The organism is Bacillus sp. DB-2 (assembly GCF_003315125.1).
In the GTDB taxonomy this organism is placed as follows: Bacteria; Bacillota; Bacilli; order Bacillales; family Bacillaceae_G; genus Bacillus_A; species Bacillus_A mycoides.
The window spans coordinates 43,391-158,733 of sequence record NZ_QNRN01000002.1 but is presented as its reverse complement, the minus strand read 5'-3'; the positions used below and the strand labels follow the sequence as shown (position 1 = coordinate 158,733).

Annotated in this window: 102 protein-coding genes, 11 pseudogenes and 1 riboswitch (2 of these 114 running past the window's edge); of the genes and pseudogenes, 86 read left to right on the top strand and 27 right to left on the bottom strand. The window is 34.6% G+C overall.

Going from position 1 to position 115,343, the window contains the following annotated elements; all coding sequences use genetic code 11:
• The 3 genes from DET63_RS03795 to DET63_RS03785 form a co-directional block, all read right to left on the bottom strand.
• Nucleotides 1–425 carry the 5' end (the start) of a serine hydrolase domain-containing protein gene (locus DET63_RS03795; protein ID WP_113935903.1) on the bottom strand. 835 nt of this gene lie to the left of the window's left edge, so 425 of the gene's 1,260 nt are visible here — the first part of the coding sequence; its start codon is at nucleotides 423–425; the stop codon falls past the left edge of the window.
• A 99-nt stretch (nucleotides 426–524) separates the two neighbouring features.
• Complete coding sequence (locus DET63_RS03790; RefSeq protein ID WP_113935902.1) at nucleotides 525–1,724, bottom strand: MFS transporter; 1,200 nt, start codon at nucleotides 1,722–1,724, stop codon at nucleotides 525–527.
• A 15-nt stretch (nucleotides 1,725–1,739) separates the two neighbouring features.
• Entirely contained in the window at nucleotides 1,740–2,159 is a 420-nt protein-coding gene (locus DET63_RS03785; protein WP_002013810.1) for a MarR family winged helix-turn-helix transcriptional regulator, read from the bottom strand.
• Nucleotides 2,160–2,332: 173 nt separating this feature from the next.
• Between DET63_RS03785 and phaZ the strand changes: the two genes are divergently transcribed.
• The 9 genes and pseudogenes from phaZ to DET63_RS03740 all read left to right on the top strand — a co-directional run bounded on the left by phaZ (nucleotide 2,333) and on the right by DET63_RS03740 (nucleotide 10,928).
• Nucleotides 2,333–3,250 carry an intracellular short-chain-length polyhydroxyalkanoate depolymerase gene (phaZ, locus tag DET63_RS03780; protein WP_113935901.1) on the top strand — a complete coding sequence of 306 codons (918 nt, stop codon included), beginning with the start codon at nucleotides 2,333–2,335 and terminating at the stop codon, nucleotides 3,248–3,250.
• 140 nt (nucleotides 3,251–3,390) lie between these two features.
• The gene (locus DET63_RS03775) at nucleotides 3,391–4,587 is read left to right on the top strand and encodes an MFS transporter (RefSeq protein WP_113935900.1); all 1,197 of its coding nucleotides are present in this window, start codon (nucleotides 3,391–3,393) and stop codon (nucleotides 4,585–4,587) included.
• Nucleotides 4,571–4,771 (top strand): NETI motif-containing protein, encoded by a 201-nt coding sequence (locus DET63_RS03770; RefSeq protein WP_000166302.1) that lies wholly within the window; start codon nucleotides 4,571–4,573, stop codon nucleotides 4,769–4,771. The genes DET63_RS03775 and DET63_RS03770 overlap by 17 nt, the downstream gene beginning before the upstream one ends.
• Before the next feature lie 448 nt (nucleotides 4,772–5,219).
• The gene (locus tag DET63_RS03765) at nucleotides 5,220–6,209 is read left to right on the top strand and encodes a hypothetical protein (protein ID WP_113935899.1); all 990 of its coding nucleotides are present in this window, start codon (nucleotides 5,220–5,222) and stop codon (nucleotides 6,207–6,209) included.
• A gap of 698 nt (nucleotides 6,210–6,907) precedes the next feature.
• On the top strand, nucleotides 6,908–8,143 hold the full coding sequence (locus DET63_RS03760; protein WP_113935898.1) for a CapA family protein: 1,236 nt from the start codon (nucleotides 6,908–6,910) through the stop codon (nucleotides 8,141–8,143).
• 48 nt (nucleotides 8,144–8,191) lie between these two features.
• Nucleotides 8,192–8,923, top strand: a complete 732-nt coding sequence (locus DET63_RS03755) for a M15 family metallopeptidase (protein ID WP_113935897.1) — start codon at nucleotides 8,192–8,194, stop codon at nucleotides 8,921–8,923.
• 442 nt (nucleotides 8,924–9,365) lie between these two features.
• Nucleotides 9,366–9,527 (top strand): annotated as a pseudogene (locus DET63_RS30510) (alpha/beta fold hydrolase); the annotation flags it as partial.
• A gap of 249 nt (nucleotides 9,528–9,776) precedes the next feature.
• Entirely contained in the window at nucleotides 9,777–10,088 is a 312-nt protein-coding gene (locus tag DET63_RS03745) for a DUF3895 domain-containing protein (RefSeq protein WP_002190151.1), read from the top strand.
• Nucleotides 10,089–10,469: 381 nt separating this feature from the next.
• Nucleotides 10,470–10,928: a hypothetical protein gene (locus tag DET63_RS03740; RefSeq protein WP_113935895.1), complete on the top strand. Its 459-nt coding sequence runs from the start codon at nucleotides 10,470–10,472 to the stop codon at nucleotides 10,926–10,928.
• Between the two features lie 171 nt (nucleotides 10,929–11,099).
• Here DET63_RS03740 and DET63_RS03735 read toward each other — a convergent pair whose 3' ends face one another.
• Nucleotides 11,100–12,347, bottom strand: a complete 1,248-nt coding sequence (locus DET63_RS03735) for an MFS transporter (protein WP_113935894.1) — start codon at nucleotides 12,345–12,347, stop codon at nucleotides 11,100–11,102.
• A gap of 221 nt (nucleotides 12,348–12,568) precedes the next feature.
• Between DET63_RS03735 and DET63_RS03730 the strand changes: the two genes are divergently transcribed.
• The 4 genes from DET63_RS03730 to DET63_RS03710 all read left to right on the top strand — a co-directional run bounded on the left by DET63_RS03730 (nucleotide 12,569) and on the right by DET63_RS03710 (nucleotide 20,392).
• Nucleotides 12,569–13,150 carry a TetR/AcrR family transcriptional regulator gene (locus DET63_RS03730; protein WP_002137227.1) on the top strand — a complete coding sequence of 194 codons (582 nt, stop codon included), beginning with the start codon at nucleotides 12,569–12,571 and terminating at the stop codon, nucleotides 13,148–13,150.
• 442 nt (nucleotides 13,151–13,592) lie between these two features.
• Nucleotides 13,593–14,360, top strand: a complete 768-nt coding sequence (locus tag DET63_RS03720; RefSeq protein WP_113935893.1) for a DnaD domain-containing protein — start codon at nucleotides 13,593–13,595, stop codon at nucleotides 14,358–14,360.
• 111 nt (nucleotides 14,361–14,471) lie between these two features.
• Nucleotides 14,472–17,900: a DUF4132 domain-containing protein gene (locus DET63_RS03715; RefSeq protein WP_113935892.1), complete on the top strand. Its 3,429-nt coding sequence runs from the start codon at nucleotides 14,472–14,474 to the stop codon at nucleotides 17,898–17,900.
• Nucleotides 17,901–18,001: 101 nt separating this feature from the next.
• Nucleotides 18,002–20,392 carry a penicillin acylase family protein gene (locus DET63_RS03710; RefSeq protein WP_113935891.1) on the top strand — a complete coding sequence of 797 codons (2,391 nt, stop codon included), beginning with the start codon at nucleotides 18,002–18,004 and terminating at the stop codon, nucleotides 20,390–20,392.
• A gap of 259 nt (nucleotides 20,393–20,651) precedes the next feature.
• Here the strand turns inward: DET63_RS03710 and DET63_RS03705 are convergent, their stop codons facing one another.
• The 3 genes from DET63_RS03705 to DET63_RS03695 form a co-directional block, all read right to left on the bottom strand.
• Nucleotides 20,652–22,439: a helix-turn-helix transcriptional regulator gene (locus DET63_RS03705; protein ID WP_113935890.1), complete on the bottom strand. Its 1,788-nt coding sequence runs from the start codon at nucleotides 22,437–22,439 to the stop codon at nucleotides 20,652–20,654.
• Nucleotides 22,440–22,553: 114 nt separating this feature from the next.
• Nucleotides 22,554–23,132 (bottom strand): sensor domain-containing protein, encoded by a 579-nt coding sequence (locus DET63_RS03700; protein ID WP_098780070.1) that lies wholly within the window; start codon nucleotides 23,130–23,132, stop codon nucleotides 22,554–22,556.
• Nucleotides 23,133–23,333: 201 nt separating this feature from the next.
• Nucleotides 23,334–24,671, bottom strand: a complete 1,338-nt coding sequence (locus DET63_RS03695) for an erythromycin esterase family protein (protein ID WP_113935889.1) — start codon at nucleotides 24,669–24,671, stop codon at nucleotides 23,334–23,336.
• A 360-nt stretch (nucleotides 24,672–25,031) separates the two neighbouring features.
• Here DET63_RS03695 and DET63_RS03690 point away from each other — a divergent pair, with 360 nt between their 5' ends.
• The 7 genes from DET63_RS03690 (at nucleotide 25,032) to DET63_RS03660 (ending at nucleotide 31,901) form a co-directional block, all read left to right on the top strand.
• A complete protein-coding gene (locus DET63_RS03690) occupies nucleotides 25,032–25,919 on the top strand; it encodes a type II CAAX endopeptidase family protein (protein ID WP_113935888.1) in 888 nt (295 codons plus the stop codon).
• Nucleotides 25,920–26,322: 403 nt separating this feature from the next.
• On the top strand, nucleotides 26,323–27,390 hold the full coding sequence (locus DET63_RS03685; RefSeq protein WP_113935887.1) for a glycoside hydrolase family 113: 1,068 nt from the start codon (nucleotides 26,323–26,325) through the stop codon (nucleotides 27,388–27,390).
• Nucleotides 27,391–27,478: 88 nt separating this feature from the next.
• Nucleotides 27,479–27,670, top strand: coding sequence for a DUF378 domain-containing protein (locus DET63_RS03680; RefSeq protein WP_002084566.1), 192 nt, complete (start codon nucleotides 27,479–27,481; stop codon nucleotides 27,668–27,670).
• Between the two features lie 209 nt (nucleotides 27,671–27,879).
• Nucleotides 27,880–28,962: a 3-phosphoserine/phosphohydroxythreonine transaminase gene (gene serC, locus DET63_RS03675; RefSeq protein WP_002137211.1), complete on the top strand. Its 1,083-nt coding sequence runs from the start codon at nucleotides 27,880–27,882 to the stop codon at nucleotides 28,960–28,962.
• 12 nt (nucleotides 28,963–28,974) lie between these two features.
• Nucleotides 28,975–30,147 (top strand): 3-phosphoglycerate dehydrogenase family protein, encoded by a 1,173-nt coding sequence (locus DET63_RS03670; RefSeq protein ID WP_002066179.1) that lies wholly within the window; start codon nucleotides 28,975–28,977, stop codon nucleotides 30,145–30,147.
• Between the two features lie 13 nt (nucleotides 30,148–30,160).
• A complete protein-coding gene (locus DET63_RS03665) occupies nucleotides 30,161–31,408 on the top strand; it encodes a DUF1015 domain-containing protein (protein WP_113935886.1) in 1,248 nt (415 codons plus the stop codon).
• A gap of 139 nt (nucleotides 31,409–31,547) precedes the next feature.
• Entirely contained in the window at nucleotides 31,548–31,901 is a 354-nt protein-coding gene (locus tag DET63_RS03660; RefSeq protein WP_235661780.1) for a hotdog family protein, read from the top strand.
• A gap of 233 nt (nucleotides 31,902–32,134) precedes the next feature.
• On the opposite strand, the gene DET63_RS03655 is transcribed toward DET63_RS03660, so the two are convergent.
• Together DET63_RS03655 and DET63_RS03650 are read right to left on the bottom strand one after the other, a co-directional pair.
• Nucleotides 32,135–32,530: a DUF3224 domain-containing protein gene (locus tag DET63_RS03655; protein ID WP_113935885.1), complete on the bottom strand. Its 396-nt coding sequence runs from the start codon at nucleotides 32,528–32,530 to the stop codon at nucleotides 32,135–32,137.
• 225 nt (nucleotides 32,531–32,755) lie between these two features.
• On the bottom strand, nucleotides 32,756–33,787 hold the full coding sequence (locus DET63_RS03650) for a S66 family peptidase (RefSeq protein WP_113935884.1): 1,032 nt from the start codon (nucleotides 33,785–33,787) through the stop codon (nucleotides 32,756–32,758).
• A gap of 311 nt (nucleotides 33,788–34,098) precedes the next feature.
• Between DET63_RS03650 and DET63_RS03645 the strand changes: the two genes are divergently transcribed.
• From DET63_RS03645 to DET63_RS03615, 7 genes and pseudogenes are all read left to right on the top strand, one after another.
• Nucleotides 34,099–34,740 (top strand): ATP F0F1 synthase subunit alpha, encoded by a 642-nt coding sequence (locus DET63_RS03645; RefSeq protein ID WP_113935883.1) that lies wholly within the window; start codon nucleotides 34,099–34,101, stop codon nucleotides 34,738–34,740.
• A gap of 215 nt (nucleotides 34,741–34,955) precedes the next feature.
• Nucleotides 34,956–35,225 carry a 2TM domain-containing protein gene (locus DET63_RS03640; protein ID WP_113935882.1) on the top strand — a complete coding sequence of 90 codons (270 nt, stop codon included), beginning with the start codon at nucleotides 34,956–34,958 and terminating at the stop codon, nucleotides 35,223–35,225.
• A gap of 350 nt (nucleotides 35,226–35,575) precedes the next feature.
• Complete coding sequence (locus DET63_RS03635) at nucleotides 35,576–36,415, top strand: YitT family protein (RefSeq protein ID WP_000747487.1); 840 nt, start codon at nucleotides 35,576–35,578, stop codon at nucleotides 36,413–36,415.
• A 227-nt stretch (nucleotides 36,416–36,642) separates the two neighbouring features.
• On the top strand, nucleotides 36,643–37,320 hold the full coding sequence (locus DET63_RS03630; protein WP_000781971.1) for a response regulator transcription factor: 678 nt from the start codon (nucleotides 36,643–36,645) through the stop codon (nucleotides 37,318–37,320).
• A gap of 1 nt (nucleotide 37,321) precedes the next feature.
• A complete protein-coding gene (locus DET63_RS03625; RefSeq protein WP_113935881.1) occupies nucleotides 37,322–38,698 on the top strand; it encodes a sensor histidine kinase in 1,377 nt (458 codons plus the stop codon).
• A gap of 531 nt (nucleotides 38,699–39,229) precedes the next feature.
• Nucleotides 39,230–39,730, top strand: coding sequence for a GNAT family N-acetyltransferase (locus DET63_RS03620; RefSeq protein ID WP_113935880.1), 501 nt, complete (start codon nucleotides 39,230–39,232; stop codon nucleotides 39,728–39,730).
• Between the two features lie 149 nt (nucleotides 39,731–39,879).
• Nucleotides 39,880–40,008: pseudogene (locus DET63_RS03615) on the top strand (DinB family protein); the annotation flags it as partial.
• Nucleotides 40,009–40,235: 227 nt separating this feature from the next.
• Here DET63_RS03615 and DET63_RS03610 read toward each other — a convergent pair.
• Nucleotides 40,236–41,494: pseudogene (locus tag DET63_RS03610) on the bottom strand (MFS transporter).
• Nucleotides 41,495–41,563: 69 nt separating this feature from the next.
• Nucleotides 41,564–42,187, bottom strand: a complete 624-nt coding sequence (locus DET63_RS03605) for an ArsR/SmtB family transcription factor (RefSeq protein WP_113936095.1) — start codon at nucleotides 42,185–42,187, stop codon at nucleotides 41,564–41,566.
• A 185-nt stretch (nucleotides 42,188–42,372) separates the two neighbouring features.
• Here DET63_RS03605 and DET63_RS03600 point away from each other — a divergent pair, with 185 nt between their 5' ends.
• Together DET63_RS03600 and DET63_RS03595 are read left to right on the top strand one after the other, a co-directional pair.
• Nucleotides 42,373–43,437, top strand: coding sequence for an ABC transporter permease (locus DET63_RS03600; protein ID WP_113935879.1), 1,065 nt, complete (start codon nucleotides 42,373–42,375; stop codon nucleotides 43,435–43,437).
• Nucleotides 43,437–44,108 carry an ABC transporter ATP-binding protein gene (locus DET63_RS03595; protein WP_113935878.1) on the top strand — a complete coding sequence of 224 codons (672 nt, stop codon included), beginning with the start codon at nucleotides 43,437–43,439 and terminating at the stop codon, nucleotides 44,106–44,108. The genes DET63_RS03600 and DET63_RS03595 overlap by 1 nt, the downstream gene beginning before the upstream one ends.
• 72 nt (nucleotides 44,109–44,180) lie before the next feature.
• Here the strand turns inward: DET63_RS03595 and DET63_RS03590 are convergent, their stop codons facing one another.
• Complete coding sequence (locus DET63_RS03590) at nucleotides 44,181–45,341, bottom strand: LPXTG cell wall anchor domain-containing protein (RefSeq protein ID WP_113935877.1); 1,161 nt, start codon at nucleotides 45,339–45,341, stop codon at nucleotides 44,181–44,183.
• Between the two features lie 120 nt (nucleotides 45,342–45,461).
• Nucleotides 45,462–46,055 carry an AAA family ATPase gene (locus tag DET63_RS03585; RefSeq protein ID WP_181777888.1) on the bottom strand — a complete coding sequence of 198 codons (594 nt, stop codon included), beginning with the start codon at nucleotides 46,053–46,055 and terminating at the stop codon, nucleotides 45,462–45,464.
• Nucleotides 46,056–46,485: 430 nt separating this feature from the next.
• Here DET63_RS03585 and DET63_RS03580 point away from each other — a divergent pair, with 430 nt between their 5' ends.
• From DET63_RS03580 to DET63_RS03515, 14 genes and pseudogenes are all read left to right on the top strand, one after another.
• On the top strand, nucleotides 46,486–46,959 hold the full coding sequence (locus DET63_RS03580) for a DUF4188 domain-containing protein (protein ID WP_002013729.1): 474 nt from the start codon (nucleotides 46,486–46,488) through the stop codon (nucleotides 46,957–46,959).
• 188 nt (nucleotides 46,960–47,147) lie between these two features.
• Nucleotides 47,148–48,068 carry a class I SAM-dependent methyltransferase gene (locus tag DET63_RS03575; protein WP_113935875.1) on the top strand — a complete coding sequence of 307 codons (921 nt, stop codon included), beginning with the start codon at nucleotides 47,148–47,150 and terminating at the stop codon, nucleotides 48,066–48,068.
• Nucleotides 48,069–48,229: 161 nt separating this feature from the next.
• Nucleotides 48,230–49,024 (top strand): MerR family transcriptional regulator, encoded by a 795-nt coding sequence (locus DET63_RS03570; RefSeq protein ID WP_113935874.1) that lies wholly within the window; start codon nucleotides 48,230–48,232, stop codon nucleotides 49,022–49,024.
• Nucleotides 49,025–49,133: 109 nt separating this feature from the next.
• Nucleotides 49,134–49,958 (top strand): CPBP family intramembrane glutamic endopeptidase, encoded by an 825-nt coding sequence (locus DET63_RS03565; protein ID WP_113935873.1) that lies wholly within the window; start codon nucleotides 49,134–49,136, stop codon nucleotides 49,956–49,958.
• Between the two features lie 28 nt (nucleotides 49,959–49,986).
• Nucleotides 49,987–50,310, top strand: a complete 324-nt coding sequence (locus DET63_RS03560; protein ID WP_113936094.1) for a hypothetical protein — start codon at nucleotides 49,987–49,989, stop codon at nucleotides 50,308–50,310.
• A gap of 58 nt (nucleotides 50,311–50,368) precedes the next feature.
• Nucleotides 50,369–51,481, top strand: coding sequence for an aminopeptidase (locus DET63_RS03555; protein WP_113935872.1), 1,113 nt, complete (start codon nucleotides 50,369–50,371; stop codon nucleotides 51,479–51,481).
• 280 nt (nucleotides 51,482–51,761) lie between these two features.
• Nucleotides 51,762–53,009, top strand: a complete 1,248-nt coding sequence (locus DET63_RS03550) for a DUF4073 domain-containing protein (protein ID WP_113935871.1) — start codon at nucleotides 51,762–51,764, stop codon at nucleotides 53,007–53,009.
• Nucleotides 53,010–53,030: 21 nt separating this feature from the next.
• Nucleotides 53,031–53,294: a hypothetical protein gene (locus DET63_RS03545; protein ID WP_113709891.1), complete on the top strand. Its 264-nt coding sequence runs from the start codon at nucleotides 53,031–53,033 to the stop codon at nucleotides 53,292–53,294.
• Nucleotides 53,281–54,276 carry a D-cysteate sulfo-lyase gene (cuyA, locus tag DET63_RS03540; RefSeq protein WP_002066210.1) on the top strand — a complete coding sequence of 332 codons (996 nt, stop codon included), beginning with the start codon at nucleotides 53,281–53,283 and terminating at the stop codon, nucleotides 54,274–54,276. Before DET63_RS03545 ends, cuyA begins: the two co-directional genes overlap by 14 nt.
• A 136-nt stretch (nucleotides 54,277–54,412) precedes the next feature.
• A complete protein-coding gene (locus DET63_RS03535) occupies nucleotides 54,413–55,042 on the top strand; it encodes a class I SAM-dependent methyltransferase (RefSeq protein ID WP_113935870.1) in 630 nt (209 codons plus the stop codon).
• 318 nt (nucleotides 55,043–55,360) lie between these two features.
• A pseudogene (locus tag DET63_RS03530) lies at nucleotides 55,361–55,702 on the top strand (YhfM domain-containing protein); the annotation flags it as partial.
• A gap of 215 nt (nucleotides 55,703–55,917) precedes the next feature.
• A complete protein-coding gene (locus DET63_RS03525; protein ID WP_113935869.1) occupies nucleotides 55,918–57,363 on the top strand; it encodes a L,D-transpeptidase family protein in 1,446 nt (481 codons plus the stop codon).
• Between the two features lie 349 nt (nucleotides 57,364–57,712).
• Nucleotides 57,713–57,928: a hypothetical protein gene (locus DET63_RS03520; RefSeq protein ID WP_113935868.1), complete on the top strand. Its 216-nt coding sequence runs from the start codon at nucleotides 57,713–57,715 to the stop codon at nucleotides 57,926–57,928.
• A 146-nt stretch (nucleotides 57,929–58,074) separates the two neighbouring features.
• Nucleotides 58,075–58,242: pseudogene (locus DET63_RS03515) on the top strand (DUF1259 domain-containing protein); the annotation flags it as partial.
• Between the two features lie 236 nt (nucleotides 58,243–58,478).
• Here the strand turns inward: DET63_RS03515 and DET63_RS03510 are convergent.
• Nucleotides 58,479–59,852: a sensor histidine kinase gene (locus tag DET63_RS03510; RefSeq protein ID WP_113935867.1), complete on the bottom strand. Its 1,374-nt coding sequence runs from the start codon at nucleotides 59,850–59,852 to the stop codon at nucleotides 58,479–58,481.
• Nucleotides 59,849–60,523, bottom strand: coding sequence for a response regulator transcription factor (locus DET63_RS03505; protein WP_002128055.1), 675 nt, complete (start codon nucleotides 60,521–60,523; stop codon nucleotides 59,849–59,851). Before DET63_RS03505 ends, DET63_RS03510 begins: the two co-directional genes overlap by 4 nt.
• A gap of 176 nt (nucleotides 60,524–60,699) precedes the next feature.
• Between DET63_RS03505 and DET63_RS03500 the strand changes: the two genes are divergently transcribed.
• The gene (locus DET63_RS03500; RefSeq protein WP_113935866.1) at nucleotides 60,700–61,170 is read left to right on the top strand and encodes a hypothetical protein; all 471 of its coding nucleotides are present in this window, start codon (nucleotides 60,700–60,702) and stop codon (nucleotides 61,168–61,170) included.
• A gap of 20 nt (nucleotides 61,171–61,190) precedes the next feature.
• On the top strand, nucleotides 61,191–61,514 hold the full coding sequence (locus tag DET63_RS03495; protein ID WP_002161193.1) for a PepSY domain-containing protein: 324 nt from the start codon (nucleotides 61,191–61,193) through the stop codon (nucleotides 61,512–61,514).
• Nucleotides 61,515–61,611: 97 nt separating this feature from the next.
• Here the strand turns inward: DET63_RS03495 and DET63_RS03490 are convergent, their stop codons facing one another.
• A complete protein-coding gene (locus DET63_RS03490) occupies nucleotides 61,612–61,989 on the bottom strand; it encodes a hypothetical protein (protein ID WP_113935865.1) in 378 nt (125 codons plus the stop codon).
• A 112-nt stretch (nucleotides 61,990–62,101) separates the two neighbouring features.
• Complete coding sequence (locus tag DET63_RS03485) at nucleotides 62,102–62,455, bottom strand: hypothetical protein (protein WP_002137171.1); 354 nt, start codon at nucleotides 62,453–62,455, stop codon at nucleotides 62,102–62,104.
• Nucleotides 62,456–62,871: 416 nt separating this feature from the next.
• Between DET63_RS03485 and DET63_RS30115 the strand changes: the two genes are divergently transcribed.
• Nucleotides 62,872–63,033 (top strand): hypothetical protein, encoded by a 162-nt coding sequence (locus tag DET63_RS30115; RefSeq protein ID WP_000441003.1) that lies wholly within the window; start codon nucleotides 62,872–62,874, stop codon nucleotides 63,031–63,033.
• Nucleotides 63,034–63,352: 319 nt separating this feature from the next.
• Entirely contained in the window at nucleotides 63,353–63,751 is a 399-nt protein-coding gene (locus DET63_RS03480) for a DUF1259 domain-containing protein (protein WP_113935864.1), read from the top strand.
• Between the two features lie 547 nt (nucleotides 63,752–64,298).
• Here the strand turns inward: DET63_RS03480 and DET63_RS03470 are convergent.
• Nucleotides 64,299–64,895 carry a hypothetical protein gene (locus DET63_RS03470; RefSeq protein WP_113935862.1) on the bottom strand — a complete coding sequence of 199 codons (597 nt, stop codon included), beginning with the start codon at nucleotides 64,893–64,895 and terminating at the stop codon, nucleotides 64,299–64,301.
• A gap of 526 nt (nucleotides 64,896–65,421) precedes the next feature.
• On the opposite strand from DET63_RS03470, the gene DET63_RS03465 reads away from it, so the two are divergent.
• The 6 genes from DET63_RS03465 to DET63_RS03440 all read left to right on the top strand — a co-directional run bounded on the left by DET63_RS03465 (nucleotide 65,422) and on the right by DET63_RS03440 (nucleotide 73,380).
• Nucleotides 65,422–66,900, top strand: coding sequence for a DHA2 family efflux MFS transporter permease subunit (locus tag DET63_RS03465; RefSeq protein WP_113935861.1), 1,479 nt, complete (start codon nucleotides 65,422–65,424; stop codon nucleotides 66,898–66,900).
• A 509-nt stretch (nucleotides 66,901–67,409) separates the two neighbouring features.
• The gene (cypD, locus tag DET63_RS03460) at nucleotides 67,410–70,607 is read left to right on the top strand and encodes a bifunctional P-450/NADPH--P450 reductase (RefSeq protein WP_113935860.1); all 3,198 of its coding nucleotides are present in this window, start codon (nucleotides 67,410–67,412) and stop codon (nucleotides 70,605–70,607) included.
• Nucleotides 70,608–71,076: 469 nt separating this feature from the next.
• Complete coding sequence (locus DET63_RS03455) at nucleotides 71,077–71,496, top strand: MarR family winged helix-turn-helix transcriptional regulator (protein WP_113935859.1); 420 nt, start codon at nucleotides 71,077–71,079, stop codon at nucleotides 71,494–71,496.
• Nucleotides 71,497–71,816: 320 nt separating this feature from the next.
• The gene (locus DET63_RS03450; RefSeq protein ID WP_113936093.1) at nucleotides 71,817–72,167 is read left to right on the top strand and encodes a DoxX family protein; all 351 of its coding nucleotides are present in this window, start codon (nucleotides 71,817–71,819) and stop codon (nucleotides 72,165–72,167) included.
• Nucleotides 72,168–72,452: 285 nt separating this feature from the next.
• The gene (locus tag DET63_RS03445) at nucleotides 72,453–72,758 is read left to right on the top strand and encodes a monooxygenase (protein WP_113935858.1); all 306 of its coding nucleotides are present in this window, start codon (nucleotides 72,453–72,455) and stop codon (nucleotides 72,756–72,758) included.
• Between the two features lie 289 nt (nucleotides 72,759–73,047).
• The gene (locus DET63_RS03440) at nucleotides 73,048–73,380 is read left to right on the top strand and encodes a DUF1904 family protein (protein ID WP_002142404.1); all 333 of its coding nucleotides are present in this window, start codon (nucleotides 73,048–73,050) and stop codon (nucleotides 73,378–73,380) included.
• A 52-nt stretch (nucleotides 73,381–73,432) separates the two neighbouring features.
• Here DET63_RS03440 and DET63_RS03435 read toward each other — a convergent pair.
• Nucleotides 73,433–73,618 (bottom strand): annotated as a pseudogene (locus tag DET63_RS03435) (hypothetical protein); the annotation flags it as partial.
• 218 nt (nucleotides 73,619–73,836) lie between these two features.
• Between DET63_RS03435 and tnpB the strand changes: the two are divergent.
• Entirely contained in the window at nucleotides 73,837–74,955 is a 1,119-nt protein-coding gene (gene tnpB, locus DET63_RS03430; protein WP_016101077.1) for an IS200/IS605 family element RNA-guided endonuclease TnpB, read from the top strand.
• Nucleotides 74,956–74,973: 18 nt separating this feature from the next.
• Here the strand turns inward: tnpB and DET63_RS31005 are convergent.
• Together DET63_RS31005 and DET63_RS03420 are read right to left on the bottom strand one after the other, a co-directional pair.
• Nucleotides 74,974–75,177, bottom strand: a pseudogene (locus DET63_RS31005) (hypothetical protein); the annotation flags it as partial.
• A gap of 133 nt (nucleotides 75,178–75,310) precedes the next feature.
• The gene (locus DET63_RS03420; protein ID WP_001145281.1) at nucleotides 75,311–75,703 is read right to left on the bottom strand and encodes a VOC family protein; all 393 of its coding nucleotides are present in this window, start codon (nucleotides 75,701–75,703) and stop codon (nucleotides 75,311–75,313) included.
• A gap of 115 nt (nucleotides 75,704–75,818) precedes the next feature.
• Between DET63_RS03420 and DET63_RS03415 the strand changes: the two genes are divergently transcribed.
• Together DET63_RS03415 and DET63_RS03410 are read left to right on the top strand one after the other, a co-directional pair.
• Complete coding sequence (locus tag DET63_RS03415) at nucleotides 75,819–78,128, top strand: AAA domain-containing protein (protein ID WP_113935857.1); 2,310 nt, start codon at nucleotides 75,819–75,821, stop codon at nucleotides 78,126–78,128.
• Nucleotides 78,129–78,203: 75 nt separating this feature from the next.
• Nucleotides 78,204–78,305, top strand: a riboswitch (SAM riboswitch).
• 87 nt (nucleotides 78,306–78,392) lie between these two features.
• Nucleotides 78,393–79,598, top strand: a complete 1,206-nt coding sequence (locus DET63_RS03410) for a M20 family metallopeptidase (protein ID WP_113935856.1) — start codon at nucleotides 78,393–78,395, stop codon at nucleotides 79,596–79,598.
• 129 nt (nucleotides 79,599–79,727) lie between these two features.
• Here the strand turns inward: DET63_RS03410 and DET63_RS03405 are convergent.
• Nucleotides 79,728–79,877: pseudogene (locus DET63_RS03405) on the bottom strand (IS5/IS1182 family transposase); the annotation flags it as partial.
• A 212-nt stretch (nucleotides 79,878–80,089) separates the two neighbouring features.
• Here DET63_RS03405 and DET63_RS03400 point away from each other — a divergent pair.
• From DET63_RS03400 to DET63_RS03315, 18 genes are all read left to right on the top strand, one after another.
• A complete protein-coding gene (locus DET63_RS03400; protein ID WP_113935855.1) occupies nucleotides 80,090–81,463 on the top strand; it encodes a sigma-54 interaction domain-containing protein in 1,374 nt (457 codons plus the stop codon).
• A 280-nt stretch (nucleotides 81,464–81,743) separates the two neighbouring features.
• The gene (gene speB / locus DET63_RS03395; protein ID WP_113935854.1) at nucleotides 81,744–82,700 is read left to right on the top strand and encodes an agmatinase; all 957 of its coding nucleotides are present in this window, start codon (nucleotides 81,744–81,746) and stop codon (nucleotides 82,698–82,700) included.
• A 23-nt stretch (nucleotides 82,701–82,723) separates the two neighbouring features.
• Entirely contained in the window at nucleotides 82,724–84,154 is a 1,431-nt protein-coding gene (locus DET63_RS03390; protein ID WP_113935853.1) for a sodium:solute symporter family protein, read from the top strand.
• 65 nt (nucleotides 84,155–84,219) lie between these two features.
• Complete coding sequence (locus tag DET63_RS03385; RefSeq protein WP_113935852.1) at nucleotides 84,220–85,539, top strand: aspartate aminotransferase family protein; 1,320 nt, start codon at nucleotides 84,220–84,222, stop codon at nucleotides 85,537–85,539.
• A gap of 146 nt (nucleotides 85,540–85,685) precedes the next feature.
• Entirely contained in the window at nucleotides 85,686–86,669 is a 984-nt protein-coding gene (locus tag DET63_RS03380) for a phosphotransferase (RefSeq protein WP_113935851.1), read from the top strand.
• Nucleotides 86,670–86,721: 52 nt separating this feature from the next.
• Nucleotides 86,722–87,321, top strand: a complete 600-nt coding sequence (locus tag DET63_RS03375) for a DJ-1/PfpI family protein (protein ID WP_113935850.1) — start codon at nucleotides 86,722–86,724, stop codon at nucleotides 87,319–87,321.
• Nucleotides 87,322–87,686: 365 nt separating this feature from the next.
• Nucleotides 87,687–88,436 carry a metal ABC transporter ATP-binding protein gene (locus tag DET63_RS03370; RefSeq protein WP_002084653.1) on the top strand — a complete coding sequence of 250 codons (750 nt, stop codon included), beginning with the start codon at nucleotides 87,687–87,689 and terminating at the stop codon, nucleotides 88,434–88,436.
• On the top strand, nucleotides 88,433–89,299 hold the full coding sequence (locus tag DET63_RS03365; protein ID WP_000706185.1) for a metal ABC transporter permease: 867 nt from the start codon (nucleotides 88,433–88,435) through the stop codon (nucleotides 89,297–89,299). Before DET63_RS03370 ends, DET63_RS03365 begins: the two co-directional genes overlap by 4 nt.
• A 17-nt stretch (nucleotides 89,300–89,316) precedes the next feature.
• Nucleotides 89,317–90,252: a manganese ABC transporter substrate-binding protein/adhesin MntA gene (mntA, locus tag DET63_RS03360; protein ID WP_113935849.1), complete on the top strand. Its 936-nt coding sequence runs from the start codon at nucleotides 89,317–89,319 to the stop codon at nucleotides 90,250–90,252.
• A 177-nt stretch (nucleotides 90,253–90,429) separates the two neighbouring features.
• A complete protein-coding gene (locus tag DET63_RS03355; protein ID WP_113935848.1) occupies nucleotides 90,430–91,239 on the top strand; it encodes an alpha/beta fold hydrolase in 810 nt (269 codons plus the stop codon).
• Between the two features lie 238 nt (nucleotides 91,240–91,477).
• Nucleotides 91,478–91,753 carry a hypothetical protein gene (locus DET63_RS03350; protein WP_001176332.1) on the top strand — a complete coding sequence of 92 codons (276 nt, stop codon included), beginning with the start codon at nucleotides 91,478–91,480 and terminating at the stop codon, nucleotides 91,751–91,753.
• Between the two features lie 846 nt (nucleotides 91,754–92,599).
• Entirely contained in the window at nucleotides 92,600–93,511 is a 912-nt protein-coding gene (gene menA, locus DET63_RS03345; protein WP_012261223.1) for a 1,4-dihydroxy-2-naphthoate polyprenyltransferase, read from the top strand.
• 286 nt (nucleotides 93,512–93,797) lie between these two features.
• The gene (locus DET63_RS03340; RefSeq protein ID WP_113935847.1) at nucleotides 93,798–94,124 is read left to right on the top strand and encodes a hypothetical protein; all 327 of its coding nucleotides are present in this window, start codon (nucleotides 93,798–93,800) and stop codon (nucleotides 94,122–94,124) included.
• 312 nt (nucleotides 94,125–94,436) lie between these two features.
• The gene (locus tag DET63_RS03335) at nucleotides 94,437–95,123 is read left to right on the top strand and encodes a response regulator transcription factor (RefSeq protein WP_016129841.1); all 687 of its coding nucleotides are present in this window, start codon (nucleotides 94,437–94,439) and stop codon (nucleotides 95,121–95,123) included.
• On the top strand, nucleotides 95,120–96,904 hold the full coding sequence (locus DET63_RS03330; protein ID WP_113935846.1) for a sensor histidine kinase: 1,785 nt from the start codon (nucleotides 95,120–95,122) through the stop codon (nucleotides 96,902–96,904). The genes DET63_RS03335 and DET63_RS03330 overlap by 4 nt, the downstream gene beginning before the upstream one ends.
• 126 nt (nucleotides 96,905–97,030) lie before the next feature.
• Nucleotides 97,031–97,714: an N-acetylmuramoyl-L-alanine amidase family protein gene (locus DET63_RS03325; RefSeq protein WP_113935845.1), complete on the top strand. Its 684-nt coding sequence runs from the start codon at nucleotides 97,031–97,033 to the stop codon at nucleotides 97,712–97,714.
• Nucleotides 97,715–97,989: 275 nt separating this feature from the next.
• Nucleotides 97,990–98,832, top strand: coding sequence for a polysaccharide deacetylase family protein (locus DET63_RS03320; protein WP_113935844.1), 843 nt, complete (start codon nucleotides 97,990–97,992; stop codon nucleotides 98,830–98,832).
• A gap of 427 nt (nucleotides 98,833–99,259) precedes the next feature.
• Complete coding sequence (locus DET63_RS03315; RefSeq protein WP_113935843.1) at nucleotides 99,260–99,970, top strand: alpha/beta hydrolase; 711 nt, start codon at nucleotides 99,260–99,262, stop codon at nucleotides 99,968–99,970.
• Nucleotides 99,971–100,085: 115 nt separating this feature from the next.
• Here the strand turns inward: DET63_RS03315 and DET63_RS03310 are convergent, their stop codons facing one another.
• Nucleotides 100,086–100,451, bottom strand: a complete 366-nt coding sequence (locus DET63_RS03310) for a YxeA family protein (protein WP_113935842.1) — start codon at nucleotides 100,449–100,451, stop codon at nucleotides 100,086–100,088.
• 578 nt (nucleotides 100,452–101,029) lie between these two features.
• Here DET63_RS03310 and DET63_RS03305 point away from each other — a divergent pair.
• Complete coding sequence (locus DET63_RS03305) at nucleotides 101,030–102,568, top strand: alpha/beta hydrolase (RefSeq protein WP_113935841.1); 1,539 nt, start codon at nucleotides 101,030–101,032, stop codon at nucleotides 102,566–102,568.
• A gap of 591 nt (nucleotides 102,569–103,159) precedes the next feature.
• Nucleotides 103,160–103,261, top strand: a pseudogene (locus DET63_RS30505) (Y-family DNA polymerase); the annotation flags it as partial.
• A gap of 251 nt (nucleotides 103,262–103,512) precedes the next feature.
• Here DET63_RS30505 and DET63_RS03295 read toward each other — a convergent pair.
• The gene (locus DET63_RS03295) at nucleotides 103,513–104,400 is read right to left on the bottom strand and encodes a LysR family transcriptional regulator (protein ID WP_113935840.1); all 888 of its coding nucleotides are present in this window, start codon (nucleotides 104,398–104,400) and stop codon (nucleotides 103,513–103,515) included.
• A 115-nt stretch (nucleotides 104,401–104,515) separates the two neighbouring features.
• Here DET63_RS03295 and DET63_RS03290 point away from each other — a divergent pair, with 115 nt between their 5' ends.
• From DET63_RS03290 to DET63_RS03270, 5 genes are all read left to right on the top strand, one after another.
• Complete coding sequence (locus DET63_RS03290; protein WP_113935839.1) at nucleotides 104,516–105,388, top strand: DMT family transporter; 873 nt, start codon at nucleotides 104,516–104,518, stop codon at nucleotides 105,386–105,388.
• A gap of 2 nt (nucleotides 105,389–105,390) precedes the next feature.
• Entirely contained in the window at nucleotides 105,391–106,101 is a 711-nt protein-coding gene (locus DET63_RS03285) for an NAD(P)H-dependent oxidoreductase (protein ID WP_113935838.1), read from the top strand.
• Nucleotides 106,102–106,448: 347 nt separating this feature from the next.
• Nucleotides 106,449–107,378 (top strand): bifunctional helix-turn-helix transcriptional regulator/GNAT family N-acetyltransferase, encoded by a 930-nt coding sequence (locus DET63_RS03280; protein WP_113935837.1) that lies wholly within the window; start codon nucleotides 106,449–106,451, stop codon nucleotides 107,376–107,378.
• Nucleotides 107,368–108,081: an AzlC family ABC transporter permease gene (locus tag DET63_RS03275; RefSeq protein ID WP_113935836.1), complete on the top strand. Its 714-nt coding sequence runs from the start codon at nucleotides 107,368–107,370 to the stop codon at nucleotides 108,079–108,081. Before DET63_RS03280 ends, DET63_RS03275 begins: the two co-directional genes overlap by 11 nt.
• 5 nt (nucleotides 108,082–108,086) lie before the next feature.
• A complete protein-coding gene (locus DET63_RS03270) occupies nucleotides 108,087–108,404 on the top strand; it encodes an AzlD domain-containing protein (protein WP_113935835.1) in 318 nt (105 codons plus the stop codon).
• A 133-nt stretch (nucleotides 108,405–108,537) separates the two neighbouring features.
• Here DET63_RS03270 and DET63_RS03265 read toward each other — a convergent pair.
• Nucleotides 108,538–109,008 (bottom strand): annotated as a pseudogene (locus DET63_RS03265) (GntR family transcriptional regulator); the annotation flags it as partial.
• Nucleotides 109,009–109,193: 185 nt separating this feature from the next.
• Here DET63_RS03265 and azlC point away from each other — a divergent pair.
• From azlC to DET63_RS03245, 4 genes and pseudogenes are all read left to right on the top strand, one after another.
• On the top strand, nucleotides 109,194–109,916 hold the full coding sequence (azlC, locus tag DET63_RS03260) for an azaleucine resistance protein AzlC (RefSeq protein ID WP_235661775.1): 723 nt from the start codon (nucleotides 109,194–109,196) through the stop codon (nucleotides 109,914–109,916).
• Nucleotides 109,917–110,080: 164 nt separating this feature from the next.
• Complete coding sequence (gene brnQ / locus DET63_RS03255; RefSeq protein WP_181777887.1) at nucleotides 110,081–111,436, top strand: branched-chain amino acid transport system II carrier protein; 1,356 nt, start codon at nucleotides 110,081–110,083, stop codon at nucleotides 111,434–111,436.
• A 166-nt stretch (nucleotides 111,437–111,602) separates the two neighbouring features.
• Entirely contained in the window at nucleotides 111,603–111,935 is a 333-nt protein-coding gene (locus DET63_RS03250; protein ID WP_113935832.1) for a branched-chain amino acid transporter permease, read from the top strand.
• 279 nt (nucleotides 111,936–112,214) lie between these two features.
• Nucleotides 112,215–112,357 (top strand): annotated as a pseudogene (locus DET63_RS03245) (Y-family DNA polymerase); the annotation flags it as partial.
• 160 nt (nucleotides 112,358–112,517) lie between these two features.
• On the opposite strand, the gene DET63_RS03235 reads toward DET63_RS03245, so the two are convergent.
• Entirely contained in the window at nucleotides 112,518–113,315 is a 798-nt protein-coding gene (locus tag DET63_RS03235) for a sulfotransferase family 2 domain-containing protein (RefSeq protein WP_113935831.1), read from the bottom strand.
• A gap of 41 nt (nucleotides 113,316–113,356) precedes the next feature.
• Entirely contained in the window at nucleotides 113,357–114,130 is a 774-nt protein-coding gene (locus DET63_RS03230) for a sulfite exporter TauE/SafE family protein (RefSeq protein WP_113935830.1), read from the bottom strand.
• A 709-nt stretch (nucleotides 114,131–114,839) separates the two neighbouring features.
• On the opposite strand from DET63_RS03230, the gene DET63_RS03225 reads away from it, so the two are divergent.
• Nucleotides 114,840–115,343: the beginning of an exosporium glycoprotein BclB-related protein gene (locus tag DET63_RS03225; RefSeq protein ID WP_113936092.1), read on the top strand. Its footprint extends 1,002 nt past the window's final position; 504 of the gene's 1,506 nt are visible here — the first part of the coding sequence; it begins with the start codon at nucleotides 114,840–114,842; its stop codon lies beyond the right edge, outside the window.

Below are 115,343 nucleotides of genomic sequence, written 5' to 3'. Positions count from 1 at the left end.
AACACCTTTGCTAACGATGCCATTCCATGAGGTTCACTCTCGTTATATCCATTGAAATATCGTTCATAAACAAGTTGACCATTCTGTACAACGACAAAAGCATCTGTTTTGTTTTCGTCTAAAAGTTTTTTTAGAGGAGTCGTATTTCCAAATCTGCGCTCCACAGCAAAATCGTCTAAGTTTTGTAACGCGGTAGGGAAGGGAGCAACTTGGTCAGGGATGTTTTTTACTTCATTTATTAAAGTGAATTCTTTCATATGTGTATACGACCAGCGTAAGTAAGGATCGTCTAACCAGTTTTCTTTTGTGACATTTGCTTTAGTGGGGGTCGTTTTATTATTTTTAAAAAAAGTAAACCCAAGCCCTGTAACTACGAATAGTAATACTAGTAACAGTAATAGCAGGGGAGATTTCTTTACATTCATGCATGTACCTCCTTTAGTTTCTATTATAAGTATACGCTCGTCTTAAAATAAATACAAAATAAGGAAAGTAAACGGGTAAGTTTACTTTCCTTATGAACGTTAAGCAGATATTTGTCCGTCTGTACTTTGTTTCTTGAATTTTTGTTTTCGTCCGTGTAATCCATAATATAGAAGTAAAGTGAACGCAACGATAATAGCTGCGATAAAATACATATTATGATAACTTGATTTGGCAGCGACTATACCTAAAATGAAAGAACCAAAGCCAATGCCGCTATCAAAGAACGAGAAGTAAGTAGCTGTCGCAGAACCACGTCGATGGTTTGGAGCGGCAGAAATCGCAATCGTTTGGAAACTTGGAATTAATGTTCCGTATCCTAAACCGATTAACATACCTGCGCCAAGGAACCAAAATGAAGTTTGCGCTTGGCTTAAAATGAACATCCCAATTGTGAAAATAATGATAGCTGGATAAATAAGTACATTTTCACCGAAACGATCAAATATTTTTCCTGTAAATGGACGAGAGATTACAACAACAAGTGCGTATAGAATAAAGAAGTAACTTGCAACTTCGCTTAAACCGAGTTCTTTCGCATAAATAGGAATAAAGGATAAAATGCCACTATAAGAAAAGGCTAAAACAAATCCTGTCAGAGCGATCGGAATAGAAGATGGTTCAATTAAGTCTTTCCATTTCATTTTTTCACGTGTTTGTTTACTTACTGGTTTTTCATGCGGAATATTGACTAGTAATCCTAATAAAAATGCGAGTAATGAAAATACTGAACACACGATAAATAGTACAGTAAATGAAAAATGAGAAATAATTGTTAAACCTAAAAAAGGACCAATTACCATCGGTAGACTCATAAATACGCCGTAATAAGCAAGTGCTTCACCGCGTCTATGAGCTGGTGCTACATCAGTTACAATTGTTCCAGTTGCTGTTGTTGCCATTCCGAATCCAATGCCATGTAAGAAGCGAAGGGCAAGTAATAAAAATAAACTTTGCGTACCGAAATACATAACAGTAGCGGCTAAAAATAGTGAAAGTGAAATAAATAATATTTTCTTTCTTCCTAAATCATCGAGCCATTTTCCTGTGAATGGTCTACATAAAACAGATGAAATAAGAAAAACAGTTGCAACTAAACCAATTTCCTCAGGTTTTCCTTTTAGGCTGTCTATAACATAGACAGGCAGAGTAGTCATAAGCATGTAAAATGTTAAAAAGAGAAACAGACTACTAAAACAAGTTCCGAGGAAATCCTTCGTCCAAAGTTTTTCACTTTGCATCGTCATCCCTCCAAATTAATGATCTAAATTTTTGATAATTTGTTGTAACAATTGAAAAGCTTCATGTAAGTCTTCTTCTTTAATACCTTCTAGCGTCTTTTCTTCAAAAGAATCAACTTCTTCTTGCCATACTGGAATCATTTCTATTGCTGTTTCCGATAAGGAAATGAGCTTCTCACGGCGATCTTTTCCTTCCGTACGAATAATCCAGCCCATCGTTTCCATACGTGTTAACGTGCGAGTCATCGTTGGTGATTCAACATTTAAATATTGACATAATTCTGTTTGAGTACAAGATCCAGTTTGATTAATGCGGAAAATAACAGCCCATTGCGCACTAAATAATCCTGTTGGAGATACACGTTCATTAAATTTCTTCGTAAACTTACGAGAAGTTTGACTGACAATGTGAAAAAAATGTTGTTTTTCGTCCATGTATTTTGATCCTTTCAAATTAGTTACCTAGCTAACTATATACCTTTTTATTTTACTTGTCTAGTAATAGACATGTTGTTTTATGTGGAAATTTCGTATAGATTTTGTATTGAGAACGTACATTCTACATGGTATTCTTTAATTAAGTAAAGAATTTTCTTTCTATTAAAAGAATGGGGGAACTTGTGATGATTAAGCCTGCAACAATGGAGTTTGTTTCACTATCGAACGGAGAAACGATCGCGTATCAGGAAGTTGGAAGGCAAAATACAGAAATTCTTGTACTCATTCACGGGAACATGACATCGTCACAACACTGGGATTTAGTTATTGAAAAGTTGCAAGATCAATACCATATTTACGCTCTTGATTTAAGAGGATTTGGCCAATCAACATATAATCAATCGATAGATTCATTACAAGATTTTGCAAGAGATGTAAAACTATTTATCGATCAATTAAAACTAGAAAAATTTTCATTAATGGGATGGTCAATGGGCGGTGGTGTTGCGATGCAATTTACAGCGAATCATCCAACATTTGTCGAAAAGTTGATTTTAGTAGAATCAGTGGGAATGAAGGGATATCCAATTTTTAAAAAAGATATTAACGGGCAACCGATCGTATCAAGTTTAGTAAAGACGAAAGAAGAAATCGCGCAAGATCCCGTACAAATTGCTCCAGTGCTAGATGCGATAAAAAATATGAATAAATTATATTACCGTACAGTATGGAATCTATTAATATATACACATAATCAACCTGAACCGGATCGTTATGAAAAGTATTTAGATGATATGTTAACGCAACGTAATTTCGTAGATGTGAATTATGCGCTCATTACATTTAATATTTCGGATGAACATAACGGGGTTGTAGAGGGAAATAAGCAAATTCATCGTATTAAAGCTCCGACACTCGTCATACAAGGTGACAGAGATTATGTGGTACCACAAGTAGTTGGCGAGGAATTAGCGAAACATTTGCCAAATGCGGAGTTGACGATATTAGAAGATTGCGGGCATTCACCGTTTATAGATTGTTTAGATGTATTTATAAAATATGTTGAGGATTGGTTAGAAGATAAGTAGGTTGAGGAAGAAGTTAGATGAAATGTATCTAGCTTCTTTTTTGTGGGAAAACCAAAATTATTTCAGCCACTAGTTCTTTCTTATTCCACAGTAAACAATATATAATGAGTGTGGTGAATTACAAAAGGGAGAGATTAGGGATGTCAATGCGTTTTACTTTTTGGATTATGGTTGGGATTGTGGCAATCTCAGGTTTATCACAAGGGATGCTCTTACCTGCCATCGCAATGATTTTTGAACAAGAAGGGGTTAGTTCAAGTATTAACGGTATTCATGCGACGGCATTATACATCGGGATATTATTTATTTCACCGTTTCTTGAAAAACCGATGCAAAAGTTTGGAATGAAACCAATTATCGTAATTGGTGGGTTTCTCGTTATTATTTCATTATTCTTTTTTACACAAACATTTTCATTTTGGGTATGGTTTATTCTTAGGTTCCTAGTTGGTGTTGGAGATCATATGCTCCATGTCGGAACGCAAACGTGGATTACGACAACGTCAGATCCTAGTAAAATAGGTAGACAAGTATCGATATACGGTGTATTCTTCGGAATTGGTTTCGCAGTTGGCCCGTATTTAGCAAGCACTGTTCAGTACGGTCTTGCAACACCATTTATCGTATCTACTATACTTTGCTTAATAGGATGGCTTTTACTGCTACCAACGAAAAATGCATTTCCAGCACAAGATGAGGCAAAAACTGAAAGTAAATCATCCTTTTCTCGTTATAAACAAGTCGTTGGATTAGCTTGGATTGCGCTAATTGGTCCGCTCGCATATGGCGTACTTGAAGCGATGTTAAATAGTAACTTACCAGTATACGCACTTCGCAAAGGATGGTCTGTATCGGAAGTTTCCTTCTTATTACCAGCATTCGCAGTTGGGGGCATTATTACACAAATTCCACTCGGTATATTAAGTGATAAATACGGAAGAGATCGTATTTTAACGTGGACGTTCAGCATAAGTACGGGCATTTTCCTACTCGCAGCAGTATTTGATCAATATTACTGGATTGTCTTTGCATGTATGCTTATAGCAGGTATGGTCATTGGCTCATGCTTCTCACTAGGGCTTGGATTTATGACAGATTTATTACCGAGACACTTACTACCAGCAGGTAATATATTATCCGGAATCGCCTTTAGTATAGGAAGTATTATGGGACCTGTATTAGGAGGCGTATTTATAGAAAAAATACAGTATACAAGCTTTTTTATTGCGGTTATGATTATAATGGGAATTCTCGCAATGGTATATATGGTCTACATGAAGAATCAATTCGCATCAAGAAAAATAGAAAGTAGGTTAGGGCATGACAAAACAACCTAATAAGAAAAAATTTGAAGTACTAGAAAACGAAACGATTACAGACTGCTTAGCGCGTATGGAACAAGAAGGATATGCACCGTCTCGTCGCATGGAAGAGCCAATCTTTCATGAAGTAAAGAAAGACGGAAAAACAGAAGTTGAACCGTGTGGTAGAAAAATTGTTTTTGAGGGTAAATTGAAGTAATACAAATAATAAATTCTCTTTATCGTATAGAGCCATCCAATTCAGTCTTTGTGAGTTGGATGGCTTGTTTTTTTATTGACCAATGAAGGAATAGGAAGATGAGGAATTGAATAGAATGAATGGATATTTTCTAGGAAGAACGAAAAGAAACTAGTTGGCCGGACATGGATTGGAGAGCGAATATAATAAATTAAAACTAAAAATTCGCAGGAGAAAATAGGTGAATTAGCCGAGTGCTCGTTAATCTGTATTCCATCAATTTTGTCGTCTAGAAGAAAAGTGTAATATCAAAAAGCATACTATAAATACGTATCATTTTTTGTGTTCGGTGCGGAATGGCAAGTAAATACAACCGCAACTTTAAATCTTTCTGGAAGAGCAGAATTATACTAGCTTTGTATTTTAGTTAGTTCGAAATTGATCGCTTAAGCGAGGTGGAGTTCAAAATATGGAAGTAAATCAAAATCAGCGAATCCTCTATGCGGTTTTTGAGGATGAAATTCAATTGCCGGTGCTGGATATCACTCATCCCCTTTTTAATGAAAGTATTGATGAACAGGCGTATCATTTGAATTGCCTCAAATCAGCCCGGAGCATTGAATCGTTAAAAAAGATGCCTAGCTTTATTCAAAATATCTTTGTGAAAATGTCGAATGTTGATGATTCCTATCTTAGCGGTATGCGTACTTTACTGTACAAACTAGGCCCTGGTTTAAGTAAGGGGATAAAATTAGGATTTCGGGACAAGTGGGCGGTGAAGCAAACTTCTTTTATGGGACTTCGGATTAGGCTGAGGGATCTTTGCAGACACCAGTCGGAAATTTTGTTGCCTCAGCTTAAGCAATTCCCTGAACGGGGTCTTTGTTTTTTTAATATAGCTGGTGGTGCTGCTACGGACAGTATCAATACTTTAATTTTAATACAGGAATCAGACCCGGAATTACTTAAGGGACGAAAGATTGAGATTAATATTTTAGATATTGATACTTACGGCCCTAATTTCGCAAAAAGGTGTATGGGTGTCTTGAAGCAGCAGGGGGAACGATTCCATGGTCTTGATATAACTCTTAATACAACTCATTATAACTGGAGCCAACCGGATTCATTATTAAAAATGAGCTTGGAACATTCAGGTTGGATTCAGCTCTGTTCATCGGAAGGGGGGCTTTTCGAGTATGGTTCGGATTCAGATATCATTGAGAATTTAAATCGTTTCTTTGAAAATTCCCCAGCGGATGCCCGTGTCACGGGTTCATTAATTTTCGACCGAGCGCATGTAAATCCGGGATACCTTGGATTTACGGAGTTTATTGGTGTGCAAATTAGGTATCTTGGATTGGAAGGGTTACAGAAGATTTTAAATCAAACTTCGTGGGTATTAGAAGAATCGCATGAAATTGAAAAAATCTATATTCTATTTTCGCTGAAGAAAGCGTGAAATTATATTGAAATGATTGGATGAGGGGCTGGTACCAATGTCGGTACTACCTCTATTTTTTTTGCGGAAATTCATAGAAAACAAACGGGGAATTATGTATTTATTGTTTTTGCTAAAAATTATGTGCAATTCAGAGTACGATACATATAAAATGCCATTTCCTTTTGCATTTCTCCTAATTGGCTTCTTTATATAGGGCGTAGAAAAGATTGCTACTTTTTTTGTATATTGGTAAAATAAGTTCTTGGGTCTTACTTGTTTTTATCGGTATAATATTTGTCGCTTAACGTAAAGAAATTAGTTACAAAGCTTCCATAATATTTAAAGGGGGTTACAGCAACGATCCCCTCTTTTTGGAGCCACTCACGAACGTAAAGCAAGAGAAGAGGCTATATGAACTATTCTCCTATCTTGTTTAGATTAAATCAGTTACTGCAATTGGAACAGGTATATGAAACTCAATATCTGGAGGATTGATTAGAATCTAGTCGACATTCTGATGGATCATGTTTTTCTAGCAATCTATCAATTCTGATGGAATTGATAGATTGCTAGAGAATGGAAAATGATTATCCGTATATTCCAAAGCAAATGTAACAAAGTGTCCTTCCATAATTAAGGGTAAAACCAAAATACGTTGTTTTAAAGAATGATTTGTTAGAACTGGTTATAAGTAATAAAACAGAAAAGAGGATCACATGTTAGATACTTTACAGAGAAGTAAAAAGTTTTTTTTATTATGTCTTATTTTTTTAGTGCTTTTAACCGCTTGTGGTAATACAGATGTTAAGACATCTAAAGCTTCATTACCACCGGCTCAATCCAATATAGATACATCATTAAAAGCACCAAATTGGGTAGATAAAAGTCCTATCCAACAGTCTCCTAATTTTACGGAAGATAAAAAAGTAAAATCGGTTGTGAATTTAATAGCAACGGGTGATAATTTATACCATGACGCAGTAATTAAAGATGGCAAACAAAAAGACGGTTCATATGATTATAACTATATTTATGAAAATATCAAAAAAGCTGTTAAATCAAGTGATCTTGCTATAGTGAACCAGGAGACCCCGATTGCAGGAAATAATTTGAAAGTACAGGGATATCCTACTTTCAATACACCTGAAGAAGTGGGTCAATCTTTAGTGGATACTGGATTCAATATAGTGACTCAAGCGACAAATCACGCTATGGATATGGGTATTAAAGGTGTTGCGAATACAAGAGAATACTGGAAGAAATATCCGGATGTTATCCCGGTAGGCATTAATGAGAGTCAAAACGAGCGCAATGAAATAAAAACGATTACAAAAAATGGGATTAGTTTTGCATTACTTAATTATACATATGGTACGAATGGAATTAAAATTCCAGCTGATAAGTCTTGGGCATTAAATTTAATTGATAAAAAAGCGATACAAAATGATGTGGAAAAGGCAAAGAGTAGTTCTGATATGGTGATTGTTATGGTGCATTGGGGAGTTGAATATACCACTACACCTTCAAAACAACAAAAAGAAGTTGCTCAATATTTAACAGATTTAGGTGTAGATGTAGTAATTGGAAATCATCCACATGTAATTCAACCAATTGAGTGGAAACAAAATAAAGATGGACATCAAACGCTAATCTATTATTCTCTTGGAAATCTTATTTCTGCTCAAGAAAAATTAGAAACATTGGTTGGAGGATTATCCTATATACAATTTGTTAAGTATGAAGATAAAACTTTTGGTATACGACAAGCGGCACTCGTACCGACAGTAACCGACTATGCTGATGGTAAGAAACAATTTAAAATTCAATTTTTAAAAGATTATTCGGATGAAAATTCTAAAAATCATGGGATTAAAAAATTTGTAGGTCCCGTTTCTTTGAAGGATTTCAAGGATATTCCTAGAGATGTGTTGGGAAATTGGTATAAAGACTAATAAACAAAAAGGGAATGAGATACAATTAAAAAATTTATAATTTTAGCATTGGTATTGACATTGGGATGGAGCCTTGCTGCTTGTAGTGGAAAGCAAACATCTCAGGAAACTACTAATAATAACGATAAAAATAAAAATGAGATAAATGTGAATAAAAAAGATGTTTTACCTATCTCTGATCTTAATGATTGGAGAATTATCCTTGTAAATAGAGAGCATATGTTACCAAAGGAACTAGGAATTGAATTAACAAGTATTACCCAAAATGCTAAGCCAAATATGAAAATCGATAGCAGAATTGCAACTTCCTATCAGGATATGGTAACAGCTGCAAAAAAAGAGGGGATCAATCTTTATTTAAGATCAAGTTATCGAGCTATAAAATTACAACAAACGTATTATGATGCTTCAGTTAAAAGCTATAAATCTCAAGGTTTGTCGGATAAAGAGGCTAGTGCTAAGGCATTGGAATATCTTCAGTATCCTGGCGCAAGTGAACATCATACTGGATTAGCATTAGACATTATTTCAGTTGAATGGCAGAATACTGTAGAAGATTTAAATGCAAAATTTGAAACTACCGATGCATTCAAATGGTTAGATAAGAATGCTGCAGAGTATGGGTTTATTCTCCGCTATCCAAAAGATAAAGAGAATATTACTGGCATTAAGTATGAGCCATGGCACTATCGTTACGTAGGAAAAGAAGTTGCTGTTTATCTAAAAGAAAAAGGGTTAACTTTAGAAGAGTATTGCGAAAAAATTAAGTCTAGCAAATAAAAATACACTTGGATTCTATTAAAAAGCCATATCTGGTGGAAGTATTAACCTTCCTCCTAGTATTGCGAAAACGGTGTATGATAATTTGAGCACGTATGAACCAGTTATCGTGTGAAAAGATATATGTATCAAGAAATTAAATTTATAAAAGAAGCAGTGAAAAAGGATCTGATATTCATATCAGATTCTTTTTCATTCGTAACATAGAATACTTGCTTACTGTATCTGCTTAACTAGGCTTTAGAGACTGCCTACTTTCCAGATGCTACAATATTAACCTCGCCATCTTTTTTGTTTTGGATGTTAGCTTTTCTTAGCTTGATAGACATGTGGAGGTAGCCCAAACACTGCGATTGGTAGTGTTTTTTATTTGTTAGCATCTTACAAATTTTGTTAAGATGAAATAGTTGGTGTAGGGAAAATATTTTAGGAGCTGAATAGGGTGAAGAGATATTTTGTTAATAATCGACATAAGAAAGTACACATCACAGAATGGGGTAATAAGAAAAATCCGGTTATCTTTTGTTTACATGGATTAGGTGGCTCTAGTCTTACTTTTATAGAAGTGGCTGACAAACTAAAAGATGAGTATAGATTTGTTACATGTTTTGTGCAACTAACAAATCAGATGATGTTCACTATTGCTTTCATTTCTGCAATAACGAATTCTACAATAGATGATAGAACGTATATTTGGTATAATTGAAACATACTACTTAAAATGATGCACATGAGTTATAAAATTTATGTAAAGAGGTAAGGACTACATAACAATAACTAAATTTAAAAGTTCTAGTACATATAAGATTCAGTTCATGTTAAGCAAATTCATTATCAGAAAGGAAAAGATGTAATGAATCAAATTTCATTTGAAGATTTATTTGAAGAGGAAAAAGAAACGGTGGAGGTAGCTGAGATACCAGTACCTTTATCGCCATTGCAACAAGATATATTGGGATTATTTAATTCTGAAGAAATAAGTGCACTTGAGCTATGTGAACAATTAGTACGAGCTGGTAAAATACCCGATGAAAGATTCACTACGAATAAGCCGAAAGCATATGGACAAGTATGCTTACTATTAGAAGGTTTTGTTAAAGAAGGAAAGCTGGTTTTTGTCAAAAGTGATGAGAAAAGAGATAGGGTATATAAAGTGAAACTTTAATCAGTGGGGGGCATCCCCCACTGATTATTAGCCTACACCAATCGGGCGTTTACGGGCAGTTATTCTCCCGCCTAACTTCTTTGCTCCAGCCGAATTTTGAGGTGGGAGTCTTACTGCCCACAAATAGCGGGATAAAATGAAAGAAGAAGTTTCTAACACATAAGTTGTACAGGGTATAGTAAAGAAATAAGGATGAAGCATCATTAAGCATGTAAAGAAAAGTTAAAGTTATGTAGGGACTAGGTTTAAACGGCCTAGTCCCTTATATAAGTGGGAAATGTAAAAAAAATTTTTTGTTTGGCTTTTTCTTCGCGTTGCCATGTTATCCTTTAATAAAGCGATAAATGAAACTAAAACTTAATCACGTGAGGTTAGTTATAAATGATAAAGAAGTTTACTAGAGTAGTATTAACGGCGGTTATGCCAATATGTCTTATTACGGGTTGTGGAACTGCTGAAAAAACTGAAGCACAAGAGCCGAAAGCGGTACAAGCGGAGAAAAAGGATTATACGGATTACTCATACGGTAGCAAAGGTATATTAGTAAGCGGAAAAGCGAAAGAACGTCTACAATACGAGGTTGGATATATGGATGATAACAAGTTAATTGGAATCGATGAAACTATTGAGGACTGTATTATTTTAGATAATAAAGATGAAGCAAGCCACATTTGGAAACAAATAGAGCGCGGATCTATTATTGAAGTGCAATATGGTAAGGACCGCAAAGACATCGTAGGCGTACAATTAGTAGGAGATCGTGAGCCATACGAAATTAGTGACAAGCTAGATCGAAATACGATAAACGAGATTGTTGGACAAGTTAAAGGTAATTTGTAATAGAGGTATTTCACTAGTATATGATCTATTATCATGACATGGCGAATCGCATACATAAAAGTTTGGAATCAACGGCATTTTTAATATGAAAATGCCGTTGATTTATTTTAAAAAGTAAATGGTATTCTATAATCTTGTAGAAAAATACGTATTAAAAAATATATAAATGAATTATTCTTCTTTTAGTTGTGATGATCGCCGTAAGGTCATTGTCCAGAATAAAAGAGCACAAGTACTAACGGATGCACCTAATATACAAACTCCGTTCCATCCGTAGCTTGCATAAATGTTTGTGGAAAGAATGGCGCCTGTAGCACTGCCGATAGAATAAAAAATCATGTAACTGGCAGTGAGGCGACTTCTCGCTTCTGGACGCACTGTGAAAAGCATGCTTTGATTGGTGACATGTACAGCTTGCACAGCTAAATCTAAAAGGATAACACCGATAACTAGTAGGAATAGAGAATGGTTCATTAATTTAATTAGGAGCCATGAAAGTAATAATAAGGATAAGGCTATGCCAGTAGTTCTCTCTCCGAATCCGCGATCAGCAAGTTGTCCCGCTTTAGTAGCAGCTAATGCACCAGCAACTCCAGCAAGACCAAATGCTCCGATAGCTGTATGTGATAGATTATATGGTGCAGCACTTAGAGGTAAAACTAATGAAGTCCATAAAATACTGAATGAAGTGAAAATGAGCAATGCTAATATTCCGCGAATACGTAAGATCCTTTCTTCTACAAATAATAAGAGAACAGAACGTAATAATTTACGATAGGTCATAGCTGTTTTTTTATGTTCAAGACTAGGTAAATTACGATATAACAAACCAATTACGAAGAGCATAAGTACAGCAGAGGTAAGATAAACGGAACGCCATCCCGCTAGATCTGTTAATGTTCCGGCAAATGTACGTGCAAGTAGAATTCCTATTACGACACCACTCGTGACGAAACCTACTATTCGCCCACGGTCTTTTGGGTTAGCTAAAATGGATGCGTATGCGACGAGTGTCTGCGTAACAGTCGCAAGAATTCCGACTAAGGCCATACCTATAAAAAGTACGGTACTGGAAGGAGCGACTCCGACCACAATTAAAGCGAAAACGGATAAAAGCATTTGAACAATGATAAGTCTTTTTTGGTTTAACAAATCACCAAGTGGAACTAATAAAAGTAATCCGAGTGCATAACAAACTTGAGTAATCGTAATAACGACACCAATAGTTGAATGGTTGATCTTAAACGCATTTGATAAAGAATCAAGTAGAGGATGAGCGAAGTATATATTCGCCACAGCCATCCCGCAAGCTATTGAAAATAATAGAGTTATATAGCGGGGCATGATTGTATTGATAGGTGATTGGAACTGATCATTATTCTGTGTAAGAGCAGTTGTCATTTTTTCTTTAGCATCCATAATATCATCTCCTTTTGTTTTTAAAATAATGTACCGAACGATATGTTATTTCGTAAGTTAAATATAATCAGGGATAAGTTGCTATGTCAAGTGAATTGTAAATTAAATTCAGTTTCTTTTGACATATCATTTATAATTTAATACGATATATAATATACTGATTAGTACATAAAAACGTGATTTATAATTTAGAAAACAGGTGAAAAAAGAGGAGGGATTAAATGGCCCGACTACGTGAATTTGATAAAGAAAAAGCTTTGGATGCTGCTATGCAACTTTTTTGGGAGAAAGGATACGCTGCTACTTCATTAAGTGATCTAACTGCTAAAATGGAAATACAAAGACCGAGTTTATATGCGGCATTTGGTGATAAAGAAGGGCTATTTGAAGCTGCATTACGGAGATACACGAATTTACACGCAGCTAGCATTCGAACAAAACTTCAAAAAGAACAATCTGTAAAAGAGGCCATTCGTATATTTTTTGAAAATATGGTGGAAGAGGAATATAAAAAAGAATCAAATAAAGGCTGTTTTTGTATTAACACAATGGTTGAGATTGCCCCTCATAATGAAAAATTTGAAGTGCTGACTAGAGAACATCAAATGTATCTTTCAGTTATATTTCAAGAATTAATCGCCAAAGGCATTCAGTCTGGAGAACTGCAAAGTGATGTGAATGCTAAAGCATTGGCACAAACGCTAGTCACTTCATTAATTGGATTAACAGTGTTAATGAAATCTCGCCCAGAACGTTCAGTTGTAGATAATTCGGTATGTATCATATTATCGTTACTAAAATAAATGTAACAGAATCGTATTTCAATCAACTATGTCGATTATAGACACTTTTATTTATAAACTTTTAACTTTAAGCACTGAATTGTCTACGAAGGCAACAAGTGCTTTTTATTTTCGTGTAAATATGAGCAGGTGAATCATAATGGTTGTCTGCAATATATGAAGATTGTTGAGACATTTGTAATTAGGCATCGGATAAGAGAGGAATGAAAACACTATATAAGCCCCTTCGAAGCCCATTATAAGCACCTACCAAGTAATAAATCACTAAGAAAAAACAAAACAAAAACAACTACAAGAACAAAACAAGCGCGAAAAAATAAAACCGGCGTAGTAGTAGTTAAAAAAATTTGGAATTCAAATGCAAAAATAAACCCCTCATTCCTATATGTATATTGAAGGATTGAAATTTTCCTTTTTATGAATAAAAGGAGGTGGGAAACATATGGCGGTGTACCGTAATGTGCAGGTGAACTTTTGGCAAGATGAATTCATATTAGATTTAACGCCAGAAGAGCGTTATTTTTACATATATTTGTTAACTGGTACGAAAACGAAGCAATGTGGTATTTACATATTACCGAAGCGTTTGGCAGAGCTTGAAACTGGTTACAGTATGGAGACTGTTGAGAAGTTATTGAACCGGTTTGTGAAATACGGGAAGATTTTATATGATGCGGAAACGAAAGAGTTATTCATTATAAATTGGTTACACTATAATCCTATTTTTAATACGAACATAGAGAAATGTGTATTACGTGAGCTGAAAATGGTGAAAAGTAAAGAGTTCCTACATAAGTTTTTACGTAAATGTCTTGAAGAAGAATGCAAGATTCCGTTATTACTTCAGTATTTTGGTATGCCAGAGGAAGAGGTTAGTAGTAATTCACAACAAGCAATTATTCAAGAGAAGGAAGAGAAGGAAGAGGTAGAAAGAGTAGAGGATGCCACTTCGCATAGTGAAGTTTATAAATTTTACGAACAAAACATTAGTAGTCTATCTCCATATATCGCGAAGGAATTAAAGGAATGGATGCAAAGAGTTTCAGGAGATAAAGTACTAGAGGCACTTAAAATTGCGTTTGAACATAATAAGGGGACACTTGCTTATGTAAAGGGTATCTTGAGGAATTGGTGTAGCGAATATAGTGGAGAAAAGTGTGTAATGGGAAGTTTAGAGAGAAGGAGAAGTGTTTTGAGTAGTGTTTTTTAATTTACATAAATTTAATGCAGAATATACGTTCGTATGCGGTGGGTTGTATGCTATACTACAATTAAATAAGGGGATTTTTATAATAGATAAAAAGATGCGGGGGAACAAAGTTTGACTACTAATACATCTCAGTTGTTTCAATATATTCATATGACAGAAGAACAGGAACAATTATCATCACGTTATTTAGAAACGAGAGAAGAAGAGATTTTAAATAATATTCAACTAACGACAATTAGAGATCAAAAAAGAGGCGATTTTGCCGAGCAATTTATAAATGATTTTAGAAAAGTATATAAACAAGATCCGGATTTCTTTCGGTTATTTTACCATATACTCGAGGGACAATTATTAAATGTTCTTGTAGTACGTTTTGCACATGTAAGTTTTCCTGAAATGAAGGTTTATTTAGAAAAAAGTGCACTTCCTTTAGACAAACTTGTAGCAATTGCATGTAAATATTTATCCAGTATTTCAAGTTATGTGAATGAAGCAGATGTTTTTCTTAGAGAATTAACAAAAGAGAACCCGAACTATATAGATGAACAATTACACGCTTTACCAACTCAGCAACAATTAACATTACTTCTTGTAATATTCGATGTAGATTATGAAAAGTTTCGTACATATAGTTCTTTATTGAATGAGAGATTAGAAGAGCATGCAGAATTTATATTGAGACTACCAGGAGAAAAGGAAAAGGTTGAAGCGGTTAAACAATATATGAAAGGTAAAGATGATAGTGAAGTATTTATAGGTGGGAATTTATCAGAACATATTTGGCGATTATTATTTAGTGTTCATAAGTATTCAAATGTTGCGAGGCGATATGTTGAGATATTAGCGAAGAAAAATGTGTGGAGTTTTATAAACTATGCAACACGTTATATGTGTCACACTCTCGGCCAGCCTCAAAACTACAAAAGAACAGGTAGTGTAAATAAGAAAACATATGAAGAGATTCAAATGTTTTGTAAACAGTTTTGGGTTTCTGAGGAAAGATTCTTTGCACACCGGCTGAGGCAACATGATTTGAATAGTGAAGATTTCTGTAAGACGTATGAATATGAATTACTATGCTTCATGGTGGAAGAAAATCCTGGATTTGTTCAACGTACTTTGCATTATTTAAGTAAAATTAATTATCTCATCATCGCACGAATGTTAGCTGAAAAAGGACATGAGCTAAATAGAGGGAAAATGCGAGAAGAATTTTTTGTGGCTGCTTTGCAAATTAAATTGTCTACAGTGCGGGATACATATCGTGATTATTTAATAGGGAAAGTGTCACTTGAGGATATGAAGCAAATACTTAAAAATCCGAAATATAGAAGTATGTATTGGGGTATGCCGGTGTTAGAGGTTGTACTTCTTTGGGATGTAGATGATGTAGCGAAGAGGGAAGCTGTACTTACACTACAATTCGGAGATGATTATAGTGTGAATTTATATGAACTTCTTTACGAATGTTCTGTCAGAGGGATAGAACCGAAACAAGTATTAGAAGATCTTCTTTCGTATGGGTTAAGTAAGGAAAAGCTTATCGCTTATGCAGTTGAACAAGCTGCATGCTACAGTGAAGAGAGAAATAAGGCGAAGGAAGCGCTCGTTCATGTCATTGTAAAAGAGCAAGCATACATAATTGAACGATTTGATGAGTATTCTGCTGTGGCAAAAGCATATATTTTAGAAGAGTTAGCAAGGGATAACATGGTTAAAATGCGTCCAATTTTAATCAAAAGCTTAGGCGCTTCATCTAAAAAAATGCGTGAGTCTGTAGTTAAACTTCTTTCAAAAGATGTAGAAGCGGCAGAAGATGTAGCAGTTGAACTTAATAATAAAAAGAAAATTGTCCGTGAACATGTGATGGAAATACTTATAGATTATAAGATTGAAAAATATATGCAACTTGTACAGGAAGCTTTACAAGAAAAGAAGAATGCCCCTTTTATTGAGAAGTTTGCTCCATTACTTGAAATAGGAAAAGTAGGAGGAGATTCAAGAAATATCGAAGAACTTTGTAGTCGTATAGTAACGGAACAAAAAAGAAATGCACTTGTACAGTGGATTGGGTTTGAACCAACGATCCGTCTTCGCGATTCAAAGGAAATAGCAGACGCAACAGTTCCGTTAGCTTATATACAGCAGTATATTTCAGATTCTGTTATTGAGAAGAAAGAGGCAGCTGAAGTAATTGGTAGTACTTTAAATGAACAAGACTTGAAAGAGTATGTACAAGTAATATATCAAATATGGATTTCTCAAGATGCAGATGTGAAGAAACGGGGAATCCTTTCATTATATGGAATGTTTAGTGATGACAAAATGGTAGGCATACTTAAAAAGCAAATTGATGAATGGGTGCTTCATATGAGAGGAAAGATTGCAGCGGATGCTGTTCGCGCTCTGGGGTTGTCCTCATCTAAGCTTGCACTTGAGTCTATTCATGCGATGGCATTTAAATATAAGCATAAGTTAGTGCGTAATGCGGCAAAAGAAGCACTAAGTCTTGCTGCGAAAACACGTGGTATAACGGAAGAAGAGCTGGAAGATCAATTGGTACCAAACCTTGGTTTCAATATACGTGGTGAAAAGAAGATTGATTTTGGAAATAGATGTTTTACTGCTATTTTAACTTCAGAGTCAAAAATTGAATTAGCGACAGAAGAAGGAAAACGTATGAAGTCACTTCCAAAGCCGAATGCAAAAGATGATGTAGAAAAAGCTGAAGAAGCTAAGAAAGAGTTAACCTCTTTAAAGAAGGATCTTCGAAGTACTCTTTCCATGCAGAAACAACGTTTGGAAGCCGCGCTATCACTAAAGCGCTATTGGTCATACGATACGTGGAAGCCGGTATTTATGGAAAATCCAATTATGAAGCAATTTGCCATTTCACTTATTTGGGGTGAATATACGGAAGGAAAGTTGCTAAAAACGTTCCGATGTGCGGAGGATGATATGTTTTATTCAATGATAGGAGAGAATCATGAATTTTCATCTGGAACTGTTATCGGTTTAATTCATCCGTTAGAATTATCCGGGGCGGAAAAGGAGTTGTGGAAAGAGCAACTGACCAATTCGGGAATTGTCCAGCCATTCCTACAAATTGAACGTCCAGTGTTTGTAGTAGAGGAAAATGATGAGGTTGCTGCTGAGAGATTTGGCGGTATTTTACTAAATGGTCGCTCATTATTCGGTAAGATGACGAAACTTGGATGGACTCGCGGATCTGTTCAAGATGGCGGTGTTTATTATACGTTTTATAAAGAAGATACTCGCACTGGATTAGGGGCAGAGCTTTCATTTAGCGGAGCGCCGATTGGATATGAAGGTGAAGAAGATGTATGTGTATTTGAGATTCAATTTTATAAAGCCGGTACAGTGAACCGTGGTTCATATGAATATGACGAAATTGATGATGAGAGACGCATTGTACCAAAACAAGTAGATAAGCGCTTCTTTAGTGAAGTATTATATGATGTGCAATTAACGACCGAGTCAAATCTTGGTCATAATGAAAGCTGGCGTAGCGGACGATAAGAAAAACCCCCTTCATTGATAGGAAAATGAAGGGGGTTTTTCAATTTTTCTAAAAGGTTCTTTCACAATAGAAGCGAATAGATTGAGAGAGGAGGGATTGTATGGAAGTCGTCATAAAAAAGAAACGAAATAGGGGAAAAAGAATTTTTATTTGGTCTAGTAGTATTGTTCTTTTTTTGTTTATTTGCGCTATGATTTTTTTGAACATATATACGTTGAGTTCTATGCCAAAGATAGATGGAACGATAAAACTTGAGGATTTACAACATGCTGTTGCGGTGAAACGAGATAGTAAAGGTGTACCACATATTAAAGCGGAAAATGCGCATGATTTATATTTCTCGCAAGGGTATGTACAAGCGCAAGATCGTTTGTTTCAAATGGATTTAAGTAGAAGACAAGCTTCTGGTATGTTAAGTGAAGTTGTAGGGGAAGCAGCTGTTGATCGAGATAAATTGTTTCGAACGCTCGGTTTACGGCGAGCGGCAGAAGCATCTGTTAGTCAATATGACGGGGAAGCGAAATATGCCCTGCAGTCATTCGCGGATGGGGTGAATACTTTTATACGTGAAGCGAAGGCCGAAAAGAAATTGCCAGTGGAGTTTACTCTATTAGGTTATGAACCTGCTGAATGGTCAATCGTGGATTCTTTAACGATTGGAAAGTATATGGCGTTTGATTTAGGAGGACATTGGCACGGACAAGCATTTCGATATTGGGCGTTGAAAAATCTTCCGGAAGAGCAAGCAAATGAACTATTTCCTACATATCCGAAAGATGCACCTAGATTGCTAGCTGAACTGAAAAATACAAATGTGGACGTAGCACAAAGTTTTGCAAAAACGATCATTCCGCCTGAGTTTAACGGTAGTAATAACTGGGTCATAAGCGGTGAGAAGAGTGCGTCTGGTAAGCCAATTTTAGCAGATGATCCTCATTTATCTCTTGCGACGCCTTCTATTTGGTATCAATCGCAACTTGAAATGAAAGATTTAAATGTGAGTGGCGTTATTTTCGCAGGAGTACCAGGTGTTATATTAGGTCACAATGACAAAATAGCATGGGGCGTTACGAATACTGGTCCTGATGTGCAAGATTTATATATTGAGAAGCGAAATCCTAATAATGAAAATGAATTTTTGTATAACGATAGGTGGGAAAAAGCTACGGTTGTTGATGAATCTATTAAAGTAAAAGGCGGGAAAACAATTCCGTATAACGTGACGGTTACGAGGCATGGTCCAGTAATTTCAGAGTTTGCAGATAAAGGGAAAGAGAAAACGAAAACAGTATTCGCTTTGAAATGGACTGCTTTAGAGCCATCAGCTGAATTAAAGGCTGTATTAAATATGAATAAAGCGAAAGACTGGAATGAGTTTGAAACTGCTCTTCAAGATTTTCATACACCAACTCAAAACTTTGTGTTTGCATCAAATGACGGAACCATTGCTTACAAAGCGAATGGAAATATACCAGTACGTAAAAAAGGTGATGGTAGTTTGCCAGTGCCAGGATGGACAGATGAATATGAATGGGAAGGGTATATTCCGTTTGATCAGCTACCGAAAGTAATAAATCCAAAACAAGGGTTTATTTCAACTGCAAATAATAAAATTGTTGATGACGATTATCCATACCATATTAGTAATACGTGGGCGCAGCCGTATAGGCAAATGCGTATTCAAGAGTTTTTACAAGAGAAGGAAAAGTATACGGTGAAAGATTTAGAAGATTTACAGATGGATCAAAAAAATTTATATGGGAAAGAGTTTAGTCCTATATTGTTAAAAGAGTTAAATAAAGCATCTTTAAATGAAGTAGAGAAAGAAGGCGTAAAACAATTAACAAAGTGGAATTTTTACGATAGTAAAGATGAAGCGGCACCATTAATATTCCATTTGTTAATGAAAGAGATTTCGAATACGCTATTTTCAAAAGAAATACCGAAAGATGTGATGGAGTTATTTGAAGGGAAGTCACAAGTAGTTGATGAATTGATTCGTAAACAAGTAGCAGGAGAAAATAGCGCTTGGTTTACGAAGTACGGAGGCTTCACAGAAGTTGTACATACATCGTACGTAAATGTAATGAAGAACTTGCAGAAGGAGTATGGACCGAATGTTGGAGAATGGAAGTGGGGCGATTACCATCAACTTGCTTTTACACATCCGATTTCGAGATCATCTAGTATGTTAGCATTACTTGCATTTAATCGTGAGAAACCAGTTCCAATTGGCGGAAGCCAAGTTACCGTTCAAGCAGCAAGTTACGGAGATAACGGTATTGTCAATCACGGAGCTTCTTGGCGATTCGTTATTGATACGAAAGATATGTCAAACGGTTATCATATCGTAGGGCCAGGACAATCAGGAAACTTTAGAAGCGATTGGTATCATGATCAAATAGATGATTGGGTAAACGGAACGTATCATACGACTACACTGAATATGGAGGGAATAGAAGGGAAAGTGTTAACTTTACAGCCGAAGTGATAATATTTCCACTGATGAAAACTGTTAAATTAGAACATAACCCAGTTCTTAAATCATTTTAAAAGCCTACTATCAGTTAAATTGATAGTAGGCTTTTGTATTTTAGAGAATAAGATTCAATGATTTTATTATGACAAAACAGTAAGTGTTTTAACATTTACTTATACGATAACGGGGCTTATTTACTCTGTTACAAAAGAAACCACACAAAGCGTTCTTTTTCTTTGTTGCTCATTTTTATACACCGCATAACATTTTATTATTCAATAATTCCAATTTCTAGAGCCTTTTGAACAGCTTCTTCTTTGTTACGAACTCCTAACTTTGTATAAGCTGTGGAAGCATAGTTTCTGACCGTACCATTCGATAAATATAACCTTGATGCTATGGTAGTGTATCGAAGTCCTTTTGCTACTAACTGCAATATTTCTATCTCTCTAGCTGTTAGCTCATAAGCATTTGCTTTTGATTGTGGTGTCTCGATTTGCTCATCAAACTTCTCAAATATTTTGTGAGACATTCCCTGATCAATCAGTGTCCCACCTTTGTGAATAAGTCGGATCGTATTAGCTAGCTCCAACGTTTCAATAGATTTAAGTAGAAAACCATCCGCACCGTTGCGAAGTGATTCCAACGCCTGTTCGGTATCTTGAAAAGTTGTAAAAATCAATACACGGATATGTGGCCATTGTTGCTTAATCTTTTTGGTTGCTTCGACACCATCCATGTGCTGCATATCTAAATCCATAAGTATAACATGGGGTTGAAGGCGCCCGCACAAATCGATGGCTTGATTGCCATCCTCAGCCAAACCGACTACATTTAAATCTTCATATCTATCGAGTAGTGTCCTCAAACTTTCCCGAACAAATGGCTGATCGTCTACAATTAACAAACGAATAAGTCCATCTTTTATTTCAGTTTGTCGCGGTATGGTACATGTAACAAGCATTCCTTCCTCTGGCTTTGTATATACAGACAATTGACCTTGCAAATTCATTGCCCGTTCTTTCATCGCATTCATACCGAAGCCTTCTTGCCATTCTATATTTCCTTTTCCATTATCTTGAACTTCTAACCTCGTATATTGTTGTTCAAACTGCAATGAAACTATAATTTCAGTCCCCTGGCCATGACGTACTGCATTCGTAAGGGACTCTTGTAAGCAACGAATGAATGCGATCTTCGCTTGCCGAGATAGTTGATATTCCTCTCCGAATGTCCTAAAACTTACATTCACCTGAGCGTGCTCCTGAAATTCGGCTCCAAGATTTTGTAGAGATTGAATCAAGGAAGGGGATTGACACGGAGAATCCATTTGATGTAGGTAACCTCTCACGTCCTCAATACTTTTACGTCCCATTTCAAGCAGAGAATCTAGCCTCTGTATACCCATCTCAGTAGCAAGTTCGGTACGCAACGTTTCCATCCCCATAATAATAGAAGTATAAGCGTGACCAACTGTATCATGAAGCTCGCTCGACAGCCTGTTCCGTTCTTCTGCCAGTGTAATGCGTTCAATCTGAGACATATATTGCTCAAGTACTGCATTTTGTTTACGAATCGCTTCGTTTTGCTTATGATTGACGATTAATAAATGGAAAGCGAAGCCCATTACATAAGCAAGTCCATAGTAGGTAACCAAAATCCAATAGCTATTACTTGGTGCAACCGCATGGAAAATTCCAGTTGTTATAAAAACTGTTGTTGGAGCTGTCCAATAGTAGGACAAATGCTTACTATTCGCAGCAATCAGAAAAACCGATATAAGAAATGTCTTGTTAGCTTCCGGAAATAAAGAGGTTAAATATATACACAGTCCACCATATAGCAGTATTTCTGTGAACAAGTAATATTTGTAATTGAACAGTAAGGCTACCCATGGAATAGAGAAGGCAACAACCTCCCAAAAAATAATAATCCAAAGTGGCAATGTTAAACCATCCTGAAAATCTAATGTGATTAGGACGATAGAGACACTAACAAGTATACGGACTCCTAACATAATCCAATCGTACCAAAACCAATACTTAACCATATCTAACAAGTCATTTACCCCCTAAGTAGCCTACCTTTTTACTTCATATATTATAATTTAATCCTTCATGCCTATTATACTTTTAAATTTAAAACTGCGATACTACTCACAGATTGCAAACTTCTATCGATTTAGTTGCCGAATCATGCTACGTGTATAGCCCCCAAGTTTCTTTGTCAAACCATCTACTATTCTAATACTTATGGCGGTAAATACTATACCCATAAACATTACAAAGAGGGACTTGGCAAAAGTATCTATCTGTATGAATATAATATTCATTTCGATGTATTGATACAGTAGTGGTGCCAACAGCAACATAAGTGGCATTACATAAAAAATGATTGCACTAATGAGACTGAAAATGCCAATCACTAATTTCTGCATTAACCAAAAGACAGCAGACCAAGTACGACGATCTGTAAGCACTAATTTCACCTGAGTCCAGTTCGATGTATCTATTGTTATACTTCTATCATAAGAGTCTGTTGAAATATCTGTATAAATTTTCGTCTGTATACGCTCGAATTGGATAAAAGGTGTAGTAGTCTGTAGTACACGTATAACTAGTGGAATCCCAATTACCGTAAATGAAAGGGTGAAGCTGAATAGCAGAGCTATTAGGTAAAAACAAAAATAAAACAAGCCTGTAACGAAAGTTAGCAATAAAAAATAACCATTCTGGATGAATCTTGATTTCATAAAGTTCATCGCTCCTATCTATGTAATAACCGGATTATACTGCTTTTTTTGTCATTCTCACTAGTGTAAAAGTGTCATATGACAGTTTTAAATGATGTTAAAAAGAGGAGAGTAACCTACTTCTGGTTAAAAAAGTTGCTTTTATTAATCTCCACAAAACAATCCCTTCTTGCAGATGCAAGAAGGGATTGTTTTGTACTTTTATTTAATATGAGATGGACTTGTTTTTCGAATGTGAAAAATAATATCAAATTGCTCAAGCAATGATTTATCAAAGTATGCCGATTCGTTTGGGAAGATTTGTCCCCCTATACTTAGTAATGGTCTTTTTGCTTTAACCCATTTCTCTGCTTGTCCTTTAAGGTGACGGTTATCCAATAAAAACATGTTATATGGTACTTTTCCAAGGGTATAATTAAAACTATTTACATTTTGTGGAATATCACGTGTTGTAATCTTACCTCCAGTGGAAGGGTCATATTCGCTGTATAAGGTGAAATTCCCCTCCGTAGTTGTACTACCAATTGTGACATAATTATTGTCTAAACGTTCCTTCAAAAACTGCCCCGCAACATAAGGGTATAATTTCTCATCGATAATTCCTTTAGCTATATGAATATTGTGTCCCCATACCATCGTTTTACCACCCAATGTCTCTTGTGCCCACATTGCATGATCTGCCAAGTATTGCTCATGTAGCTTTAACATACTTGGATAGTCGCTAGGAATTAGCATTGTGGTAAATTTTTCTATTGCACTTGCCGTTGCTTTCGCCCAGATGTACTCGGGTAAAACTATTTCTGTGTTGGCTTGATTATTCTCATCTTTTAGTAATCGAGCTACTTTCTCAGCGTTTGCTTTGAACTTTTCTTTTATTTCAGGAGCAAGGTTCATATATTCCTGTGTACTTCCATTAAAAGCCGACAATTCTTTATAATTTTCTTCTACTTCTGCCAGCAAATCTGGTCGATGCAGCCTTACATAATCAATTACTTTATTAAAGCAACCTTGGTCCAATTCCTTTAAGTCGAGCCCGATAAATTGGATCTTTTTTTTATTGGATGGATCAGCATTATAATCTTTCATCCACTCAATCATGGCTATGATTTCATCAGTAGGATATAACAAGTTTAAAAATTCCCTAGGGTTTCCTTTTCCTGTTTGGATATATTCATTTAGCTTTAAGCCGTTTCCCCAATCTTCTTCCATTGTGAAATTTGTAAAACCCATCTCAGTAACCAAATATTTCACAAGTCGAAACTTCATAGTGAAAATTTCAGAGCTTCCATGAGTATTCTCTCCTAATCCTACATATTGTGCACTCCCAATCATCTTCTTAAGTGGTTTTAAATCCTCAAATGATTTTGACGGCTCTATCGTTTTTAATTGGTAAGCCTGTGATTGTATTGATTTAACTATATTTTTTTGGATTGATTGGCCTGAATTTTCGACTGCTACTGTTTGAGCCTTTCCTACTTCTACACATCCTGTGACTAATAAAGCTGTACTAACCATTGCAATTATTCTTTTCTTATTCATTTTTTTCCACCTCAATTGAATTATTTTTAAAAGCAAGATTGATTCATGTACTTGCACGAATCAATTGCCTTAATTCAATTGTTATCTATCCCATATCATATTTTCTAGTTACATATTGTCATAAGGTTAATTGACACAGGTCATATGCTAATCATTACACTTTTGTACTATCGGTTATGACAACTTATAAATAATAATTGCATGGATGAGTCGCAAGTAAAACTAGATTATGAATTTGGGAGGGATTTTAAAGATGAATGAATCTGTATACAAAAATATTTTTATTCTAAGTTGTGTCTGTAGAAATGACAAGAAGTAAATTCGATAAACAAGTGAATGAAAAGGGAAGGGCGGATTACAATGAGATTACACGCAAAATCGTTCCACAATAAAGATAAAATCCAACGTGCTAAAATAGGACTTCAACTCTTTCTGAGTATCTTAATCATTACTTCTATTATCCTAAATGTAGTAGTAATAATTACGAAAAGTATGCCGCTTATTGTGGTATATATGTTTACCCCAGCATTATCTTCTATTTTGACTCGCATAATACTGAAAGAAGGGTTTAAAGATGTATCTTTTAGTCTCGGTAACTTAAAGATATGGAAGGGGATTGGTTTTGCTCTGCTAATCCCTATGATTATTTGCGGAATTACTTATTCTATCGCCTGGTTGAGCGGAATTGCGGGGTTTCAGCATCCCGAAGGTGGTATGTTAGAACCAATCTACAATATGCTTGGACTTCAGTATGTAACGGCACCATTCAGTTTCATTTATCTAGTAGTATTGAGCGGCATTTTCGGAAGTTTGCTTGGCTTAATCCCAGCTTTGGGAGAAGAAATGGGGTGGCGAGGTTATATGCTCACAAGGCTAGTCGATGCAGAGTTTTCACGGCCCATCCTTATTAGTGGATTGATTTGGGCAACGTGGCATGTTCCAATTGTTATTGCTGGCCTATATGTAGCGGGACCATCTGTCGTTCTTTCAGTACTTGGTATCTATCTTTGTATTGTGCCATTCGGTTATATTACAGCTTATTTACGACTTATCACAGGTAGCATTTGGCCTTCGGTTATCATCCATGCTACTTGGAATGCCATTATTCAAGGACCTTTCACACGTGCAAGTACAGGATATCAAACTGAGATTTGGATTGGAGAATCTGGCTTGATAACCGCTATTATTATCTTAATTACTGCAATAATTACGTCTCGAATAGTGAATTTTACCAAATATCATAATTAGGCGGATGTTATATACAAATATAATGGAGGTGTAATCATGAATATTCAAAGATATGAAAGTAATACGAATAAAGTAAATGTAAAAGTAATACAAACAAAAAGCGAATATAGATAAAAATTTTTTGATACATTTATGAGTATAAAAATTTATTTATACGAAAAGATAGATGTGGTTAGATTATAAGAAAAAATTCAATAACTTCAATCGTGAAAAGATAAAAAAGGAGCGGAAATACGCTCCTTTTTTATTTACCTTACTATTTTTAGGAGGTTAGTATGAATAAGGTATGGATAAAGGTTGAATAGCATTTTTATTGATGAAATTTCATTAAATATTCTTGTGGAATATATGTGAAACATTGTATAGAATAAGCAAGTATGTCAAAAATTATAGGAGGAAACTTATGAAGAAAAGTAAGAGTTTAGTAAGTATTTTAGGAGTGTGTATCATGTTGTTTTCTTTTTGTTTCCAGGGAAATATACAGGCGGATGTAAATACTGTTCAATCTGGAAAAATAAAATCAGGAAACGTAACGGTATGGGAAGTAGGCAATGTAGCGAAAGTGTTAGCAGATGTAGAGCGCTTGAATTTAAATACGGTGAATGTACCTATTCAAGTAGATATTTCGGATGTAAATTCGGCTAATATGGTAATTAATCAGGCGCAAAAGAAACAAGCTATTATTTTAATTCAAGAATTATTAAAGCATAATATACAAGTTATATTGGAGCCGTTTCCGTTTATTCAGCAAGGAAATATTGGAGAAACAGAGTGGAACCCTAGTAATATTAACGATTTCTTCTGGAATTGGAAAACTGTTGTTTTACAAGATATTTTTAATTCCATTACAAGTAAGTACAATATTTATGGGCTGAAAATCGCTTCTAATTTCGTGAATATGGAATATGCAGAAGGATATTGGAATGATACGATTAATTTTGTTCGCCAGCAGTATAAAGGAAATGTTTTGTATCAAATGAACTGGTGGTTAACTGCAAGTTGGGATCCTTCTTTTGAGGCGAAATTTAAAGAGAAAATAAATCGCCCGTATTTAAAAAAGGTGGACATTGTAAGTATTGATAGTTGGTTTGAAGTTTCAGGAAAAAGAAATCCATCATACGAAGAAGTAAAACAAAGCTTATTTGCGACGACAGTATACAATCGGGGCCAAAATGTTGTTCAGCAACTTGAGACATTACATAAAACAACTGGAAAGCCAGTTTATTTTGGTGGATTTAATGTGCCAGCACGTGAACTTGGACTACAAAGCCCGTGGAACCCAGATGTTACGAATGTGTTTTCAAAAGATGTACAACTTAACGGGTGGTGTGCTTACCGAGATGTATTAGAAGCGAAGCCATATTTTAAAGGTTTTTCAATTTGGTTTATCGGATCTAATGATAGTAATCATTCATATCAAATACATAGTAAAGAAGCAGAGACAGTTATTAATGGCTGGTATCGAAAATAAATTTTATAAAATAGGTAAGTTTTAGAATCCATTACATATATTTTAGTGAAAGGCCTTTCACCATCTTATCACCTAGGGGGCAATCATAATGAAATTTTTGTCATACCTTACAGTAATACTGGTGATTCTTGGCGGTTTGAATTGGTTGTTTGTAGCGTTAGATTATAATGTAGTTGAGAAATGGTTTGGTTCTATGCCGGCGCTTGTGGATACTATTTATTGGCTCTTTGGTCTTTCAGCTATTTATCAAATTTTCGATCGGTTCTTTACGAGTAAGTAGCTATTATACTTAATTACTAGAGTGTTAAGTACGATTATGTACTTAACACTTTTTTGTATGTTTATAAAAAGCAGGGTGCACATGCAAGCGATTCCATTGCGTCTTGCACCGTAATAACGGAAAACAAATTGACCGTGTATTGTATATAGGTTATAATTCAGAAAGTTTAAAAAATAATAAAAATGAGAAATAGGGAGGTTATCTGGGTGATGGAGAGAGTGTATAATTTTTCAGCAGGACCATCTATACTCCCTTTGCCAGTTTTAGAGAAAGTGCAAAAGGAGCTTGTAAATTATAACGGGACAGGCATGTCTGTTATGGAAATGAGCCATAGATCTTCTTATTTCCAAAGTATTATTGATGAAGCAAGTAGCTTACTTCGTGAATTAATGAACATTCCTGATGAGTATGAAGTATTATTTTTACAGGGCGGTGCGTCATTACAATTTTCTATGATACCGTTAAATTTAATGAGTACGTATAAAAAAGCTGGGTACGTACTGACAGGTTCATGGTCTAAAAAGGCGCTGCAAGAAGCCGGAAAAGTAGGAGAAGTACAAGTGATTGCTTCTTCTGAAAAAGAGAAGTTTACTACGATTCCTAAAATGGATGATTTACCAAATGATGAAGAACTAGATTATGTACATATTACAACGAACAATACAATTGAGGGGACAAAATATGTGGATATTCCACATTTAGAAAGAGTGCCGCTCGTTGCGGATATGTCCTCAAATATTTTATCAGAACAATATGATGTTACGAAGTTTGGTCTCATATATGCGGGTGCGCAAAAGAATTTAGGGCCAGCGGGTTTAACGATTGTAATTATAAAAAGAGATTTAATTGGCAGTGTAAATAGTGCTTGTCCTACGATGTTAAACTATGAAACTTACAGTGAAAATAACTCCCTATATAATACACCGCCAACCTTTAGTATTTATGTAGCAAAACTTGTACTAGAGTGGTTGAAAGAACAAGGCGGGGTATCTGCGATTGAAGAACAAAATAGAATGAAATCTTCACTTCTTTACAATTTTTTAGATGAATCTAAATTGTTTACTTCACCAGTTGATCCCACGTATCGGTCACTTATGAATATTCCGTTTACAACACCGTCAGAAGAGCTTAACAATCAGTTTTTACAAAAATCGAAAGAGCGCGGTTTCGTGACGCTAAAGGGACATCGTTCAGTCGGCGGTATGCGCGCTAGTGTTTACAATGCGATGCCAACCCAAGGTGTACAAGAATTAGTAGACTATATGAAGGAATTTGAGCTTGAAAATAGATAGGGAGATGGGGATATGTTTCGTGTTCAGACGTTAAATCAAATTGCCGAAAAGGGTTTGCAAATTTTTGATGGGAATCGCTATGAAATTGGAGACAAAGTAGGTCATCCAGATGGTATTTTACTTCGCAGCTATTCTTTACATGAAGAAGAGTTTTCAGAAGATTTAAAGGCGATTGCAAGAGCTGGTGCCGGTGTAAATAATATTCCTGTTGAGCGTTGTACGGAAAAAGGGATTGTAGTATTTAATACGCCAGGGGCTAATGCGAATGCAGTGAAGGAACTTATTATCGCAAGCCTTATTATGTCTTCCCGTAATATTATAAATGGAGTGAGCTGGACGAAAGAGTTGGATGGAGAAGAAGTACCACAGCTTGTTGAAGCAGGGAAAAAGCAATTCGTTGGATCAGAAATTGCAGGGAAACGTTTAGGTGTTATCGGTCTTGGCGCAATTGGTGCTTTAGTTGCAAATGATGCGTTATCTTTAGGGATGGACGTTGTTGGCTACGACCCGTATATATCAGTTGAAACAGCATGGCGTCTTTCTACGCAAGTACAAAGAGCGTTTAGCCTAGATGAAATTTTTGCAACGTGTGATTATATTACACTTCATATTCCTCTTACGAACCAAACGAAGGGGATTATTGGTGAACACGCTATAGAGACGATGAAAAAAGGAATGCGTCTATTCAATTTCTCAAGAGGAGAACTTGTAGATGAAAATGCTCTTCAAAAGGCGTTAGAAGAAGATATTATTACACATTACGTAACAGATTTTCCGAATGAAAATGTGATAAAGATGAAAAATGTAACAGCAACTCCTCACCTTGGTGCATCTACGTCTGAATCTGAAGAAAATTGTGCAGTAATGGCTGCACGTCAATTACGTGAGTATTTAGAGACAGGTAATATTCGTAATTCAGTAAACTATCCAAACGTAGAGCTTCCGTACATTGGAAAAAAACGAATTACAATTATGCATCAAAACGTTCCGAACATGGTAGGACAAATTACAGGATGTTTAGCAGAACATCATATTAATATTGCGGATATGATTAATCGTAGTAAACATTCTTGGGCGTACACAATGATTGATATTGATAACGGAATTGATGATATAATGAAAGAGAATATTGTGGAAAATATAAGTAAAATCACAGGTGTTGTAGCCGTTCGAATGATTGTGTAAAGGAGAGAGAAACTTGGCAAAAATCCGACCGTTTCGTGCTATTCGTCCAGTAGAAGGAAAAGCAGCACAAGTAGCAGCTTTACCGTATGACGTATTAAATAGTGAAGAGGCAAGAGAGGTTGTAAAAGGGAATCCATATTCTTTCTTACACGTTGATAAAGCAGAAATTGATTTAGACCCGGCACTTTCACCGTACGATGATCGCGTATATGAACAAGCGGGTGAAAATTTAAAGCAATTTATACAAGAAGAAGTGTTCGTTCAAGATGAGGAGCCAGCGCTTTACATTTATGAACTGACGATGCAAGGAAGAACGCAGTCAGGCCTTGTCGTTTGTACATCGATTGACGAGTATGAAGATGATACAATTAAAAAACATGAAAGAACGCGTCATGAAAAAGAACTTGATCGTATTCGCCACGTAGATGTGTGTGACGCAAATACGGGGCCAATCTTTTTAACGTATCGTACAAAAGAAGAAGTGAAACGTTTCATTGCAAACTGGAAAGAAGAACATGCGCCAATCTTTACATTTACAGCAGAAGATGGCGTTAGGCATGTTGCGTGGAAGATTGCAGATGAAGAAGTAATTGCCACTTTAGTAAATGCATTTGAAGATATTCATAACTTGTACATTGCAGATGGACATCACCGCTCTGCATCAGCTGCAAAAGTAGGGCTAATGCGAAGAGAGCAATATCCGAATTACACAGGAGAAGAGGAATTCAATTTCTTCCTATCTGTTTTATTCCCTCATGATGAATTATCAATTTGGGACTATAACCGTGTTGTGAAAGATTTAAATGGCTTATCAGTAGAGCAATTTTTAAAGCAAGTTGCGCAATATTTTTATGTGGAAGAAGCAGGGGTTTCACCGTATAAACCAAATGAGCCAAAAACATTTGGAATGTATGTAAACGAGAAGTGGTATAAGCTCACTGTGAAAGAGGAAACATTTGATGCGAATGATCTCGTTAAAGGTTTAGATGTATCTATTCTGCAAGATCATTTATTAAGCCAAGTACTTGAAATACATGATCCACGATCTGATTCACGCATTGATTTTGTCGGAGGAATCCGCGGATTAGAAGAATTAGAACGCCTTGTAAATAGCGGTGAATATAAAGCAGCGTTTTCATTATATCCGACATCAATGGAAGCTTTATTATCAATCGCAGACGCAGGGGAAGTTATGCCGCCAAAATCAACGTGGTTTGAACCGAAACTGCGCAGTGGGTTGTTTGTTCATTCGCTAAAGTAAATATAGACTTCTACAGTTTGGAAAAACCGAAATGATTTTTAATTTCGGTTTTTCTTTTGTAACAAATGGAATGTCAGTTTAATTAATTGTGGACTGTTTTTGAGGAGGGGTATGGATGAAATTGTAAGTAGGCGAAAAAATCACCTTTGAACGAACGTTTACAAAAGAAGATGTTGTTTTATTTACAGAAGTATCTAAAGATGAAGGTGTTCATCATGTTACACCAGATGAGCAGGGGAGATTTGTTGTACAAGGGCTGTTAACATCAACGCTGCCTACAAAAATTGGCGGTGACTATAACGTACTAGCTCGCAAGATGGATTTTGAATTTTTACGTCCTGTTTTTAGCGGTGATACAATTCGTTGTGACGTAACTATTGAACAATTTGAACCCGATGAAAAACATCGCACAAAAATTATTGCGATGTTTATATGTAGAAATCAAGTTGAAAAAGAAGTTATGAAGGGGAGTTTTTCGGGGATTATTCTTTAGTTAGTAGGAAAAGTAATGAATAGGTGGGGGGGGCACATGCCTCTCGGGCTTAGATTTTTAATTCCACCATAACGAAAGTTTTATGCATTGCTGAATACTGATAATAAGACGTTATGTAATATACTCTGTTCTTTTCTTAACTAATAGAAGAATAGTTGAATAAGCTTGTCAATAAAAAGGACATTCCCAGTATTACAAGAAATGTCCTTTCCACTAAATTATAGGATATTTTGCTAAAATTCAAACTCTAAAATTAGTTTACTGGTTTGACCTGTAAACTGATAATTATAGGACCCTCTCAGATTTTCTAAGTCACCAGTAGCTTTAATAATTGTTCCTGGGGAATCTAGATTTCCTTTATCAAATATTCCTTGCTCTATAGCTGTAAATGTCCCTTGTTGCCCCTTATAAATTCCTTCAAAGTGTAAAAATCCAGAAATTTTAGCAGTAGCCAAGTGACCATCATTTATATTTGAGTCTAAATAATATAATAAGTATTCAACAAAAGCTTTTCCTTTTAATTCACCATCAATATCATATTCAACGTGGGCAATATTAATAGGGAAATCTTTTCTAGTATCATCGATTAGTTTTTCATCCCATTTACTTACTGTAAATGTTACTTCCATACACGTAATCCCCCTTTATCATTAGATAAGTAATCTCCATATCATTTAAAAAGTACCAATTCACAGTCATATCTCATAAGAGTGTTTTTATTTATTTGAGTCCTGCCATATCGCTATCAAGCTAACAAAAAATACTCCCAAAAATGAAAAAATACGCTATTCTTCCTGTAGGATCAGGGAAACATAATAATAAAACTTATGGCTATACTTATTTCAAGTTTCACTTTATTCCACGCCACTCTCTAAAATAGAGAAAGCCCCATTTTTACAATCAATTTCTGCCAACGCGCCGTAAGGTAAAATAAACTTCGGCTCGGTATGGCCAAAATTTAAATTATAAAGAATCGGCAAATCTTCTAAGTTATGTTCTTTCATAACTTTCAGTATTTCGTGTTTATATTCTTCATAATACTTTTCGTCTTTTGGTTTACCAAAAATGATGCCTTTTGCTTTTTGCAGAATGCCTTGCGCTGCGTAATTTCGTAACCAATACTTTATATAACTTGGTTCTGGATGATCTTCAGAGGTTTCAAAGAAAAGGATACTATTCGCCCAATGTTTTTTCTCAGGCCAAAGTTCCGTTCCTTTTGCAAATTCCAGTACTTCTATACAACCACCAATTAAACGCCCTTGTACAGTGATAGAGCCTTGAAGTAGCTCATATCCGTTGTTTTGTTGCATTGTACGCCTTTTATCTTTATTTATCTCTATCCATTCTAAACGCTCACTCGTCCATTCATGAGTTGGTTGAATCTCGCCAATATTCTCATTTGAAAAGAGAGTTCGATTTACCATTTCAATTGTATATGGATCCATCTCTACATTTTCGGAAAAATCGGTTAAAATTGCTGGACCGTAAAAAGAGGAAACTCCTGCTTTATGACAAAACAAATGTGAAACGGTATCGTCAGAGTAGCCCATAAAGATTTTCGGATTTTCGCGTATAACATTAAAATCTATATAAGGAAGTAAACGGATGCTATCTTCACCGCCAATATTCGCAATAATTGCTTTCACGCGCGTATCTTTAAATGCTGTCATTAAATCTTCCGCACGAGCCTCTGGGTTGTTATAAATGAATTCGCTACCTTTTAAACTATTTGGCATGGGGACAACCTTAAGACCGAAGACGTCTTCTAATCTTTTTACTCCTTGCTCATATCGCCATCTTAGCTTAGAATCACCAGCACCTCCCCATGAAGAACTTACTGTTGCCACAATATCTCCTGGCTGTAATCTTTTTGGTTTCATTAACATATTAATTCCGCTCCTACATAATGTAATTAACTACGACTATACAAACCGTAGAGTTGAAGAACATAGTACATGACATTTAATTTCGCCACCATTAACAAATACACCTGCTGTTATTTATGAATCTAACACTATTGCTGAATATAGGAATAAGATACAATAAATCTTTTTATCAAACTTTATATTTAAAAATCACAGTATGCATCATTGCATGAGAAAGATGGTTGCTATTTTCTATAACCTGTAACTATAATAGTTACAGGTTGGTCGTATCCAATCAAAAAATATAATCATCATGAATGGAGAGGTTACATATGGGCATGAAAAAATTAATTTTAGCAGGTGCTTTAGGGATCGCAGCATTATCAGGAACGAATTTACCAGGATTAGAACTATCAAAAGCGAGTGCCGCTTCTATTGAATCAAATTTCTCGACGTTAGAAGGGCGAGTAGTAGAAGTGGATAACGGTGTAATTGTTGTAAAATCTAAGCAATATGAGGAACCTGTTAGTGTGTATATAGATTCCCTTTCACATGTGAAAGTAGGGGATGAGGTTAAAGCTACTGGATCTATGATGCGTAATTTTACTGAATATATGATTGCAAATACAGTTGAAAATACGTCAAATAAATTAGGTATGCACATGAAAGAAGATGGTTCTCCTGATTATGTAATTGGGGAAGTATCAAAAGTAGGAACGATGGAAGATGAAGGAGATAGTTCTACTAAATATGTTGTAGTGCAGTATCCATCAGTAAATGGGAAGAAAGCTATTATTGAAGTGTACTTAACTAAAGGACAAGTATTTAATATGGGTGAGAAAGTGAAAATTGATATGAAGTATGTAGGCTGGGGCGGAATTTCTATTAACTACAACACAACGGATCATATCGAAAAAATTCATGAAGTAAAGAGCAACGTTGAAAATAATGAGGATGTATGGATCTGGTCTTAATAAGGCGAGTATAAGTCGTTATTTGCAATTTACTCCAAACAATAAATGTAAAAACTAAATGTATCATGCAGTACCCATTAAATTATCATATGTATGAAAATTTGATGGGTATTTTTTATTTTGTGTTTTTTTGAGAATAAGGGATTTTCGATTAGAATATGATGTTTAAATCGGAGCGAGTTTAAAAAATACAATAATGAAAGAGGTGTTTAAGGATGGAGCGAGATGAGGTTTATTTACGAGCTAAAAAAAGGATAGAGAATTTAAAAGCTTTTTACATTCATTTAACGGTCTATATACTAGTTAACTTAATGCTTTTTTTTATAAATATAAGCTCTGATTCAAGCAAATTATGGTTTTTATATCCACTTGGAGGTTGGGGAATCGGTATCGTTATACACGGTTTGACAACTTTTCCATTTGGGATATTCGGAAAAAAGTGGGAAGAACGAAAGATTAAAGAATATATGGAGAAAGATAAGTAAATTTATTTCTGTAATGTATGAATATAAAAATTCATATAAATCTCTGTGCTCACACGCTTGATGCGAAGTCTATTCTATAGCTTCGCCTATTTGTTTTTTATTCGAAGTTTGTGCGAGTAAGTGTTCATATTCATTTTTTAGCGTGAATTGCATGTGAAATCAAAACTTTATTTGTAGCACATAATAAATACAGTTGTTTTACTTTTTTAATTACTTGTGGATGTAGGATGAAGTTGATTTATTACCCTATATTAAAATAAAAATAAACCACTGTTCGATTTGAATATTCCACGATATAATGGTGAGAGTTTATGACAGAATAAATATTTACATAAGAAGTGAGGTACTTTATGAAAAAAAGAACGACAGACATTATTTTTATTATTATTGGTGCATTTCTTTTTGCGTTAGGTGTCAATCTGTTTGTTATCCCGAATGAGTTTGGTGAGGGAGGGGTAACAGGTATCACGATTATTACGTACTATTTATTTGAATGGTCACCGGGCTTAGTTAACTTAATTTTAAATGCGATTTTGTTAATAGCCGGTTATAAATTTTTAAATAAGATTACAACGATTTATACGATTATCGCTGTAGTTACGAACTCGCTATTTCTTCATTTGACAGAAGGCTGGACGATTGCTTCGGATGAAATGCTCGTAAATGCCATTTTCGGAGGAATATTTATCGGGTGCGGGATTGGTCTTATTATTCGTGTTGGCGGAACAACTGCAGGTACTACGATTTTAGCAAGGATGACGCATAAGTATTTAGGGTGGAGCATTAGCTATGGTTTACTGTTCTTCGATTTAATTGTTGCGTTTTCATCTTATTTCATCATTGGTGCAGAAAAACTGATGATAACAATTATTATGCTATATGTAGCAACGAAAGTGATGGAGTTTGTAATTGAAGGTTTAAATCCGAAGAAAGCCATTACGATTATTTCTGATAACCCGAATGAAATTGCCGGGAAGGTAACTACCTTAATGGGCAGAGGGGTTACTGTGTACTCAGGTCATGGCTATTACACGAAAACGCCGAAGGAAATTCTTTATATTGTTATTAATAAGCAAGAAGTAGTGAAGCTAAAACGGATTGTTCAAACTACGGATCCGGCTGCGTTCATCGCTATACACGATGTTCGTGATGTATTTGGAGAAGGATTTGTTGATATTTCTAAGGCTTAGAAATTATTTTTTATTAAAATAATCTTAATACTAAAACGAAAGAATCTATTTTGAATAATTTTTTTCAAAATAGATTCTTTTTATTTATCTTAAAATGTTGGCTTGTAGCGTATTATGTATCAACTCTTATTCAAAAAAACTAATAGCAGTTTGTTTTTCTTTTTCTTGCAAAAAGTACAATTGTTTCTTAATGTAAGAATGTAGAAGGATGAACAAGAGAGGGTTTAATGAAGATGATACATATTTTATTAGCTGATGATGATAAACATATTAGAGAGTTATTGCATTACCATTTACAAAAAGAGGGCTTTAAAGTTTTTGAAGCGGAAGACGGAAAGGTAGCGCAAGGCGTTTTAGAGAAAGAAAATATTCATCTTGCGATAGTAGACATTATGATGCCGTTTGTTGATGGCTATACGTTATGCGAAGAAATCCGGAAGTATCATGATATACCTGTTATTTTATTAACTGCAAAAGATCAGCTAGTCGATAAAGAAAAAGGATTCATTTCTGGTACGGACGATTATATTGTAAAACCATTTGAACCAGCTGAAGTAATTTTCCGTATGAAAGCTTTATTGCGCCGTTATCAAATGCTTAGTGCTGATATTATTACATTACACGGAACGACTATTGATCGAAAAGGGTTTGAAGTGAAGTGTAACGGTCAGACGATTTTGCTTCCATTAAAGGAATTTGAATTATTATCACAACTTGCTAGTTATCCTGGAAGAACCTTTTCAAGAGAAGAATTAATTGAATTAGTATGGGGAATGGATTTTGAAGGAGATGAACGAACAGTTGACGTTCATGTGAAGAGGCTACGAGATCGTTTTTCAAAACGAACAGATGATTTTCAAATTACGACAGTACGCGGACTCGGTTATAAGTTGGAGTTGAAATAAAATGAAATCACTATATTCTAGATTTGTTTTTATGACAGTCGGTATTATGCTTCTTAGTAGCATTATCGGTTTTTTATTAACGAACGTATATTATCAAGTGAAGTTAAAACCGTACAATAGTGAAAAGATTTTAATGTATGCTAAAGAAGTAAAATCATTATATGAAAAGCAAAGTGAAGAGAATAAAGAGGCATACTTACAGTCTATTGCGAAGTTAGGGTATGAAATTTATATTGTAGATGACGAAAATCATGGAAAGCGTATTGGGAATGCGTTTCGTAAGATAACAATTAGTGATGATACCGTTCATAAAGTATTGCAAGGTGAGACGTTTAATGGCGTTTCCACATATCCAACTCGCCTCTTTATTACAGGATTTTTCGATAATGAATTAATTAATAGTGTCGGTGTACCGCTAAAACACGATGATAAACAGTACGCTTTATTCATTCGCCCTGACATTCAGCAACAATTCGGCGAAATGAGAATTTTTCTAGCGGTATTACTCGGTTTCATCGTTGTATTAAGTATCATTTTTATAGCGATTGCAGCAGGTTATATCGTTCGGCCAATTCGAACATTTACGAAAGCGACTCAAAAGATTGCAAGTGGTGAATATGATATCGAATTAGATGAAAATCGAAAAGATGAAATTGGTACACTAGCGACTAATTTTCAAAAGATGACAAAGAGCATTAAAGAATTAGATCAAATGAGGCAAGAGTTCGTTTCTAACGTTTCTCATGAATTCCAATCTCCACTTTCTTCGATACAAGGTTTTTCGAAAACATTACAATCGGAGAATATGAGTGAAGAGGAAAGAAAACATTATTTGAAAATTATTGAGGGCGAAAGTAAGCGGATGTCTAGTTTATGTAAACAGTTACTTACGCTCGCTTCATTAGATAAGGAAGAGAAAGTTCTACAAATTAAAGAGTTTCACTTACAAAAGCAAATTAAAGACGTCATTTTTATGCTCGAATGGAAATGGCGTGAAAAAGATATAGCTGTCGAATTTGATGTGCCGGACATCATCATAAACGGTGATGAAAACTTACTTCATCAAGTATGGAGTAATATTTTTACGAATAGCATTAAGTTTTCAAACGACGGCGGAACGATTGAATTTGTTGTAGAAGAATTAGAATCCGGTATTGTCATTTCTATATCAGATAACGGAATCGGTATGGAACAAGAAGAAATGGATCGTATATTTGATCGTTTTTACAAAGTAGATACAGCAAGAGCGAGAAACGTAGAAGGTAGCGGTTTAGGGTTATCAATTGTGCAGAAAATTGTTGAACTGCATCAAGGAAACGTTTCAGTTTATAGCACGAAAGGGGAAGGGACTACTGTTCGGGTTGAGCTTCCTAAATAAATGAAAAAGAAGACATGTGAATGTACATCATGATTATCATTGTAGTAACGTGTATTCAATGTCACACATAATATCAAAAAAGTACATCACTTATATATTTAAAGACACATAAATATCAATAGTAAAGATAGTAAGGGGTGAATGCCCCTACTATCTTTTTTTATCTAAACAGATAAATTTAAAATACATAGTCATAATAGATAATCTATGATATTAGGTATATTATTTTATGGTGGAGGACGTAGCCTTGGTGCGAGGACCTTGACTTTAAGTATTTAAAGGAGTTAGTAGCTAAATTACAATATCCCTTAAGCAAAAAAATAAAGGATAAATAGCATGAGGTTGTATTCATTAGAGAAGCACAAACAGATAATGGGACAATGTACTATCTTATGGATGAAAACTTGGACTTTATACCATTGGCCAATAAATAAACTTTTTAATTCAACTAACTGGCATAGTTGAAGAAGGAATTTCTCTAAACTTTGAAGAATTTATATTCAAAAATATGTTAAGGAGCTTGTCAATTATATGGAATCCATTAGCAAAAGCGAAGTGAAGCTACGAGATATCATAGAGGAAGATCTTCCTATCTTTTTCGAACAACAACTAGATTCAACGGCGAACTATATGGCTGCCTTTACAGCTAAAGACCCCACTGATAAGGACTCATTTTTTGACCATTGGAAAAAAAATATTGCTGACGAGACTATTACAATTAAGACTATATTATTCAATGGCATTGTCACTGGACACGTCTCGAACTTTGAACAGTTCGGCGAACCCGAAGTAAGCTACTGGATTGGGAAGGAATATTGGGGTCATGGTATTGCAACTTTAGCGTTGTCAGAGTTTCTGGAGTATATTAAGATACGCCCACTCTATGCTCGTTCCGCTAAAGATAACCTCGCCTCCATCAGGGGATTGGAAAAATGCGGGTTTAAAATCATCTCTGAAGATAAGGGTTTTTCCAACGCAAGAGGCAAGGATGTTGAAGAATTTATTTTGAAGCTTGAACCTTATGATATGTAATTTAATACCTCAATTCGTATTTGATGAAGATGAATATAGGACAGAGATTAATAAAATCTTATTGAACTAACGCATGAGTTAGTTGAACAAACATTAAAAAAGCCTGTATCAACGATTACTTGGTAATCAACGATACAGGCTTTACCTTTTCCGAAAAAGAGCTTGAACAAAATTCATTTGAGGGTAAATTACTGGACACCATGCTTCATGATGCTTATCGTACAGGCCGAATTATTCAATTAAGGAAGATACAGAGGGCATGGCCATCAAATCGTTAACTGAACGTTTTAGTTATTCCATTAAAGGGCGCTATTGTTGAATAAAACTTAGATTTTTAAACAACTTTATTGTTATATTTTTTAGTGAAGTGAAGTATCTTACATACAAAATTAAACAAGCATAATCCCGTCCTATATTTAGAACGGGGTTATGCTTGTTTGAGATAATAAAATTAAATAATTTTATTATAACTACACATTACGGATTAGATAATATTTTCTTTCTGCTATAAAGCCGCACCTTTCCCGCGCTCTTCCTTAAACCGAAGCCCAAAAGTATCCGCTGTAATTTCATCAGTTTTCGGCAATGAACGTAATTTCGGATGAAGTAGCCATACGAGAGAAATGAATAAAATTCCGATGCTAGCGAGCGCGAAAATGAGTTGGCTACTAAATACATTTGCGGTGTATCCGCCAATTAAAGAGCCGAACGGCATAGCGATTGTCCCATGCTTCGTGTGACTGAATTGATGCGTCCAAGATATTGATTTGGAATTAAAGTTTGACTAATTGTCGCAAATAATATGTTGGTCGCACCAATTGGTATCCAAGCTAAGCCGAATAAAAAAATTGATAACCATTGAAACGGTACAAACGTAGAGAGAAACCAAAAGAAAGCGCTAGTCGCAAAGCTAATAATGGAGACATGGCTAATATTATGTTTACCAATCCATGAACTGAATAGTGCTCCAATTAAACTACCGGCGGATATAGCGGCTAAAAAGAAACCGTATAATTTAACCCCTCCTAAAGAATCGGCGAAAGAAGGGAGTATTGCCATCGTCATACCGATTGAAAAATTAGCGACAACTGAACCGATTAAGAAGATGCCCATTAATGAACGAAAGACGATTGAAAAGCCTTCTTTTAAATCAGAGAAATATTGCTTTGTTGAAAGTGATGTGCCTGTTTCGGTTTGTGTCGGCATTTTTAATGAAAGAAACAAAATCGCAGTAATTGCGAATGTGAAAGAGTCGATTATATATAAAGTGATTGCGCCAAGTAATGCTACTAATATTCCGGAAAGAGTTGTACAAACTAAATCAATGCCTTGATAAGCAAAGGAAAAGAGTGAATTCCCTTTTAATAATTGTGTTTTATGCAGTAGAAGTGGTAAAGCTTTCGATTGTGCGGGATAGGCGAATTGTTCGATAAAGGCTACGATGGGCATAATGATGAGTAGTAGTTGAACTGTTAATAGATCGAAGTAGTGTGTAATAGGAATGATTAATATAAGAATGCATTGCAAAACTTGTGTGATTACGAGGGTGTTTTTGATTGACCATCTATCAACGAATGGACCGGTAAGAAATTGTAATGCAGAAGGTAATAATGTAAGGAAACCAGCCAATCCAGAATAAAAAGGATCACCACTCAGCTCATATACGAGCCACATCGCTGCTACATAATACAAACTATCTCCTATGTTTGTAAAAATTCTCCCTAAAAATAGTAAGAGGAAATTCCGGTTTTTTAATACGTCCACTTTATCTACTCCTTTATAAAAAAATTATTCGGTAAAATAAATTTGACCGTTTATGTAAAAAAAATCGCATTACGATTTTTCTTCTTTTTTTACAAATTGCTGCATTGTTCTCTCAGCGATTTGAAGTGCAGTAGTAGAAATATAATAAGGTTTACTATTCGGATCTTTATCTGCACCTTTTGTGATTTCGTTTAATTCAGCCATTAATTCATAAAACTTTTTTACCCACACTTGAAATTGTTCTGGCGTTGCATCAAATTCCCAGCAGGATGAAACGTAATTCCACTTAGCTGGATCTTCACTTGCATTTTGTAATGTAAAAGCTTCTTCTGGTGCAGAGAGAATTTGGCTTTTCGTTCTTTCTATCATTTGTAAAAAGATTTGGCGACCGGATTCGCTTAATATTTCTAAATGAGGTAATAGATCTGCGGCAGGGGTGAAGCCTTTAGCGACAGATTGATAAAACTTTTGAACAATCCCATTCTTTTCTTCTGTATAAACGATCTCTATAAGCCCATTCTTTTCTAATCCTTTTAAATGATAATGAATTTTCGCCCTTGAAATGCCGAATTTCTCAGATAGTAATTGTCCAGTATAAGGACGTTCGCATAGACGTATCATCATTTCGGCACGTAGTGGATCGCTTAATGCTTTTAGTTGGCTATAAGTAGTTAGTGTTAATACGGGCTTCAACATGATCAACTCCTTGAATTAAATTACTCGGTCAATATTATTTGACTGAATTGTATCAAGGATTCTATTTATTTTCAATACTTTCAGAAAATTTATTTTTTTGCTCTGTAATCTTCTGTTCATATTCCGTTCATATTTCTTTTTTATGATTAGTGCATAGAAAGAAAGAGGAAGGAGCGAGCATAATGTTTTTAGCTCTGCGTGAATTGAAACAATCAAAATTAAGATACGGATTAATCGGACTCATTATGGTGTTATTATCATTTTTAGTCCTTGTTATTTCAGGATTAGCAAATGGACTCTCCTATGATAATGCTTCATCGATTCAAAATATGGAGGCAAATAAGTTCGTTTTAGCAGATGATGCGGAAAATAAATTACTACGTTCACAAATTAAGAAAGAAGATGTAGATAACGTAGTCAATCAAGTAGGCGAGAAAGAGGCCGTTCCGTTTCGTGTGAAAGTTTCAACGTATGAAAAGAAAGATAGCTCGAAAAAAGTGGATGTCGCTATTTTCTCAAGTGAACGCGATACATTTTTAGAACCGAACATTGTAAAAGGTGAGAAATTAGGTACAGCAAACAACGAGATGGTTGCCGATGAATCAATTAAAGAAAAAGGTATCGATATTGGGGATACAATTATTGATCCTGTTTCAAAGAAAGAATTTAAAATCGTTGGATTTACGAAAGATCAAATGTTTAGCCATACACCAGTCGTTTATGTAAATGAAGACGTATGGGGCGCTATTTCACAACCAAACCAAAAAGATTATAGTGCAATTGCGCTTAATACAGATAAAGAAATTAAAAATGCACATGTTATCGACAAAAAAGAAGTATTACAAAGTATTCCAGGATTTAAAGAAGAGCAAGGAACATTAACGATGATTATCGCGTTCTTACTTGTTATCGCTGCGTTACTAATCGGTGTATTCTTCTACGTCATTACACTGCAAAAAACACAACAATTAGGTGTATTAAAAGCAATCGGTACAAAGAATTCTTATTTAGCGAATAGTTTAGTCGTGCAGGCGTTATTCTTATCAGTCGTTGCGATGATAATCAGTATTGTTCTTGTACAAGGATTAGAACAAATTTTACCAGCGGGTATGCCGTTCTTATTAACAACACCGATGATTGCACAATATGCAGCAATCTTTATTGTAATTAGTATTTTAGGAACACTTATTTCGTTATATCAAGTGTTAAAAGTTGATGCATTAGAAGCAATTGGAGGCGGGATGTAATGACTTCATTATTAAAATTAGACAGAGTAAGTAAAGTGTACGGAGAAGGGAATACGGAAGTAACAGCCCTTCATCCGATGTCGCTTGATGTGAAAGCTGGAGAGTTTATCGGAATCGTTGGTCCTTCTGGATCAGGGAAAAGTACGTTATTATCAATCGCGGGTGCTTTACTATCACCGTCAAAAGGGGATATTTACATTCGTGAGCAAAATATTACGAAGTTATCAGAAAAGGAAATGACAGACATTCGTTTGAAAAAAATCGGCTTCATTTTCCAGTTCGCAAATCTTGTTCCATATTTAAATGTAAAAGAACAATTGCTTTACATTGCAAAGTTAAAAAAAGAAAACAAACAAGAATCAGAAAAACGTGCGGATCACTTGCTAGCAGCATTTGGATTATCTGAAAGAAAAACTCATTATCCAAATCAACTATCCGGCGGGGAAAAACAAAGAGTAGCAATCACTCGTGCGTTCATGAACAACCCAGATTTAATATTAGCTGATGAACCAACTGCAAGCTTAGACTCAAAACGCGCACGTGAAGTCGTTGAAATGATGAAACGTGAAGTAAAAGAAAGTCAAAAAGCAGCTATTATGATTACACACGATGAGAGAATGCTCGATGTATGTGATCGTATATTGACGCTTAGAGATGGGCAGTTAATATAAAGAAAAAAGGCCAACCGTACATATATGTGCAGTTGGCCTTTGTATGATTATTTTAAAATAGATATAATGGCTTTATTTTGAGAATAACGTTTTAATTTTATTGCGTGTTACTAATAAAATTCCACCTAGAATAGATAGCATTCCTAAAGCCATATTACTTGATTGCTCACTACCAGCGTTAGGAAGTTCTTTAGCATTGTTTTTCGCTGGAACAGTAGTAGTTGTAGTGTCATTATTCACTGTCGATTGTTTAGGTTGTGATACTTCACTAATTTTGTTATCTACATTTTGCTTTGTTGTATGTAACTCAGCTAATTTGTCATCAATTTTTTTCTCAGTATGTTTAAAATCGTTTATTTTAATATCTAAGTCTTGTTTTTTCTTTGTTAAATCATCTGAAACAGTTTGTTTCGCTTGTTTCATTTCGTTTATTTTATTTAGTAAATCTTGTCTAGCTTCTTGTAATTCAGCAAGTTTGTTTTTTACATCTTGTTTAGCTAGTTCTAAGTTAGCGGAAAGACTATCTAAATTGCCTTTAATTTTCTTAAGCTCCTCTAACGTGTTCCCAGTATTCGGCTTATTTTCTTTTAGCTCAGCAAGTTTGTCCTCAGCAGTTTGTTTCGCTTTCTTTAACTCAGCTAATTTTTCATCTACCTGTTTTTTTACTTCCTTAAGTTCATTAACCTTCTGATCGATGTTCTCTTTATGTTGCTTAATTTCATTCACTTTTTCATCGACAGTTTGTTTATGTTCTTTAATCTCATTAACCTTTTCATCAACAGTTTGCTTATGCTCTTTAATTTCAGCAACTTTTTCATCTACTTGCTTTTTATGCTCTTTAATTTCAGCGATTTTATCTTCGGCGATTTGTTTGTCTTGCTGAAGTTTTGCATCTAACTCTTGTTTATGTTGTTTAATCTCGCCAATTTTTTCATCTGCAACTTGTTTACGTTCATGTAGTTCATTAACCTTTGTATCAACATTTTCCTTAACTTGGTTAAGTTCATTTAATGTTTGATCCACATTTTCTTTGTGCTGCTGTAATTTCGCATCTAACTCTTGTCTATGTTGCTTAATTTCAGCTAAGCGATCTCCCGTACTTTGCTGGGGAGTAGCATCAGTTACTTCCGCATGAGCAGAGTTTGCGCCAGCAATCATTGCTAAAGCTAGTGTAGACGCAGCGATTGTTTGTTTTGTTTTCATATTTTTGTACCTCTTTTCTTTCATATGCATGAGCTGTTTTGTGTAAAATTGAGCATATAGAAGTAGATTATTTTATTATTATATACCATGTTCGGCGCCTAGAGGAAGTATTTGCATAATAATCTATGATTATGTGATTCTTATAGTCTTTTATTTTGGGATAGGGGACAAATCTTCAGCAAGATGAACAATTTCTTCTATAGTAGATTTCACATCTTTACTATCGCGAATAACAAACAAATAATCAGCCTCATTTTCTACAGGATCTACTACATCTTCATGTTGAGATTCAGCCTGTTGCCGAACGAGTACTTCTTTGAAACTGGAATAGTTACCTCTAAATATATTTATACTTCGCTTACTACGAGCTACTCTTTCATAAAGAATATCATCTGGAATGTCAAAACGAACGAGTATGCGTACATATTCCTCTTCCTTAAACAGCTCATTCAGCAAATACATCCGGCCGTTTCGGCTTCTATTTGAGTTGCAAATGATAAGGTGTAAATTTGTATGTTCTTTTGCATAATCAACAATGAATTTCGAAAGAGCGTGCTTAAATGTATTAGGGCCTTCAGTTGGCTGTAATTTTTCATAATGCGTGTTAATAAATTCTGCTTGGTTATCTTGATCCATAACGAAAGAGTGGGGTAACTTTTTTTCTAGTTCTTTAGCAAATGTTGTTTTTCCACTGTGGGTTTTTCCTACTGTAATAATGACTAATCGTTTCATATTGGCCTCCATATGTATTGTTATAATCTGGAATGTTCGGTGTGAATCGACAATTTTCCTGCCGGAGAAAATACAAAGTGGCTGAGTAGTAATGGGCTGAAAATTTCACCGAAAAACTTATTTATCCAATAATCCCCTAATGTGAAAAGTGTGATGTGATGTTGTCCTAACTCAAATGAACTAAAAAATATTCTGTTTAGAAAGGGGGCGACAATGCTATCGTTATTGAAATATATTATGGAAATGTGCCTGGTGAAAAGGAGGTCTAGAACAAATATTAAAAATAGCTGTTAATAATAAAAAGGTAGGAAACATATACCCTTTATTGTTAAGTACAGCCTTTCATAATCTATGTTGAATCAATTGGAAAATTCATGGAAAAGTGTTATGGTTTATTTGGGAGCTGCACATTATTTATGTTCAGTAAAAAAGGGGGATTAAAGTGGGGGCTAAAATTTTTAACGGCAGGCATATAGCCAATAGCAAGGATCAAGAATTTGTTGTTTTTATTATTGGTATGCGTATTAATAACCTATTAAAATTTTGGAAGTGGATACCAGTTTTTAATGCTATGGGACCTATGATTAAAGAATTATATCAAAATCCACAATGGGGTTTCTTACATACAGAATTCTTATTTAGTTGGAGAAAAGTAATCTTAATTCAATACTGGAAGGGATTCGACGAATTAGTAAACTATGCTCACGGAAAAAACCATTCATATGCTTGGAAATCATACAATAATAAGATTAAAGATAATGGGAGTGTCGGTGTTTTTCACGAGACATATCAAATAGAAAAGGGTGCTTCTGAAGCAATCTATGTTAATATGCCAAAAACAGGTTTATCTAGAGCTACCGAACATATACCAGTATCTCAGGATACTAATACTGCTCAAAAAAGAATGGATAAATAATTCAGGAAATTTCGTATGTAGTTTCGATTTTCCTGCCAGAGAGTATACAAAGTGTCGGAGTGTTAGTAGGCTGGGAACTTGACAAAAAAACTTATTTATGCTATAATTTACCAATATAAAAATAAAGTGTATAATAGGGTTCTCCTGGCCAGGGGGACCCTATTTTTGTTGTGAAAATGAAGGAGTGTATGTGCGTGAAAAAAGGTGAAGCAAGTGTAACGTCGTTAGTATCAGCTTTCGGAAGGGCGTATCATAGTGAATTTGATAGTTCTAAAATCTTTGATGATTATGTAGCTAAAGATTTCATTCCACAAAAAGAACGTAACGATATTGAAACGAATATGGTTCAAGGAATACATTTTTTCAATACAGACATTGCAGAGAAGTTTCAAGATAATCCACAAGAAATATTAAAATGGATTACACAAGTTCAATTATCACCAACACCTTTGGCACGTGCAGCATATTGTGAAAGAGTGCTATTACATGAAATTACATTAGGCGCGAAGCAATACGTCATACTCGGTGCAGGCTTAGACACGTTTAGTTTTAGACACCGAGAATTAGAAAAAAAAATAGAAATATTTGAAGTGGATCATCCTTCTACGCAAGAGTTTAAGAAGAAAAGAGTGAAGGAAGCAGAACTTGAAATGCCAAATAATCTTCATTTTGTTTCCATGGATTTCACGAAAGGTGTTTCCTATGAACAGTTACGTAATGAAGGATTTGAAAATAAAAAGACGTTCTTTAGCCTTTTAGGTGTTACGTATTATTTAACGAAAGAGGAACTTTCCAGTTTAATAGAATATTTATTCGAGATAGTTCCAGCAGGAAGTTCTATCGTTTTCGATTATCCTGATGAAAACTTATTTACGGAAAAAGGATTATCCAATCGAGTTGAAAATATGATAAAGATGGCTGAGATAGGCGGAGAACCGATGAAATCATGTTTTTCTTACGGAGAAATGGAAGCACTGTTAGAGAAATCGGACTTACTCATTTATGAGCACTTATCACCAGAGGATATTCATAAAATGTATTTTGAGGGACGAAACGATTATTTAGAAGCTTTTGAGACGGTGCATTATGTACATGCGGTGAAGAAGTAGAGAATTAGTAGGCATGGGGAGAAATCTCTGTGTCTTTTTTTGTGGGAAAAAGGAAATGGGGTGTAGTGATGGGAAGTATTAATTGGAAGGAGAATTCGATAGTTTAAAGAATACGCAGTATGAATGTAAAAGATTAAGTAGCAATGCTAAAGGAGAACATAATGTACACAATTGGACAAGTTGCTAAATTTTTAGAAGTATCTAGAGATACTTTGAAATTTTATGAGGAAAAAGATTTGGTCAAGCCAAAGCAAAATATTGAGAATGGGTATAGAAAATATAATCATTTTGATATATATGATATAACAACGGTCAATTTCTATAGGGAAATGGATATCGAAATAAAAAAGATTCAAGAATTAAGAAAAAGTAAGAGTATAGAGGGAATAAAATCATTGTTGGAAGAGAAAGAAAAAGAAGTTTTAAAGGAGATAGAGTATAAAAAGCTTCTTTTAAAAAAACTTCAAATTGTAAAAGAAGATTGCGAAAAAACAAAGCAATTCTTAGGGAAATACGTAGTAAAAGAAATGAAGCCTTTAGAAGTAAACGGAGAAATAGAGCATTATACTGCGTATGAGGAATATGAATCTTTGAAAAAGAACACTGACAGCTTAAAAAAAGCAGTTACTCTAACATCTTTACGTAGAGTTATAAGTTTTAATGAAGAAGGTATTATAGAAGATAAATTTATTATTGTAAGAAAAGTAGAGGACTTTGATAAAGAATTAGAAGGTGAAATTCTATCTCATCCAAAATGTATTTATACAGTTATTGAAGATGGAAGATGGTCAACTGGTGGGAAAAGTATTGATTGTAATGTGGAGTCCAGTTTAAGAAAAGCAGCAATAGAACAAGGACATGAACTTTTGGGGCTAGTGTATATAAATATATTACTTACCACGTATGAAGATGAACTTGAGCGTATATTTTTAGAGATTTATGCACCTGTAAAATAATGCAGACATGTATTGACCTGTGAGTAGCCCTCAGGTTTAAGCTGGAAGTATCCGTAAATATAAATACTATTATGTTTACGAAATACTTAGTTTGAAATGGGGATTGTGCATGAACAGGGAAAAGAAACTAAAAAAACCAGTAGCGAGTTTTATTGTACTAACCAATATCATTTTTCTGCCATTTTTTTTGCTTGTAGGAGCTATAAGTATGTTGGGATTCCCTGCATGGGTTTTTGATGTAATGTTTTGTATATCGTCTTGGTCCTCAACTTTTGCTTTTGCTGTGCTATTTAAAAAAATCTATCCAGGGCAGAGTTTTATACAATTTGTAAAAGACAAGTTCAAGAATAAACTTAAAGTTTCTGTAATTCTTATTGTGAGTATGATTCAAACTTTCATATTTTTAATGATTTTGTTTATCGTGTCTAAAAATAGTGAAGTAGACTCTATTTTTACTGTCTCTTCATGGGGAATGCTAACCTATTTCTTTGTTAAAAACTTTCTTGCGGGGCCATTGGGAGAAGAAATAGGATGGAGAGGTTTTGCACAAATTGAACTCCAAAAGAGGCATTCACCATTAAAAGCTTCGCTAATTATAGGATTTTGGTGGGGGATGTGGCATCTACCTATATGGTTTACTACAGGATTTGTAGGAATTGATTTATTTAAATATATTTTATTTTTTATGATTTCTATCATATCCATTAAAATTGTCATGACAGCATTTTATAACTTAAATCAAAATTTAATCATTCCAATCATTATCCACCAATTCTTTAATTTTTTTATCGGCATAATAAACGGGAATTTAATCGATTTAATTATGTATAACGCAATTTTTTATTTAGTAGTTGCAGTTGTTTTAATTGTTGTGAACCCAAAGAGAGTTCTGTATGGAGCGGAAGATATAGATAGCAGGAATGGAAAGTATTAAGTACATTGCTATTGGAAGGCGGGGAATGATGAAAAATTATATAGGGGTAGTAGCTGCTAAAAGTATCTTTATCCTTTCAATTGTTTTTCTATATTTCAATCCGTATAGTAAGCAATTCCTTGATAAAGACTTATATATTACTGTGTTTTTCATGTTCTTACTTCCTTCTTTTCTAGCAGTAATTGCGGCAGTGGCAAGGCATAAGACTTTCATGATTGTTTGTAGCATTTGGTTGTTACCAGGAACTCTGTATTTGAGCGTAGCTGCAATACCCTCGTTATGGAATTTATATATTATATTTTTAATAATTTATTTTCTATCTATCGTTTGGATGAAAAAGAGAAATGCTTGAAGAGTAGTTCTCTTTTTTATTAAGCTTTTGAAACGGGAATGAAAGGATGAGGAGTTTAGTGAAGCAAGGATTATCTAAACTAGCAGATGTGTTAGTCAATCATTCTACGAAAGTGCAGCCTGGTGATCAAGTGTTGATCCAAAGTGTTACAGAAATAGATCCGGCAGTAGTTCGTGAAATTATTAAGACAGTGGAAAAAGCAGGTGGATATGCGCATGTATCAATGCGCGATGTGTCTGTTACAAGGCAATTAATTCTATCAGGATCTGAAGAACAATTTAAGTTATTTGCAGATTGGGAATGTTATCGCTTAAGTAAGATGCAAGTATATATTAATCTCCGTAGTCCTAGAAATGCATATGAATTAGCAGATGTACCAGCAGAAAAAATGAAATTATATCAAAAGATATTTGGAAAAGCTCATAGTGAAGCAGTGTATAAAACAAGATGGGTGACAACAAGAATCCCGAATGCGGCGTCTGCGCAAGAAGCGAATATGAGCACTGAGGCCTATGAAAAATTTTATTATGATGTATGTACGTTAGATTACAATAAAATGTCGAAAGCAATGAATCCGTTAAAAGAATTAATGGAAAAGACAAAGCAAGTTAGGATTATTGGAGAAGGTACGGATTTGAAGTTTTCAATTGAAGGAATTGGCGTTTTAAAAGGAGATGGAACGGATAATATACCTGATGGTGAAGTGTATACAGCACCTGTCAAAGATTCAGTAAATGGAGTAATAACATTTAACACAGTATCCGTTCAACAAGGTTATGCGTTTCAAAATATAAAATTACATATGAAACAGGGGAAAATAATAGATGCATATGCAAATGATACAGAGCGAATAAATCGAATTCTGGATACGGATGAGGGAGCAAGATATATTGGAGAATTTGCACTAGCTTTTAATCCTTATATATTACACCCGATGAATAATACGTTATTTGATGAAAAAATAAATGGTAGTTATCATATAGCGATTGGAGATTCGTTACAAGGTGCAGATAATGGGAATAAATCAGCGATACATTGGGATTTAGTAAACATTCAAAGACCGGAGTATGGCGGGGGTGAAATTTGGTTTGATGACGTACTGATAAGAAAAGATGGACTTTTTATTTTACCGGAGTTGTTAGGATTAAATGAAGAGAATTTGAAAAGGTAAAGTATTTTATTGAGATTATGTAAAATAGATTAAAACACAACGTATCAAACTACGAGATTAATCGTGTGATTTTACACTCATTTAATATTAATAGGTAAATAGAACAATTGGTGCCAATTGTTAAATGCGTAGTGTAAAAAAGACAAAATCTCTTAAAAAATACTTAAATTTTTACTCCATCTATCTTTACAATCCCTCCCTATAATGTGAATTGGGCAAGCATCTAAGAGAAAGCAGAACATGTCAGTTTATACATTTTATTATTAGGGGGAGAAATTGTATGAAAAAGGTAGTTGCTTCGTTAGCCGTTATGGCAGTGTTATTACCAACGTTTTCGATGAATGCTGAGGGAAAAGAACAAGCACAAGCACGAAAAACAGCGACGATGTTTAATGTAATTAGTGACATTCAAGGGGATTTATCGGATTTTGATCACGTATTAAAAGATATGAACAAAGTGACGCCACTATCTAGAGCACTTATTATGAATGGGGATATAACGCCAGAAGGACAGCAATCACAATATGATGATGTGAAGCGTGTGTTAAACAAAAATAAGCATCCGGAAAATGTATGGTCGGCTATTGGGAACCATGAGTTTTACGCTGGGAAATGGACAGCTGATGGAAAGTTATCTCAAAGTACATGGCCAAACGGTGTAGCAGAAGATACGCTATTTAATCGATATTTGAAATTTAGCGGACAAGAAAAGGTGTACCATAAAAAAGAATTAGATGGTTATCCACTATTATTTTTAGGGACAGAAAAATATATGAGGTACCATGATTCAAAAATGTCAGATCAAGTGTACTTAAGTGAGGAACAATTAGGTTGGCTGAAACAAAATTTAGAAGACTACAGTCAAAAAGATAAAAATAAGCCGATTTTTATTTTTTCTCACCACGTTTTACCTGATTCTGTATCTGGTTCAAGACAATCACCGTATTTAAATGACTATTTAAACGTGGATAAATTGTACGATATATTAAAAGATTACCCGCAAGTTGTCTTTTTCACGAGCCATACGCACTGGGATTTAAATTTACCAGACTGGGCTGGTAAAAAGAAAATTGCAGGCGGAGATGAAAAAGGATTTACAGTTGTAAATACGGGCGGCATTGAAACAGGATGGAGGTCAGCTGGTCCAAATGGCGGCGAGATTCATGCTCCGGATGGATCTTCTTTTAAACAAGGGTTGCAAGTGAAAGCATATGGTAACGATGTTGTCGTAACGGCTTACGATTATAAACGTGATAAAGGTATAAAGAACTTATTAATTAGTGATGCAAAAATTGCAAAAATTGCACAAATGGCACCAGATGTAACGGCTGATGATAGTAAAAACGTAATCGTTGGTGCAACAGAGTATATGGAGTACAATGTAGAAGGAACGAATGAGTGGTACACGTACAATAAAGCGAATCCTCCAAAATTTGATGGGAACAAAATTGTATACGTACGCCATAAAGGCGAAATGAATTTAGAGCCAGGATTAACGCAGCTTCTTCGTTTATCGGTAAATAAGTGATTGGTAAGGGCCTACTTCTTAATGAGTGGGCTCTTTTTATTTTGTCGTTTTTTATCGGCAAGTCGATATATTTTAAGTATCGGTCGATATAATTTGAGAATCGCTGATATAAATTTCATGTACCGTATTGAAGTTAAAATCGTTAATGCAATTTCATGCACCGAAACGAAATTCCCTACATTTTTAATCCAGAAAGGTGACTTCATCATTTTTCCATGTAATAATAGTATGGTTACATTTACTGTGAAAGAGTATAAAAGGAGCGTTATTGATGAATTTAGCTAAATTTCCGAGAAAAAAATATACAGAATCATATACACCAATTGAAAAATTAAACAATTTTTCTGAAGCACTTGGTGGACCAACTATTTATTTTAAACGAGATGATTTACTTGGTTTAACAGCTGGCGGTAATAAGACGAGAAAGTTAGAGTTTCTAGTTGCGGATGCACAGGAAAAGGGTGCAGATACGTTAATTACAGCTGGTGGTATTCAGTCAAACCATTGCCGTCTAACACTTGCAGCTGCGGTAAAAGAAAAAATGAAATGTATTCTTGTGTTAGAGGAAGGACTTGAGCCAGAAGAAAAGCCAGACTTTAACGGAAACTATTTCTTATATCATTTATTAGGTGCTGAAAACGTAATTGTTGTGCCAAACGGAACAGACCTTATGGAAGAGATGCATAAAGTAGCGAAGGAAGTAAGTGAAAAAGGAAATACACCATATGTAATACCAGTTGGTGGATCGAACCCTACTGGCGCAATGGGATATATTGCTTGTGCGCAAGAAATTATGGCTCAGTCATTTGAGCAAGGAATTGATTTCAGTTCAGTTGTTTGTGTAAGTGGTAGCGCTGGTATGCATGCTGGTTTAATTACTGGCTTTTCCGGAACGCAAAGCAAAATTCCTGTAATCGGAATAAATGTAAGTAGAGGAAAAGCGGAGCAAGAAGAGAAAGTAGCAAAACTTGTAGATGAAACTTCAGCTCACGTTGGTATCCCAAACTCTATTTCACGCGAAGCAGTTACATGCTTTGATGAATATGTAGGGCCAGGATACGCTTTACCAACACCAGAAATGGTTGAAGCAGTACAGTTACTTGCGAAAACTGAAGGTATTTTACTTGACCCAGTTTATACAGGTAAAGCAGTAGCGGGACTAATCGATTTAATTAGAAAAGGTAAATTTAATAAAGAGGACAACATTTTATTCGTACATTCAGGTGGTTCACCAGCTTTATATGCGAATACATCTCTGTTTGCGTAAGTGTGAAAAAGCATTGGATATCCAATGCTTTTTGTTTTAAATTAATGTTGAAATTTGATACAATTTCGTGAATATGCGATGATTTTTCAACGTTCAATTGTAAATAACGATATATATATATAAAGGAGATTGATGTATGACAGAATTTTGGGAAGCAAGTTTTATAGAAAATCAAATGATGTGGGGATTTGAACCTTCAGATTCCGCAATTTTGACGAAGGACATTTTCCTTGAAAAGAAAGTGAAGGATATATTGATTCCTGGTATTGGGTACGGTAGAAATGCGAAGGTTTTTATTGATAACGGAATACATGTAACAGGTATTGAAATTTCAAAAACGGCGATTGAATTGGCGAGGGCAAATGAACTTAATGCTAATTTCTTCCATGGTTCAGTTACGGATATGCCTTTTGATAACAAACTGTATGATGGCATATTTTCCTATGCACTTATTCATTTGTTGAATAAGGATGAGAGAGAGAAGTTTATTAAAGATTGTTATAGTCAGTTAAAACCAAACGGATATATGATTTTTACTACTATTTCTAAAGATGCCCCAATGTTTGGGAAGGGGAAACAACTGGGTAAAGACTACTTTGAAATAATGGAAGGGGTAAAAATGTATTTTTATGATGTTGACTCGGTACAACAAGACTTTGGAAAATATGGACTGATGGAAACTACGGAAATTTTGGAGCCACATAAAAATATGGCAAGCAAACCTCCATTTAAATTTATAATGATCAAATGTCAAAAAACACTATAATTACCATTGTGTAAAAATAGTGAAAGGTTACTTAATAAGCTGGTTGAGTAAGCTATTCACTCATTGTTCTTTAAAGGCGAAGTAAGGGGAGTCAAATGGCATCCCTTACTTCGCTTAATTTAGTTTAAAACATGTTTTAAACTTCCAATGAATAATTTGTTATATAATGGAATTATTGAAGCGTGAGAGGGGTGATTATATGAGTACAACATTAAGAGGGGTCATATACACAATACTCATTATTTCTATAATATTAATAATTTTTTTAGGTTACGGATTATATTTGTATTTTAAGTGAAATGATATCTGAACCAAAGGAAAGATCAAAGAATCGAAGTGCAAAAACGTGTTGGTGATGATAATTATGAGGATTTGAAAGTAGTTACAGACAATAATCAAGTGTTGCAAGTAAAGAAAATATTAAATGATATTCATTTTGAAAATAAAAAAGTGGAAATGTCTCGTTCAGCTGATTATCACTTTGTTTTTCAATTTAAAAATCCGAAAATAGAGGCGAAAGCTGTGTTGTATCAAATTTGGATAAGTCCTAATAAAGATAAAGTAGAAGTTATGGCGGGGGATAATCGCTATGCTCAATTAGAAGGGAAAAATGCAGCCACTTTGTTTGAGATTGTTACGGGAGAAAAGTTAGTTGAATAAAAGTATATGGCACTTAACTTTTTCAGATTTATTGTAATGATTCACTACTTGTAAGGGATTATTCAGTGTGTCTTTCTATTAAAAAGTCTAAATTTGATCAATTAAATACGATAAAATCTTTTTAAAAATAATGAAATTTTAGGAAAAATAAGGTACACTAGTCAATGGTTTTAGTTTAAAATCGATTGACGTTAATGTATACGGGGGAAAGATTGATGAACAATAATCCAATAAATGAATCAGTTGAAGAAGTTGAGAGAAAACGAGTAAGATCAAGCAAACGTTTTACAAATTGGAAGCTTATTGCAGCGGGTGTTGGTGTAATTGTACTTCTCATTGGAGGAATGAGTTATTATCAGGCAACTCACTTCAATTCAAATGTTACGATTAATGACACAAAAGTCGGTGGTCTGAACGCTGATCAGGCAATACAGAAATTAAAAACATCTGGACTAGAAAACAAAGTCTATGTTAATCAACAACAAATTTTAGATGAAAAAGATACAAAAACGGAACTTACGGAAAAAGATTTGCCTCAAGTTAAGAAACTATTAAAAAGCCAGTGGACATTTTTCCCTTCCTCAAAGGAAAAAAAATATTCAGTGCTACCGGAAAAGGCGGATCAGTATCGTAGTGAAACGATGAAAAAACTTGTAGAAGAAAAGCTCATCTCTATGAATGAAAAACTACAAGCGCCTCAAGATGCTATGGCGAAGCTGGAACAAGGAAAAGTTGTTATTTCGAAGAGCGTTGATGGAAAACAGTATGACGTTACTAGTCTACTGAAAGATTACGACAAGCAGAAGTATAAAAGTGAAATTCATCTGAAGTCTACATACATACAGCCTATTAAAGAAGACGATCCGATTGTTAAAAAAGAGGAGAAAGCACTACAGAATCTTCTTGGGCAGTCAGTTGAATATAAAGTGCAGAATGAAGTGTATCCTTTAAAAGCGAAAGATTTAATTCAAAATGCCTCTATGTCAAAGGATATGAAAGTTACAATCGATGCGAGCGACATTAAGAATAAGATTGCTGAAATTAATAATGCTAAATCAACATTAAATAAAAATTTCAGCTTTAAAACCCATTCCGGTTCGGTCATATCAGTAAAAGGACAAGGCTACGGCTGGGCACTAGATGTTGAAAAAGAAACAAAACAAGTTCAACAAGCTTTTGAAAAGGGTGAAAAATCGCTATCTGCTTCTAATATCCATGGAAATGGTTGGGAGAAGGAAGGTATCGGTTATGAAACAACATCGAATAATGGCATCGGAGACACGTATGCGGAAGTTTCAATTGCAGATCAACAAATTTGGATTTATAAAGATGGGAAATTAGTCGTCACAACAAATGTAGTAACTGGTAAACATAGCACGAGTGAAGATACATCACCAGGTGTGTGGTACGTTCTATATAAACGAACACCATACACGCTGAAAGGCAGCGCAGTAGGTAAAGCTGATTATGCAGTTAAAGTAGATTACTGGGTTCCATTCACAAATAGTGGCCAAGGATTCCATGATGCAGGCTGGCGAAAAGACTGGGCAAATAATGCTTATTTAACAGGGGGATCAGGCGGGTGTGTAAACCTTCTTCCTAATGTTGCAAAAACTGTATATGATAGTTTGAACACTAATGATCCAGTTATTGTGTACTAGAAAATAGCTACGTATCAAGAAATAAATAAAGCAGGAAATCTTATCTGATGGTACATGAAAAAACACCTCTTGAATTCGCATATTTAGTGTGCAAATTCAATGGAGGTGTTTTTGTTTGAAAACAAGAGTTCATTGCCTATAAGAAACGAAGTAGAAAGAGATTGAGATGATAAATAGATATTCAAATAGTCAATAAAATTGACACTGAATATCATTTTCATTTATTATGAAGTCGTCACATGTAATTGGACATGATTTTTGTGAAAAAGTTTACTTTTTTATTAATATAATAGATTTCTATTAAGGTGTCCCATTTAAGAATTAAAACGTAGGAAAGGGTAAAATAAAAATGAACTGGAAAAAAGGCGGATTATGGATTATTATTTTTTTCATTGTAAAAGGTACGATTTCTACACTTTTAATAGTTACAGGTGCTAAATATTTTGATTTATCATTTATGCAACTTTTCATACTAATACTGATCTTATTACTGGTTTCTCTCATAAGTCGAAAATTGCTGCATAGACATAAACAAAACAAAAAGCAAAAAGAGCTAAATATATAATGAAGCCCCAGAGACCTTTGGATTTCTGGGGTTTTACTATATATTTAGCCTCTTACTATTTGTGGAAAGTAAAACTCCCAGCTCAAAATTTAGGTGGGTACAGAAGTTTGTTGGGAGCTGATTAAAGTCATGATCTATGTTGATTAAAGGAAGTCACTGAATTTGTTGCTACAATTATTAAACAAGGAATAATTGTTTCGTCTATACACAATGAGTGGTTATGTGATGATCCAAATTTAATTTACGTTAATATCGAAGACGTTGATGATCCACTAATTTTCGCAAGGAAAGTCAGAAGAGTATTATGCAATTAACCAATTTTTTTAGTTAAATGAGTGATTGTGTTGATTAGAATATTTCAGATTGTTGAATGGTATACTTGGAAAATAGATTTAAGTAGATGGTTTTATAAAATCTCATATATAGCTAAAAAGAGTAACTCCATTTTGATCGCTTTTTTTCAAAATGGAGTTTTTGTATTTACTTTTAAATAAGGACTGAAGAGAGCTTTTTAATCAATCTGTATTCTAAAGCTAAAACCGAGCATACATTATGCTCGGTTTTCAATTGGTAGTTTAAATGTAAAAGTACTGCCTTCTCCTAATTCACTTTCAACCGTAATTTCTCCTCCGTGTAGTTCGACAATCCATTTTACCATCGACAATCCTAAACCTGTGTTTCCGATGTTTGAAGATGTTCGTGCTGCGTCAACTTGATAGAAGCGGTCCCATATTTTCGTAATATGTTGCTCGCTGATGCCTATGCCATTATCGGAGACTTTACCTATTATGTTGGTTTCATCACGGAATAGTTGCATATGCACAGTGCCGTCCGCTTTGCTATAAGCAATCGCATTCGTTAGTAAATTCATTAATAAACGCATCATCAATGTTTGATCTGCTTTCATAAACAGGTCTTCCTCTATATTAGTTGTGATATCAATCGATGCTTCTTGAACCATTAATGAAAGCTCTTCTACAACGATTTCCGTTAATTCACTCATATTGATACATTCAAATTGAAAAGTACTATGCTTTCCTTGGTCAACCCTTGCTAATAATAAGAGTTGTGAGATTAACGCGGACATTTTACGTGATTGCTTTAAAATTACTTCTAACGATTCTTCCATTTCTTTCGGATTATTCCTCTGCGATAAAGCGTATTCGCATTGCGAAATAATAACAGATGTTGGTGTTCTTAATTCATGAGATGCGTCAGATGTAAATTGTTTTTCACTTTCGAATGATGTCTCCAATCGCTCAAACATTTTGTCAAAGGTTTGTGCTAAATGATACATTTCGTCTTTCGATGAACCTTGTAAATTAATTCTCTTTGAAAGGTCTTTACCATCACCAATTTCACTGGCTGAATCACTCATTTGTTGCACAGGTCGAAAAGCTCTTTGCGTAATAAAATATCCTCCCGCTGCCGCAATGAGAATAAGTAATGGAAATGAGATGAGTGTTACCACAATAAGCGTATTCATGGTCGATGATAATTGATTCATGGTCATTATTCCACGAACCCAGACTTGCTCATCGCCGCCTACATTATGGAGGAAATCATATACTATCCATTCTTTATTACCGTCTTTAATGGTTTGTATTTCATCGGATTTAAGCGATACCTTTTTATTAAATCCTGTTGGACTATGTCCTGCCAGCAGCTCACCTTGCTTACTATAAATGATGATATTTACTCCATCTTCTAAGGCTTCAAATTCATCGTCAATCTTTAACTGTCCATGCTTATATTCGATATCTTCAATGCTTTCTTTTACTGTGCTCTTCAATTGATTTTTCATATTAAAGAGCACAACTTTATCTGAAGAAGTTAAAATAAAAGCTAACACGAGTGCCATAATAATTACAACTAGCCCCGTATACCATAGGGTCACTCTCATTTTTATTGATAGTCTTTTCATGATTCAACTCGCAATACGTAACCAGTGCCTCGTACTGTATGAATTAACTTCGTTTCAAACTGGCTATCAATTTTTTTACGAAGGTATCGGACGTAAACATCAATAATATTCGAGCCACCTTCATAGTCGTAATTCCACACATGTTGCTCAATTTTATCTCGTGTCAACACAACTTCTTTATTACGAATCATATATTCTAAAATAGCAAATTCTTTACTGGAAAGATTGATAACTTGATCTCCTCTTGTTACTTTATGCATATTGCAATCCACCACTAGGTCAGCGATTTCAAACACATTAGATGTATTTCCTGTTTTTCTTCGCATCAACACTCGAATTCTTGCTAACAGCTCATCAAAAGCAAAGGGCTTTACTAAATAATCGTCCGCACCTAAGTCGAGTCCTGTTACGCGATCATCAATTGTATCTTTAGCTGTAAGGAGCAAGACAGGAGTTGTATTATTGTCCGCACGTAATCTTTGTAATACTTGTAAACCATCTATTCCGGGAATCATAATGTCAAGCACAATCAAATCGTAGGTAGCCATGCTTATATAATCCAAAGCATCTTCTCCATTCCCACATCCATCGACACTATAATATTCTGCATTTAATCGTTTTACTAATATATTTTGTAAGTCTTTTTCATCTTCGACAATAAGAACTCGCATTAACATTCTCCTTTTCTTCTTATTTATATGTATCACTATAATTCCGAAACATTAAAGAAAGATTAGAAACTATTTAATTATATCATTTTATTTTTTTGTACATTAATCTTCCTTTAATGTTTGTTCAGTAATATAAAGGCAAGGATAAGGTGCACATGTAAAGGGAGGAAAACAGAATGAGAAAGTGGATGTTGATTGGAGCAATGTCTTGTTTGTTCTTAACAGCTTGTTCTACTCAAGCTGATAACAATACAGAAGTACGACAACTGAAAGTGGAAAATGATACATTGCAAAAAGAAAGTGCTCAACTACAACAAGAACCACACAAAACAGGGCCTGCTACAAATGATACGAAGCAAATACAAGATTTCAAAAACGAAGTCACATCTATCGTTGAAAAGACAAATAACACGAAACCAGTTGGAGCACAAGAAGAAAACTTAAATACGTACTTAGCAGCAAAAAAAGAAATTGACCAATTAGATGACAAGATAGATCTATCTGATGATCAGCTAGAAGCAGATTTTCACGCTGGAACGATAACTGTTGAACAATATCAAATACAAGAAAGAGAACAAGATATACTTGAAGATCAATTAGAGCAAGCAGAAAATGTACTTGAAGCAAGATTTGGAATAAATGATTAATTATTAAGGAGTGGATAGAAATGTTAAAACATAAAAAGAAAATAATTATAAGTGTAATTGCTATTTTAGTAAGTGGTATTGCTATTGTTGGTGGATATTATGGTATGGGCTACAATTATGCGAAAAAGAATGAAAACTATACAGAGAAACAAGTTCGTGAAATTTCTTTAGCTCATACAAATGGAGAAATTATTAATGTGAAAAAAGAATTCGAATTAGAAGATGACAACTTAGCTCAATCTAAATTTGAATATGAAGTGGAAATCAAGACACCTGAGAATCTATTAAATATTTTAAAGGTTAGTGCTAGAACAGGTACAATAGAAATCAATAATGAAGATTAAAAAATTATCGACAAATAAAATATCGCGTATTTGAAAAAATCCAATAAGCTGCCCATATGGACAGCTTATTTACATAATTCTCGTTAACAGAAGTTAATTATATTTTTCTACGTACTAAATAAAAAGCTAAGGATCCCATAATAACAGGTGCAACGAAATCAAAGAAATGGGAAAAATTAAAAGGAAAAAGAAAAAGAAATGGTATAAGTGTATAGATAACTGCTAGTCCTATAAATACAGGAATTCCAAATTGAAATTCTCTACATCGGTTGATTTTCCTGTATAACACTTCCCCAATTAGACAAGCTACAAGAGCCGGTATACTACCATAAGTGACGATCGTTTTAATAAATCCTAATACAACGTTCGGGTGAATAAAGCTAGGATGAGAAATATATGAAATCAAGAACCATCCAAAAATAAAAGCAAACAGACTTGTAGCATAACTAATTAAAAATTTTATCAACTTAATCATCCTCACAAATTCCTAATATAATCTTCATTGTATGACATAAGGTCCTATTATTGGTAGTAAGAAAACAGCGGATCCTACTCTAAAAAGGCATCCACTCATTCATTATGTGCTTCTATACTTGTTTTGTTTTCTTTGCTCTTGTAAACTTCCAAAAAGCTGCAAGTAGTATGAGAAGCGGTATTCCCTGAATGAAGAGAAATCCTCCAAAAAAATAAAGTGCACGACTAACTAGAGGAGGAGCTGTTGCCGACTCACCCGCAAAATAAGCTCCATAATTAGCCACCCCACCTGCATAATCAGCTATCCCACCTATAAGAAAAGCCACTGGACTTGTGAGTAGATTTATCCCTAAACAGACCGTTATCAATGATAGATTTTTAGCCTTGATTTTTGATGAACCAGACAAGAAAAATAAGAATATTGCAGTGCAAAATATAAGAAACAGTGGTACATAATAAATTTCCATAATACCCCTCCATGACTTTAATTGTACCATCAGCAAGGACAACTTTGTGTAAATTTGGATGAATGGGGTCTTCATGTGAGGTTAACATAACGCCTCATTAACAGTAGTCAATGAGGCATATAATTTTCGTTTTTGGGGACTTGTTTTTTTAGCTTGATAGCGATGGGGTGAGTCATAAATTGTGGCAAATATCCATACTTCTATTAACTCGTTAGTTAAAGAAGAATTTCTTCCACAACTCTTAAGTTATTATAATATGAAAAAATTAAATTCTCCTTCGCAATTCATTCAAATTGGCCGATCATCGCATCTTTTGAATGCCCTGAAAGTGCATAAGTAAAATAATTAATATATCCTATGCAAGAAAGTTAGGCTAGTTAATCGCATATGTTTTATTGAAGGGATGTGATTGAATTATGGAACGGCCGAATTGGGGAATTGGAGGATTAGTATTCGTTGGCTGCATGTTTCTTGGCGGAGGAGTGGGATCTATATTAGGTGATACTCATGCTGGATGGCTAATAGGGATGGGTGCTGGATTTATTGGGATGGCTTTAACGAGACTGATCAGAAAGTAATATAACGGGATTCTTCTGCGGGTAAATAAGGAAATATGTATGTAAGTAATTCATGGTATAAGAGCTCTATAAATTATAGTTAGAAGTTTCTCTTTTCTAAATTTCTCCATACATAGATATGATTCTCGGGTCGGAGGATGGCACCTTAGGGTGTCTTTTTTATGCTCTCTAAAAATGTCTTAACATATAATAGCCGAGTCAATTCACATAATCAAGCTAAAAGATTTTGGCAGATTGCCATCATCTTTTTTGTAATAGAATAGATTCATTACCGTTTCAGACGTATGTATTCATTCATAACCTAACAATAAAAGGGGGGATGATTAAAGGTATGGCGTTTAATGATGAATTAATTTGTCAACAGTTTGCAAGAATTATCGGTGGTCAAGAAGGGTTCGCCGGTGGGAAATGTGTGGCAACAATAAATCGAGATGAAATACAAGCGACAATCTTAGGGAAACGTTTTAGAGTAACAACTTCCTTCTCATTCGAATCAAGAGATAATAAAACTGGACGGGCATTATGTCTAGGCCGGGTAGCGCTATTGCAAAAAGAAGTCAATGCATTTGTTGCTACAATTATTAAACAAGGAATAATCGTTTCGTCTATACACAATGAGTGGTTATGTGATGATCCAAATTTGATTTACGTTAATATTGAAGACGTTGAGGATCCACTAAATTTCGCAAGAAAAGTTAGAAGAGCGTTATGCAATTAACTAATTTCTTTCGTTAAATGTGTGATTTTGTTAATTAGAATATTTCGGATTATTGAATGGTTTTATAAAGTGAAAGAAGACGTTCCATATTTGGAATGTCTTTTCTTGTTGTTTTTTCTAATGTGGGTTGTTACATTATTTTAATTGATTATATGCTACTTATTTTACAACAAAAAGAACTGGGTGAGGTATTCTTAGAGGTGTGTCCTTCGTCATTTATTTTAGCTGGTATTGTACTTTTTATTATGTTTTGCCCAGATTCATTAGATATTTCAAAAAAGATTTGACTACTTTTCAAATAAATAAAAATTAAAAAACCGGTTCTTTCGTAAAGGAACCGGTTTTTTGTAGCGTTTTGCTTAGCGTACGAAATTTGCGTTTTGTTGATGTCACCACACCTCTATCAAGTTATCACATACAAGGTAATAGATGTTTTTTATAATTTGAAAGGAGAGGAAACGAACTTGGAGGGAGTACTGGAACCTATACAATAAATACATTGAGGGGGCATGTTTGAGCTATGGACCTATCCTCCCGTTCTAATTAACTAAAAGAAGAATTTTCCCATACCGATTAGACTACTAAGCATTCCGATTCCATTCATGGTGCCTTTTCCTGCTGTCAGTAAGTTTCCAAGCATTCCTGGCTGCCCGTTATTCCCCCATCCCATGGGATTTATCTGTCCTCCCCATCCTGGAGAATTTCCAAAAACACCCCAGTTATTATTGGTATTAAAATTAAAAGCTTTGGCTGGCGGTGATAGTAAAGCGGCAATATGACCCTGTGCGAACATCCCTGTATGATTGAATGGTTGGGGCCAGGAGATGGGAGGTTTTTGAAAATTAAAACCTGCATGGCCTTGTAATGGAGCCCAATTAGCAGGATGTCCTTGGGGCATCATCCCTGCATAATGGATTGGCTGACCCCAAGAGAAGGGAGGGGGCCCGGGATTGAAACCCGTATAATTGGCTGGTGAATCCCAACCAAATGGATAGACTCGACAACTCCAATTCTCAGGAATCTTCAAATCATTCATTCCCTCAGCTTTAGCTATTTGGGGCTGTAAATATAATGATGACATTGCAATTTGGTTATTATATTGCTCCCCGTTTCCATTTGAATTCAAATACCAATATTGGTGCATAAGCTTATTCCCCTCACTTTAAAAATGTAATGTTAGACTTAGCCTATGTAATATTCCTTTTTATGGATGGTTACATAACTAGATTTACAAGCCCGTATTTAAAAGAATGGGTGTGTGGTCTTGTTGATTTATCCCGCTATTTGTGGGCAGTAAGACACCGCCCCCTCAAAATTCAGCGAAAGCAAAGAAGTTTGAGGGGGGACTGCCTGTAAAAGTCCCACTGAGTAAAGTTTCACTTTATTTTAGAAGGGTATTTTCAGTTGCTCCTTTTGTTTATTTCAGCCTAATTTAATTTCGGTTAACAAACGTGTTTAAATATTCATTCAAAATCTTATTTAAATGTTTATAAAGGTTTAATCAATAAAAAAGACATTTAAAATGTTATGTTGAGTAATTAGAATTGCTAAAAAGAGAATATCCCTTCGAAGAGTTTGGCAAAATACTGCAAGGACAATGTATTCTTGTGCAGATATGCAAACGACTTAAACGAATCAATGGAATTTATAATGAAGGGGCAAATAAATATATGAGTAAAACATTACATAAAAGAAAACCACCATATTTAATGCTTGTAATCCTTTTTATTGGGGCATTTGTTTCATTTCTAAACAACTCGCTTTTAAATGTAGCCTTGCCATCAATAATGAAGGATTTAGACATTAAAGATTATTCAACGATCCAGTGGCTTTCTACAGGGTATATGCTTGTAAGTGGTATATTAATTCCGGCATCAGCATTTTTAATAACCCGCTTCTCCAATAGGAGCTTATTTATTACATCTATGGTGATTTTTATTCTTGGTACGGCCTTAGCGGCTTTAGCACCGAACTTTAGTTTATTACTTACTGGCCGGATGGTTCAAGCAGCAGGTTCTTCAGTCATGGGGCCTTTGTTAATGAATATTATGCTAGTAAGCTTTCCAAGAGAAAAAAGGGGAACAGCAATGGGTATTTTTGGATTAGTTATGATTACAGCTCCAGCAATTGGACCGACACTATCAGGTTATATTGTAGAGTATTATGACTGGCGTTTGCTTTTTGAAATGATTTTACCGTTAGCAATCATTAGCTTATTGTTAGGGATTTGGAAATCGGAGAATATCATGAGACAAAACAAAAATGCAAAACTTGATTATCTCTCATTATTATTATCTTCTGTCGGCTTTGGCGGTTTGTTATATGGATTCAGTTCCGCAAGCTCCGAAGGTTGGACGAATAAAGTTGTTTTAACAACCTTAATCATAGGTGCTATTGCCCTAATTACTTTCATTATCCGTCAATTAAAAATGAATGAACCGTTATTGGATTTACGTGTTTACAAGTATCCAATGTTTGCACTTGCGTCTGTAATTGCAATTGTCAACGCAGTGGCCATGTTTTCGGGTATGATTTTAACACCAGCTTATGTACAAAACGTCCGCGGTATTTCGCCGCTGAGCTCTGGGCTGATGATGCTTCCAGGTGCGGTAATAATGGGGGTTATGTCACCAATTACAGGTAAACTATTTGATAAATATGGCCCTCGGATTCTTGGCATAGTAGGACTTTCCATTACAGCTGTTTCAACTTATATGTTGGCAAACCTGCAAATTGACTCTAGTCACACACATATTATTCTTATTTACACACTGCGGATGTTTGGGATGGCGATGGTGATGATGCCACTTATGACAAATGGCCTTAATCAATTACCAACTCGCTTAAATCCGCACGGTACGGCTGTTAATAATACAGCTCAACAAGTGTCCGGTTCGATTGGTACTGCTATTCTTGTTACGATTATGAATTCTGTAACAAAAACAAAAGCTGAGAGCCTAATGGTTGATGTAGATCCAACAACCTTCACAGAAGCTACGAAGGCAATGCTAACTCAGAAGGCTTTATTATCTGGAATTCAATATTCATTCTATGTAGCGCTTGGCATGAATGTTGTTGCACTACTATTAGTTTTTTTCGTTAAACGTGTAGATACAAGCGCGGAAGCTGTCGAGAGGTTAAATCGGTAGAGCAAAATAAAACTCTAGATAATGATTCCTACAAGTTTTTTTGCTGTTTAGTTAGACTATGAAGAAATGCAATTTTCTGCTGCTAAGGCGCGGTATTTAAATTTGGAAAAGAACCAGTGAAATAATTATATATAGTAAAAAGGATCTGATATTCATATCAGATCCTTTTTCATTAGTAACACAACAGTATACTTGCTTATCGTATTTGTTTGAATTGACATTAGAAACTACTGATTTTCCCAATACTACAATCTTTAGCTCTCAATTTCTGATAAACATTATAATAATACGCTTCATTTTAATTTAGTATTTTCTCTGCAAGTTATAAATCTAATATCAACAAACAACTTAGATTACCAACCTTATAAGCAATATCATAATCGTGAATAGTTAGGGAAAAGATAAAATAAGGTAATCAATTACATATCTTTATCCCAGGCGATTCATTGCTATCTTCTTTTTATTGAATGGGATATTTTATTTCATGCTTTTTTGAAAGGGTGTTTTTAATGGATAAAAAAGTATCTGCCATTCCTCAACCGAAAACATATGGATTGCTGGGGAATCTCCCATTAATCGATAAAGATAAACCGACCCTATCCTTTATCAAGATAGCGGAAGAGTATGGTCCCATTTTTCGAATTCAAACTTTAAGTGATACCATCATTGTCGTTTCTGGACATGAACTGGTAGCAGAAGTCTGTGATGAAACACGGTTCGATAAAAGTATAGAGGGTGCTTTAGCAAAGGTTCGTGCCTTTGCTGGAGACGGGTTATTTACAAGCGAGACTCACGAGCCAAACTGGAAAAAAGCTCATAATATTTTGATGCCTACATTCAGCCAACGGGCAATGAAAGATTATCATGCTATGATGGTCGATATTGCCGTACAACTCGTTCAAAAATGGGCACGGCTTAATCCGAATGAAAACGTAGATGTTCCGGAGGATATGACTCGCCTTACATTGGATACAATTGGTCTATGTGGTTTTAATTATCGATTTAATAGCTTTTATCGTGAGACCTCTCATCCTTTTATTACTAGCATGAGCCGCGCTCTAGATGAGGCGATGCACCAATTACAGCGGCTGGATATAGAAGACAAACTCATGTGGAGAACGAAACGTCAATTTCAGCATGATATTCAATCTATGTTTTCTTTAGTAGATAATATTATTGCTGAACGTAAAAGTAGTGGAAATCAGGAAGAAAATGATTTACTTTCCCGTATGTTAAATGTGCAGGATCCGGAAACTGGTGAAAAATTAGATGATGAAAATATTCGTTTCCAAATTATCACTTTTTTAATAGCTGGGCATGAAACAACAAGTGGATTATTATCTTTTGCAATCTATTTTTTATTAAAGAATCCAGATAAATTGAAAAAAGCCTATGAAGAAGTAGATCGGGTTTTAACAGATCCCACTCCAACATACCAACAAGTTATGAAATTAAAGTATATCCGGATGATTTTAAATGAATCGCTACGTCTATGGCCTACTGCTCCAGCATTCAGTCTCTATGCAAAAGAAGATACAGTGATTGGTGGGAAATATCCAATTAAGAAAGGAGAAGATCGTATTTCTGTTCTTATTCCACAGCTACATAGGGATAAAGACGCGTGGGGAGACAATGTGGAAGAATTCCAACCTGAACGATTTGAAGAGCTGGATAAGATTCCCCATCATGCTTATAAGCCATTTGGAAATGGTCAACGAGCATGTATCGGTATGCAGTTTGCACTTCATGAAGCCACACTCGTAATGGGGATGCTTCTTCAACATTTTGAATTCATCGATTATCAAGACTATCAGCTGGACGTAAAACAAACATTAACGCTAAAGCCTGGTGATTTTAAAATTAGGATTCTACCCCGAAATCAAACTATTAGCCATACTACTGTTCTTGCGCCTATAGAGGAGAAACTGAAAAACGATGAAATCGAACAGCAAGTTCAGAAGACTCCTTCTATTATTGGAGCCGATAATCTTTCGCTTCTTGTTCTGTATGGATCGGATACAGGGGTAGCAGAAGGTATTGCAAGAGAACTAGCAGATACAGCTAGTTTAGAAGGTGTTCAAACGGAAGTGGTAGCACTTAACGATCGAATTGGAAGTCTGCCAAAAGAAGGGGCGGTTCTTATTGTAACTTCTTCTTATAATGGAAAACCACCAAGTAATGCAGGGCAGTTTGTGCAATGGTTGGAGGAATTAAAATCGGATGAGCTAAAAGGTGTTCAATACACAGTTTTTGGTTGTGGAGATCATAATTGGGCTAGTACTTATCAGCGAATTCCAAGATACATTGATGAGCAAATGGCTCAAAAAGGAGCAACAAGATTTTCTACACGTGGAGAAGCGGATGCAAGTGGTGATTTCGAGGAACAGCTCGAGCAATGGAAACAAAGTATGTGGTCTGATGCGATGAAGGCATTTGGATTGGAACTTAACAAAAACATTGAGAAAGAACGTAGTACATTAAGTTTACAATTTGTTAGTCGTCTTGGAGGATCTCCTCTTGCGCGAACATATGAAGCAGTTTATGCATCTATACTAGAAAATCGTGAACTTCAATCATCTAGCAGTGAAAGAAGCACGCGACATATTGAGATATCCTTGCCAGAAGGCGCTACGTATCAAGAAGGTGACCACCTTGGGGTGCTGCCAATTAATAGTGAGAAAAATGTCAACCGAATTTTAAAACGCTTTGGATTAAATGGGAAGGATCAAGTCATATTGAGTGCAAGTGGACGAAGTGTAAATCACATACCTTTAGACAGTCCTGTTAGTTTATTTGACCTTCTTAGTTATAGTGTAGAAATTCAAGAAGCAGCCACTCGAGCACAAATACGAGAAATGGTGACATTTACAGCATGCCCTCCTCATAAAAAGGAATTGGAATCATTATTGGAAGAGGGAGTTTATCATGAACAAATATTAAAGAAACGTATGTCAATGTTGGATCTTCTTGAAAAGTATGAGGCTTGTGAACTCCGATTTGAACGCTTTTTAGAACTTCTTCCTGCGCTCAAACCGCGTTACTATTCTATTTCAAGCTCTCCACTCGTTGCACAGGATCGTCTGAGCATTACGGTTGGTGTTGTTAATGCACCTGCATGGAGTGGGGTAGGGACATATGAAGGAGTCGCTTCTAATTATTTAGCTCAGCGTCATAATAAAGATGAGATTATCTGTTTCATTCGAACGCCACAATCAAACTTTCAATTACCTGAAAATCCAGAAACACCAATTATCATGGTTGGACCAGGTACTGGAATTGCACCATTCCGTGGATTCTTGCAAGCGCGTCGTGTTCAAAAGCAAAAAGGTATTAACTTAGGACAAGCACATCTATATTTTGGTTGTCGTCATCCTGAAAAGGATTATCTCTATCGTACAGAACTAGAAAATGATGAAAGAGATGGATTAATCTCTTTACACACAGCTTTTTCTCGCCTAGAAGGATATCCTAAAACATATGTACAGCATTTAATAAAACAAGATAGAATCAATTTAATTTCGTTATTAGATAATGGAGCGCATCTTTATATATGTGGTGATGGAAGTAAAATGGCTCCTGACGTAGAAGACACCCTTTGTCAAGCATATCAAGAAATTCATGAAGTCAGTGAACAAGAAGCAAGGAATTGGCTGGATCGTGTGCAAGATGAAGGGCGATATGGAAAAGATGTTTGGGCCGGAATCTAAATTCTTCTTAATTAGATAAGTAATATGTAACCAATGAACTTGTTTCGAATAATTGTTGATTTAAATAATAAACTTATTTATAAAAATCCCGTATTTTTATTGAATACGGGATTTTCTTATTTTAAATAAGCTGGACTGATACTTTAGAAAAAGAAAAAATCTTATATGAAACCAAAGCTACATAATCTTAGCTTGATGGGCATGGTGTTAACCGATTTATTGACGTGATTTGAAATTTAAACCTTCGCGCACTGGCTGAACAGTTTTTAGCACAGTGTCAAATCGATGGGGGATATAACCGCTTGAATGAATCTTGCCGTAGAAAAATAGTAGATAAATCATTTGACAATTAAAATGCCCTACTTTAATGTATATGCCATAGCATATAATTAGTAAAACAAACAAATTCACTGTGAATAATTGATTGATATGCTATGCCCTTTTATATTTTAATTTATAGAGGTGATATATGAATTTACATGATTTAATAGGCTATCTTGTTCATCGTACTGATGTGAAAATGACTAATTATTTTACTAAGAGATTAAAGCCTTATGGAGTTACGCCAGAGCAGTGGGGGATCATTAGTGTTCTTTGTAGCCAAAGGGGTACTACTCAAAAAGAGTTAGCAGAAGCTATTGATAAAGATCAAACTACTGTCGTAAGAATGATACAGTCAATGGAGAGAAAAGGGATTGTAAAGAAGGCTTTGAATGACCAAGATAGGCGTTCACACAACCTTTTTTTAACTGAAAAAGGTGACGATTTAAAGAAAACAATCTTGCCTGTAGTGAAAGACGCTCACCATTTCGTTACGAGTAATTTGAGAGAAGAAGAGATTAAACAATTACAATCATTATTAAACAAATTGTATGATACGCGCTATTAATATGTGTTCCTTATTGATGCTATGCTATTTATAAGGAACACAATCTGTATTGTATATGCTATAGCATGTAATTTTGTTTGAAGGAATGGGGAGATAGCTTTATTTTGTATGATATGTGATTTAAGATGAATTTTTTGACTAGTACTAGTCAAATTTCCGTACGATACATGCTATAGCATGTACTGTTCATCCTTTTAACATTGAAAAGAGGAATTTACATTGAATCAACCTCAATAAGGTTAATCTCAAGCAATAGGGTAAAGGCAGTAGCTACTATATGAACAATACTGAGTTTTTATCAAATAAATAAGAAAGATGTGATTACTATTTTAATATTAATTAATACTGTAAAAGTTATGTTGTTTCTGTTCTTTTTAATGACAGGTTCGAAAATTATATCTGGGAAAATGGCAGATGAGTTCAAACGATTTGGTTTACCTTCGTTTTTAAATTTCTTAACTGGGGCTTTTGAGATTGTAGGAGCAATTGGAATGTTGATAGGAATTTGGGTCCCAATAGCAGCTTTATTGGCAGGATTTTTGTTAGGCGGTACTATGCTTGCAGCTGCATTAACTCTTATTGTATTAGCGGGAGATCCCTTTAAGAAAGCGATACCTGCGCTTGTTTTGTTTGTCCTTAGTTTAGGGATAAGTTTATATCATATTTTTTAAACATAATAGTAAACCGTTAAACGGTATGTGTTCAAGTTGCTATCATTTTGTAATTATTTTATCCCGCATTAACGGGCAGTAAGACTCCTACCTCAAAATTCGGCGAATGCGAGGGAGTTAGGTGGGAGTCGGGCTGCCCATAAAAGCCCGATTGGTGAAGGCTAATAATCAGTGTGGGGTGAAAATGCAGGTGAAATTTCAAATGAGTGCAGGAGTAATAGCAGTACTCATTTAAGATATTATCTGCGTTCGAATTGAAAATATTGAACTTAGGAGTGAGTGAAAATGGCATATTTACTACAAGTTGATTTTCCGTTTGAAGGTCCTTTTGGTGAAGAAATGGAAAAAGCATTTTTGGATTTAGCAAAAAGTATTAATGAAGAAGACGGATTCCATTGGAAAATATGGACGGAGAATCAAAAAACGAAAGAAGCAGGAGGCATCTATGTATTTGAAGAAAAACAAGATGCTGAAAAATATGGAGAAATGCACAAGAATAGACTTCAAGCATCTGGTGTTAAAGATATTAGAGTAAGAATTTTTCACATCAATGAAAAGTTAACGAAACTGAATCGTGGTTATAGTAAATAATTAGGGGCACGTAATTCAAAAAAAGAAGGGGATAATCTCCTTCTTTTTTTGAATTGATGCTACAGAAAGAATAGCGTGTTTTTTAATTTAGGGTCATCTCTTTTTGATAGTTTGATATCGATGTGACAATACCCCTTTATTATTTTTCAGGTTACAATACATGTATTGCTTCAATAACATATGATCATTCTTAAGAATGTCATTGAAATGTACCAATAGATGTTAGTGCAGCAAAATAAATTGTGTTATGATGTGAGCGAATATAAAGCTATCTAACGGAGGGATTCACATGCCGCATGTTGTGTTTCGTGGAATTACTATTGAACAATTAAAAAGCATAAGCAAGCCATTAGTAGAAGAGCTCGCAGATATCTGTGAGTGTGGTACGGATAATTTCACCTTGGAACTACCAAGTTCTACGTTTGTATTCAATGGAGAAGAAATAGAAGCGTTTCCTCTTATTGAAGTGAAATGGTTCGAGCGTGGACAGGAAATTCGTGATCGATTTGCCAAGGCCATTACTACATATGTAATGGATTTTGGACTTCCAGAAGTAGAGGTTGTATTTACGGTTTTCACAGAATCAGCGTATTATATTAACGGGAAGCATTGTGCAAGTTAGAGCTATTTGAAAGATTTTTATAACATTAAGAAAAGAAATAGGAGAGAACACCCTATTTCTTTTTATTAATATAATAAAATGTGATGACTAGATCCAAAGTAATGATAATAATTAGAAGTACCAAGTGTATAAGTGCATCAGTTTTCCCGTTTAATAAAGATTTTATAAAGAAATCCCATTCTGTTTCATAGGGAGGCTCTGACCAATTTCGTTGCATTCCGAAAGCTATTCCATTTATCAATTTAGCCAAGAAGACTCCTTCCTCAAGGAGCGTGAAGGACGTAGCCTAGGGAGTAGGAGGGAGATGAATTGGCATCGAACAAGAGATGCCAATTCATCTTAATTGTTCGACATATGTAAAGTGTTACCGGACAATTTGTCATAATCACTTCACTATCAATCGAATGTACGTTTGGTATATGATATATATATATCGAAATGGAGGTGAAACGAAGGATGATCAATAAAGCGTATAAATTTCGTATCTATCCAAATAAAGCACAAGCGATCCTGATCAATAAAACGATTGGTTGTTCTCGTTTTGTATTCAATCACTTCCTATCTCTATGGGATAATGCATACAAAGAAACAGGAAAAGGTTTGACATATGGTACATGCTCTGCCAAACTTCCTGCAATGAAGAAAGAGTTTGTTTGGCTAAAAGAAGTGGATAGTATTGCTATTCAATCGTCTGTTCGCAACCTTGCGGATGCTTATACACGCTTTTTTAAAAAACAAAACAGTGCCCCGCGTTTCAAATCTAAAAAGAACAACGTACAATCTTATACCACAAAACAAACAAATGAAAACATTGCTGTTGTGGGAAACAAAATGAAATTGCCGAAACTAGGTCTTGTTCGATTTGCCAAAAGTCGTGAAGTAAAGGGACGTATTTTAAATGCTACGGTTAGACGGAACCCTTCTGGCAGATACTTTGTGTCATTGTTAGTTGAAACAGAAGTGCAAGAACTTCCGAAAACACATTCTTATATTGGAATGGATGTAGGATTAAAAGATTTCGTCATTTTGTCAGATGGAACAACCTATAAAAACCCTAAATTTTTTCGCTCATTGGAAGAGAAGTTGGCAAAAGCACAGCGTGTTCTTTCTAGAAGAATGAAAGGATCTTCTCGCTGGAATAAACAACGAGTAAGGATAGCTAGGATTCATGAATACATAGCTAATGCTAGAAAGGATTACTTGGACAAAATCTCAACTGAAATCATCAAAAACCACGATGTTATCGGTATAGAAGATTTGCAAGTATCGAATATGCTAAAAAATCATAAGTTAGCAAAAGCGATTAGTGAAGTATCTTGGTCACAATTTAGAACGTTGCTAGAATACAAGGCAAAATGGTATGGAAAACAAGTCATTCCGGTATCCAAAACATTTGCTTCAAGCCAATTATGTTCTTGTTGTGGGTATCAAAATAAAGACGTTAAGAATCTAAATCTTCGTGAATGGGATTGTCCTGAGTGCAATAGTCATCACGACAGAGATATTAACGCAAGTATCAATCTTAAAAATGAAGCTTTAAGGCTTCTAACCGTAGGAACTACGGGGATAGCCTAATGAATTAGAAGCCACTAGGCTTCTGTACTTAGGAATCTCCCACTTCAAACAGTCCGTAAGGACGTTAAGTGGTGAGTAGTTCAAGAAAAAGATAATACTTAATAGGATCCTTCCAACAAATACGGCAACTACTTTTAAATTCCAGTGTTTTATCTTAATTATATAAAGGATTGGAAAGAGTATAAGGATCCAAAAAATAATAATATAGATTGTATTTATCATTCTTTACTCCTAATAAAATAATTGTTTTTAATATAGGTGAATTTTCGGATTGAAGGTATGTTTTATTGTTACTAGTTAAAAACAAGGGCCGGAATTCCGGCTCTTTTTCTATCCTGCAAAATAAAGGTTTACTTTATCTCTCCGTCTCAAAAAACTCAATCCATTCTCCATCAGGACCAGCGAAGAATATGTAACGTGTTCCATCTGGTAATGTTTCAATTTCTTCTCCTAGTAGAAAGGTTACTTTTTGTTTCTTTAGTCTTTCGATTTCATCCTCTAATGAATCCACTTTAAAACAAATGTGATGTACTTTTCCTTCTGCCGGAAGGGAAGAGTTGTAACCTTCAATTAGTTCAAGTATCGTTTCTTTCGATTCTTCCACACCTAAAAAAGCGAGTTTTAAGTCTGGGTTTGGATGTCCCATACGTTTAATGAGTTGTAAGCCGACTACTTCTTCATAAAATGAGATAGATGTTTCTAAGTTTGCAACCATAAGTCCAACGTGTTCGATTCTTCTAACTGGCATGTAGATTCCTTCCTTCTTTCTGAAAATTATACACAATATATTATTGAAAATTAAGAAAATAAGCAAGATAAAAACCTTACAAATTTTAGCTTGTTATATGGTATAGTGAGAAAGTATGTTTGGGGAGAAGGAAGGAGATTATACGATGAATGCAACTACTCAGACTCCTTCATTATCGGAAACGATGAAAGAGTGGCATTATGCGTTAGCATATGAAATTAAACATTGGAAAACGATAGGTGGTAGTAAAATCTCTATCATGAACGGTCGTTTTTTATATACAGATTATGAAAGTACAGTATACGTATTTCAGCTTATTTCGGAAGTAAGCTTACCTGAAGGTTCACCAATTCGAATTGAGTTCGATGGTGAGGAAGCGACAGGGGAAGTATTATCTGTACATGGATTAGAAATAGAACTGAAATTAAATGATTATATACAAGGTGAAATACGAGAAGCTGTTTTATACAGTGAACCGTGGCAACTGTTAGAACAACTACAAGAGCGATTGAAAGAGGCACATAAAGATAAGCTGAAACGTAATCGTATAAAGCGTCTTGTTGATGGGACGAGCATCCCGAAACATATTGAAAAGATGAAAAATACGAAAAATGAATTGGCGTATCGTTCATTTTACAATCCGACAACGTATGTGTGGGGACCGCCTGGAACAGGGAAGTCGTACAATTTATCACGTATTATTTCGGCTCATTATCAAAAAGGGAAATCGGTACTTGTGTTAGCTCATAGTAATGCGGCAGTTGACGTATTAATGAGTGAAGTAACGAAGCAAATTGAGAAAAAAAAGAAATGGACGCCTGGCGAAATTGTTCGTTACGGTTATAGTCAACATGAACATATAAGAAATCATGAAACGTTACTTGCATCGAAGTTAGTTGAAACAACGAATGGATCTTGGGGAGAAGAAAGACTCTATTTAGAAGAGACACGACAAGATCTTCGTGAAAAGATTTTATCATATAAAGCGACTTCTGCTGATAAGAAGCGTATACAAGAGATAGAAAGTGATCTTCGAAAGCAAAAAGCGAAAATTAAAGAAGTAGAAAAAGAATACATTGAAAATGCGAAAGTAATCGGTGCGACTTTATCGAAATGTGCAATTGATTCACTTATTTATGAGCGTACATTTGATTTAGTTGTCGTAGATGAAGTGAGTATGGCTTATGTTCCGCAAATCGCATTAGCTGCTTCACTTGGGAAACGTATTGTCGTTTGTGGTGACTTTTTACAGTTACCTCCGATTGCGATGGCGAACCATGAACTCGTTCGAAAATGGCTCGGTGAAGATATGTTTTATCATGCAGGGATTGTTGATTCTGTAAATAAATCAGAAGCACATCCGAACCTTTTTATGCTGCAGGAGCAAAGACGTATGCATACGGATATATCGAAGTTTACGAATTCATTTATTTATAAAAATAGAGTGTACGATCATCCATCTGTTTCAGAGCGTAAAGAACTTGCGAAACTGCAACCGTTCGCAAATGAGGCGAGTGTTTTATTTGATACGAGCTTAATGGGCGCCTTTTCGTTAAAAGACGCTGCTTCAGGTTCTCGTTTTAACATTATGTCTGGTTTAGTAGCGATGCAAATGATGTTAATTGGATTGTTAGACGGTGTTCAATCTATCGGTGTAGTTACGCCTTACAGGGCACAGTCCCGCTTTTTATCAACGTGCATTAGAGAAATGTTGCAGAAAACGAAATATCAAAACATACCAGTTTTAGCGGCGACAGTTCATAAGTTTCAAGGGTCTGAAAGAGATATGATGATCTTTGATACGGTTGATAGTTATCCGCAAGAACGACCTGGCGTGTTATTCTTTGACCATAAAAACCATCGCCTCGTCAATGTAGCTGTAACGAGAGCGAGAGGGAAGTTCATTCAATTATCAGATTGCCATTATATGCGTAAAAACCTTTCGAGGAAACAAGCGTTATCACAATTAACAGCTCATATAGAACGTCACGGAGATGTATATGATCGCACGACATCAAGACAATTGTGGGAGCGGAAAATTTCGAAACGTTTACGCTGGTTTATGGAAATGAATCTTGAAGAGCCGAAAGGGTTATTGAAAGATGTTTTAGCCGCAAAACGAAAAATTATTATTTCACTTCCAAGTACAAAGCAAGTGGATAAGCGAGTATGGCAAGCGTTAATGCGTACAAATGCGCAAATAACAGTGTATAGTGATGGACCAGTTCCGTTAAAAAATGTAAAGTTACAAAGACAAAATAAAGCATTCCCGTTTATCGTAATCGATGATGAAATCTTTTGGGCAGGAGCACCTCTTACATCTCAAATGATGTTTGAAGGTAGTATGGAATTTCCGTACATATGTGCAAGATTACAAGCACCTGAAACAATTGGCGTATTAAAAGGGTTTTTAGATATTCGGTAAATTCAGATAGGAATTCCTTGACTTTTGCCTGGAATGAACTTAGAATGAAAATAATTTAATATAATTTTATGAAAATTCTTATCACGAGAGGTTGAGGGACTGGCCCTATGACACCTCGGCAGCGGATTCTTTATGAATACTGTGCCAATTCCAGCAAGGTAACTTGAAAGATAAGAAAGAAGCTCATTTGACTGTATATACAGAAGCCTCTTTCTATCTTTTAGAAAGAGGCTTTTTTACGTGAAAATAAAAGGAGGAAGAAAAATGGGAGCGACAGGAGTAACGTCACAAAGAAAAACAATTGAAGAGAGTATAGAAAGAAATAAGGAAAAGTACATAGAAACAAGTCATAATATTCATGCGAATCCAGAGATTGGTAACCAAGAATTTTATGCATCGAGAACGTTAAGTTTATTACTAGGTAGTGCAGGATTCCAGTTGCAGCACAATATAGCTGGTCATGAAACAGGATTTATCGCGCGGAAAAGTTCAGGAAAACAAGGACCAGTTATCGCATTTTTAGCCGAGTATGACGCTTTACCAGGACTCGGTCATGCATGTGGTCACAATTTAATTGGCACAATTAGCGTTGCAGCAGCGATAGCATTATCAGAAACGCTTGAAGAAATTGGCGGAGAAGTTGTCGTGTTCGGAACACCAGCAGAAGAAGGCGGGCCAAATGGTAGCGCAAAATCGAGTTATGTGAAAGCTGGCTTATTTAAAAACATTGATGCGGCGCTTATGATTCATCCGAGCGGAAAAACAGCTCCAACGAGTCCATCACTAGCAGTTGATCCACTTGATTTTCATTTTTACGGAAAAACAGCTCATGCAGCAGCCTCACCAGAAGAAGGAATTAACGCATTAGATGCGATTATCCAGCTGTATAACAGTATTAATGCACTTCGCCAACAACTTCCGTCAGATGTGAAAATTCACGGAGTTATTACTGAAGGCGGGAAAGCACCTAACATTATTCCTGACTACGCTGCGGCACGCTTCTTCATCCGCGCAGCAACGAGAAAAAGATGTGCGGAAGTAACAGAGAAAGTAAGAAACATCGCACAAGGGGCAGCATTAGCAACAGGCACAAAAGTAAAAATTCATCAATTCCAAAATGAAATTGATGAATTGCTCGTAACAAAAACATTTAATGACGTCGTAGCGGAAGAGTTAGAACTACTAGGTGAAGATGTAAACCGTAAAGAAAGAGTAGGAATTGGCTCAACAGATGCAGGAAACGTAAGCCAAGTCGTACCGACAATTCATCCGTACATTAAAATTGGACCAGATGACTTAATTGCGCATACGAATGAATTTAGAGAAGCAGCACGTTCAGAACTTGGAGATAAAGCGCTAATTACATCCGCAAAAGCACTAGCGAATACAGCCTATCGATTAATTACGGAAGAAGGTTTGTTAGAAAAGGTTAAGGAGGAGTTTAGGGAGGAGCAGAGGAATCAGGGGTAGGTGGTTCAAGGGAGTGGGTTTTACGAAAGGAAAAACTTACGTTTTTCCTTTCGTAAAACATATGTACAATGCAAAAAGGTGACTTTTCGTTCAAACTTGAACGGAAAGTCGCCTTTTTCTTATGCTTTTTTACCTTGTTTCTTTCATTAAGGTCATGATTCGTTTTAAATTAACTGCGAATATGACCATCGCCCCTTGTATTTGCATACCAATCATACCCGAGGAAGATGCCACATCATACCCGTGTCTATGCTTTAGCTCACTATTTTTCGCCTCGATTTAGCCAATAAGACTCCTTCCTCAAGGAACTTGAAGGGTCACAGTCTAGTGAGTAGGTGGAAGATAAATTGAAAATGGGAGTTTTTTTTGTTGTATCAAGTGCAAGAAAAATAATATGAGAAAACTTATGCTTTACATTTCTATACAAAATCAAATAAAATATTCATTAATAAATAGACTGAATTTTCTTTATTTTGAATGGTGGTGAAAAATTGTTATATACAGAATTTATTTCTGAAACAGAGACGATATTGGAATCTTTAATGGATGATTTAATCGTAACAGATGTAAATGGGACGATTCTAAAAGCGACACAATTTACCGCTGATAGATATGGAATTAAGTATGAAAGTTTAATCGGTGCTTCTATTTATGAATTGGAACGAACAGGTATTATTACTCCGATTGTGACACCGTTAATCATACAAAAAAAAGAGAAAATCACAGTTGTTCAGCTTACAAAGACAGGAAATAAATTGCTAGTAACAGGAGTACCCCTATTGGATGAGGAAGGTGAAGTATATCGAGTTGTAAGCTACTCTTATGATGTTTCGGATTTGATAGAAATTCAAAAATATTTAGATCATATGCAAGAGGAACTGGAACGTGTGAAAGAGGAAGCTCAACTTGCACTGCGTGAAAAAATTACATCAGTAGGGTTAATTGCTGATGATCCTGCTATGTATAAAGCAATGGAGACAATACATCAAGTTGCAGAGGTGGATGTAAATACAGTTCTACTTGGAGAATCAGGAGTAGGAAAAACAGCTATTGCTCGTTATATTCATGATAAAAGTCCAAGAACATATGGACCTTTTATTGAAGTCAATTGTGCAGCTATACCTGAGTCTTTATTTGAGGCTGAATTCTTTGGGTATGAAGCTGGCTCTTTTACAGGGGCGAAAAAAAATGGGAAACCCGGATTTGCAGAACTTGCTCATGGGGGAACTTTGTTTCTTGATGAAGTAGGAGAGCTTTCACTTGAACAACAAGTAAAACTTCTTAAGCTAATTGAAGAAAGACAATTTTATCGAGTTGGTGGAACAAAGCTGAAGAATGCAGATTTTCGTCTTATTGTCGCAACAAATCGCGATTTAGAAGAGCTGGTAGAGAATAAAAAATTTAGACAAGATTTATATTTTCGTTTATACGTTGTACCAATTTTGATTCCTCCATTACGTGAACGACCTCAAGATATTATGAATTTGATTTATTTATTTTTGAATAAATTTTGTACTCAATATAAAAGGGAGAGGGAATTGGATCAGGCGGTCATACAAATTTTATTACAGCAAAAGTGGAAAGGAAATGTAAGAGAATTAATGAATATAATAGAACGGCTCGTGATTACATCACATTCAAAGCTTATTACGATTGAAAATATACCAGATTACTATAAATCTAAGAGTGGTGATGAATTCGTTAAAAAGTCGTCTCAAACTCTTACAGAAATACTAGAAATGGTAGAGAAGCAAGTATTATTTGATGCTAAGAGAAAATATAAAACGACTGTGAAAATAGCAGAGAATTTAGCGATAAGTCAGCCCTCTGTAGTAAGAAAATTGAAGAAGTATAAGATAAATTGAAGTTATGAATGGTGAGAAGATGGATGAAACATTTTTGTCCATCTTCTTCTTTTTTTCTAAATTGGCATGATATTTGCATTAATAAACAATACAAAGGAGGAGAGAACATTGCCTTATATATAAATACTTATTTTCAATACTTTAAGATTTAGCACAAGAAAAATAAGTAGGGGATAAATTGATAAGTCAACCTTTATGAGTGAGTATGAGGCAAAGAATACTCTAATGTAAGATTTATTTTATTTAAAGTTGTAGAAAAATAAATGGTAGGAGTGAGAAGATGTATAAACCTAAGGATTCTGCTATGTCACCTCGTTTTTGTGGAGTGAAAACGTTTATGAGACTAGAACAAAAAAATACTACTGAAAATGTAGATTTTGCAGTGCTAGGGATTCCTTTTGATACTGCACAGTCGTATCGTGTGGGAGCGCGTTTAGGACCGAATCATATTCGGAATTTTTCAAGTTTATTACGTCCATATAATCCAGATCAAGCAATTGATATTTTTGATTATTGTTCAGGGGTAGACTATGGAGATTTAGATATTGTACCTGGTAATATTCATCGTACATATGACAACATCGTAGAAGGTTTAACACCTTTATTAGAAAAAAGGATTGTACCTATTATATTAGGCGGGGATCATTCTATTTCATTAGGAAATTTAAGAGCATTCGCAAAGCAATTTGGCCCTATAGCTCTTGTTCATTTTGATTCGCATAGTGATACATGGGATCATTACTATGGAGAAAAATATATGCATGGAACTCCATTTCGACGGGCGGTTGAAGAAGGGCTTATTAATGTCGATCATTCTATTCAAGTAGGAATGCGTGGTCCTTTGTATGGACCAAATGATATAGAGGATGCAAGAGAGTTAGGTTTTGAAGTTATTCCAATGAGAGAAGTGCGGAAAATTGGATATACAGAAGTGTTACGGAGAATTCATGAACGAGTAAAGGATGCAGTAACTTTCGTTTCATTTGATATTGATTTTATAGATCCTGCATACGCACCCGGAACGGGAACGCCTGAAATTGGTGGACCTACAACGATTGAAGCAGTGGAACTTATGCAAGGATTAGATGGATTACATATTGCTGGATTTGACTTAGTCGAAGTGTTACCTGCGTATGATAGTGGAGAAATTACAGCAATTGCAGCATCAAGTATTGCATATGAAATGATTACTCTTGTAGCGATGCAAAAAAGACGTAATTTAGTAAGGCTAAAATAGTATGTATTGAAAAGGAGGATGTTATGAATACAGTAGATATATTACTAATGGCTGGTTATTTTATAATTATTATTGGTATTGGTTTTATAGGGGCAAGGAAAGCAAAAACATCTGAAGATTTTATGGTTGCTGGTCGTAGTTTAGGTTTAGTGATGTATCTAGCCTGTTTAGCCGCAGTAATTCTTGGTGGGGCATCTACAATTGGAACTGCAAGATTAGGATATGAATTTGGTATTTCAGGGATATGGCTCGTTGTTATGATTGGAATCGGAATTATTCTATTAGGAATATTTTTAGTGAAAAAAGTATCAAGATTTAAAATAATTACAATCAGTGAACTGTTAGGATTACGTTTTAATTCACAAACAAGAGTGATTACTTCATTGATTACATTTATATATGTAACGATGATTACTGTAACGCAAGTAATTGGAATGGGGACTATATTAAATGTACTACTAGGATGGGATATTAAACTTTGTATGTTATTAGGCGGTAGTGTAGTTGTTATGTATACATTACTGGGGGGCATGTGGTCTGTAACGATGACCGATATATTTCAGTTTATTGTAATGACAATTGGAGTATTTGCAATTATGTTACCTCTTAGTTTAGATAAGGCTGGAGGTTGGTCTGCTCTTCAAGAAAAATTACCACATAGTTATTTTGAAATAGCCAACATTGGTGGAGATAAAATTTTCTCGTACTTTCTCTTATATTGTTTAGGGGTACTAATCGGCCAAGATATATGGCAGCGGATTTTTACTGCCAAGACTGCAGGGATTGCGAAAAAAGGTACAATTGGCGCAGGGGTATACTGTCTTTTATATGCTGTTGCAATCAGTATAATTGGCATGTGCGCTGCTGTAGTTTTTCCGAATTTAAGTGATCCACAAAGTGCGTTTATAACAATGGCTATTACAATTTTACCAGTAGGCTTATTAGGGATTGTCATTGCAAGTGTTGTTTCAGCTCTTATGTCAACTGCATCTGCAACACTATTAGCGTCTTCAACATTAATTGTAAACGACATAATAAAAAGTACTACATCTAAGAATATGAGTGAAAAGGATGTAATTAGAACTTCAAGAATTTTAACGTTAATTATCGGAATATTCGTAATGGTTAGTGCTGTCTGGATTCAGGATGTTATTGTAGCGTTAGATGTTGCATATGCAATATTATCTGGATCGGTATTCTTTCCGATAATTTTAGGGCTGTTTTGGAAACGCGTAACAGACAAAGCGGCATTTTACTCTATTATTTTAAGTGCAATTGTCACGATAGTTGGTTTAATTGTACAAGGTCTTTCGGCTACAGATCCAATCTTATATGGGATGGCATGTAGTGTTTTATCAATTTTCATCATTTCGTATTTAACGTCACCAGAATTTGAAAAGTATGAAGAGTGGAAAGAACAGCATACAAATGCAGATGTAGATGTAGATGCATAAACAGATGAATCAATGATTTTTATATGCAATGGGAAACTGATGCACAATGATAAGGAGGAGTTCAAATGACTACAAATTGGAATCATTTAATTGAAAGAATGCCACAATTACTAGCACCAAGTATGGCAAAAGACCATCCGAATTTACCGGTCGTGAAAGAAGAAGGATGTTACTATTTTGGGCTAGATGGGAGGAAATACCTTGATTTTACATCAGGTATTGCAACGACCAATGTTGGACATCGTCACCCAAAGGTCGTACAAGCAATTAAGGATAGTGCAGAGTGTCTGACTCACGGCCCATCTGGAGTTATCATGTATGAGTCAATTTTATGTCTTGCGGAAGAACTTGGGAAGGTATTGCCTCCTAAATTAAATTGTTTCTTTTTTGCAAATAGTGGCACAGAAGCGATTGAAGGGGCGATTAAGTTAGCAAAATATGTGACGAAAAGACCATATGTTATTTCTTTTTTAGGGTGTTTCCATGGGCGATCAATGGGGGCATTAAGTGTAACAACTTCCAAAAGTAAATATCGTAAGTTTTTGCAACCTAATGGGCTAACGTATCAAATTCCATATGCAAATATTAAAGGTTGTCCGGAAGGGATTGATCCTGAGGAACACTGTGTTGAAAAACTAGAAAGAGATTTTGAAACTCTGTTTAATCATCAAGTTACACCAGAAGAAGTTGCATGTGTAATTGTAGAGCCTGTGCTAGGGGAAGGGGGATATATTGTTCCACCAGCTGGATGGCTAAAGAAAGTTCGTGAAATTTGTAATCAGCATGGAATTCTATTAATCTTTGATGAAGTACAAACAGGATTTGGTCGTACAGGTGAATGGTTTGCAGCACAAACATTTGGAGTAACACCAGATATTATGGCAATCGCAAAAGGAATTGCATCAGGATTACCTCTTAGTGCAACGGTTGCGTCAAAAGAGTTGATGCAGCAGTGGCCATTAGGAACACATGGTACAACTTTCGGAGGGAATCCAATTGCATGTGCAGCGGCACTGGCAACTCTTGAGGTAATGAAAGAAGAACGGTTGGTTGAAAATGCGAAAGAAATGGGTGCTTACGCAGTTCGGAAATTGTATAACTTAAAACAAAAACATTCTGTTATTGGAAGTATACGAGCTGTTGGGTTAATGATTGGAATTGAAATTATTAGCCCTGAAACAGGTACACCTAATGGTGAGGGATTATTTAAAATATTAGACATCGCATTAAAAAAAGGTGTACTATTTTACTTCTGTGGAAATTCAAGTGAAGTAATTCGAATGATTCCACCGCTTTCTATAAACAAAGATCAGATTGATGATGGATTAGCAATTTTAGATGAGGCACTTACAGAATATGAGGAAGAGTTGAAGGTCTTGGTGTAGAATTAAAAAATAATAGATTTCGTTAGATTGAGGGAGAAAAAAGAGGAGAATGGTATAGTACATTTAAGTAAATGGCATCCATTTGAGTAAATTAGATGTACTTTACAAACCTCTCACCAAAGATTTTTACATGGAAGGAGAATAGTGTGAAACACATAATAAAAGATGTATTAATGAATTATTTTAAAGAAATTCATTCATTAGTACTGGAAGAAGAATTACATAAGGACAGTTGGCATACAGATCTACACTATAAAATCATGGTGAATGGAAATCGGTATTCTGCACGGTTTATGAATAGCAATCGAACAATCAATCCGGCCTTTGGGACGTTATCAAATGAACAATTGAAAGAGCAAGTACGGTTTACGTATTATTTACGCGAGCATAGAATCCTTTTTATGCAAATTAATAAAAATAGGTCAGGGGAGTCATTTACATTAGTCGCTTGGAATGATGAACAATACCGATTTGTATTGTCTAATTGGATTGAAGGAGAACATATTACACTTTGTACAGAAGCTATTGCAGGAGCATTTGGAAAGGAAGCAAGAAAGGTTCATGATATTTCTAGTGCATTTCAAAGCGCGATTTTTCAGAAGAAATCTCATTTGGATGGGTATGTTGAGTTTATTAATATGTTAGAAAGCAAGACAAGCGCATGTAAGGAATTGCGGGAGTATATAGATCTTGCTAAATATCATATAGAGTGCGCATATACAAGTGAATTAGAGTTTATTGTACAAACAGACTTAAATCCTTTGAATGTTTTATGGGGCTCAAGTCAACAGGTAAAAGGAATTGTAGATTTTGAATCTATTAGTTATGTTGACCGTATTGAAGGGTTAGCCTTTTTAATAAAGTGGTATTCCCGAACAGAAGGAATGCAGTCTCATGAAGTATGTTCGGAAGTTGCTAGAGCATTTTTAGAAGGGTATAAGGCTCATAATATTGTAACCTTAAATGATTACAAAAGACTTTCTTCATTATTATGGTTATCCGGTAGTTTGAATTGGAATTTTGTGAAGAAAACGTTAAGTGTGTTAGACGATGAGAGAGGATTAGAGGAACATTTGCAAGTTTATAGAGTAAGAGGAGAAAGGTTATCTTCATTGTTAATTTGTAGATAACATTTCTTCTCTTTTGGGATTTATAAAACAAAGCATATGAGGTGTTCTAAAAATGAAAATACAAATTGTATTGTTTGACGGTTTCGGAGAACTTGTCTCCTTTGCACCTTTTGAAGTACTGAAAAGAGCGATAGAAGAAGGGGCTCCGTTTACGGCTGAACTCGTATCAAGTGAACGAAAACAAGAAGTTACTACTTCATTTGGAGTTACGGTTAAACTACATGATTTTTTAAGGATGGATAATCGTCCAGATTTGTTAATTGTACCTGGTGGTGGCTGGAATCATAAAGCAGAACATGGGGCAAGAAAGCAAGCTGAACTTGGTACTTTGACTAAAATGATTAGAGAGATGCACAATGAAGGAACGATTGTTGCGGGAGTTTGTACTGGAGGTATGTTACTAGCTGCATCCGGTATATTGAATGGTAAAAAGGCCACAATGCATCATTTGGCGCAGAGTGAAATTAGTGAATATGGAGCAGAACTTCTTCCTTACAGAATTGTGGATCAAGGGAATGTTATTACCGCAAGAGGAGTTACTTCAGGAGTTGACTTAGGTCTCTGGATTACGGAAAGGTTCGCAAGTCCCAAAATTGCAGCTGCTGTTGAATATAGAATGGAATACGAGAGGCGAGGTGTTGTTTGGAAGTGATTTGAACGTAATCATAGTTTTTTGCTGTAGAGCGTATTTATCCTTAAAGAAAAAGGGCCTACTCGTATGAGTTGGTTCTTTCTTTTATACACTACTATTTTTTACAGTAATATCTTTTCCAAAAGAGCATAGAATGGATCATATATTTTGTTTCATAGTGATAATGATTTTTATTATATATTCATAAATTAGTAAAAAGTAGTTTACAAATTTGTATCTGGCTTATATAATTTGACTCATATAAAAAAGTTTCCTCAGGGAAACTCAGGTATGGATTTACATTCATATTATATTTTTTTGTCCGAAAGTTGCCTTTGTGCAAAATAATTATATTAACGAAAAAAAGAAGGGGGAATACACAAAAAATGAGTGAGGCTATAATCGTCAAAGATTTGTTTGTATCCTATCAAGGGAATCAAGTAGTTCAAAACGTTTCTTTTGAAATTGAAAAAGGAAAACTCGTTGGAATTATCGGTCCAAACGGTGCGGGGAAATCTACTTTAATGAAAGCTGTTTTAGATTTAATCCCAAGTGATAAGGGATATGTTCGGATTCTTGGAGAGGATATTCGAAGCGCTAGAAAACATGTTGCATATGTACCGCAAAGAAGTGATATAGATTGGGATTTCCCGATCACAGTAATAGATGTCGTACTAATTGGAACGTATCCATCTTTAGGGATGATGAAAAGGCCGAAGAAAGAGCATCGGGATTGGGCGTTTGAATGTTTAAAAAAGGTCGGAATGGAAGAGTTTAAAAATCGTCAAATTGGTGAGCTTTCAGGTGGACAACAACAACGTGTCTTTTTGGCGAGAGCGTTAGCACAAAAGGCAGAGATATTTTTCTTAGATGAACCATTTGTTGGAATTGATGTAACAAGTGAAGAGACAATTATTAAAATTCTTAGAGAGCTACGTATAGAAGGGAAAACGATTGTTGTTGTACATCACGATTTAAGTAAAGCAGAGTCCTATTTTGATAAATTACTATTACTGAATAAAAGCTTAATTCATTACGGGGAAGTACGACAAGTATTAGAACCAACTGTTATGTCAAAAGCATATGTGAATCAGGGAATATTGTTTAATAATGCAGCGGAGGTACATTCATCATGAAGATTGTAGAATTTATAGATGCATTAACGCAGTACAGTTTTCTGCAGAAGGCGCTTTTAACTTCCGTTATGGTAGGAGTGATTTGTGGGGTAATAGGATGTTTTATTATTTTACGAGGTATGGCATTAATGGGTGATGCGATCTCACATGCCGTTCTTCCTGGAGTAGCACTTTCTTATATGATCGGTATGAACTATTTCATAGGGGCGGTTTTAACTGGTGTTATTACTGCAGTTGGAATTGGATTTGTAAGTCAAAATAGTAGAATTAAACATGATATGGCGATAGGGATTATGTTCACATCTGTTTTTGCCGTAGGGATTATTTTAATTACCTTTATGAAGAGTAGTTCTGATTTGTATCATATTTTATTCGGAAATGTCCTATCAGTTCGTTCTTCTGATATGTGGATGACACTTATTATCGGAGTGGTTATTATCGGGCTTGTGATGTTGTTTTACAAAGAATTACTCGTATCCACTTTTGATCCAACGATGGCGCAAAGTTACGGATTACCAAACAAATGGATTCATTATGGCTTAATGATTCTACTTACAATGGTTACAGTAGCATCACTTCAAACTGTAGGAATTATTTTAGTTGTCGCTATGCTTATTACACCAGCGGCTACAGCGTATTTATTAACAAATCGTTTATGGGTCATGATTTATTTAGCTGCAGGTATTGGTGCACTTTCATCTGTAGTAGGGCTATATTTTAGTTTCTCTTATAATCTTGCTTCAGGTGCAACAATTGTTCTTGTCGCAACATTCTTGTTCGCATTGGCATTCTTTTTTTCACCGTCACAAGGTTTGTTTTGGAGAGCTATCAAAATTAGAAAAAATAGAGCAGAGTTGTCATAATTGATTGGAGGATAAAGATGAAATTCAAAAATGTTTTATTATCGATACTTTGTATTTTCGTATTTGCATTAACAGCGTGTTCGAGTAACACCAATGGAAAAGAAGAGGGCAATGGAAAATTAAAAATTGTAACTACATACTCCATTATATATGATATGGTGAAGCAAATTGGTGGAGATAAAGTTGAGATTCATAGTCTTGTTCCGATTGGAGCTAACCCGCATGAATATGATCCATTACCAAAAGATGTTATGAAAATGACAGATGCAGATATGGTGTTTTACAATGGATTAAACCTCGAAGAGGGCGGAGCATGGTTTAAAAAACTATTGAAAACTGCAAACAAATCAGAAAAAGATGCACCGGTTTATAAAGTAAGTGAAGGTGTAGAAGCTATTTATTTAGAAACAAAAGGATTAGAAAAAGAACCAGACCCACATGCATGGATGAATATTAAAAATGGTATTTTATATGCTGAAAATGTAAAGAAAGCATTAATTAAAGAAGACCCTAAAAATAAAGAGTTCTATACTGAAAATGCCGATAAGTATATAACAGAACTTCAAAAGTTACATGATGAGACAGTGAACAGAATTCATCAACTTCCGGAAGAAAAACGTTTCCTAATCTCTAGTGAAGGTGCTTTTAAATACTTTGGAAAAGCATATGGAATTAAGACAGGATACATTTGGGAAATTAACTCAGAGAATCAAGGTACTCCAGATCAAATTAGAGATGTTGTAAGTTTAATTCAAACAAACAAAGTTCCAGCTTTATTTGTAGAAACAAGTGTAGATCGACGTAGCATGGAAACTGTTTCAAAAGAAACAAACGTGCCGATTGCAGGGACAATTTTTACAGACTCACTAGGTAAAACAGGTGAGGATGGAGATACGTATTTGAAAATGATGAAATGGAATATAGATACAATTATTAATGGGTTACAAAAGTGAAATCTATCTGTTTATCAAGGTAGCGTAACTATTGAAGAATTTTAAAATAAGAGAAAAAAGGCCAACTCCTAGGAGTTGGCCCTTTCGTTTATGTATTATGTTTTAATTTTCTATGTTTAATAATTAGGATGTATCCAATGTAAATCGGATGTAATTGTACAAATCATTTTTCACTAAATTATTTGTTTTCATGGTTTAGGAAGTACAAAATTAAGTTTTATAGAAATAGCGGAACTTTTAAAAGATCACTATCATATTGTATCGTTTGATCTACCTGGACATGGGAAAACACCGAGTTTTGGGAAGGATGAAGATTACGATGCATCTCATTTAACAAATTGGGTAGTAGCATTACTTGAGCAGATAGGAAAAGAAATATTTCATATAGTAGCGCATTCATGGGGAGCAAGCGTTGCGCTTCACTATGCAGCAGAATGTCCAGAAAAAGTGAATAAAATGGTTTTGTTAGATGGTGGTTATCATCATGGTAAAATGAATGCAAATTATTTTGCGGAGCTATATAAAGGTACGAAAGAAGGAGAGTGCCCACCGCGGTTATTAGAAGAAGAAATTACTCATTATGAAAAAGATTTTGATGAATATACTTTTGACAATAAAGAAGCATTCATCCAATCAGAAAAAATGGTTTATAGCAGGTGGTCACCATTAATAGAACGTGCGGTTTATGACTTAATGCGAAAAGAAGATAATAAAGTGAAATGGCATGCTACTGGCGATACCGCTAGAAGTGTAATTAAGTTTCAATATAAGGTGTATAAGACATTGAAATCGCATAAAATTAAAAACGATATTTTACTATTGTATTGTGATCTTCCAGATAATTATTTAGAAATAAGAGAATTGCAGATTAAGGAATTTAAGAAGCGTATTGATATTACGACTAAGCTTTACACAGATACAGGGCATTTGATGCATTGGGATAGACCAGAAGAGATTGCTGCGGATGTTTTACATTGGTTTATATAAAGAAGGTCCGTTGTTCGAATTTGAGCAACGGATTTTCTTGATACGTTACCTGAAAAAGAAACCAGTATCTCTAAATTAGAGGAAAGTAAAAAATAAAGAAAAGAGGTTGCCTAAAAGTAACTATTCAGCGACTTTTGGGACAACCTCTTCTTTTCGTTGTAGATTTTCAAGAAAATTCAGAATAAAATAAAAATATATTCACCTACCTATTATTCACTAATGAAAAGAGGCTAGCGAAATGCAACTGAAGTATGGGAAGCACATTAATATATTATCTATTGTTCTAACTTTGTTCTCTTTTTCTGTAATTGTAAGTTTCTCTACCTGGTTGAGTGGATATTCAATTCCCAACCTTTCTACAATGCTTAAGGTAACAATGTTGAGTGCATTTATTCTTGGAATTATAGGGTTTAGACAAGAGAAAAGCGCACTAGCGATTATAATTATGGGAATATGTGCCTTTGCTCTAGTCGTTCTATATACTTATGCGGTTATAAGTTTTCTTGAGCATTAAGCACCATAAAAAAGAAACGAACATATATGTTCGTTTCTTTTTTTGGGATGATTATTATAAAATAGCCTCTTCTAATGATTGAGTGCTGAATCCAAGAATTAATTTTTGAATGTTATTTTCATGATCTTTTACAATGATATATGGAACGCCCTGTACGTTAAAGGATTCAAACTCTTCTTTTTCTTCTGGGGTATTAGGGGTACCCCATAGTAGAAAAAAATATATTTTGATGCAAATTTATGGTGTAAGCAAGAGCATGAAAGTTCTATCGCCAATTCTTTTTTTGATATAATAGATGTGAAGCAGGAAATAGATAGAAAGATACTGCTAGTAATTTATACTTAAATGTAGGGTAACTAACTGTTACGATTTATTTAACCAATTATAACGAAAGTTAATTAAATATATCAGTAAGCCCTGCTAGTCCAGTGATTGGCTAGTAGTGAGGGTTAACTGCGGGCAATCCCTAAAGCTGATTGAACTACAACGTGGCTAGAAATAGCGAGCGTGAATGTTGCGAAAGCAGAAAAAATCAATCAGATGGTGTAAGGTTAAATCCTAAACACTAGAACAATGGGTCTTCCGCCTCGAATCATCTAAGTCAAAATGGATAAGATGAACGTTCAACGACTATCTCGTATAACTGACGAGAGTACATCACAAGCCTATGGTGGTGGAAAAATCCTCTATCTCTAAAGAGATAAACATATAGTCTGCGCTCATGTGAAAATATGAGAAGTTCATAAGAGAACTGGCTAAGGAATTGCGCCCTTAGTTGAACGAGATAAATTTGATTGAATTGTATAGATTTAGTTAAGTTTATCGTATCGGAGATTGAACAGAGTTATGGGGAATGAAAAAGAAATTAGTTCCGCTAAATTAATATGGAAGATGACGCGCCCACATACATTAACGGCGACGTTTTCTCCTGTAATTTTAGGGACAGTAGCATCACTGTATGTTACAGACATTCATTGGCTTTTATTTATTGCGATGATGATTGCATGTTTAGCATTGCAAATAGCAACGAACTTATTTAATGAGTACTATGATTTCAAACGTGGATTAGATACCGCTGATTCTGTTGGCATTGGTGGCGGAATTGTCCGTCACGGATTGAAACCAAAAAATGTGTTAACAGTTGCGCTTTTATTGTATGTAGTAGCAGCATTTATTGGAATTTATATTTGTATGAATAGCAGCTGGTGGCTAGTCGTCATTGGTTTAATTGGGATGGCGGTTGGCTACTTATATACAGGTGGTCCATTACCAATTGCGTACACTCCGTTTGGAGAATTAGTTTCTGGATTGTTGATGGGGACATGTTTTGTACTCATTGCTTTCTTTATTCAAACGAATACGATAACGATTGAAAGTGTATTAATTTCTATTCCAATTGGAATTTTAGTAGGTGCAATTAACATGTCGAATAACATCCGAGATATCGAAGAAGATATTAAAGGTGGAAGAAAGACGTTGGTAATCCTCCTTGGGAGAGAAAAAGCAGTGGTAACACTAGCTGTAGCCTTTTTCATTGCTTATTTATGGATTGCCGTAATTGTATTGATGGGTTATATAAGCCCTTGGGCATTAGTTATGTTCCTAGGTTTAAGAAAGCCAATCTCTGCTATTCAAAGTTTCCAAAAAGGAGCAAAGGATCCCGGGTATATGCGCATCGCAATGAAATCAACAGCGATGACAAATACGATTTTCGGATTCTTATTATCGGCAGGATTATTAATTAGTTACTTGTTTTAAATAAAAAATATTGTTAAGTAACTTAACCCAATTTCTCGATTTTAATATAGAGAAATTGGGGTTTTTATTTTTGTATTTCTTTAATAATGATCAAACTCTTTTATAACTCTACATTATGTAATAGATTAGTTGAGATAAAGATCAGGATAGTTAGAGGAATGCTTTTTATATTTGTCTAAGTTATAGATGTTTTCAATAAAAAAATAACAAAATACAATATTTTTTTATTGAAAAACGATAAATAACATGTTAATCTTTAAAAAAAGATAGACAAGGATGAAGAAGAATGAAAAAAATATTTTTAATTGGACTTTCTACCATAACTTTAATTATTGTTGGTTTTGTCTCTTACATTACATTAACAACGAAAGATCCATTAAGTGACAAAGAATTTCCAAAAACTCAAGAAAAAGCAAAGGCAACTGCTATTGAATATTTTCAAAAAGAAAAACAGTTAGATGTTGTTATAACTAAAGTTGGAGTAGTGGGAGAAATAGGATATAAAGTTTGGATTGAAGGACATGAGCTGAATAATGAACAACAAAAAATTGATGCAATTATAGATGTTGCAAAAGAAGATAAATATAAAGTAATAAGTTCTAATATCAATTAAATATCAAGTATTACGTATAATTGATATTACCTTATAATTCTACCTTTAATATGAAAAAACGCTATCCTGTTTGTAGAAATATACAGAAAGGATGGCGTTTTTGTATGGATCTTTCGATTCAAGATGAGTTTCATTATTTGCTGAAGAATTACAGTTATCTCTGCATTTTATCTTTATACCGTCATGCTATTATCTTGATATAACTATGTTGTATGTAGTAGTGACAGAAATAGTGAAAGATTTCTAATTGGTTAAAATATAAAATGAACTATTTCTTCATAAAAATAAAATTAATCGTGGGGAAGATGAAATATGCAAAGAACAATTTTAATTGTAGAAGATGAAGATATTTTACGTGAAATTATGAAGGATTACCTACTAAACGAAGGGTATAACGTCTTAGAGGCGATTGATGGGAAAGAAGCGTTATCTATATTTGAAGAACATGAGGTACATTTAATTATTCTAGACATTATGTTACCGGAATTAGATGGTTGGTCGGTTTGCCGGCGAATTCGGAAGAAATCTAATGTACCTATTATTATGCTAACGGCTCGGGTGGATGAAGATGATACCTTACTCGGATTTGAACTGGGAGCAGATGATTATGTTACAAAACCATATAGTCCTCCTATTTTATTGGCAAGGGCAAAACGGTTAATTGAAAGCCGATATTCTTCCACTGTTAATGTATCTACTGCAGACACATTAACTAGTAGTGGTATCCATGTACATTTCCCTTCTCGTACAGTCACTGTAGATGGGGAAGACATAAGTATGACACATACAGAATTTGAAATATTAACGTATTTCATGCAAAATCAAGGGATTGTAATTTCGAGAGAACAACTAATCACTAAAATTTGGGGTTATGAATTCGCTGGGGATGATCGTACTGTTAATAGTCATATCCGTAATTTGCGTCATAAATTAGGGCAAAAAGCGACTTGTATTGTAACCGTTGTGCGAACTGGCTATAAATTTGAGGGACAGGTATGAAAAAGGGAATTGTATTAAAACTATTTATATTAACAACGGCATTATGCACACTTATTTTAGTGACTATTTTTATTGGACAAACCATATTTTTTAAGCAATATTATTCGAATCGAAAAGTTAATGATATTAAAACGAATATTCAATCCTTTGAAAAGGCATATATAAAAGCTGGAGATGACGCGAAAAGGATTCAAGAGTTGGAACAAAATTTCTACCAAGATAATGCGACATGGATTACAACGTTAGATAGTGTAGGGAATATAAAATATGCAAATGATTTTTCTTTAGAAATTCAGTTAGATCCTAACGAAAATAACACCTTTTCTGAACGTTCAATTCAGATACCGTTGTATAGTTTTATCAATTTAGAAGATATAGAAAGGATAAAATATAGTTTAGAACAGGGGAATCATATTATTATCGATGGAGTACAGAAGGGGGATATAGTGGTTCCTGCGATGTTAACAATAAAAGAGAAGAATGTTGGGCTAGAGAACAAGCAACTATCAGAAATGTTATATGGACAAAAAAACGCATCTTCAAAAGAAAGTTCGCAATTATATTTAGCAGGAAGCATTAAGAACGTGCAATTACCGGAGGGGACTGTAGGAACTAATTCTATTTATGGAAATCGTGTGTTAATAGATAGAATAAAACAATTTCAGGTTGATTTAATATTAAATCCAAAACCAAATAATATTACTTCTACAGAAACAGTGGATTATGAAGAAAATGATATTAAATATAAACTATTAATCAAACCAACAATAGATGCAGATGGTAAGGTGAATTATATATTTGCTATGACATCATTACAGCCAGTTGATGAAGCTGTGCAAATGATAAAGGATTATTATGTATATTTAATTATCTTTGTTTTGATTTTAATCGTTTTGATATCGTTCTATTATTCAAATAAAATTGCCAAACCACTATTACAAATAAATGATACTACAAAAAAAATCGCTGGTTTAGATTTCTCAGAGACAATACCTATTACTACAAAGGATGAAATAGGTGCTTTATCACAAAATATTAATACACTTTCTAAGGCTTTGCATTCGTATATTAATCAATTGCAGCAAGATATAGAGAAAGAAAAGCAATTAGAAAATACACGTAAAGAATTTATTGCGGGTGTTTCACATGAGTTAAAAACGCCTTTAAGTATTATGAAGAGCTGTATTTCAATTTTGGAGGATGGTGTTGCTAGTAATAAAAAGGAGTATTACTTTAAAGCAATGTCAAAAGAAGTAGATAAAATGGATATGCTCATTATTGATATGCTGGAGTTAGCAAAATTTGAGTCTGGTACGTATAAAATGGAAATGGATGTTTTCCATATTGATGAGATGATTGATTATATATGTGAGCAATTAACCTCGGATATAACAGCTAAGCAATTACATGTCCATAAACAACTTTCTAAAATTGAGGTAGTTGCAAATCCACATCGAATAGAGCAGGTGGTGACTAACTTTATTACGAATGCGATTCGTTACACACCGGAACATGAGAATATTATTATTTCTACAATAGAAGAAAATGAACGTGTAAAAGTATGTGTAGAAAATAAAGGGACTCATATCGCGCCAGAACATGTAGAAAAAATATGGGATCGTTTTTATCGAGGGGATACGTCTCGTCAACGCTCCAAAGGCGGAACAGGATTGGGCCTTGCTATTTCAAAAAATATATTAGAACTGCATGGCGTGGAATATGGTGTTTTGAATACAGAAGATGGAGTATTATTTTTCTTCTATTTAAATAAAAACGTGTAGAATTGTCGTTCTACACGTTTTTATCATTTTTAAACAAAATCGACATTATCTGCATTTTATCTTTATCAGCATTCATTACTATCTTCATTAGAAACTGAATGAAAAGCTGATAAGGAGATTGTTAAAATGAAAAAAAGAGTGACATTGCTTTTATTTATTATATTAATAATAGGCACAGGAGTTAGTTTCATACATGCTAAGGGGCATAAAAATATATCACAAGAGGATTTACGATTAAGAGGAAAAACAATTGTAATTGATCCAGGGCATGGTGGAGGAGATAGAGGGACGAAAGGAAAGAAATTTGGAACGATTGAAAAAGAGCTTAATTTAAAAGTAGCACAAAATATAAAGAAAGAATTAGAAGAAAGAACGGATGCAAAAGTTATATTGACGCGTGAAAAAGATGCGAGTTTACTTTCAGAAACAAAACAAAAGGAAGAATTGCAAGCGCGTGTCAAAGTAGTGAAAGAACATGCGGCGGATCTTTATATTAGCATTCATCATGATGCTTTTGAGGATACAAATGTAAAAGGAATAACAACTCATTATGGATCTAATAAAAGGAAAGATAAAAAATTAGCTAAGATTGTACAAGAAGCTATTTTTGATCAAAATATAGACAGCAGAGATCGAGGTATTCATGGCAGTGATTTTCTTGTCTTGCGAGAAAATCCTTCTCCGGCTATCCTAATAGAATTAGGGTTTACATCTAATGCGAGTGATGAAAAAAGAATGAATTCAGAAGAATTCCAAGCAAAATCGCAAAAAGGAATTGTGGATGGCATTATTAATTATTTTACGATGTAATAAAATAGGCAAATAGAAAAATACTATTCTTTCTAAATCTTAATTAGGAAGAGTAGTATTTTTTATTTTGGGTGTATATCCAGTTTTCAAATTAAAAACAAATATTTTTCTAAAGAGTGGATGCAATAAGCTATTCTTTAACTGATTTCGACATTATCTGCATTTTATCTTTATCCATCTCTATTAATCTATTTATTGTAAACACCGGTTGAAACTAATGATTCAGCCTTATAAATAATGAATATGAAAATTAATAGGGAAAGGATCGAAAAATAATGAAAGAATCACAAAGTAAGAAAAAAACAAGTCGATTAACTAAGGTAATAATATCTCTAGGAGTTGTTTTAGCAACGACCTTTTTCACTTTCTTTTTAATTGGAAAATGGCACTCTATCCCAGCGAAGGGAGTAGCTAATGAAAGTATGAAACAAGTTAATACGCAACAACAAGAAAAGAAAAAGGAAACATCACCAGCAAAACAAAAAAGACCTGATGGAAAACCGGTAGGAAAAGTTGTTTATTTAACATTTGATGACGGTCCTAGCGAATTGACTGGGAAATTTTTAGATGTACTAAAAGAGCAAAATGTTGCTTCGACATTTTTTATGCAAGGTAGTAATTTACAAAATACAGGTTTTCAGGAGAACGTACAACGAGCAATAAAAGAGGGACATTATATTGGTGCTCATAGTATGACACACAATAGTGATAAACTATACAAAAAGGGACAATTTGTACCAGAGATGAAAGAAACGTTAGATCTTATCCATAATATTACGGGTACAACTCCTAAACTAGTCCGTCCACCATATGGATCTGCACCAGGATTAAAGGGAGAGGAAATTCGTAATCAAATTGTAGAAGCAGCAATAAAAGTTTGGGATTGGACAGTAGACTCAAATGATTGGAAATTAAAAGACAATCCAACTCAGATTATAGAAAATGTAAAAAAACAGACAACAGAAGAAGTAGAAGTTGTTTTAATGCATGAAAAGGCGCAAACATTACAAGCACTTCCTGACATTATTAAATTTTATAAAGAGCAAGGGTATGAATTTGGTGTATATAGTGATGAAGATCATTTTCGTCTAAACTTCCAGAAAGATCAACGTCTATAGTATAAACTTAGTTATCTTAAAAAGGTGTTTTTATTACTAAATCAATAACTAAGCCAAAAGCTGATTTCCTATACGATAAGGAAATCGGCTTTTTCTTTATAAAATTTTACTTTGTGTATGAAGCCTGTGTTTTAGGATGAATATATTGAACTCATTTTAAAACGGCATTTGAGGGCTCGTATTATTTTTTCTAAACTTATCCCGCATTAACGGGCAGTAAGACCCCCACCTCAAAATTCAGCGGAAGCAAAGAAGTTAGGTGGGGGATCAACTGCCCGTAAAAGCCCGATTGGTTCAACTAATAATCAGTGGGGGATGAACAAAACCCCCACTGATTAAAGTTTCACTTTATTAGTTAAGATTATTCGACAATTATAGTAATAATAATTAAAGTATAGAATATACACATCTTAGGGAGGGCATATATGTGAAGAAGTGGATGAAAATTGTTCTGTACTCTTTACTAGGTATTTTACTTATGGGAAGTATTGCTTTTTTGACTTGGTCTCAGTTTACTTATAAACCAACGAAAGAGGCTTTGTCGTTAGTGGATGATAAAAAAGATGAAGAGAATATAGTATTTGGAGAGAAAGGTGCTAAAATAGGGGTTATTTTTTATCAAGGAGCTAAAGTAGAAGCTGAGGCTTATAGTTACTTAGGGGAAGCTCTTGCAAAAGAGGGGCATGTTGTAGTAATGCCTAAGTTACCATTAAATTTAGCGATACTTGGAATCAATGCAGTAGACAGTGTAATTGAACAGTATCCTGAAGTTCAAAAATGGTATGTTGCGGGGCATTCAATGGGGGGAGCTATGATTTCTAAGTATGCTTTTCAACATGAAGACAAGGTAGACGGGATCATTTTCTTAGGTTCGTATCCTGCAGATGATTTCTCTACTAAATCGATTCCAATGTTATCAATTTATGGGGAAGTAGATGCTTTAGCAACTGTAGAAAAAATAGAAAACAATAAAAAGTTAATGTCAAAGAATACAACTATGCACATGATAAAAGGCGGAAACCATGCTAATTTTGGCATGTATGGTGAGCAAAAAGGTGATAATGCGAGCTTAATTACGTCAAAAGCACAACGGGATGAAACAGTGAAAGTAATTGAAGAATGGTTATTAAAACAATGATAGCGAATGTAATAAATTTACCGAAAGGATTCTCCCATCTCAAGCATGTGTAGGAAGATAGCCTAACGGTAGGTGGGAGAGATAATAAAGAGCCAATCCGTACGAGTTGGCTCTTTTATTTATTTACTATCTCCAATTGTCCCCTTATTTTCTCCGGAATGTCCTTTTCAGAAATAATGTCGTAGGAATAGACATACTTACCTTTCACATGAATTTTTAAGTAAGTTTTTCTTATAAAATCATTAGGAGTGTTCGTTCCTACTTTATATTCCTTCTCATTCCTTAATTCATCAACACCTTTTAGCGAGTACATAGCTCTTCCTTTATGATGGTAATCTGGAACGCCATATTCCTCCGCAATAGCGTATACATTTTTTTCTTCAGCAATTGGATTAAATCTGTCTAAATCTCCGCGTAATATGAAAGGTAGTAAGTATATAGGGAGGCCTATTCCTAGTATGCAAATTACAAATTTCTTCATGACGTTTCTCCTCTTGTTCGTTTATATGATTTAGTATAGAAAAAAATTCTTATAAATATAGAGGGAAATTCCTTAAGGTTTTCTTAATAAAGTTTAACCGTGTGAAAAAAAGATTACCTTGAGCATTAAGCTTACGGAATGAATAGCCAAATAACCTGTTTTCTTTATTTTTTGATGGTAGGTTATTTGGTTTTATATTGGTATGAGTGAATTAAGAAATAAGTGAGATTTAGGAACTAGAATAAATTCATCTTACAGTAATAAGAGAATTATCTAAAAAAATTATAGTGAGAACAATTAAAGAAAGCATCTAGTGGGGTGCTTTTTTCTTTTGGAATAGAGAATCCCATGGGTCAGTTACATGTAATTCAGCGCTGTGCTTCTATGTCATTGGAAAATCCAATGATAAAAAAAGAGGGGGAAGGCGTTTTTTATTGAAGTTTGTTAATGATAGCTTTTTAACTTGTTAGGGGGGATCGTAAAATAGATTATTAATCTCTTTGATAATTTTTATTTTCCTTATAGTATTTGGCATACTGTATTAGAAATTTTTAATTTTGAAAGGAGAATCAATAATTATGGGTAAGAAAAGAAGAATAAGTAATAAGTTATTACTTGTCAGTGCAATTTGTACAATAACAATTCCCTCAGTCTCATATGCGGAGGAAGTAATTTCACCTGAAAATTTTACGAGTTCTTCAAGTTTGTATGAGGGACGGAATACGGAAGTATTGAAAACAAGCTTATATCCTGATACATATAATTATCTGTTTAACCACCAATTTATTTCGAAATTAAAGGAAGCAAACACAACTATAAAAAAAGTAGACAATAGTGATGATGAAAATTCTATTATATCTATTACTCTTTCATTTATTCGCCATATGAATAGTGAAGATTATAAATCTGCATTTGATTTAACCTCAAGGTCATTACAGAAAATAATATCCAAAGAATGGTTGAAGAGCTATTGGGAGGGACTGCCAGTTCAATTACAAGCAGGTTCTTTTATAGAAATTGGAGAGGTTACACAAAAAGAGACAAATCCTGTTCATACAAATGTGGAGATTCAATTAGTTTTTGAACAAATGACTGTACCTTTACTAATTAAACTAGATCCATCTGGAAAAATAGACGATTTTCAACTCAGTATGTCGTTTAGTCCTGTTGCAGAGCGTCCATCATATAGTAAGCCTGAATCATTTGTTGATAAAGAAGTAGTAGTTGGAAGTGGTGCATTTCCATTACCAGGAACATTGTCTGTTCCAAAAGGAAAGGGTCCTTTCCCGGCGGTTATTCTTGTTCAAGGATCTGGAGCAACTGATCAGGATGAAACAGCGTTTGCTTTAAAACCATTTCGCGATTTAGCTGAAGGTCTTGCATCGAAGGGAATTGCTGTCCTTCGCTATAATAAACGAACATATGAACATGGGTTGAAAACACAATTCAGTCCCTTTTATACAGTTGATAAAGAGACAACAGATGATGCTCTTCTTGTAACTCAATTTCTTAAAAATGAGCCTCTAATAGATAAGAATCAAATTTATATTCTGGGTCATAGTCAAGGTGGAATGATGCTTCCGAAAATGATTGAAAAAGACCAAAATCAAAATATTGCTGGGGCAATTGTAATGGGAGGGCCAGCTCGTACGATCCAAGACGTTGTTTTAGATCAATTTGAGTACCTTTTTTCTATTGGAGCAATGAACCTAGAGGAATATAAATTCTACAAATCGCAATTTGAATTATTAAATGATCCCAATTTCTCTAGTCAGAATCCCCCAAAAGATTTTTACTTAGGATCAGCAGTATTTTGGGATTCTATCCGGAAAATTAAAGCAGCAGAAATGTCAAAAGAACAAAAGACACCGCTTCTTATTATTCAAGGAGAAAGAGACTATCAAGTTCAATCAAAAATCGAAATTCCTCTTTGGAAAGAACAATTAAAAGAACGAGATAACGTTGATTATCGACTATATCCAAAGTTAAATCATTTCTTTACAGAGGGTGATGGGGAAATAAGTAAGCCGGATGAATATTATAGTCCTGCTAATATACCTGAGTATGTTATAAATGATATTGCTGCTTGGGTGCAAGGAAGATCGCAATTAAATTAGCAACCATATGTTTTAATAAAGACTTTCTTTCTGTAATCAAAATAGAAACCAGCATCCAGTAGATTTCTTCTTAAAAGAAGTAGAAAAACTTGAAGATGGTGGGCTATGGTTGAAATATGTAACAAAACTTGTTTAACCTTCATTTAACAATGAAGATACATTATGGAATGTATCTATATAATGAAAAAAGCGCTATTCTTTTTGTAGAAATATACAGAAAGGATGGCTTTTTTTGCTTTATAGATAGTACAAAACCTTAGTTTGATAGTGATGTGGTGATACCCCATGTTAAATAACAGAACGGAATTTTGATTAATATAAATATTATGTTGTAGTTTTTCATTCTTTAAATCAATGTCAATTTTTATAGGTATATTTAAGTTTCGTTTCATTTCATATTTAAAGAGTTGTAGCCATCATATAGCTATAACGTTTCAAGTTTTAAATAATAAGTACCGTTGCTGGAGAATCGACTTTTTTAATGAAATGGAAATGAGTAAGGTAAGAGAGTTTAAAAACATAAAATAATAGGAATTGTCTTTGTTATTTTATATTTAATGGATTGGCTTTGGCTTTATTTACTATGGGACATGCGAGTTTTCCTTAAAGTTCAAGCAAGAAATATATGAACGTACGCGAATTGAAAGCACGATTGGTATCGGTCCAAACTTATTATTGAGTAAAGTAGCACTGAGACTACTAAAAATCGATCTGTACATAATTAAAAAGTGCATATTGGTAAGGTAAAACGATTGATATGGAAGGTATATAATCTATGTACATAAATTAGCTAAATGGTAGGGTAATATGTGATTCGAACCATAACTTTGCCGTTTGGGCAAGCTTATGGTTCTTTTTATTTATAGCAAAGTAATGATTCCAAAATTAGACTATGTTAAATTTTCTAAGGAATACTACAAATAATTATACTTCAACTAACCTTTTTACTTATTTTTCAATCCGGAACCTGTTTCTTTAAAATTCTTAATGAGAAAATCAATAAAATATCTACTCGCTATCGGTAATACTCTTTTGTCTTTATATGCTAAGCTTATTATACGCGTAAAAGATGGAGAGATTGATTTTGTTACAATATTATACGGACATCTATCTAAGACAAGTTCCGGTAAAATTGATATACCAAGACCTTGTTCAATCATAGACATAATTGCATAATCGTCATGTACTCGGTATTGTATGTTAGGTTCAAGAGAATTTTCTTCAAAAATGGTTAATGCTTCATTTATTTCTCCTTCATTTAAAAGTATGTAGGGCTCTTCTATTAATTCTTCCAATGAAACCTTAGTTTTAGGTGCTAAACAATGATTTGCTGGTAATACGACAAGCATTTCATCTTCTTGTAATGGAATGCTTGTTAACTTAGACACAGCTTCTGGATTAACAAATCCAAAGTCTACGAATCCTTCTTTGATCCAATTACAAATAACTGTATATTCCCCTTGGTATATATCAAAACGAACAGCTGGGTACTGTTCCTTAAAACTTCTTATTAAATCCGGTAGCCAGTGACATGCAACGCTAGAAAATGTTCCAATTCGAATAAGCCCACTTTGTAATCCTCTCATCTCTTTTTGTTTCTCTTGTAATTCTTTATGTGAATTGCTGATATTTCTAATATATGGCAAAAATTCCTCGCCATCTGGTGTAAGTGTAATTCCAGTTCGAGAGCGCAAAATAAGAGTTGTTGATAGTTCTTTCTCTAATGAATTTACCATTTGACTAATTGCGGACTGCGTGTAGCCTAGTTCTTCAGCAGCTTTGGTAAAATTACCTGTTTCAATTACTTTAATAAAAGCATGATATACATTCATCAAATCGCCCCTTTCATTAGGAATTCTAATAGTTTCATTATAAATATTCGTTTCACTAATGTAAATGTGAATGATAACCTATAGCTACCATTAAAGCAGGAAAGGATAAAAACAAATGACACAAAAACAGGCTAATTTTCTATTAGCAACAGTCTCTATAGGTTGGGGGACATCTTATATTTTTATGAAAGTTCTTGCAGATACAGTATCTCCCTTCACCGTAGTAGCTTTACGATTTGGGATTGCATTTCTGATAATGATTGTAATATTCAACCGAAAATTAATAAATATAAACATTAAAATGTTGAGTTACAGTGCAATTGTTGGAGTATTATTATGCGGGATTTTTATTTCACTTATGTATGGAATGAAAACGACAACTGCCTCTTCAGCCGGTTTTTTGACAAGTACAACTGTAATTTTAGTGCCTGCTTTACAAACACTAATCATAAGAAAACTACCACGGAAAGAGGTGATTTACGGAGTAACAACTGTTTCTGTTGGTTTAGCACTACTTACTATTAAAGATGATTTTACATTTGCATTGGGTTCTCTTTTATGTTTGGTAGCTGCTTTTCTTTATGGGATACACATTATAGTTACAAACTATTTTGTTCAAAGAGTGGATGCATTTCAATTGGGGGTTTTTCAACTTGGTTTTGCATTTCTTTTTGCCCTCGTAGGAAATTTTACATTTGAAGCACCTGTATTACCAAATGGAGTAATAGAGTGGTCTGCAATACTTGGTTTAGCAATTATCTGCTCGGCTTATGGTTTTGTAATACAGCCAATTGTTCAAAAGTATATTACTCCTGAAAGTACAGGATTTTTATTTTCTCTCGAACCAGTTTTTTCAGCAGTATTTTCATTTATCTTTCTAAATGAAATCATGGGAGGACAAGAATATTTAGGTGCTTTGCTTATTTTGTCCGGTGTATTAATTGCAAATACATCATTTAAAAAACAAATTGTATTAAAGGAGATGTAAGAATGAATATTTTAATTATCTACGCTCATCCAGAGCCGAAGTCCTTTAATGGAGCATTGAAGGATCTGGCAGTTTCAGAATTAACTTCTTTAGGTCATCAAGTCAAAGTATCAGATTTATATGCTATGAACTTCAAAGCTGTTGCCGATAGCAACGACTTTATACAGCTAAAAAATAAAGAATTTTTAAAATATGCAGTAGAACAAAAACATGCAACTAAGACAAATAATTTTTCTGCTGATATTCAAGAAGAACAAGAAAAACTTCTTTGGGCAGACTTTGTTATTTTTCAATTCCCACTATGGTGGTATTCTGTTCCTGCCATTTTGAAAGGGTGGTTTGATAGAGTATTTGCTTCTGGATTTATTTATTCAAGAGATGAAAGATATGATACGGGTAGATTGAAAGGTAGAAAAGCGATGCTGTCTACTACAACAGGATCTCCTAAACACGCTTATACGCCATACGGAATGGATGGGGATATGCATGAGAAAATACTTTATCATATTAATCATGGCATGCTTTATTTTTCCGGTTTAGAACCTGTTGAACCATTCATCGCATGGACACCATCACATAATAAAGAAGACCGAGAACAGTATTTAGAGGAATATAAAAAACGTTTACACAATATCTCTGATATTCCTTCTATTTCGTACCACCCTTCTTCTCATTATGACGAAATTCATCAATTAAAGACAGAGTACAGATAATAACTGAAAAAAACTAGAACCATTAAATTTCCTTTATCCAAGTACCCTCATTAATTTGAACAGGCTATTTCATTAGGCAAAATTACAAGGAGGAAATCTGGTATTGGACCAGGTTCAGCCCTTGTAATTTATTCTTTATGTATAAGGTCAAATTATGAATAGTTCACAATAGAGCATAATTTTGTAGAAATATTATCTTTTCATTCAAAGTGGTCAGGGATAAATTTAATAAACATTCTATTCATCATAATAATTGACTTAGTCAACCATTGTAGATATAATTGACTGAGTCAACTACAATGAATGATGTTGGTGAGAATTTTTCAATTGAAAAGAGGTTTTTTATTATGGAATTAATAAAAAAAATAGAAAAGATTCGTCAGTTTAATCGGTATTACGCCAATGTATTAGGCAAAATTGATCAGGAAATCTATAATAATCCTTACCCATTAACAGAAGCTCGTGTTATCGCAGAACTTCATTACAATAGTGGTTGTACAGCTAAAAAAATTATAGAAGCATTAGGCGTTGATCGAGGATTTCTAAGTCGAATTCTTCAACGATTTGAAGATGAACAAATTATTAAAAAAAAACAATCGCCAGAAGATAAAAGACAATTTAATCTCTACTTAACAGCTATTGGTGAAGAAGCTTTCCGTAGAATGGAGATAGATGCAAATCGTGAGTTAACAAAAACACTTCAGCATTTATCTGAATCCGAAATTGATGATCTTGTTTCATCAATGGAGCAGGTTGAATCCATTTATACAAAAAGTACAAACGAAAAACCAACTGTAATAATTCGACCATTTCAACCAGGTGATGTGGGGTATGTGGCTCAGCTTCATGGTGAATTCTATGGAGAGCAGCATAGATTTTTCAAAACATTTGAGTACTACGTAATGAAGGGGTTAACAGAATTCGTATATGCTTCTTCTGGTGGAGAGTTATGGATTGCTGAAGTAGATGGTGAGCGAGCAGGTTCTGTTGCAATCAAACAAGATGATGAAAATACTGCACAACTTCGTTGGTTTATTCTAGATGACCGTTATCAAGGGCTTGGTATTGGAACGAAGTTATTTGAAACTGCCCTTAGCTACTGTAAAGAACATAATTATAAACACATCTATCTATGGACAATTAGTATGTTAAATGCAGCACGTCATTTATATGCAAAATACGGGTTTACAATGACAGAAGAAAAAGAAAACATTGAGTGGTGTGGTGAAAAGCTAATTGAAGAACGATGGGATTTAGATCTATTTGATGAAAGGTAAACAATTGGATTTAAAAAATGGTGATTGGGTAAAAGGAATATTAGATGTGTTACCCATGGGGATAAGTTTCACTATGTTTGGAAGTATATTTGGGGTGATGGCAATTCAAACAGGATTAACACCGATAGAAAGCCTGTTAATGTCCCTAATCTCATTTGCTGGTTCAGCACAATTATCGGTTCTCCCTATGTTACAGGAACATGCGAGTGTCTATTCGATGATATTAACTACCTTTCTGATAAATGCCAGACATTTGTTATATGGTTTATCTTTATCGCCATTTTTCTCTTCATTTGATAGGAAATTTAATAATTTTATAGCATATTTTTTGTCCGATGCGCTGTATGCCTTATCGTTAACTCATTGCCGAGAAGGGCATTATAAAAAAGGATATATTGTTAGTGCAGGATTATTTATATACATCACCTGGGGACTAGGAACACTTTTAGGAACTATATTCGGAACTTTAATCCCAAATAACGGTAACCTAGGACTAGAATTTAGCATTACTATCATTTTTTTAATTATGTCATACAAAGAGATAACATCTCTCCTGAAATTTGCCGTGTTTCTCGTCACAGGTTTAGTCGTATTGAGCCTCTCTTCGGTTTTACCAATGGGAGTTCTAATATTGTTTGCGGGAGGATTTTGTTTTTCAATTGGATACTTTTTAGCTGGTAGTTCACCTGTGAGGGAGGAATAGTTGAAATGGATTCAAGCTATTTTATTCTATTGTTCGGAATGACCATTGTCACCTACTTATGCAGAAGATTGTTTTTGAGGATCCCCGATCATATTCTAACAAAAAAAATTAGGGAAGGCTTGGCATATGTGCCAATTGGTATATATGCAGCTTTGGTTTTCCCTTCACTTTTTTTAGGTAAAAATGGATTCCAACCCAATCCTATTTATCTATTCTCAGCTGTTCTTTGTTTGTTGACTATGAAAGTAACCAATAATTTCTTTTTAAGTTTCTTTATAGGAATGGGAATGGTTTTATTAGGAGGTTTAATTTTAAATCAATAAGCCCATAGTTGAAAAATGATTAAACTTCTTTATAGAAAAGTATTCACTAGCAACAAAAAACTCAAGCATTTTGAACCAACCGCATTCACGGCAAGCTTATGGGTTAATAATTAATCCACGGTAAAGTTATGCTTAATTGACTACACTGCTTATCAAGTTCATCTGGGAGCATTTTTGCTAACTCAATAAAGTTTGAATATGTATATAAATCGGTTGCAATGCGATTTCCAGGTTTAAATAAAGCAGTCAATGTAATGGCCAAGGTATTTTGCGCACCTGAAACTATTGCTATATGTTCTTGGGTTACATTAATGCCAAAAGAACTCATCCAATTCAAGCCGGCCATTTTTTGATGAGGAAGACCAGTTGAATCATTGTAATTCTTAACTTCGCAAATTTTATAAGCGCGAGTAATAGTGGTAAAGTTCAAATCCAGAAAATCTTCCAGTTCTCGTTGCGGTGGTAACTTTGTTCCTGGGGCTAATAAACCATTTATAATATCATGTTCAAGTAGTATGGCAATTGAGGAATAAAAAGGACGCTTTAATAAATTTTTATCTGGTTTCCAAGACATAACATAATTATTAAATGAATTGATTGGCAGGTTACACCTCTATGGATATATTTTGTACAAAATATATTACAAATATGAAAATAGATTAATCTCGCATTATTTATAAGTAGAATAACACACATTTTCTTATAAAAATTGTAATCCATACAATAAATTCATTCATTGTATGGATTTGTTGTGTTAAATTTACATTTAATAAATTTTCGAATAAGGATGTGAATGATTTGAAAAATAGTAAACAAATAAAAATTGCATTTCGTGCAGCTTTTCCTTATACAGCACCAATCCTTGCTGGCTTTTTATTTTTAGGAATCGCATATGGAATTTATATGAACTCATTAGGCTTCAGTGCAATATATCCAATCATCATGAGTTTTGCAATTTTCGCAGGATCAATGGAATTTATTGCAGCAAATTTATTACTAGTTACGTTTGATCCACTTAATGCCCTTTTTCTAACATTAATGGTGAATGCACGACATTTATTTTATGGTATTTCTATGTTAGATAAGTATAAAGGCGCTGGGAGAAAAAAATTCTATCTTATTTTTGGACTATGTGATGAATCTTTTTCTATTAATTCTACTGTTGATATTCCAGAAAACGTAGATAAAGGATGGTTTATGACTTTTGTTACATTACTCAATCATTCTTATTGGGTATTAGGAGCAACAATTGGTGGCATTTTTGGATCATTAGTACAATTTAATACAAAAGGATTAGAGTTTGTTATGACAGCTCTTTTTGTTGTTATTTTTGTAGAACAGTGGATGAAAGAGGAGAAACATCATAGCGCTCTTATAGGACTCACACTTTCCATAATTAGTCTTATTATTTTTGGTGGAAACAATTTTATTATTCCTGCCATGGTTATGATTGTAACAATGCTTACTGTTCTAAAAAAGCCAATTGAGAAAGAAGAGAAGGCTTCCGCATAGTAATTTGTATGCTCCAAAGGATCATCACAATTACATTGTTTGTCTTATAACATTAAAAAAACGTACACTATGCATCGGTTAAATCAGTACTGGATTTCTCTTCTTCAGAAGCTTTATTACAAAATTAAAATACTATATAACACTTTATAGTTGGAGGATTTATTATGACAAATAAAGTTTCTTTTTCCTATATCCTAATGCTAGGGTTCATGTTATTTGCATTGTTTTTCGGAGCAGGAAATTTAATTTTCCCGCCTATGCTTGGTCAAATGGCTGGAAATAATGTATGGCTAGCCAATGCTGGCTTCTTAGTTACCGGAGTAGGCTTACCACTATTAGCAATTACAGCTTTTGTTTTTTCGGGAAAAAATGATATACAATCACTAGCTAGTCGTGTTCATCCACTTTTTGGTATTGTATTTACGGCTGTTCTCTATCTGGCAATTGGTCCTTTTTTTGCAATTCCTAGATCAGGTAATGTATCATTCGAAATTGGAATTAAACCTTTTGTATCAAATGGGGCAAGTCCCACTATATTAACCATATTTACAGTAGTGTTTTTTTTCGTATCATTCTTGTTATCACTTAATCCATCAAGAATTATCGATATAGTAGGGAAATTCTTGACTCCTATTAAATTGACATTTATTGGATTGCTTGTAGTCGTATCCGTTGTTAAACCAATGGGAAGGTTACAATCTCCTTCTGAAGGATATAACACGTCATATGTATTTTTTAAAGGTTTCCAAGAAGGGTATTTAACACTAGATGCTTTAGTAGCTTTTGTCTTTGGAATGATTATAGTGAATGCAATAAAAGAAAGAGGAGCTACTACTAAAAAACAGTTAATGACTATTTGTGCAAAAGCAACTGCTATTGCTACAATACTCTTGGTTTCTATATACACAGCCCTTTCTTATATGGGGGCTTCTAGTGTTGAAAAGCTAGGTCATTTAAATAATGGGGCTGAAGTTTTAGCTAAAGTTTCAAACTATTATTTTGGTTCTTATGGTGCAATTGTATTAGGTTTATTAATTACTGTAGCGTGCTTGACTACAAGTGTAGGGGTAACCATTTCTTGTGCTACTTTCTTTCATGGGTTATTCCCGAAAGTTTCATACAGAAAAATTGCTATTATTATATCGGTTTTTAGCACACTAGTTGCAAATATAGGGTTAACACAATTAATTACAATTTCAGTCCCTGTATTAATGGCTCTTTATCCAATGGTTATTTCCTTAATTTTCTTAACGTTTTTACACCCATTATTTAAAGGAAACCCCACTGTATATAGAGTTAGTTTGTTATTCACATTTATTATTAGTGTATTTGATGGCTTAAATTCTGCAGGATTAAAATTTGTAATGATTAACGAATTCTTTGACCAATATCTTCCTTTTTACGGAATAGGTCTAGGGTGGTTACTTCCATCTATTATAGGTGGCTTGAGTGGTTATATTTTTAGTGTATTACGGAAGAAAAATAAACTTAATTCGAGTGAAATTCAATTAAATGAATAATTAATATATGTAGAATACTTCCTCGCTTTTATTAAGTTAATAAGTTCAAAATTTAAAGTAATTTATATATACGTTATTTATTCTTTTTGAAGTCATTTAAAATAGCTACAATTTCTAACATCGTTACATTTTTTGAAAACAAATAAATAAGAAAAGAGGGTCCAGTATGACGATGAGTATATTCCAGCAAATCATTACAATTTCCATGGTTATTTTAGGAACAATGCTTACAAGATTCCTTCCATTTTTGGTGTTCCCATCAGATAGACCTACGCCACAGTATGTTCAGTACCTTGGTAGAGTACTACCTTCAGCAGTTATAGGTCTTTTGGTGATTTACTGTTTTAAAGATGTAAACTTATTCACTGGTAGTCATGGTATTCCAGAATTGATTGCTGTAGCGTTAGTAATGATACTTCATTTATGGAAGAGACAAATGCTGTTGTCCATAGCGGGTGGCACAATTATCTATATGGTGTTAGTACAGTTCTTATTTTGAATATTTATGCTAGTTAATAGATGATATCCTCATCATTGAACTATATTATGAAAGTGATGGGGTATCATTTAAAATATATATTAAATGGGAATTATTTTGTTAATTTTGATCAGAGTGTATATTTAAATTCATAATAAAGTGATTATATTTTCCTGTAAAAATATGAGAGCCTTGCTACATTTATATCGTAGCAAGGCTCTTTAAATTCGTGTCATAACAGTTGGCTTCCATTTTAAATTTAAATAGTGTATTAAATTAAGAAAAAATATTGACAACTGAATCGATGAATTTTTCATGGATATGACTGCGAGTATTCATTTGTTTGCGAATTCGCATTAAAGTTCAAGCGAGGAATATATGAACGTACACGGATCGAAAGTACGATTGGTATTGGGCCAAACTTATTATTGAGTAAAGTAGCTTTTAAAACATAAGAACAAGCTATTAGAAAGTGAAAATGAGCACTTAAAAACACAACTAAAAAAAGAATTAGGAGAAGTGTATGAAAATTTATAAATATATGATGTTGTCGTATCAGTTTTAAGATAAAACACTTAATAGAGCCAGTGGCTTTGAACACTTTTATTTTGAGAGAAAAGAATTTAAATCATAATGATACATATTAAAATCTTTTGCAAATATTTCTTGAACCAACTGAGTTGTTTCTGCATCATAAAAACTATCATAAGTAGGTAATCGTGGGAAAAGAGGGGTTGTGATATCACCGTCTGCATAAACTCCTTTGTAAATCATCTTACTCTCTTGATAATGCCAAGCCTTTGATAACAGATCTAATGGTGATTTTTTTAATTTATATACTTCTTCTAGTTTCGAAATTCCTGTGTTGAAATTTTCTAGATAAATATAGTTCGTAACGAATTCCTCTTCTCCTTGTATATATTGTTGTGTAAAGTGAGGATCTACTTGATCTAATTTGGTCATGTGTGCTTTTAAATAATACAAAAATAGTTTAAAGGAAATGGGTTTATTGCAGGTTTCATCACCATACAGAAATTGTCGAATGGGTTTCCATGCGGGATTCTCAAAATTTGGTGGCGGAATCAGAGCAACAAAAGAACTTACTGCTCTTCTATAAGGATTTCTTACTAGTTTGTAAGTATTCTTCTCTTTAGTTTGTAATCCACTAGCTAATTGTGCTAAATGATGTGTAGAGTTTTTATATACTTCATACTCATAGTTGTGAATGAACGGGTTGTATTTTATCGCTTCTTTAAATAAATTAATTTGATAAAAAAACCAGTGGGCTAGCGAAGTACAACCGCTTTTTTGGCTCCAAAATAAGATTAGGGGAAAATCTTTATGGAAATGAGGGACACGCCCTTGCTTGTATATAAAATTATATAGTTCTGTATGAGCCATTTTGAACCTCCATTCTTATATAGCAAAAGCATAAATTTTTTTTAATAAGCGATAACTAACTTTAGTCCACTAACACCAATAATGATAGCTAGAAATATTTGAAGGGGTTTAACGGGAATCTTAGTGGAGAATTTACTACCAAGTATGACACCTGGGATAGAACCAATGAGTAAATGAATTAACAAGAGATAATCTACGTTGCCTAAATTCATATTTAGTATGCTTGCAACCGTCACTAATAAAAAAGCATGTGTAATATCTGTGCCTACTAACTCGGATGGTCTCAGTTGATATAAATATATCATTGCAATAGCGAATAAAGAGCCTGATCCCACAGAAGTAAGTCCCACGATAAAACCCAGTATTGCACCAATAAGAATTGTTAGGCTCTTTTTTTGTACCATAGTCTGTCTTTGAAAATAATTTTGTGTAGATTCATTATAGAAAAATGCCTTTATTAAAATAGAAATTGCCGCAAGGATTAGAACATATCCTAATATATACTTTATAATTCCTTCTCGACTATAGTGAAAGAGGGGTAAGAAATGAATCGTTACTACTGCGATAATTGCACTAGGTATACTCCCAATAGCTAGATATTTTACTAGTCTAAAATTGATGGTCTTCTGTTTCCAGTGTTGGGATATTCCAAACATTTTAGTAATAGAGTTATATACTAGATCAGTTCCAACAGCTACAGAAGGACTTATACCTAATGTTAGAAGAAATGGAGTCAGTAATGCGGCCCCACCTATCCCTGTTACTCCAACCAATCCCCCTATAATGAAACCCATCATTATAATAGAAATACTCATTGTAATTCCCCTTCCATACCGGTGGCTCTTACTATTCGTTACCATTTTTAAATAGCCGTTATATATGGAGATTTACAAGGGATATTTGGTAAAAAAATTCTATTTTTCTTATATCCATACATATCAAAAAAAGAGTAACTAAATGAAAAATGGTAACTACTCATGCCATTGTATTTAAATACCAAGGTAAGGGTGCCTTAATTTTGTAGATGAACTGTTAGTGTATTAAAAATAACTCATAGGTGTGTCTTAAATTTCTAGTCACATTGAAATTTAATAGCGGTACAGCCGACATAAGTGTGAAAATAGTTATAAGGATACGTTCTTTTATAAATTTGTTTATCTTGATGTTAGGTCATATAGATTACATAAAGTTAAAAAGTTGTTGTCATTCAAGAATTAAACGAAGATCTTCAGTTTGTTGTGCATATTGCATGAACCTGTCCCATGCGCGTAAAGAAAGTATAAAAAATGTTTAAATAATATTCCTTTTTAATGATGAAAATAACATCAGCATTTGAATATTGAGGGGATGTTAATATCTTAATAAAATAATTTAATAGTACCTAAAAAGTTAGCTATGATATAAGGAGCATAATAGTAGCGGGAACACATATTATATATAGATAAATGAAGTGTAATATAATCTCGCATATCAATATAATACAGTCGTATTATAGGAGTTGATGATGTGGCTGATAAAAATGAAATGCAAAAAATATATGAATTGCTTCAAGCTCATGCAATAGATCCTGATTTAATAGGGCCTACTTTTCCACCAATTCCATCAATAACATTTCCTACAGGACCGACAGGAGACACGGGAGCAACCGGAAGTACAGGGCCGACAGGAGACACGGGAGCAACCGGAAGTACGGGAGCAACAGGAGACACGGGAGCAGCCGGAAGTACAGGGCCGACAGGAGACACGGGAGTAACCGGAAGTACAGGGCCGACAGGAGACACGGGAACAACGGGAAGTACGGGAGCAACAGGAGACACGGGAGCAGCCGGAAGTACAGGGCCGACAGGAGACACGGGAGCAACCGGAAGTACGGGAGCAACAGGAGATACGGGAGCAACGGGAAGTACGGGTCCAACAGGAGCGGGAGCAACGGGAAGTACGGGAGCAACAGGAGATACGGGAGCAACGGGAAGTACGGGTCCAACAGGAGCGGGAGCAACGGGAAGTACGGGAGCAACAGGAGATACG

Coding starts and splice junctions, on each gene's coding strand:
- DET63_RS03330 (WP_113935846.1), top strand. CDS start 95,120: ATGAAAAAGGGAATTGTATTAAAACTATTTATATTAACAACGGCATTA.
- DET63_RS03230 (WP_113935830.1), bottom strand. CDS start 114,130: ATGAGTATTTCTATTATAATGATGGGTTTCATTATAGGGGGATTGGTT.
- DET63_RS03560 (WP_113936094.1), top strand. CDS start 49,987: ATGAAAAATTATATAGGGGTAGTAGCTGCTAAAAGTATCTTTATCCTT.
- DET63_RS03505 (WP_002128055.1), bottom strand. CDS start 60,523: ATGCGAGTTCTTATTGTCGAAGATGAAAAAGACTTACAAAATATATTA.
- DET63_RS03295 (WP_113935840.1), bottom strand. CDS start 104,400: ATGAATGTATATCATGCTTTTATTAAAGTAATTGAAACAGGTAATTTT.
- DET63_RS03305 (WP_113935841.1), top strand. CDS start 101,030: ATGGGTAAGAAAAGAAGAATAAGTAATAAGTTATTACTTGTCAGTGCA.
- DET63_RS03375 (WP_113935850.1), top strand. CDS start 86,722: ATGAAAATACAAATTGTATTGTTTGACGGTTTCGGAGAACTTGTCTCC.
- DET63_RS03250 (WP_113935832.1), top strand. CDS start 111,603: ATGACGATGAGTATATTCCAGCAAATCATTACAATTTCCATGGTTATT.
- phaZ (WP_113935901.1), top strand. CDS start 2,333: ATGGGGGAACTTGTGATGATTAAGCCTGCAACAATGGAGTTTGTTTCA.
- DET63_RS03775 (WP_113935900.1), top strand. CDS start 3,391: ATGTCAATGCGTTTTACTTTTTGGATTATGGTTGGGATTGTGGCAATC.
- DET63_RS03455 (WP_113935859.1), top strand. CDS start 71,077: ATGAATTTACATGATTTAATAGGCTATCTTGTTCATCGTACTGATGTG.
- DET63_RS03335 (WP_016129841.1), top strand. CDS start 94,437: ATGCAAAGAACAATTTTAATTGTAGAAGATGAAGATATTTTACGTGAA.
- DET63_RS03570 (WP_113935874.1), top strand. CDS start 48,230: ATGTACACAATTGGACAAGTTGCTAAATTTTTAGAAGTATCTAGAGAT.
- DET63_RS03545 (WP_113709891.1), top strand. CDS start 53,031: ATGAGTGGGCTCTTTTTATTTTGTCGTTTTTTATCGGCAAGTCGATAT.
- DET63_RS03710 (WP_113935891.1), top strand. CDS start 18,002: ATGGAAGTCGTCATAAAAAAGAAACGAAATAGGGGAAAAAGAATTTTT.
- DET63_RS03310 (WP_113935842.1), bottom strand. CDS start 100,451: ATGAAGAAATTTGTAATTTGCATACTAGGAATAGGCCTCCCTATATAC.
- DET63_RS03625 (WP_113935881.1), top strand. CDS start 37,322: ATGAAATCACTATATTCTAGATTTGTTTTTATGACAGTCGGTATTATG.
- DET63_RS03720 (WP_113935893.1), top strand. CDS start 13,593: ATGGCGGTGTACCGTAATGTGCAGGTGAACTTTTGGCAAGATGAATTC.
- DET63_RS03270 (WP_113935835.1), top strand. CDS start 108,087: ATGGATTCAAGCTATTTTATTCTATTGTTCGGAATGACCATTGTCACC.
- DET63_RS03685 (WP_113935887.1), top strand. CDS start 26,323: ATGAAGAAAAGTAAGAGTTTAGTAAGTATTTTAGGAGTGTGTATCATG.
- DET63_RS03790 (WP_113935902.1), bottom strand. CDS start 1,724: ATGCAAAGTGAAAAACTTTGGACGAAGGATTTCCTCGGAACTTGTTTT.
- DET63_RS03350 (WP_001176332.1), top strand. CDS start 91,478: ATGCAACTGAAGTATGGGAAGCACATTAATATATTATCTATTGTTCTA.
- DET63_RS03745 (WP_002190151.1), top strand. CDS start 9,777: ATGAATCAAATTTCATTTGAAGATTTATTTGAAGAGGAAAAAGAAACG.
- DET63_RS03640 (WP_113935882.1), top strand. CDS start 34,956: ATGGAGCGAGATGAGGTTTATTTACGAGCTAAAAAAAGGATAGAGAAT.
- DET63_RS03275 (WP_113935836.1), top strand. CDS start 107,368: ATGAAAGGTAAACAATTGGATTTAAAAAATGGTGATTGGGTAAAAGGA.
- DET63_RS03415 (WP_113935857.1), top strand. CDS start 75,819: ATGTTTGGGGAGAAGGAAGGAGATTATACGATGAATGCAACTACTCAG.
- DET63_RS03370 (WP_002084653.1), top strand. CDS start 87,687: ATGAGTGAGGCTATAATCGTCAAAGATTTGTTTGTATCCTATCAAGGG.
- DET63_RS03365 (WP_000706185.1), top strand. CDS start 88,433: ATGAAGATTGTAGAATTTATAGATGCATTAACGCAGTACAGTTTTCTG.
- DET63_RS03385 (WP_113935852.1), top strand. CDS start 84,220: ATGACTACAAATTGGAATCATTTAATTGAAAGAATGCCACAATTACTA.
- DET63_RS03480 (WP_113935864.1), top strand. CDS start 63,353: ATGATTAAAGGTATGGCGTTTAATGATGAATTAATTTGTCAACAGTTT.
- DET63_RS03770 (WP_000166302.1), top strand. CDS start 4,571: ATGACAAAACAACCTAATAAGAAAAAATTTGAAGTACTAGAAAACGAA.
- DET63_RS03670 (WP_002066179.1), top strand. CDS start 28,975: ATGTTTCGTGTTCAGACGTTAAATCAAATTGCCGAAAAGGGTTTGCAA.
- DET63_RS03695 (WP_113935889.1), bottom strand. CDS start 24,671: ATGAATAAGAAAAGAATAATTGCAATGGTTAGTACAGCTTTATTAGTC.
- DET63_RS03520 (WP_113935868.1), top strand. CDS start 57,713: ATGAACTGGAAAAAAGGCGGATTATGGATTATTATTTTTTTCATTGTA.
- menA (WP_012261223.1), top strand. CDS start 92,600: ATGGGGAATGAAAAAGAAATTAGTTCCGCTAAATTAATATGGAAGATG.
- DET63_RS03630 (WP_000781971.1), top strand. CDS start 36,643: ATGAAGATGATACATATTTTATTAGCTGATGATGATAAACATATTAGA.
- speB (WP_113935854.1), top strand. CDS start 81,744: ATGTATAAACCTAAGGATTCTGCTATGTCACCTCGTTTTTGTGGAGTG.
- DET63_RS03325 (WP_113935845.1), top strand. CDS start 97,031: ATGAAAAAAAGAGTGACATTGCTTTTATTTATTATATTAATAATAGGC.
- DET63_RS03760 (WP_113935898.1), top strand. CDS start 6,908: ATGTTAGATACTTTACAGAGAAGTAAAAAGTTTTTTTTATTATGTCTT.
- DET63_RS03470 (WP_113935862.1), bottom strand. CDS start 64,895: ATGCACCAATATTGGTATTTGAATTCAAATGGAAACGGGGAGCAATAT.
- DET63_RS03590 (WP_113935877.1), bottom strand. CDS start 45,341: ATGCATATGAAAGAAAAGAGGTACAAAAATATGAAAACAAAACAAACA.
- DET63_RS03620 (WP_113935880.1), top strand. CDS start 39,230: ATGGAATCCATTAGCAAAAGCGAAGTGAAGCTACGAGATATCATAGAG.
- DET63_RS03235 (WP_113935831.1), bottom strand. CDS start 113,315: ATGGCTCATACAGAACTATATAATTTTATATACAAGCAAGGGCGTGTC.
- brnQ (WP_181777887.1), top strand. CDS start 110,081: ATGACAAATAAAGTTTCTTTTTCCTATATCCTAATGCTAGGGTTCATG.
- DET63_RS03785 (WP_002013810.1), bottom strand. CDS start 2,159: ATGGACGAAAAACAACATTTTTTTCACATTGTCAGTCAAACTTCTCGT.
- DET63_RS03535 (WP_113935870.1), top strand. CDS start 54,413: ATGACAGAATTTTGGGAAGCAAGTTTTATAGAAAATCAAATGATGTGG.
- DET63_RS03420 (WP_001145281.1), bottom strand. CDS start 75,703: ATGCCAGTTAGAAGAATCGAACACGTTGGACTTATGGTTGCAAACTTA.
- DET63_RS03565 (WP_113935873.1), top strand. CDS start 49,134: ATGAACAGGGAAAAGAAACTAAAAAAACCAGTAGCGAGTTTTATTGTA.
- DET63_RS03575 (WP_113935875.1), top strand. CDS start 47,148: ATGTGCGTGAAAAAAGGTGAAGCAAGTGTAACGTCGTTAGTATCAGCT.
- DET63_RS03740 (WP_113935895.1), top strand. CDS start 10,470: ATGATAAAGAAGTTTACTAGAGTAGTATTAACGGCGGTTATGCCAATA.
- DET63_RS30115 (WP_000441003.1), top strand. CDS start 62,872: ATGGAACGGCCGAATTGGGGAATTGGAGGATTAGTATTCGTTGGCTGC.
- DET63_RS03410 (WP_113935856.1), top strand. CDS start 78,393: ATGGGAGCGACAGGAGTAACGTCACAAAGAAAAACAATTGAAGAGAGT.
- DET63_RS03440 (WP_002142404.1), top strand. CDS start 73,048: ATGCCGCATGTTGTGTTTCGTGGAATTACTATTGAACAATTAAAAAGC.
- DET63_RS03735 (WP_113935894.1), bottom strand. CDS start 12,347: ATGGATGCTAAAGAAAAAATGACAACTGCTCTTACACAGAATAATGAT.
- DET63_RS03600 (WP_113935879.1), top strand. CDS start 42,373: ATGTTTTTAGCTCTGCGTGAATTGAAACAATCAAAATTAAGATACGGA.
- DET63_RS03765 (WP_113935899.1), top strand. CDS start 5,220: ATGGAAGTAAATCAAAATCAGCGAATCCTCTATGCGGTTTTTGAGGAT.
- DET63_RS03485 (WP_002137171.1), bottom strand. CDS start 62,455: ATGGAAATTTATTATGTACCACTGTTTCTTATATTTTGCACTGCAATA.
- DET63_RS03595 (WP_113935878.1), top strand. CDS start 43,437: ATGACTTCATTATTAAAATTAGACAGAGTAAGTAAAGTGTACGGAGAA.
- DET63_RS03490 (WP_113935865.1), bottom strand. CDS start 61,989: ATGATTAAGTTGATAAAATTTTTAATTAGTTATGCTACAAGTCTGTTT.
- DET63_RS03285 (WP_113935838.1), top strand. CDS start 105,391: ATGAATATTTTAATTATCTACGCTCATCCAGAGCCGAAGTCCTTTAAT.
- DET63_RS03700 (WP_098780070.1), bottom strand. CDS start 23,132: ATGAAATCAAGATTCATCCAGAATGGTTATTTTTTATTGCTAACTTTC.
- DET63_RS03680 (WP_002084566.1), top strand. CDS start 27,479: ATGAAATTTTTGTCATACCTTACAGTAATACTGGTGATTCTTGGCGGT.
- DET63_RS03550 (WP_113935871.1), top strand. CDS start 51,762: ATGAAAAAGGTAGTTGCTTCGTTAGCCGTTATGGCAGTGTTATTACCA.
- DET63_RS03465 (WP_113935861.1), top strand. CDS start 65,422: ATGAGTAAAACATTACATAAAAGAAAACCACCATATTTAATGCTTGTA.
- DET63_RS03320 (WP_113935844.1), top strand. CDS start 97,990: ATGAAAGAATCACAAAGTAAGAAAAAAACAAGTCGATTAACTAAGGTA.
- DET63_RS03390 (WP_113935853.1), top strand. CDS start 82,724: ATGAATACAGTAGATATATTACTAATGGCTGGTTATTTTATAATTATT.
- mntA (WP_113935849.1), top strand. CDS start 89,317: ATGAAATTCAAAAATGTTTTATTATCGATACTTTGTATTTTCGTATTT.
- tnpB (WP_016101077.1), top strand. CDS start 73,837: ATGATCAATAAAGCGTATAAATTTCGTATCTATCCAAATAAAGCACAA.
- cypD (WP_113935860.1), top strand. CDS start 67,410: ATGGATAAAAAAGTATCTGCCATTCCTCAACCGAAAACATATGGATTG.
- DET63_RS03510 (WP_113935867.1), bottom strand. CDS start 59,852: ATGAAAAGACTATCAATAAAAATGAGAGTGACCCTATGGTATACGGGG.
- DET63_RS03635 (WP_000747487.1), top strand. CDS start 35,576: ATGAAAAAAAGAACGACAGACATTATTTTTATTATTATTGGTGCATTT.
- DET63_RS03650 (WP_113935884.1), bottom strand. CDS start 33,787: ATGTTAATGAAACCAAAAAGATTACAGCCAGGAGATATTGTGGCAACA.
- DET63_RS03525 (WP_113935869.1), top strand. CDS start 55,918: ATGAACAATAATCCAATAAATGAATCAGTTGAAGAAGTTGAGAGAAAA.
- DET63_RS03655 (WP_113935885.1), bottom strand. CDS start 32,530: ATGGAAGTAACATTTACAGTAAGTAAATGGGATGAAAAACTAATCGAT.
- DET63_RS03690 (WP_113935888.1), top strand. CDS start 25,032: ATGAGATTACACGCAAAATCGTTCCACAATAAAGATAAAATCCAACGT.
- DET63_RS03290 (WP_113935839.1), top strand. CDS start 104,516: ATGACACAAAAACAGGCTAATTTTCTATTAGCAACAGTCTCTATAGGT.
- DET63_RS03500 (WP_113935866.1), top strand. CDS start 60,700: ATGAGAAAGTGGATGTTGATTGGAGCAATGTCTTGTTTGTTCTTAACA.
- DET63_RS03280 (WP_113935837.1), top strand. CDS start 106,449: ATGGAATTAATAAAAAAAATAGAAAAGATTCGTCAGTTTAATCGGTAT.
- DET63_RS03340 (WP_113935847.1), top strand. CDS start 93,798: ATGAAAAAAATATTTTTAATTGGACTTTCTACCATAACTTTAATTATT.
- DET63_RS03495 (WP_002161193.1), top strand. CDS start 61,191: ATGTTAAAACATAAAAAGAAAATAATTATAAGTGTAATTGCTATTTTA.
- DET63_RS03585 (WP_181777888.1), bottom strand. CDS start 46,055: ATGGAGGCCAATATGAAACGATTAGTCATTATTACAGTAGGAAAAACC.
- DET63_RS03645 (WP_113935883.1), top strand. CDS start 34,099: ATGGGCATGAAAAAATTAATTTTAGCAGGTGCTTTAGGGATCGCAGCA.
- DET63_RS03445 (WP_113935858.1), top strand. CDS start 72,453: ATGGCATATTTACTACAAGTTGATTTTCCGTTTGAAGGTCCTTTTGGT.
- DET63_RS03730 (WP_002137227.1), top strand. CDS start 12,569: ATGGCCCGACTACGTGAATTTGATAAAGAAAAAGCTTTGGATGCTGCT.
- serC (WP_002137211.1), top strand. CDS start 27,880: ATGGAGAGAGTGTATAATTTTTCAGCAGGACCATCTATACTCCCTTTG.
- cuyA (WP_002066210.1), top strand. CDS start 53,281: ATGAATTTAGCTAAATTTCCGAGAAAAAAATATACAGAATCATATACA.